The organism is Streptomyces sp. NPDC002867, from assembly GCF_053591895.1.
Window position 1 is genome coordinate 110,398 of sequence record NZ_JBSFUR010000011.1, and the last position, 89,771, is coordinate 200,168.

General features: G+C 71.5%; 75 protein-coding genes (1 of these 75 running past the window's edge). 31 read left to right on the forward strand and 44 right to left on the reverse strand.

What is annotated here, in order from left to right; translation table 11 throughout:
• From sufD to ACWD0A_RS13895, 4 genes are all read right to left on the reverse strand, one after another.
• A protein-coding gene (gene sufD, locus ACWD0A_RS13880; RefSeq protein WP_451297733.1) for a Fe-S cluster assembly protein SufD crosses the window boundary here: on the reverse strand, nucleotides 1-1,130 show its 5' portion. 94 nt of this gene lie to the left of the window's left edge; only the first 1,130 of its 1,224 coding nucleotides appear in the window; its start codon is at nucleotides 1,128-1,130; its stop codon lies off the left edge, out of view.
• A 160-nt stretch (nucleotides 1,131-1,290) separates the two neighbouring features.
• Nucleotides 1,291-2,712 (reverse strand): Fe-S cluster assembly protein SufB, encoded by a 1,422-nt coding sequence (gene sufB, locus ACWD0A_RS13885; RefSeq protein ID WP_451297735.1) that lies wholly within the window; start codon nucleotides 2,710-2,712, stop codon nucleotides 1,291-1,293.
• Nucleotides 2,709-3,452 (reverse strand): helix-turn-helix transcriptional regulator, encoded by a 744-nt coding sequence (locus ACWD0A_RS13890; protein WP_177148859.1) that lies wholly within the window; start codon nucleotides 3,450-3,452, stop codon nucleotides 2,709-2,711. The genes sufB and ACWD0A_RS13890 overlap by 4 nt, the downstream gene beginning before the upstream one ends.
• A 104-nt stretch (nucleotides 3,453-3,556) precedes the next feature.
• Nucleotides 3,557-4,363, reverse strand: a complete 807-nt coding sequence (locus tag ACWD0A_RS13895) for a DUF72 domain-containing protein (RefSeq protein ID WP_451297737.1) — start codon at nucleotides 4,361-4,363, stop codon at nucleotides 3,557-3,559.
• A 165-nt stretch (nucleotides 4,364-4,528) separates the two neighbouring features.
• On the opposite strand from ACWD0A_RS13895, the gene ACWD0A_RS13900 reads away from it, so the two are divergent.
• From ACWD0A_RS13900 to ACWD0A_RS13915, 4 genes are read left to right on the forward strand one after another with little or no spacing between them, the layout of a single operon-like run.
• On the forward strand, nucleotides 4,529-5,455 hold the full coding sequence (locus tag ACWD0A_RS13900; protein WP_451297739.1) for an ABC transporter ATP-binding protein: 927 nt from the start codon (nucleotides 4,529-4,531) through the stop codon (nucleotides 5,453-5,455).
• Nucleotides 5,452-6,219: an ABC transporter permease gene (locus tag ACWD0A_RS13905; protein ID WP_451297741.1), complete on the forward strand. Its 768-nt coding sequence runs from the start codon at nucleotides 5,452-5,454 to the stop codon at nucleotides 6,217-6,219. The genes ACWD0A_RS13900 and ACWD0A_RS13905 overlap by 4 nt, the downstream gene beginning before the upstream one ends.
• 50 nt (nucleotides 6,220-6,269) lie before the next feature.
• On the forward strand, nucleotides 6,270-7,385 hold the full coding sequence (locus tag ACWD0A_RS13910; RefSeq protein ID WP_451297743.1) for a hypothetical protein: 1,116 nt from the start codon (nucleotides 6,270-6,272) through the stop codon (nucleotides 7,383-7,385).
• Nucleotides 7,386-7,389: 4 nt separating this feature from the next.
• A complete protein-coding gene (locus ACWD0A_RS13915) occupies nucleotides 7,390-8,379 on the forward strand; it encodes a COX15/CtaA family protein (RefSeq protein WP_451297745.1) in 990 nt (329 codons plus the stop codon).
• Between the two features lie 21 nt (nucleotides 8,380-8,400).
• Here ACWD0A_RS13915 and ACWD0A_RS13920 read toward each other — a convergent pair whose 3' ends face one another.
• The 3 genes from ACWD0A_RS13920 to ACWD0A_RS13930 all read right to left on the reverse strand — a co-directional run bounded on the left by ACWD0A_RS13920 (nucleotide 8,401) and on the right by ACWD0A_RS13930 (nucleotide 10,944).
• On the reverse strand, nucleotides 8,401-9,495 hold the full coding sequence (locus ACWD0A_RS13920; RefSeq protein WP_451297747.1) for an amidohydrolase family protein: 1,095 nt from the start codon (nucleotides 9,493-9,495) through the stop codon (nucleotides 8,401-8,403).
• A 66-nt stretch (nucleotides 9,496-9,561) separates the two neighbouring features.
• Entirely contained in the window at nucleotides 9,562-9,918 is a 357-nt protein-coding gene (locus ACWD0A_RS13925) for a hypothetical protein (protein ID WP_451297749.1), read from the reverse strand.
• Nucleotides 9,919-9,996: 78 nt separating this feature from the next.
• Nucleotides 9,997-10,944 carry a heme o synthase gene (locus ACWD0A_RS13930; RefSeq protein WP_451297751.1) on the reverse strand — a complete coding sequence of 316 codons (948 nt, stop codon included), beginning with the start codon at nucleotides 10,942-10,944 and terminating at the stop codon, nucleotides 9,997-9,999.
• 350 nt (nucleotides 10,945-11,294) lie between these two features.
• Here ACWD0A_RS13930 and tkt point away from each other — a divergent pair, with 350 nt between their 5' ends.
• The 5 genes from tkt to pgl are packed head-to-tail and all read left to right on the forward strand — an operon-like array spanning nucleotide 11,295 to nucleotide 17,893.
• Nucleotides 11,295-13,382 (forward strand): transketolase, encoded by a 2,088-nt coding sequence (gene tkt, locus ACWD0A_RS13935; protein ID WP_451297753.1) that lies wholly within the window; start codon nucleotides 11,295-11,297, stop codon nucleotides 13,380-13,382.
• Between the two features lie 34 nt (nucleotides 13,383-13,416).
• Nucleotides 13,417-14,535: a transaldolase gene (tal, locus tag ACWD0A_RS13940; RefSeq protein WP_451297755.1), complete on the forward strand. Its 1,119-nt coding sequence runs from the start codon at nucleotides 13,417-13,419 to the stop codon at nucleotides 14,533-14,535.
• Between the two features lie 15 nt (nucleotides 14,536-14,550).
• Nucleotides 14,551-16,074 (forward strand): glucose-6-phosphate dehydrogenase, encoded by a 1,524-nt coding sequence (zwf, locus tag ACWD0A_RS13945; protein WP_451297874.1) that lies wholly within the window; start codon nucleotides 14,551-14,553, stop codon nucleotides 16,072-16,074.
• A complete protein-coding gene (opcA, locus tag ACWD0A_RS13950) occupies nucleotides 16,071-17,114 on the forward strand; it encodes a glucose-6-phosphate dehydrogenase assembly protein OpcA (protein WP_451297757.1) in 1,044 nt (347 codons plus the stop codon). Before zwf ends, opcA begins: the two co-directional genes overlap by 4 nt.
• A complete protein-coding gene (gene pgl / locus ACWD0A_RS13955) occupies nucleotides 17,111-17,893 on the forward strand; it encodes a 6-phosphogluconolactonase (protein ID WP_451297759.1) in 783 nt (260 codons plus the stop codon). Before opcA ends, pgl begins: the two co-directional genes overlap by 4 nt.
• Before the next feature lie 330 nt (nucleotides 17,894-18,223).
• Here the strand turns inward: pgl and ACWD0A_RS13960 are convergent, their stop codons facing one another.
• From ACWD0A_RS13960 to uvrC, 13 genes are all read right to left on the reverse strand, one after another.
• A complete protein-coding gene (locus ACWD0A_RS13960; protein WP_451297761.1) occupies nucleotides 18,224-19,744 on the reverse strand; it encodes a PH domain-containing protein in 1,521 nt (506 codons plus the stop codon).
• Nucleotides 19,741-20,241 (reverse strand): PH domain-containing protein, encoded by a 501-nt coding sequence (locus tag ACWD0A_RS13965; protein WP_451297763.1) that lies wholly within the window; start codon nucleotides 20,239-20,241, stop codon nucleotides 19,741-19,743. The genes ACWD0A_RS13960 and ACWD0A_RS13965 overlap by 4 nt, the downstream gene beginning before the upstream one ends.
• 4 nt (nucleotides 20,242-20,245) lie before the next feature.
• A complete protein-coding gene (gene pgi, locus ACWD0A_RS13970) occupies nucleotides 20,246-21,907 on the reverse strand; it encodes a glucose-6-phosphate isomerase (RefSeq protein WP_451297765.1) in 1,662 nt (553 codons plus the stop codon).
• Nucleotides 21,908-22,077: 170 nt separating this feature from the next.
• Nucleotides 22,078-22,413 (reverse strand): RNA polymerase-binding protein RbpA, encoded by a 336-nt coding sequence (locus ACWD0A_RS13975; RefSeq protein ID WP_003957010.1) that lies wholly within the window; start codon nucleotides 22,411-22,413, stop codon nucleotides 22,078-22,080.
• A gap of 135 nt (nucleotides 22,414-22,548) precedes the next feature.
• Entirely contained in the window at nucleotides 22,549-22,779 is a 231-nt protein-coding gene (secG, locus tag ACWD0A_RS13980) for a preprotein translocase subunit SecG (protein WP_177148920.1), read from the reverse strand.
• 170 nt (nucleotides 22,780-22,949) lie between these two features.
• Nucleotides 22,950-23,726: a triose-phosphate isomerase gene (gene tpiA / locus ACWD0A_RS13985; protein ID WP_451297767.1), complete on the reverse strand. Its 777-nt coding sequence runs from the start codon at nucleotides 23,724-23,726 to the stop codon at nucleotides 22,950-22,952.
• Nucleotides 23,727-23,732: 6 nt separating this feature from the next.
• A complete protein-coding gene (locus ACWD0A_RS13990) occupies nucleotides 23,733-24,944 on the reverse strand; it encodes a phosphoglycerate kinase (protein ID WP_451297769.1) in 1,212 nt (403 codons plus the stop codon).
• A gap of 124 nt (nucleotides 24,945-25,068) precedes the next feature.
• A complete protein-coding gene (gene gap / locus ACWD0A_RS13995) occupies nucleotides 25,069-26,073 on the reverse strand; it encodes a type I glyceraldehyde-3-phosphate dehydrogenase (protein ID WP_307716065.1) in 1,005 nt (334 codons plus the stop codon).
• 224 nt (nucleotides 26,074-26,297) lie between these two features.
• A complete protein-coding gene (locus ACWD0A_RS14000; protein WP_451297772.1) occupies nucleotides 26,298-29,246 on the reverse strand; it encodes a M14 family zinc carboxypeptidase in 2,949 nt (982 codons plus the stop codon).
• 171 nt (nucleotides 29,247-29,417) lie between these two features.
• The gene (gene whiA, locus ACWD0A_RS14005; RefSeq protein WP_005318962.1) at nucleotides 29,418-30,407 is read right to left on the reverse strand and encodes a DNA-binding protein WhiA; all 990 of its coding nucleotides are present in this window, start codon (nucleotides 30,405-30,407) and stop codon (nucleotides 29,418-29,420) included.
• Entirely contained in the window at nucleotides 30,398-31,462 is a 1,065-nt protein-coding gene (locus tag ACWD0A_RS14010; RefSeq protein ID WP_451297774.1) for a gluconeogenesis factor YvcK family protein, read from the reverse strand. The genes whiA and ACWD0A_RS14010 overlap by 10 nt, the downstream gene beginning before the upstream one ends.
• Nucleotides 31,459-32,400, reverse strand: coding sequence for an RNase adapter RapZ (gene rapZ / locus ACWD0A_RS14015; protein WP_177148837.1), 942 nt, complete (start codon nucleotides 32,398-32,400; stop codon nucleotides 31,459-31,461). Before rapZ ends, ACWD0A_RS14010 begins: the two co-directional genes overlap by 4 nt.
• Nucleotides 32,397-34,382, reverse strand: a complete 1,986-nt coding sequence (uvrC, locus tag ACWD0A_RS14020) for an excinuclease ABC subunit UvrC (protein WP_451297776.1) — start codon at nucleotides 34,380-34,382, stop codon at nucleotides 32,397-32,399. Before uvrC ends, rapZ begins: the two co-directional genes overlap by 4 nt.
• A 330-nt stretch (nucleotides 34,383-34,712) precedes the next feature.
• Between uvrC and ACWD0A_RS14025 the strand changes: the two genes are divergently transcribed.
• Nucleotides 34,713-35,645, forward strand: coding sequence for a hypothetical protein (locus tag ACWD0A_RS14025; RefSeq protein WP_451297778.1), 933 nt, complete (start codon nucleotides 34,713-34,715; stop codon nucleotides 35,643-35,645).
• A gap of 107 nt (nucleotides 35,646-35,752) precedes the next feature.
• On the opposite strand, the gene ACWD0A_RS14030 is transcribed toward ACWD0A_RS14025, so the two are convergent.
• A complete protein-coding gene (locus tag ACWD0A_RS14030) occupies nucleotides 35,753-36,181 on the reverse strand; it encodes a Rieske (2Fe-2S) protein (RefSeq protein WP_307716060.1) in 429 nt (142 codons plus the stop codon).
• Nucleotides 36,182-36,318: 137 nt separating this feature from the next.
• On the opposite strand from ACWD0A_RS14030, the gene ACWD0A_RS14035 reads away from it, so the two are divergent.
• Entirely contained in the window at nucleotides 36,319-37,263 is a 945-nt protein-coding gene (locus tag ACWD0A_RS14035) for a carbohydrate kinase family protein (RefSeq protein WP_451297780.1), read from the forward strand.
• Nucleotides 37,264-37,380: 117 nt separating this feature from the next.
• Here the strand turns inward: ACWD0A_RS14035 and uvrA are convergent, their stop codons facing one another.
• Nucleotides 37,381-40,323: an excinuclease ABC subunit UvrA gene (gene uvrA / locus ACWD0A_RS14040; RefSeq protein WP_451297782.1), complete on the reverse strand. Its 2,943-nt coding sequence runs from the start codon at nucleotides 40,321-40,323 to the stop codon at nucleotides 37,381-37,383.
• A gap of 196 nt (nucleotides 40,324-40,519) precedes the next feature.
• Between uvrA and ACWD0A_RS14045 the strand changes: the two genes are divergently transcribed.
• The gene (locus tag ACWD0A_RS14045; protein ID WP_451297784.1) at nucleotides 40,520-41,203 is read left to right on the forward strand and encodes a maleylpyruvate isomerase family mycothiol-dependent enzyme; all 684 of its coding nucleotides are present in this window, start codon (nucleotides 40,520-40,522) and stop codon (nucleotides 41,201-41,203) included.
• Between the two features lie 10 nt (nucleotides 41,204-41,213).
• The gene (locus ACWD0A_RS14050; protein WP_451297786.1) at nucleotides 41,214-41,870 is read left to right on the forward strand and encodes an MBL fold metallo-hydrolase; all 657 of its coding nucleotides are present in this window, start codon (nucleotides 41,214-41,216) and stop codon (nucleotides 41,868-41,870) included.
• A gap of 16 nt (nucleotides 41,871-41,886) precedes the next feature.
• On the opposite strand, the gene ACWD0A_RS14055 is transcribed toward ACWD0A_RS14050, so the two are convergent.
• The 6 genes from ACWD0A_RS14055 to ACWD0A_RS14080 all read right to left on the reverse strand — a co-directional run bounded on the left by ACWD0A_RS14055 (nucleotide 41,887) and on the right by ACWD0A_RS14080 (nucleotide 50,155).
• A complete protein-coding gene (locus tag ACWD0A_RS14055) occupies nucleotides 41,887-42,678 on the reverse strand; it encodes an alpha/beta hydrolase (protein ID WP_451297788.1) in 792 nt (263 codons plus the stop codon).
• A 223-nt stretch (nucleotides 42,679-42,901) separates the two neighbouring features.
• On the reverse strand, nucleotides 42,902-43,915 hold the full coding sequence (locus tag ACWD0A_RS14060) for a TerC/Alx family metal homeostasis membrane protein (RefSeq protein ID WP_451297790.1): 1,014 nt from the start codon (nucleotides 43,913-43,915) through the stop codon (nucleotides 42,902-42,904).
• A 229-nt stretch (nucleotides 43,916-44,144) separates the two neighbouring features.
• Nucleotides 44,145-46,118 carry a TerD family protein gene (locus tag ACWD0A_RS14065; RefSeq protein ID WP_451297792.1) on the reverse strand — a complete coding sequence of 658 codons (1,974 nt, stop codon included), beginning with the start codon at nucleotides 46,116-46,118 and terminating at the stop codon, nucleotides 44,145-44,147.
• Nucleotides 46,119-46,296: 178 nt separating this feature from the next.
• Nucleotides 46,297-46,875, reverse strand: a complete 579-nt coding sequence (locus ACWD0A_RS14070; RefSeq protein WP_451297794.1) for a TerD family protein — start codon at nucleotides 46,873-46,875, stop codon at nucleotides 46,297-46,299.
• Nucleotides 46,876-47,008: 133 nt separating this feature from the next.
• On the reverse strand, nucleotides 47,009-49,129 hold the full coding sequence (gene uvrB / locus ACWD0A_RS14075) for an excinuclease ABC subunit UvrB (protein WP_451297796.1): 2,121 nt from the start codon (nucleotides 49,127-49,129) through the stop codon (nucleotides 47,009-47,011).
• A gap of 147 nt (nucleotides 49,130-49,276) precedes the next feature.
• Nucleotides 49,277-50,155, reverse strand: a complete 879-nt coding sequence (locus tag ACWD0A_RS14080) for an MHYT domain-containing protein (RefSeq protein WP_451297798.1) — start codon at nucleotides 50,153-50,155, stop codon at nucleotides 49,277-49,279.
• Between the two features lie 286 nt (nucleotides 50,156-50,441).
• Between ACWD0A_RS14080 and ACWD0A_RS14085 the strand changes: the two genes are divergently transcribed.
• The 5 genes from ACWD0A_RS14085 to ACWD0A_RS14105 all read left to right on the forward strand — a co-directional run bounded on the left by ACWD0A_RS14085 (nucleotide 50,442) and on the right by ACWD0A_RS14105 (nucleotide 55,352).
• A complete protein-coding gene (locus ACWD0A_RS14085) occupies nucleotides 50,442-51,320 on the forward strand; it encodes a glycerophosphodiester phosphodiesterase (protein ID WP_451297800.1) in 879 nt (292 codons plus the stop codon).
• A gap of 48 nt (nucleotides 51,321-51,368) precedes the next feature.
• A complete protein-coding gene (locus tag ACWD0A_RS14090; RefSeq protein WP_451297802.1) occupies nucleotides 51,369-51,914 on the forward strand; it encodes a methylated-DNA--[protein]-cysteine S-methyltransferase in 546 nt (181 codons plus the stop codon).
• A gap of 51 nt (nucleotides 51,915-51,965) precedes the next feature.
• Nucleotides 51,966-53,240: an MFS transporter gene (locus ACWD0A_RS14095; protein WP_451297804.1), complete on the forward strand. Its 1,275-nt coding sequence runs from the start codon at nucleotides 51,966-51,968 to the stop codon at nucleotides 53,238-53,240.
• 256 nt (nucleotides 53,241-53,496) lie between these two features.
• Nucleotides 53,497-54,408, forward strand: coding sequence for a pseudouridine-5'-phosphate glycosidase (locus ACWD0A_RS14100; RefSeq protein WP_451297806.1), 912 nt, complete (start codon nucleotides 53,497-53,499; stop codon nucleotides 54,406-54,408).
• A gap of 53 nt (nucleotides 54,409-54,461) precedes the next feature.
• Nucleotides 54,462-55,352 (forward strand): carbohydrate kinase family protein, encoded by an 891-nt coding sequence (locus tag ACWD0A_RS14105; RefSeq protein ID WP_451297876.1) that lies wholly within the window; start codon nucleotides 54,462-54,464, stop codon nucleotides 55,350-55,352.
• A gap of 10 nt (nucleotides 55,353-55,362) precedes the next feature.
• Here the strand turns inward: ACWD0A_RS14105 and ACWD0A_RS14110 are convergent, their stop codons facing one another.
• Together ACWD0A_RS14110 and ACWD0A_RS14115 are read right to left on the reverse strand one after the other, a co-directional pair.
• The gene (locus ACWD0A_RS14110) at nucleotides 55,363-56,001 is read right to left on the reverse strand and encodes a uridine kinase (RefSeq protein ID WP_451297808.1); all 639 of its coding nucleotides are present in this window, start codon (nucleotides 55,999-56,001) and stop codon (nucleotides 55,363-55,365) included.
• A gap of 89 nt (nucleotides 56,002-56,090) precedes the next feature.
• The gene (locus ACWD0A_RS14115; RefSeq protein WP_451297810.1) at nucleotides 56,091-56,747 is read right to left on the reverse strand and encodes a winged helix-turn-helix transcriptional regulator; all 657 of its coding nucleotides are present in this window, start codon (nucleotides 56,745-56,747) and stop codon (nucleotides 56,091-56,093) included.
• Between the two features lie 66 nt (nucleotides 56,748-56,813).
• Here ACWD0A_RS14115 and ACWD0A_RS14120 point away from each other — a divergent pair, with 66 nt between their 5' ends.
• Together ACWD0A_RS14120 and ACWD0A_RS14125 are read left to right on the forward strand one after the other, a co-directional pair.
• Nucleotides 56,814-58,025, forward strand: a complete 1,212-nt coding sequence (locus ACWD0A_RS14120; RefSeq protein ID WP_451297812.1) for a pyridoxal phosphate-dependent aminotransferase — start codon at nucleotides 56,814-56,816, stop codon at nucleotides 58,023-58,025.
• A gap of 153 nt (nucleotides 58,026-58,178) precedes the next feature.
• On the forward strand, nucleotides 58,179-58,637 hold the full coding sequence (locus ACWD0A_RS14125; protein WP_451297814.1) for a hypothetical protein: 459 nt from the start codon (nucleotides 58,179-58,181) through the stop codon (nucleotides 58,635-58,637).
• Nucleotides 58,638-58,686: 49 nt separating this feature from the next.
• On the opposite strand, the gene ACWD0A_RS14130 is transcribed toward ACWD0A_RS14125, so the two are convergent.
• Nucleotides 58,687-59,664, reverse strand: a complete 978-nt coding sequence (locus ACWD0A_RS14130) for a D-2-hydroxyacid dehydrogenase family protein (protein WP_451297816.1) — start codon at nucleotides 59,662-59,664, stop codon at nucleotides 58,687-58,689.
• A 35-nt stretch (nucleotides 59,665-59,699) separates the two neighbouring features.
• Here ACWD0A_RS14130 and ACWD0A_RS14135 point away from each other — a divergent pair, with 35 nt between their 5' ends.
• Entirely contained in the window at nucleotides 59,700-60,419 is a 720-nt protein-coding gene (locus tag ACWD0A_RS14135) for a DUF2293 domain-containing protein (protein WP_451297818.1), read from the forward strand.
• Here the strand turns inward: ACWD0A_RS14135 and ACWD0A_RS14140 are convergent.
• Nucleotides 60,389-61,048, reverse strand: coding sequence for a chaplin (locus ACWD0A_RS14140; protein ID WP_451297820.1), 660 nt, complete (start codon nucleotides 61,046-61,048; stop codon nucleotides 60,389-60,391). The two genes, ACWD0A_RS14135 and ACWD0A_RS14140, sit on opposite strands and share 31 nt — an antisense overlap.
• A 590-nt stretch (nucleotides 61,049-61,638) precedes the next feature.
• Here ACWD0A_RS14140 and ACWD0A_RS14145 point away from each other — a divergent pair.
• On the forward strand, nucleotides 61,639-62,109 hold the full coding sequence (locus ACWD0A_RS14145) for a DUF3574 domain-containing protein (protein ID WP_451297822.1): 471 nt from the start codon (nucleotides 61,639-61,641) through the stop codon (nucleotides 62,107-62,109).
• A gap of 30 nt (nucleotides 62,110-62,139) precedes the next feature.
• On the opposite strand, the gene ACWD0A_RS14150 is transcribed toward ACWD0A_RS14145, so the two are convergent.
• The 4 genes from ACWD0A_RS14150 to ACWD0A_RS14165 all read right to left on the reverse strand — a co-directional run bounded on the left by ACWD0A_RS14150 (nucleotide 62,140) and on the right by ACWD0A_RS14165 (nucleotide 68,074).
• Nucleotides 62,140-63,423, reverse strand: coding sequence for an SWIM zinc finger family protein (locus ACWD0A_RS14150; protein WP_451297824.1), 1,284 nt, complete (start codon nucleotides 63,421-63,423; stop codon nucleotides 62,140-62,142).
• Nucleotides 63,420-66,302 carry an SNF2-related protein gene (locus ACWD0A_RS14155; protein WP_451297826.1) on the reverse strand — a complete coding sequence of 961 codons (2,883 nt, stop codon included), beginning with the start codon at nucleotides 66,300-66,302 and terminating at the stop codon, nucleotides 63,420-63,422. The genes ACWD0A_RS14150 and ACWD0A_RS14155 overlap by 4 nt, the downstream gene beginning before the upstream one ends.
• 182 nt (nucleotides 66,303-66,484) lie before the next feature.
• Nucleotides 66,485-67,546: an SPFH domain-containing protein gene (locus ACWD0A_RS14160; protein WP_451297828.1), complete on the reverse strand. Its 1,062-nt coding sequence runs from the start codon at nucleotides 67,544-67,546 to the stop codon at nucleotides 66,485-66,487.
• A gap of 72 nt (nucleotides 67,547-67,618) precedes the next feature.
• Nucleotides 67,619-68,074, reverse strand: a complete 456-nt coding sequence (locus ACWD0A_RS14165; RefSeq protein ID WP_451297831.1) for a DoxX family protein — start codon at nucleotides 68,072-68,074, stop codon at nucleotides 67,619-67,621.
• Nucleotides 68,075-68,223: 149 nt separating this feature from the next.
• Between ACWD0A_RS14165 and ACWD0A_RS14170 the strand changes: the two genes are divergently transcribed.
• On the forward strand, nucleotides 68,224-68,481 hold the full coding sequence (locus tag ACWD0A_RS14170; RefSeq protein ID WP_451297833.1) for a DUF6343 family protein: 258 nt from the start codon (nucleotides 68,224-68,226) through the stop codon (nucleotides 68,479-68,481).
• 52 nt (nucleotides 68,482-68,533) lie between these two features.
• Here the strand turns inward: ACWD0A_RS14170 and ACWD0A_RS14175 are convergent, their stop codons facing one another.
• From ACWD0A_RS14175 to ACWD0A_RS14185, 3 genes are all read right to left on the reverse strand, one after another.
• Nucleotides 68,534-68,902 carry a tetratricopeptide repeat protein gene (locus ACWD0A_RS14175; RefSeq protein ID WP_307716037.1) on the reverse strand — a complete coding sequence of 123 codons (369 nt, stop codon included), beginning with the start codon at nucleotides 68,900-68,902 and terminating at the stop codon, nucleotides 68,534-68,536.
• Between the two features lie 78 nt (nucleotides 68,903-68,980).
• Nucleotides 68,981-69,586, reverse strand: coding sequence for a dephospho-CoA kinase (gene coaE / locus ACWD0A_RS14180; RefSeq protein WP_451297835.1), 606 nt, complete (start codon nucleotides 69,584-69,586; stop codon nucleotides 68,981-68,983).
• A 51-nt stretch (nucleotides 69,587-69,637) separates the two neighbouring features.
• Complete coding sequence (locus ACWD0A_RS14185; RefSeq protein WP_451297837.1) at nucleotides 69,638-70,576, reverse strand: PAC2 family protein; 939 nt, start codon at nucleotides 70,574-70,576, stop codon at nucleotides 69,638-69,640.
• A 250-nt stretch (nucleotides 70,577-70,826) separates the two neighbouring features.
• On the opposite strand from ACWD0A_RS14185, the gene ACWD0A_RS14190 reads away from it, so the two are divergent.
• A complete protein-coding gene (locus ACWD0A_RS14190) occupies nucleotides 70,827-71,786 on the forward strand; it encodes a right-handed parallel beta-helix repeat-containing protein (protein ID WP_451297839.1) in 960 nt (319 codons plus the stop codon).
• Between the two features lie 105 nt (nucleotides 71,787-71,891).
• Here the strand turns inward: ACWD0A_RS14190 and rpsA are convergent, their stop codons facing one another.
• Nucleotides 71,892-73,385 (reverse strand): 30S ribosomal protein S1, encoded by a 1,494-nt coding sequence (gene rpsA, locus ACWD0A_RS14195; RefSeq protein WP_031072721.1) that lies wholly within the window; start codon nucleotides 73,383-73,385, stop codon nucleotides 71,892-71,894.
• Between the two features lie 354 nt (nucleotides 73,386-73,739).
• On the opposite strand from rpsA, the gene ACWD0A_RS14200 reads away from it, so the two are divergent.
• Nucleotides 73,740-74,570 carry a class I SAM-dependent methyltransferase gene (locus tag ACWD0A_RS14200; protein WP_451297842.1) on the forward strand — a complete coding sequence of 277 codons (831 nt, stop codon included), beginning with the start codon at nucleotides 73,740-73,742 and terminating at the stop codon, nucleotides 74,568-74,570.
• Nucleotides 74,571-74,800: 230 nt separating this feature from the next.
• The gene (locus ACWD0A_RS14205) at nucleotides 74,801-77,458 is read left to right on the forward strand and encodes an ATP-dependent RNA helicase (RefSeq protein WP_451297844.1); all 2,658 of its coding nucleotides are present in this window, start codon (nucleotides 74,801-74,803) and stop codon (nucleotides 77,456-77,458) included.
• Between the two features lie 57 nt (nucleotides 77,459-77,515).
• Here ACWD0A_RS14205 and ACWD0A_RS14210 read toward each other — a convergent pair whose 3' ends face one another.
• The 3 genes from ACWD0A_RS14210 to ACWD0A_RS14220 all read right to left on the reverse strand — a co-directional run bounded on the left by ACWD0A_RS14210 (nucleotide 77,516) and on the right by ACWD0A_RS14220 (nucleotide 80,546).
• Nucleotides 77,516-78,517 (reverse strand): DUF3068 domain-containing protein, encoded by a 1,002-nt coding sequence (locus ACWD0A_RS14210; RefSeq protein WP_451297846.1) that lies wholly within the window; start codon nucleotides 78,515-78,517, stop codon nucleotides 77,516-77,518.
• A gap of 10 nt (nucleotides 78,518-78,527) precedes the next feature.
• A complete protein-coding gene (locus ACWD0A_RS14215) occupies nucleotides 78,528-78,665 on the reverse strand; it encodes an SPW_0924 family protein (RefSeq protein ID WP_451297848.1) in 138 nt (45 codons plus the stop codon).
• Between the two features lie 165 nt (nucleotides 78,666-78,830).
• Nucleotides 78,831-80,546: a lytic transglycosylase domain-containing protein gene (locus ACWD0A_RS14220; RefSeq protein WP_451297850.1), complete on the reverse strand. Its 1,716-nt coding sequence runs from the start codon at nucleotides 80,544-80,546 to the stop codon at nucleotides 78,831-78,833.
• A 226-nt stretch (nucleotides 80,547-80,772) separates the two neighbouring features.
• On the opposite strand from ACWD0A_RS14220, the gene ACWD0A_RS14225 reads away from it, so the two are divergent.
• Nucleotides 80,773-81,576 carry a DUF4184 family protein gene (locus ACWD0A_RS14225; RefSeq protein WP_451297852.1) on the forward strand — a complete coding sequence of 268 codons (804 nt, stop codon included), beginning with the start codon at nucleotides 80,773-80,775 and terminating at the stop codon, nucleotides 81,574-81,576.
• Between the two features lie 51 nt (nucleotides 81,577-81,627).
• Here ACWD0A_RS14225 and polA read toward each other — a convergent pair whose 3' ends face one another.
• Nucleotides 81,628-84,336: a DNA polymerase I gene (gene polA / locus ACWD0A_RS14230; RefSeq protein ID WP_451297854.1), complete on the reverse strand. Its 2,709-nt coding sequence runs from the start codon at nucleotides 84,334-84,336 to the stop codon at nucleotides 81,628-81,630.
• A 138-nt stretch (nucleotides 84,337-84,474) separates the two neighbouring features.
• Between polA and ACWD0A_RS14235 the strand changes: the two genes are divergently transcribed.
• The 4 genes from ACWD0A_RS14235 to ACWD0A_RS14250 all read left to right on the forward strand — a co-directional run bounded on the left by ACWD0A_RS14235 (nucleotide 84,475) and on the right by ACWD0A_RS14250 (nucleotide 89,602).
• The gene (locus ACWD0A_RS14235) at nucleotides 84,475-86,754 is read left to right on the forward strand and encodes an FdhF/YdeP family oxidoreductase (RefSeq protein WP_451297856.1); all 2,280 of its coding nucleotides are present in this window, start codon (nucleotides 84,475-84,477) and stop codon (nucleotides 86,752-86,754) included.
• 53 nt (nucleotides 86,755-86,807) lie between these two features.
• Nucleotides 86,808-87,266, forward strand: a complete 459-nt coding sequence (locus ACWD0A_RS14240) for a PaaI family thioesterase (protein ID WP_451297858.1) — start codon at nucleotides 86,808-86,810, stop codon at nucleotides 87,264-87,266.
• Between the two features lie 176 nt (nucleotides 87,267-87,442).
• Nucleotides 87,443-87,844 carry a hypothetical protein gene (locus tag ACWD0A_RS14245; protein WP_451297860.1) on the forward strand — a complete coding sequence of 134 codons (402 nt, stop codon included), beginning with the start codon at nucleotides 87,443-87,445 and terminating at the stop codon, nucleotides 87,842-87,844.
• Between the two features lie 525 nt (nucleotides 87,845-88,369).
• Nucleotides 88,370-89,602, forward strand: coding sequence for a branched-chain amino acid ABC transporter substrate-binding protein (locus ACWD0A_RS14250; protein WP_307716024.1), 1,233 nt, complete (start codon nucleotides 88,370-88,372; stop codon nucleotides 89,600-89,602).
• Nucleotides 89,603-89,771 lie beyond the last annotated feature (169 nt).

Consider the following 89,771-nt stretch of genomic DNA (forward strand, 5'->3'; position numbering starts at 1 on the left):
CCGCGGACGACCAGGCGGCGGGCCTCGGCCTCCGGGATGCCGCGGGCCATCAGGTAGAAGAGCTGTTCGTCGTCGAAGCGGCCGGTGGCGGAGGCGTGGCCGGCGCCGGCGATCTCGCCGGTCTCGATCTCGAGGTTCGGCACGGAGTCGACACGCGCACCGTCCGTGAGGACGAGGTTGCGGTTCATCTCGTACGTGTCGGTGCCCTCGGCCGCGGCCCGGATCAGGACGTCGCCGATCCACACCGCGTGGGCGTCGTCGCCCTGGAGAGCGCCCTTGTACACCGCGTTGGACTTGCAGTGCGGGGTGTTGTGGTCGACGAGGAGGCGGTGCTCCTGGTGCTGGCCCTTGTCGGTGAAGTACAGACCGAAGAGCTCGGCCTCGCCGCCGGTGCCGGCGTAGGCGACCCGCGGGTGGAGGCGCACGAGGTCGCCGCCGAAGGTGACGACGACGGACTTGAAGGAGGCGTCGCGGCCCACCAGCGCGTTGTGCTGGGCGACGTGGACGGCCTTGTCGTCCCAGTCCTGGACGGAGACGACGGTGAGCTTGGCACCGTCGCCGAGGACGTAGTCCACGTTGGCGGCGAGCACCGCGTCGCCGGTGTGGTCGATGACCACGACGGCCTCGGCGAACGCGCCGAGCTCGACGACCTGGTGGCCGAAGGCGACACCGCCCTCGCCGTGCACCGCGATGCGGATCGGCTCGGCGAGCACGGTCTCCTTGGGCACGGTGACGACCGAGGCCTGCTCGAAGGAGGAGTACGCCTGGGCGGCGACGCGGTCCACCGGGGTGCCCGCCTTGCCGAGCCGCGCGTCGTCGCGGCCGACGGTCTCGACGACGACGCCGTCGGGGACGTCGATCGCGACCTTGACGCCGGTGCCGGTGGCGACGGCGGTGCCGTCGTGCAGTCCGGCGAGGCGCTCCAGGGGAGTGAAGCGCCACTCCTCCTCGCGGCCGTGCGGAACCGGGAAGTCCGCCACGTCGAACGACGGGGGCGCACTCATGCGGGTGGCGACGGTCGATTCGGCGGCCACCGCGATCGAGCCGGCGGTGGTGGAGCCCAACGGTGGGGGTCCCCCCTGGACCGGAGTTCTACGGAGGTCCTCGGGGGAGTTCTGAGCCTCAGCCATGGCTGTCGGTCTGCTCGCTTTCTGCGTTCAGTGCGTGTGCTCGGCCGCGGGGCCGCCGCGGGCCGGAGCCTGTGGCTCCGGCTGCGGCCGGTCTGCCCGGGGTCCGCTCACGGGGCTCACCGCGTGAGCCCCAGGGACGTGATCGGGTCGGCGGGGCGCCTCAGCCCACCGCGCCTTCCATCTGCAGCTCGATCAGCCGGTTGAGCTCCAGCGCGTACTCCATGGGGAGTTCCTTGGCGATCGGCTCGACGAAGCCGCGCACGATCATCGCCATCGCCTCGTCCTCGGACAGACCGCGGCTCATCAGGTAGAAGAGCTGGTCCTCGGAGACCTTGGAGACGGTGGCCTCGTGGCCCATGGAGACGTCGTCCTCGCGGACGTCGACGTACGGGTAGGTGTCGGAGCGCGAGATCGTGTCGACCAGCAGCGCGTCGCAGAGCACGTTGGACTTGGCGCCCGGGGCGCCCTCGCCGATCTCGATCAGACCGCGGTACGAGGTGCGGCCGCCGCCTCGCGCCACCGACTTGGAGACGATGTTCGACGAGGTGTTCGGGGCCATGTGGACCATCTTGGCGCCGGCGTCCTGGTGCTGGCCCTCGCCCGCGAAGGCGATGGACAGGGTCTCGCCCTTGGCGTGCTCGCCCATGAGGTAGACGGCCGGGTACTTCATCGTCACCTTGGAGCCGATGTTGCCGTCGACCCACTCCATGGTCGCGCCCTCGTACGCCACGGCGCGCTTGGTGACCAGGTTGTAGACGTTGTTCGACCAGTTCTGGATGGTCGTGTAGCGGCAGCGGCCGCCCTTCTTGACGATGATCTCGACCACGGCGCTGTGCAGCGAGTCCGAGGAGTAGATCGGAGCGGTGCAGCCCTCGACGTAGTGGACGTAGGCGTCCTCGTCGACGATGATCAGCGTCCGCTCGAACTGGCCCATGTTCTCCGTGTTGATACGGAAGTAGGCCTGCAGCGGGATGTCCACGTGGACGCCCTTGGGGACGTAGATGAACGACCCGCCGGACCAGACCGCCGTGTTCAGCGACGCGAACTTGTTGTCACCGACCGGGATGACCGTGCCGAAGTACTCCTGGAAGAGCTCCGGGTGCTCCTTCAGCGCGGTGTCGGTGTCGAGGAAGATGACGCCCTGCGCCTCCAGGTCCTCGCGGATCTGGTGGTAGACGACCTCGGACTCGTACTGGGCGGCGACACCGGCGACCAGGCGCTGCTTCTCCGCCTCGGGGATGCCGAGCTTGTCGTAGGTGTTCTTGATGTCCTCGGGCAGGTCCTCCCAGGAGGCGGCCTGGGCCTCGGTGGAGCGCACGAAGTACTTGATGTTGTCGAAGTCGATGCCCGACAGGTCCGAGCCCCAGCTCGGCATCGGCTTCTTGTCGAACAGCCGCAGACCCTTCAGCCGCAGCTTCAGCATCCACTCCGGCTCGTTCTTCTTCGCGGAGATGTCCCGGACGACGTCCTCGTTGAGACCGCGCTTGGCAGCGGCGCCGGCCTCGTCGGAGTCGGCCCAGCCGAATTCGTACTTACCCAGACCCTCGAGTTCGGGGTGGGCAGTCTCCGTGGGGAGAGTCATGCGGGGTTCCTCCCGGCCGTGCTTGCAGATGCTGGTGATGTGGTGGTCTGTGCGGCGCCGCTCTGGGGAGAGCCGCGCGGGATGAACGTCGTGCAGACGCCGTCGCCGTGGGCGATCGTGGCCAGCCGCTGCACGTGCGTCCCGAGGAGCTTCGAGAAGAACTCGGTCTCCGCCTCGCACAGCTGCGGGTACTTCTCGGCCGCGTGGGCGACCGGGCAATGGTGCTGGCAGAGCTGCTCGCCGACCGGCGCGGTACGGGCCGTAGCAGCGTACCCGTCGGCGCTGAGAGCCTTGGCCAGCGCTTCGGTGCGCTCCTCGGGGGCCGCGGCCTCGACGGCGGCGCGGTAGGCGTCGGCCTGGGCCTCGATCCGGTCCCGGGCGAAGGCGGCGACGGCCGACTCTCCTCCGGCGTGCTGCTCGATCCAGCGCAGGGCGTCGACGGCCAGCGTGTCGTACGACTGGTCGAAGGCGTCGCGGCCGCAGTCGGTCAGGGCGAACACCTTGGCGGGGCGCCCGCGCGTGCGCGCGCCGTAGACGCGCTGCTCGCGTGCCTCCACGACATTGTCGGAGACGAGCGAGTCGAGGTGACGGCGGACGGCTGCCTGCGTGAGTCCGAGACGGCCCGCGAGGTCGGCCACGGTGGACGGGCCGTGGTCCAGGATGGAGCGCGCGACGCGGTTGCGCGTGGAGCGCTCGCCGGTCGCGAGTTCCTCGTGGGGAGCCTCGCCTACGTTTTTCACAACGCCATTGTTGCGTAATTCCTCAGAGAGTGACAAGCCGCGTCCGGATCACCGCACGGTGCCGTGCGTCACTTAGGCATACCTAATCTGACCTGCGGAAATGATCACTCGGGCGCCTGCTTCGCAGGTCCGCCGGGGTGCTCGCGCCCGGCCCCCTCCGCCGCCGGAGGGACCGCCGTGCGGCCCCGCGCCACCACCGCCCGCGTGAACGCTGCCGCGTCCCGGACGGCCGCGCCGCCCGGGTCGTTGTTGAAGAACGCGTACACGTCCGCCCGGTCGGGCCAGGCGTCGGCCACCCGGTCCGCCCAGGACGCGAGCGCCTGCCGCCCGTACCCCGGCCACGGCCTCGCCCGGCCCTCGTGGAAGCGCAGATAGCCCCAGTCGGCCGTCCGCCACAGCGGGGTCACCGGCCGCGAGCCGCGGTCCGCCCAGCACAGGGCGGCACCCCGGGCCGCCAGCAACCCGGCGATCTCGTCCGTCCACCACGAGTCGTGGCGCGGTTCGACGGCCACGCGCACACCGCGCGGGAAGCAGGCGAGCACCGCGTCCAGCGCCCGCGCGTCGGCGCGGAGCGTGGGCGGCAGCTGCAGCAGGACGGGCCCCAGCCGCTCCCCCAGCGCCTCGGCGCGGCCCATGAGCCGCTCGACGGGCTCCTCGGGATCCTTCAGCCGCTTGATGTGGGTGAGGAACCGGCTGACCTTCACCGCCATGACGAAGCCGTCGGGCGTGCGCTCACGCCATTCGGCGAAGGTCCTGCGCTCGGGCAGCCGGTAGAAGGCGTTGTTGTTCTCGACGGTCACGAAGCGGCGCGCGTACTCCTCCAGCCAGAGCCGCTGGGGCACGCCCTCGGGATAGAGGACGCCGCGCCAGTCCCTGTACTGCCACCCGGAGGTGCCGATGAGCACGGGCATACGGTGATCCTTCCCCGTTCCGGCCGCCTCACCGCGGCCGGCGCCCCGGTCAGGGCAGGCCACGGCCCCGGTCAGGCCGGCCCGTGACCTGGCCGCCGGCCGGTGCGCGCGGCGGGGCCCGGGGCCGCGGCCCGAGCGGTCCGGGCGGGTCCTTAGACTTCCCGCATGAGCAACGAGTCCGCCGTCCAGATCCGGGGCCTGGTCAAACGGTACGGATCGAAGACCGCGGTGGACGGCCTGGACCTCGACGTCGCCACCGGATCCGTGACCGCCGTGCTCGGCCCCAACGGAGCCGGCAAGACCACCACGGTCGAGACCTGCGAGGGCTACCGCCGCGCCGACGCCGGCACGGTGCGCGTCCTCGGCCTCGATCCCGTCGCCGACGCGGCCCGGCTGCGTCCCCGGATCGGCGTGATGCTCCAGTCCGGCGGCGTGTACTCGGGCGCCCGCGCCGACGAGATGCTGCGCCACATGGCGAAGCTGCACGCCCACCCGCTGGACGTGGACGCCCTGATCGAACGGCTCGGACTCGGCAGCTGCGGCCGCACGACCTACCGCCGCCTGTCCGGCGGCCAGCAGCAGCGGCTCGCGCTCGCCATGGCCGTCGTCGGCCGGCCGGAGCTCGTGTTCCTCGACGAACCGACCGCCGGGCTCGACCCGCAGGCCCGCCGGGCCACCTGGGAGCTGGTGCGCGAACTGCGCGCCGACGGCGTCACCACCGTCCTGACCACGCACTTCATGGACGAGGCCGAAGAGCTCGCGGACGACGTCGCGATCGTCGACGCGGGCCGGGTGATAGCCCGCGGCACCACGGAGGAGCTGTGCCGTGGCGGCGCCGAGAACACCCTGCGCTTCACCGGTCGCCCCGGGCTCGACCTCGGCTCGCTCCTCAAGGCGCTCCCGGACGGCACGGCAGCCGCCGAGCTCACGCCGGGCGCGTACCGGATCAGCGGCCAGGTCGACCCACAACTGCTGGCGACGGTCACGACCTGGTGCGCCCAGCACGGCGTGATGCCGGACGGCATCTCGGTCGAACGCCACACGCTGGAGGACGTCTTCCTCACGCTGACGGGCAAGGAGCTGCGCGGATGAGCGCCGGTACGTACACGCCGCGGCCGGGCGCGGCGCCGCTGACCCGCATGATCGCGGCGCAGGCCGCCTTCGAGACCAGGATGCTGCTGCGCAACGGCGAACAGCTGCTGCTCACCGTGGTCATTCCGTCGCTGCTGCTGGTGCTCTTCTCGACCGTCGACATCGTCGACACCGGCGACGGCGAGCCCGTCGACTTCCTCGCCCCCGGCGTCCTCGCGCTCGCCGTGATGTCCACGGCCTTCACCGGACAGGCGATCGCGACCGGTTTCGAGCGGCGGTACGGGGTGCTCAAGCGGCTGGGCGCCTCGCCCCTGCCGCGCTGGGCGCTGATGTGCGCCAAGACGCTCTCGGTCCTGGTCACCGAGATCCTGCAGATCGTGCTGCTGACCGTGATCGCCTTCGCGCTCGGCTGGTCCCCGCACGGCAACCCGTTCGCCGTGCTCCTGCTGCTCGTCCTCGGCACCGCGGCCTTCTCCGGGCTCGGGCTGCTGATGGCCGGGACGCTCAGGGCGGAGGCGACCCTGGCCGCCGCGAACTTCGTATTCCTGCTGCTCCTCGTGGGCGGCGGCGTGATCGTTCCGCTGGACAGGTTCCCGGGCGCCGTCGCCTCCGCCCTCGCCCTGCTGCCGATCTCGGCGCTGTCCGACGGACTCCGTGACGTTCTGCAGAACGGCGCGGGCATGCCCTGGGGCGATCTAGGAATCCTCTCCGTATGGGCACTGCTCGGACTCGGGGCGGCCGCCCGGCTCTTCCGCTGGGAGTGAGGCGCGCGCCAGGATGCTCCTGTCGGGACCCGGCACGACTGGAGGTCTGGATGGAGCGGACTGCCGCACTGCGGCTGGATGCCGAGTGGGCGAAGATCAGGGCCGGCCGGCCCGGCGCCTCGCCCCGCGCACGCGAGCGCATGCTGACGGATCTCATCGCCGCGCTCGCCCCGCACGCGGCGGACGATCTGTCCCTGACCGCCAGACTGAGCCTTCGGTACGGCGATCTGGCGCGGCACCACTTCGACACCGGCAGCCGCACGGACGCGCTGGCCGCGGTCGACCAGGCCGTACGGCACTGCGCGGAGCCCGCACGGCACGACGACGAGCACGCCCGCTGGTACGCCAGGGCCCTCATCAGCCAGGCCGTCTACCTCGCGGAGCCGCTCAGCGACGAGCTCGGACTGCCGCGCTACGCCTTCCGTCCGCACGGTGAGCAGCCACCGGCCGAGGACCGGCTCGCGGGCCTCGCCGCCGTCGAGGCCACCCACCGGGCCATCGCCGTGTGGGAGGGCCTCGACCGGGACGAGCCGCGCAACCGGGAGGGGCTCGCCCAGGCGTACGCCTTCCTCGGCGACCGGCTGGAGGAGCTCGGCCGGCCGGTGGACGCGGCGGAGTGGGCCGTACGGGCCGAGCGGGCCTTCCACGCGGTGTGGACGCCCGAGCCGGCCGAGCGCGCGCACGCGGCCGTGCTGGGCCATCTCGGGGACCAGCTGGAGCGCAGGCTGCGGCGCTGCCCCTTCGACGGCGGACTCACGCAGCTGCACAAGCGCGAACTGCTGCCCGAGCGGCTGGTACCGCTCGCGGTCCTGGCCGCTCGGATCGAGGGCGTGGCCAAGGACGCGATCGCGGAGGGGCTGGCGCTGGAGCGGACCGAGGTGCGGCGCATCCTGCGGGCTCGCTCGTGGCGGGCGGTATGGCGGTTCGACGTGCGCGCGGACGACGGGACGTGGACGCCGATGGCGTGTCCGTGGCGCGGGACGGACGCGATGACGGACCGCACGGCGGATGCGGTCGCCGCCGATCTGACCGACGCGTTCCTGCACTCGCCGGACCGGCCGCCGGACGGGGTGCCGTGGAGGTTCGCCCTGTGGTGGGAGGAGGAGGACCACCTGGACGGGGCACGCTTCCGGATGACGTTCCCGCCCGCGCCCGACCCCTCGTGAATCGGTGCACAAGCCCCCGCCTACGATAGGCCCCGTGCAGACCCCCCTCGCCTATATCGCCCAGCGCTGGACACCGTCGCCCAAAATCCTGCGACGTGCGGCGCTCTCCGCCGTCCTGATGACCGTGCTCATCGTCGTCACGGGCGGTGCCGTCCGGCTGACCGGCTCCGGTCTCGGCTGCGACACCTGGCCCAAGTGCACGGACGACAGCCTCTTCGCCACGCCCGAGCAGGGCCTCCACGGCGCGATCGAGTTCGGCAACCGGATGCTGACGTACGTGCTGTCGGCCGCGGTGGGCTGGGCGATCATCGCGGTGCGGTCCGTCAAGCCGCGGCGCCGGGGGCTGACCCGGCTCGCGTGGCTGCAGTTCTGGATCGTCCTGGGCAACGCCGTCATCGGCGGCATCACGGTCTGGGCCGGCCTGAACCCGTGGTCCGTCGCCGGGCACTTCCTGCTCGCCAACGCGCTCCTGACGGTCGCGACCGTCACCTGGGTGCGCACCGGCGAGGGGGACGCGGCGCCGCGTCCCCGGGTGCCGCGTCCGGTGCGCAAGCTGTCGTGGGCGATCGTCGCGGTCTCCGCGGTGCTGATCGTGCTGGGCACGTTGGTGACGGGCTCCGGGAAGCACGCGGGCGACAGCAGCGACGTGCCGCGTATGCCATGGGACTGGGCGGCCGCCGCGCACGTCCACGCGATCGCGGCGTGGGTGGTGTGCGCGCTCGCCGTGGCGATGTGGCTGGTGCTGCGGGTGGTGGACGCCCCGGACGACATCCGGGCCCGTGCGCGCGACCTGCTGCTGGTGGTGCTGGCGCAGGGCGCGATCGGTTACGTCCAGTACTTCACCCAGGTCCCCGAGATCCTGGTGGGCGTGCACATGCTGGGCTCGTCGCTGATGTGGATCGCGGTGCTGCGACTGGCACTGAGCCTGCGGGAGCGGGAGACCTCGGACACGGCGACGCCGTCCCGGCCGGACGGCGCGCTGTCCACCGTGTGACGCGCCGGGACCGCGGGGGCGTCACCCGGCGGTGAGCCCGTAGACCCGCCGCGCGTTGCCCGCCGCGAGCATCCCCGCCACGCGCTGCGCGTCGGACCGCGCCCACGCGCCGTCCTCCACCCAGCCTCCGAGCACCCGGCTCATCGCGTCGCGGAAGATGTGGGCGCCCACCACGTGCAGTTCCGGCAGGCCCCGCGCCCCGCTCGAGAACAGCAGTTTCCCGAACGGGGCCAGCTCCAGGATCTCGGCCAGCACCCCGGCGGCCCGCGCTCCCGTGCGGGTCACGGCGGGCCCCAGATCGGCGTACACGTGCGGGTACTCGCTCGCCAGGCGGGCGGCGCTGCGGTGGTGCGGGTAGCCGTGCAGCAGCACCAGATCGGTGCCGAGACCGGCTGTCGCCGCCGCGAACCCCGCGAGCAGCACCGGGTCGCCGACACCCAGGTGCATCTGAACCGGCAGGCCCGACGCGATGGCGATCCACAGGAGATGGCGCAGCAGCACCGGGTCGGTCAGCGGGGCGCCCGCCTGACGGGCGGCGATCCAGGCGTCCGCGGCCCCGCGCACCTCCCCCGCCCCCGGCGGCTCCGGATCGCGTGCGGCGCCGCCCGACGCGGCGGCGACGGTGGTGAAGGCGACGGCGGAGCCGGCCGCCCCGTGCACCGCCTCGGCGAGGTTCGCGAGGAAGGACTCGACCGTGCCCGAGGTGTCGGCGACCTGCTCGGCGAGCAGTTCGAGGCGGACGATCTCGCGGGCGTCCGCCGCGCCCGCCGCGGCGACCTCCCCCGGCCCGGCGAGGTCCCCGGGAGGCCCGGTGTCGACCAGGTAGGTGTCGATGCCGGTGCCGCGGAGCAGCCGTCTGCCCGCCTCAATCGCTCCCAGCTCGCGTCGGCGGGCCAGGTAGTGGGCGGGCGGGCAGTGGGGTTCGAGCCCGAGCAGGGGCGGGCACCAGCGCCGTACGGCGAAGCCGGTCTGGCTGTCGAAGAACGTGGTGCCCGCGGCCGGCGTCCCGGCCCCGGGGCCGAGCAGTGCCTCGAAGGTGCCGAGGCCCAGTTCCGTACGGAGCACCCCGTGGCAGTACTGGTCGACCAGACGCACTGAGGACGCGGCGTCGATCATCGGGAGCTCCCTGTCTAGGACCGTGCTTCCACAGTCCTAACGGGTGAGCCCCGCGCGAGGTGTTGCTCAGCGGCCGGACGGGCCGCCGACCTGGATGCCCGCCATGCGGGTCCACTCGTACGGGCCGGTGCGGACCTTCGCCGCGAAGTCGCCGTCGAAGGACTCGTGGAGCGTGATCCCGGACTTCTCGGCCGCGCTCACGGCGACGGCGTGACTCGGCGCGACGAGGTCGCCCCAGCCGCCGTCCTCGCCGACGAGCACGATGCGGGTGCCCATCTGCCCGATGTACGCGAGCTGGCCCTCGGCGCCGCCGTGCGCCTCGGAGAACGACCGGATCTGCTGGGCGAGCTTCGCCGCCTTGCGCTCGGCCTTCGCGGCCTGCTTGGCGTCCTGCGCGCTCTCGTCAATCTGGGTGTCTGCCATGGCCAGGATGCTACCGGCGGGTAGATCGCTTGGCGACTGCGGGGCGACGTGGTCTGCCCCACGCCGCGCGGACGCGACCTAGCGCAGGAAGGGGTCCACCGCCACGGCCACGAAGAGCAGCGACACGTAGGTGATCGACCAGTGGAACAGCCGCATCTCCTTGAGCTTGCCTCCCGTCGCCCCGCTCTTCGCGCGGTTCTGCAGCGCGTGGGCCTCCCACAGCCACCAGCCGCCGGTCGCCAGCGCCACGGCCGTGTAGAACCAGCCGGTGTAGCCGAGCGGGGTCAGCAGCAGCGAGACGGCGACCATCACCCAGCTGTAGACGACGATCTGCCGGGCGACGACCCTGTTCCCGGCGACGACCGGGAGCATCGGGACGCCGACGCGGGCATAGTCCTCCTTCACCTTCATCGACAGCGGCCAGTAGTGCGGCGGCGTCCAGAAGAAGATGACGAGGAAGAGGATGACTGCGGCCCACGACATCGAGTCGGTCACGGAGGACCAGCCGATCAGCACGGGCATGCAGCCGGCGATGCCGCCCCAGACGATGTTCTGCGCGGTGCGGCGCTTGAGGATCATCGTGTAGACGACGACGTAGAACAGCAGCGCGCCGAGTGACAGGGCGGCGGACAGCCAGTTGACGAGCAGCCCGAACCAGAGCGTGGAGATCACGGCGAGGGCGAGGCCGAAGACCAGGCCCTCGCGCGGCGACACGATGCCGGTGACCAGCGGGCGCTGGGACGTGCGGTCCATCAGGGCGTCGATGTCGCGGTCGATGTACATGTTGAGCGCGTTGGCGCCACCGGCGGAGAGGTAACCGCCGAGGCAGGTCGCGAGCACCAGCCACAGGTCCGGCACACCCTGCTCGGCCAGGAACATCACCGGCACGGTGGTGATCAGCAGCAGCTCGATGATCCGCGGCTTGGTCAGCGCCACGAATGCCTTGACGCGGGCACCGAACGGCCGATGGCCCCCCGGGCTGGGAGTCAAGACGACCCCTGCGGGTCGGGACTCGACGGCCGTCACGCACACCCCTGACAGAGAAAATCCCAGCAAGCCTCCGGGAGGACCTCCCATGTCCGAAGGGCGATGGGGGCGTGAAGACCCGTGAAGACTTGCGCGTACCACGCCACTCTAGACGTTGCCCACAGGCCGATCTTCGCCGGGGTGGGCACGTGTTGAGTCCGTCCCCGACGCCTCGCGTATACAGGCCCGACAGGCGAACGGCACGCCGGACCCGCACTCTGACAATGTCCGACCCATCTCGTGAGACGCGCTCTCGCAGAAGGGCGCATTGCTGCGAAGGTAGGCTCGACAGCGCCCGGTGCACCCCTCGTCACCGGGATTCGACATGTGGAGAGGAGCCCTGACCCAGGGTGAGCACCAAGCCGACCACCACAGACCTCGAGTGGACCGCAGTGGACCAGCGGGCAGTCGACACCGTCCGCGTCCTGGCCATGGATTCCGTACAGAAGGTCGGCAACGGCCATCCGGGTACGGCCATGAGCCTGGCGCCGGCCGCGTACACCCTCTTCCAGAAGGTGATGCGGCACGACCCGGCGGATGCCGACTGGACCGGGCGCGACCGGTTCGTGCTGTCCGCGGGCCACTCGTCCCTGACCCTCTACATCCAGCTGTACCTGGCCGGCTTCGGCCTGGAGCTGGACGACCTCAAGGCGTTCCGCACCTGGGGCAGCAAGACCCCGGGCCACCCGGAGTACGGGCACACCACCGGTGTCGAAACGACGACCGGCCCGCTCGGCCAGGGTGTCGCCAACGCCGTGGGCATGGCGATGGCCGCCCGCTACGAGCGTGGTCTGTTCGACCCCGAGGCCGCCCCGGGCACCTCGCCGTTCGACCACTTCGTGTACGCGATCGCCGGTGACGGCTGCCTCCAGGAGGGCATCTCGGCGGAGGCGTCCTCGCTCGCGGGTCACCAGAGGCTCGGCAACCTGATCCTGCTGTGGGACGACAACCACATCTCGATCGAGGGCGACACCGAGACCGCGATCTCCGAAGACACCATGAAGCGGTACGAGGCCTACGGCTGGCACGTGCAGCGCGTGGAGCCGAAGGAGAACGGCGACCTGGACCCGGCCGCCCTGTACGCGGCGATCGAGGCCGCCAAGTCCGTCACGGACCGGCCGTCGTTCATCGCGATGCGCTCGATCATCGCCTGGCCCGCCCCGAACGCGCAGAACACCGAGGCCGCGCACGGCTCGGCGCTGGGCGAGGACGAGATCGCGGCCACCAAGCGCGTCATGGGCTTCGACCCCGAGCAGCACTTCGAGGTCTCCGACGAGGTCATCGCGCACACCCGCAAGGCGCTCGACCGCGGCCGCGAGGCGCGCGGCGAGTGGGAGAAGGCGTTCGCCGCGTGGCGCACGGCCAACCCGCAGCGCGCCGCGGAGTTCGACCGCATCCGGGCCGGCGAGCTGCCCGAGGGCTGGGAGGAGAAGCTGCCCGAGTTCGAGACGGGCAAGGGTGTCGCCACCCGCGCCGCCTCGGGCAAGATCCTCCAGGCGCTGGGCGCGGTCGTGCCCGAGCTGTGGGGCGGCTCGGCCGACCTGGCCGGTTCGAACAACACGACGATCGACAAGACGTCGTCGTTCCTGCCCGCGGACAACCCGCTGCCGGAGGCCGACCCCTACGGTCGCACCGTGCACTTCGGCATCCGTGAGCACGCGATGGCCGCGGTCATGAACGGCATCGCGCTGCACGGCAACACCCGCATCTACGGCGGCACCTTCCTGGTGTTCTCCGACTACATGCGCAACGCCGTGCGCCTGTCCGCGCTGATGCACCTGCCGGTCACCTACGTGTGGACGCACGACTCCATCGGCCTCGGCGAGGACGGCCCGACCCACCAGCCGGTCGAGCACCTGGCCTCGCTGCGCGCCATCCCGGGCCTGAACATCGTGCGCCCGGCCGACGCCAACGAGACCGCGATCGCGTGGCGCGAGATCCTCAAGCGGTACACCAAGGAGTTCGGCGTGGGCGCCCCGCACGGCCTCGCGCTGACCCGCCAGGGCGTGCCGACGTACGAGCGCAACGAGGACGCGGCCAAGGGCGGCTATGTGCTGTTCGAGGCCGACGGCGGCGAGCCGCAGGTCGTGCTGATCGGTACGGGCTCCGAGGTGCAGCTGGCCGTCGAGGCCCGCGAGCAGCTCCAGGCCGCCGGTGTGCCGACCCGGGTGGTCTCGATGCCGTCCGTCGAGTGGTTCGAGGAGCAGGACCAGGGGTACCGGGACGCGGTGCTTCCTCCGTCGGTCAAGGCGCGCGTCGCGGTCGAGGCCGGTATCGGCCTGACCTGGCACCGCTACGTCGGCGACGCAGGACGCATCGTCTCGCTGGAGCACTTCGGTGCCTCGGCCGACGGCAAGGTCCTCTTCCGCGAGTTCGGTTTCACCGCGGACGCGGTCGCCGCTGCCGCGCGGGAATCGATCGAAGCCGCCGCGCGCTGACGCCGGTATACGACAAGTAGGAGATGCAACTCTCATGACAGACGCACTCAAGCGCCTCTCCGACGAAGGCGTGGCGATCTGGCTGGACGACCTGTCCCGCACCCGGATCACCTCCGGCAACCTCGCCGAGCTGATCGACCAGCAGCACGTCGTCGGTGTCACCACCAACCCGTCGATCTTCCAGAAGGCGATCTCGGAGGGTCACGGCTACGACCAGCAGCTGGAGGACCTCGCCGCCCGCAAGGTGACGGTCGAGGAAGCCATCCGCATGATCACCACGGCGGACGTGCGCGACGCGGCGGACATCCTGCGTCCGGTCTTCGACGCGACCGACGGCCAGGACGGCCGGGTCTCCATCGAGGTCGACCCGCGCCTGGCGCACAACACCAAGGCGACGGTGGCCGAGGCCAAGCAGCTGGCATGGCTGGTGGACCGCCCGAACACGCTCATCAAGATCCCGGCCACCAAGGCGGGTCTGCCGGCGATCACCGAGGTCATCGGCCTCGGCATCAGCGTGAACGTGACGCTGATCTTCTCGCTGGAGCGTTACCGCGAGGTCATGGACGCCTACCTGGCCGGTCTGGAGAAGGCCAAGGAGCGCGGCCTGGACCTGTCCAAGATCCACTCGGTGGCGTCGTTCTTCGTGTCCCGCGTGGACACCGAGATCGACAAGCGCCTGGACGCCCTGGGCACCCCCGAGGCCAAGGAGGCCCGCGGCAAGGCCGCTCTGGCCAACGCCCGCCTCGCCTACCAGGCGTTCGAGGAGGTGTTCGGCAGCGACCGCTGGGCCGCGCTCGACAAGGCGCAGGCCAACAAGCAGCGTCCGCTGTGGGCCTCGACGGGTGTCAAGGACAAGGCGTACAAGGACACGCTGTACGTCGACGAGCTGGTCGCACCCGGCACCGTCAACACCATGCCGGAGGCCACGCTCGACGCGACGGCCGACCACGGCCAGATCACCGGCGACACGGTCCGTGGCACCTACGAGCAGGCCCGCGCCGACCTCGACGCGGTCGAGAAGCTGGGCATCGGCTACGACGACGTCGTCCAGCTCCTCGAGGACGAGGGCGTCGACAAGTTCGAGGCGTCCTGGAACGACCTGCTGAAGTCGACCGAGGCCGAGCTCAAGCGCCTCGCACCGTCGGAGGGCTGACCTACCTTGTCCGGTATTGGCGGAGCCAACCCGCTCCGTGATGCTGCAGACCGACGGCTCCCGCGTATCGCGGGGCCGTCGGGCCTGGTCATCTTCGGCGTCACCGGGGACCTGTCCCGCAAGAAGCTGATGCCCGCCGTCTACGACCTCGCCAACCGGGGGCTGCTGCCGCCGGGCTTCTCGCTCATCGGCTTCGCCCGTCGCGAGTGGCAGGACGAGGACTTCGCCCAGGAGGTCCACGACGCGGTCAAGGAGCACGCGCGCACGCCGTTCCGTGAGGAGGTCTGGCAGCAGCTGAGCCAGGGCATGCGCTTCGTGCAGGGCACCTTCGACGACGACGACGCCTTCGAGCGGCTGAAGTCGACCATCGAGGACCTGGACAAGGTGCAGGGCACAGGTGGGAACTTCGCGTTCTACCTGTCCGTGCCGCCGAAGTTCTTCCCCAAGGTCGTGCAGCAGCTGAAGAAGCACGGACTGGCGGACCAGACGGAAGGCTCCTGGCGCCGCGCGGTCATCGAGAAGCCGTTCGGTCACGACCTGGCCTCCGCCAAGGAGCTCAACCAGGTCGTCCACGAGGTCTTCCCGCCCAACGAGGTCTTCCGGATCGACCACTATCTGGGCAAGGAGACCGTCCAGAACATCCTGGCGCTGCGGTTCGCGAACACGCTGTTCGAGCCGATATGGAACCGCTCGTACGTGGACCACGTGCAGATCACGATGGCCGAGGACATCGGCATCGGCGGCCGCGCCGGCTACTACGACGGCATCGGCGCCGCCCGTGACGTCATCCAGAACCACCTCCTCCAGCTGCTCGCGCTGACCGCGATGGAGGAGCCCGCCTCCTTCGACGCGGACGCGCTCGCGGCCGAGAAGACCAAGGTGCTGGGCGCGGTCAAGCTGCCCAAGGACCTGGCGACCAGCACGGTCCGCGCGCAGTACGCGGCCGGCTGGCAGGGCGGCGAGAAGGCCGTCGGCTACCTCCAGGAAGACGGCATCGACCCCGCGTCGAAGACCGACACGTACGCCGCGATCAAGCTGGAGATCGACAACCGCCGCTGGGCGGGCGTCCCCTTCTACCTGCGCACCGGCAAGCGGCTGGGCCGCCGCGTCACCGAGATCGCGGTCGTCTTCCAGCGCGCCCCGCACTCCCCGTTCGACTCCACGGCCACGGAGGAGCTGGGCCAGAACGCCCTGGTCATCCGCGTCCAGCCGGACGAGGGCGTGACCCTGCGCTTCGGTTCCAAGGTGCCCGGCACCTCCATGGAGGTACGGGACGTCTCGATGGACTTCGCCTACGGCGAGTCGTTCACCGAGTCCAGCCCCGAGGCGTACGAACGCCTCATTCTCGACGTCCTGCTCGGCGACTCCAACCTCTTCCCGCGGGTCGAGGAGGTCGAGCTGTCCTGGAAGATCCTCGATCCGATCGAGCAGTTCTGGGACACGAACGGCAAGCCCGCGCAGTACCCCGCGGGTACCTGGGGGCCCACCGAGGCGGACGAGATGCTCGCACGAGACGGACGGAGCTGGCGCCGGCCATGAAGATCGACCTCACGGACACCACGGCCAGCAAGATCAACAAGGCGTTGGTGCAGGGTCGTCGCGCGATCGGCACCCCCGCCGTCGGCATGGTGCTCACCCTCGTCATCGTCACCGACGAGGAGAACGCCTACGACGCGCTCAAGGCCGCCAACGAGGCGTCGCGCGAGCACCCCTCGCGCACCCTCGTCGTCATCAAGCGCGTCTCGCGCTCCCCGCGCGACCGCGCCAAGGCACGGCTCGACGCGGAGGTCCGCGTCGGGGCCGACGCCGGCACCGGCGAGACGGTGATCCTCCGCCTGTACGGAGAGGTGACCGACCACGCGCAGTCCGTGGTGCTCCCGCTGCTGCTGCCCGACGCGCCCGTCGTCGTCTGGTGGCCGGTGACCGCGCCGACCGACCCGGCGTCCGACCCGCTGGGCGCGCTGGCGCAGCGTCGCGTGACCGACACGTACGCGGCCGAGCACCCGGTGCACGAGCTCACCGCCCGCGCCGAGGCGTACAGCCCCGGCGACACCGACCTGTCCTGGACCCGGATCACGCCGTGGCGCTCGATGCTCGCGGCCGCTCTGGACCAGGTCACCTGCAAGGTGACGTCGGTCGAGGTGGAGGGCGAGGAGTTCAACCCGAGCTGCGAACTGCTGGCCATGTGGCTCGCGGACCGGCTGGACGTGCCGGTGAAGCGGTCGCTTTCGGCGGGCCCCGGCCTCACCTCGGTCCGGATGGAATCCACCTGCGGGCCGATCGTGCTGGACCGGCCGGACGGGTCGCTCGCGACCCTGTCCATCCACGGCCAGCCCGACCGCGCGGTGGCGCTCAAGCGGCGTGAGACGGCCGAGCTGATCGCGGAGGAACTGCGGCGGCTCGACCCGGACGACACGTACGCGTCGGCGCTGCGGTACGGGGTGCACCGGCTGAGCGATCCGGTGGCGGAGGTGGCTTCGGCGGCCGAGCCCGCCCCGGCGGAGCAGGCCACCCCGGCGGAGCAGAAGGCGGCGCCCGCGAAGAAGGCCGCTCCGGCGAAGAAGGCGGCGGCGAAGTGAGCGCGCCGCAACTGGTCGTGCACCGCGACAAGGAACTGATGGCGCAGGCCGCGGCGGCCCGGCTGATCACGAGGATCGTGGACGCCCAGGCCGCCCGCGGTTCGGCGTCGGTGGTCCTGACGGGCGGCCGCAACGGCAACGGCCTGCTGGCCGCGCTGAGTTCGGCCCCCGCGCGGGACGCGATCGACTGGTCGCGGCTCGACCTGTGGTGGGGCGACGAGCGCTTCCTGCCGGACGGCGACCCCGAGCGCAACGTCACGCAGGCCCGTGAGGCCCTGCTGGACGGGGTGCCGGTGGACCCGGCGCGGGTGCACGCCATGCCGGCGTCGGACGGGCCGTACGGCTCGGACGTGGACGCCGCGGCCGCGGCCTACGCGGCCGAACTGGCCTCGGCGGCCGGGCCGGAGGACCACGGTCCGGTGCCGACGTTCGACGTGCTGATGCTGGGGGTGGGACCCGACACGCACGTGGCGTCGCTGTTCCCCGAACTGCCCGCGGTCCGCGAGACGGAGCGCACGGTCGTCGGCGTCCACGGGGCGCCGAAGCCGCCGCCGACGCGGGTCTCGCTCACGCTGCCCGCCATCCGCGCGGCGCGCGAGGTGTGGCTGCTCGCGGCGGGCGAGGACAAGGCGAAGGCGGTCCAGATCGCGCTGTCGGGCGCGGGCGAGATCCAGGCGCCGGCGGCGGGAGCGTACGGCAGAGGTCGCACGCTGTGGCTGCTGGACGCGGCGGCGGCGTCCCAACTCCCCCGCGCGCTGTACCCACCGGCCTCGGCCTAGCCCCGGGCCCCGCATCGCGCTTCGCGCGGTGTCCCTACGGCCTGGCGGCCGTGGGAGAGCGCCCCGGACGGGCTGGATTCGCCCAGCACGGCAAGTCCAGCCCGTCGCCCTGGTGGGCGTCGCGGCACGGCGGATGCTTCCAGCCCCGCCGGCGATTTCGGCGCGGGGACACTCCAGCCCCGCACGCATTCCAGGCACGGGAACACTTCCAGCCCCGCACGCGTTCGCGGCACGGGAACCCCTCCAGCCCCTCCAGCCCCGCCGGCGATTGAGGCGCGGGGCCCGGGGCAGAGCCCCGCAAGCGCGCCGCGCTCTCGGGCCGCGCCCCCGTCAGCCCGGCCCGCCGCGCAGGAACGGCTCCAGCACCCCCGGCACCACCTCCGCCGCGAACACCAGCCCCTCCCCCTCCCCTGCGTCCCGCACGTCGTACGCCCCCGCGCCCGCCGCCGTCGTCGCCGTCAGCGTGATCAGGCCCACGCGGCGCTGGAAGACGGACTGCCGGACCGTCCAGCCGATCACCCCCGACCTCTGCAGCGCCACTGTGCTGCGCCGTACCGTGCCCGAGCGGGTCAGCAGGTACGCCCCCGCGATGCCGTGGCCCAGGCTCCGGTACGCGTCGAGCGCGAGCAGCAGCGACACCGGGACCGCCGCAGCCGTCCAGCCCACCGCGATCCACACCAGCACCGGCGTGAGCCACCACTCCAGCAGCGCCAGGACGAGGGCCGGGAGCAGCGCCCCTGTCAGGGCCCAGCGCAGCCGCCTGCCGCGGGCGGCGCGGGGATGCGGTGTCAGCGGCGACGCGGCGGTCGGGGCGACGGGCTCGCGCAGCACGCGCGCCGCCACCTCGTCGGCGAGCGCCCGCGGCACCGCCGGCAGCAGGGTCCGGCGGTCGGCGTGTTCGTCCTCGCCGTCCTTGACGAGCCCGGTGGCCACCGCGTCCAGGCGGGCCGCTCCGACCAGCCGCACGCCCAGCGGCTCGACGAGGTCGACCCCGCGCAGGCGCCGTTCCTCGATCGACGTCGAGCGGGCGGTGAGCAGGCCCCGCCGCACGCGCAGAGTCCCGCCCGGTTCGCGCTCCAGACGGTAGTTCCACCACATCTCGGTCCAGAGGCCCAGCGCGCCCACGACGCCCGTGACGATCGCCGCACCGGCGAGCACGACGATCATCCAGACCAGCGGGGTGTCCCGGAAGCGTCCCCATATCCAGTGGATGACCTCGGCCTGGGCGCCGAACCACTCGCTGACCTGCATCACGGCGCCGGCCGCCGCGCCGCCGAGCAGCGGGGCGACGAAGGAGACCGGCGCGTACCGGATCCAGGCGGGGTCGAGGGCGGCGAGGACGCCGTCGGCCGAGGGGTCCGCCCCCGGCGTGGCGGTGCGGGCCAGCAGGTGCGTGCGCAGCCGTTCGGCCTCCGCCCGGGAGACGGCGTCCAGTTCCAGCGTGGACTCGCCGCCGCCGGTCTGTTCGCCCGTGCCTATCCGTACCCGGACGAGGCCGAGGACGCGCAGCAGGACGCCGGCGGTGAGGTCGACGCTGCGGATGCGCTCGCGGGCCAGGGAGCGTCGTTTGACGAGCAGCAGGCCGGTGTGGAGCTCGGCGCGTTCGGGTCCGACGCGGTAGCGGGTCCGGCGCCAGCGGACGTAGTCGGCGCCGGTGGCGGCGGCGACGAGCAGGACGGCGCCGCCCAGCACCCAGCCGAGGGCCTGCCACAGCGGTATGCCGCCCAGCAGGCCGAACAGGGCGGGCAGTCCGGCTCCGCCGGCGACGCCCGCCGTCACCAGGGCGTTGACGAGGACCGTCCGCCCGTCCAGCCGGCGCCACTCGCCGTCCGGCCCGCCGGGCTCGCTCATGTCGCGTCCCCGGGCGTGGCCTGGGTGATCCGGGTCAGCCGCTCGGCGAGGTCCGCGGCGAGCTCGTGGTCGAGCCCCTCGATCTTGATCGCCCCTTTGGAGGAGGCGGTCGTGACGGTCACCGTGGCGAGCCTGAATGCCTGCTCCAGCGGCCCGCGGACCGTGTCCACGGTCTGGATGCGGGACATCGGGGCGATCCGCCATTCCTGCCACAGGGCGCCCGTGCGCACGTACACCGCCTCGTCGGTGATCTCCCAGCGATGCACCCGGTACCACCAGGCGGGGAGGAACGCGGTGCCGGTGAGGCCGATGACGGCCACCGCGGCGGCCGGTCCCCACAGCCAGGGGCGTGCAGGCTCGATGACCGCGCCCAGGACGCCCAGGACGGCCACGGGGACGGCCGTCGTCAGCAGGCACTGCGTGCGCCACCAGCCGACGACGCGTTCGTTCAGCCGGTTCTCCGGCGGCCGCAGCCGCACCGCGTTCTCCCCCCGCATCGGCTCAGCGGCCGCGCAGTGCCCGGTACCGGGCGGCCAGCGTTGCGGTCGAACTGTCGAGCTGCTCGCCGCCCCTGCCCTCCGTCAGGACGGGCTCGATCTTCTTGGCGAGGACCTTGCCGAGTTCGACGCCCCACTGGTCGAAGGAGTCGATGTTCCAGACGGCGCCCTGGACGAAGACCTTGTGCTCGTACAGTGCGATGAGCTGGCCCAGCACGGAGGGGGTCAGCCCGTCCGCGAGGATCGTGGTGGTGGGGTGGTTGCCGCGGAAGGTCTTGTGCGGCACCAGCTCCTCCGGGACGCCCTCCGCCCGCACCTCCTCGGGCGTCTTGCCGAAGGCCAGGGCCTGCGTCTGCGCGAAGAAGTTGGCCATGAGCAGGTCGTGCTGCGCGACCAGACCGGGCTGCAGGTCGCCGACGGGCCGGGCGAAGCCGATGAAGTCCGCCGGGATGACCTTCGTGCCCTGGTGGATCAACTGGTAGTAGGCGTGCTGGCCGTTGGTGCCGGGCGTGCCCCAGACGACGGGGCCGGTCTGCCAGTCGACGGGGTTGCCGTCGCGGTCGACGGACTTGCCGTTGGACTCCATGTCCAGCTGCTGGAGGTACGCCGTGAACTTGGACAGGTAGTGCGAGTACGGCAGGACCGCGTGCGACTGGGCGTCGAAGAAGGCCCCGTACCAGACGCCCAACAGCCCGAGCAGCAGCGGCGCGTTGGCCTCGGCGGGGGCGGTGCGGAAGTGCTCGTCGACGAGGCGGAAACCGTCCAGCATCTCCCGGAAGCGGTCCGGGCCGATGGCGATCATGAGCGAGAGACCGATGGCGGAGTCGTACGAGTAGCGGCCGCCGACCCAGTCCCAGAACTCGAACATGTTCGCCGTGTCGATGCCGAAATCGGCGACCTTCTCCGCGTTCGTCGACAGGGCGACGAAGTGCTCGGCGACGGCCTCCTGGCCGGCGCCCAGCTCGGTGAGCAGCCAGTTGCGCGCGGAGGTGGCGTTGGTGATGGTCTCGATCGTGGTGAAGGTCTTGGACGCGACGATGAACAGCGTCTCGGCCGGGTCGAGGTCGCGCACGGCCTCGTGGAGGTCGGCCCCGTCGACGTTGGAGACGAAACGGAACGTCAGCTCGCGCGCCGTGTAGGAGCGGAGCGCCTCGTACGCCATCGCGGGACCGAGGTCGGAGCCGCCGATGCCGATGTTGACCACGTTCCGGATGCGCTTTCCGGTGTGGCCGGTCCACTCGCCGGAGCGGATCCGGTCGGAGAAGGCGGCCATCTTGTCGAGCACGGCGTGCACGGCGGGCACCACGTTCTCGCCGTCGACCTCGATGACGGCGTCGCGCGGGGCGCGCAGCGCGGTGTGCAGGACCGCGCGGTCCTCGGTGGTGTTGATCTTCTCGCCGCGGAACATGGCGTCGCGCAGCTCGAACACTCCGGTGGCCCCCGCCACCTCGCGCAGCAGCGCCAGCGTCTCGTCCGTGACGAGGTGCTTGGAGTAGTCGAGGTACAGATCACCGACCTGGAGTGTGTACCCGCTGCCGCGCCCGGCGTCGGCGGCGAAGAGCTCCCGCAGGTGGGTGTCGCCCAGCTGCTCGCGGTGCTTGCCGAGAGCGACCCATGGCGACATCTGGTGGAGCCTCGTAGGACGTTCTGCGTTCATCTCGGACATCAGCCCACTTCTTCTCGTACCTGCCTGCATGCCCCGCTGCGTCTCCAACCTAATTGATCAGGCGGGCGGATGACGTGTCAGCGGGACGCGGGACGGCGAGAAGCGGCCGGGCCGGGGCTCGGAACGACGAAGTCCGGCCGGCACCCCTCGGTGCCGGCCGGACTCAACGTCTAGATCTCGCCCCGCAGTTTGGCGAGCGCCTCCGCGAGGATCGCCTCGCCGTCCGCGTCGCTGCGCCGCTCGCGCACGTACGCGAGGTGCGTCTTGTACGGCTCGGTACGCGGCGGGTCCGGCGGGTTGTCCCGGTCCTGGCCTGCCGGGAACCCGCACCGCGGGCAGTCCCAGGTGTCGGGGACCTGTGCGTCACTGGCGAAGCTCGGCTGCGTCTCGTGCCCGTTGGAGCACCAGAAGGAGATGCGGAGGCGCGGTGCGGACTCGCCCCGCTCTGCCTCGCCCATCGGCCCCGCTCCGACCCGGCTCCCCCGGATCGCGTTGCCACTTGCCACGGTCGTAACTCCCTGCGTGATGGTGCTGCACAGCGTCTCACAGCGGCTGCGCCGCGAGTGCCCCAGTCTACGTAAGGCCCAACGCTCGTCCAGTGTTTGGAGTTACACCCCAGGCCGGGACGGGAAAGAGACGGGTCAGCTGTCCAGCTTCACCAGCAGGCCAAGTACGACAATGCACGCGAACCACAGCAGACCGACCACGACGGTGATGCGGTCGAGGTTGCGCTCGGCGACCGACGAGCCGCCGACGGACGACTGCATGCCGCCACCGAACATGTCGGAGAGGCCGCCGCCCTTCCCCTTGTGCATCAGCACCAGCAGCATCAGCAGCAGGCTGAAGACGATCAGGGCGATCGAGAACCCCATAACCACGGCTGGACCAACTTCCTCGGACTGATCAGGACTGACACCGATATGTACTGCGGGGGCCGGGCTCGCCACGCGGCGGAGCCGCAGAGTGGCACTGTGAGCCTCGGCCCCCGCAAGGGTACGCCGGATCCGCGCTAGCGCATACTCACCGGTCGCTCACCTGTCGCTCACTGGTCGCGGAAGCGGACGATCTTGACGAACTCGTCCGCGTCCAGCGCCGCGCCGCCCACCAGGGCGCCGTCGACGTCGGGCTGAGCCATGATCGCGGCGACGTTCCCGGCCTTCACCGAGCCGCCGTACTGGATGCGGACCTTGTCGGCCAGCTCCTGGCTGTACAGCTCCGCGAGACGGCCGCGAATGGCCCCGCAGACCTCCTGCGCGTCCTCGGGGGTGGCGACCTCGCCGGTGCCGATGGCCCAGACCGGCTCGTACGCGATCACGATGGACTCGGCCTGCTCGGCCGGGACGTCCTTCAGGCCGCCGTCGAGCTGGGCGAGCGTGTATGCGACCTGGTTGCCGGCCTTGCGGACGTCCAGGCCCTCGCCGACGCACAGGATCGGGGTCAGGCCGTGCCTGTACGCGGCCTTCACCTTGGCGTTGCAGATCTCGTCGGTCTCCGCGTGGTACTGGCGGCGCTCGGAGTGGCCCACGGCGACGTAGGCGCACTTCAGCTTGGCCAGCATCGGGCCCGAGATCTCGCCCGTGTAGGCGCCGGAGTCGTGCGCGGAGATGTCCTGGGCGCCGTACTTGATCTTGAGCTTGTCGCCGTCGACCAGGGTCTGCACGGACCGCAGGTCGGTGAAGGGCGCCAGGACGGCGACCTCGACGGCGTCGTAGTCCTTGTCGTTGAGCGCGAAGGCGAGCTTCTGGACGTGGGCGATGGCCTCGAGGTGGTTGAGGTTCATCTTCCAGTTGCCCGCCATCAGCGGGGTGCGAGTGCTCACAGGTGTTCAGTCCTCCAGTGCGGCGAGGCCGGGAAGCGTCTTGCCCTCGAGGTACTCGAGGCTCGCGCCACCGCCGGTCGAAATGTGGCCGAATGCGTTCTCGTCGAAGCCGAGCGTGCGCACGGCGGCGGCCGAGTCGCCGCCGCCGACGACGGTGAAGGCGGAGCTGTCGACGAGGGCCTGGGCGACCGCGCGGGTGCCGCCCGCGTAGTCGGGGTGCTCGAAGACGCCCAGCGGACCGTTCCAGAAGACGGTCTCGGCGTCGGCGATCTTGGCAGCGTACAGCTCGCGGGTCTTCGGGCCGATGTCGAGGCCCTCCTGGTCGGAGGGGATCTTGTCGGCGTCGACCGTGGTGAAGTCGGCCGGGGCCTTGGTCTTCAGGTCGGGGAACTCCGAGGCGGCCAGGACGTCGACCGGAAGGACGAGCTCGACGCCGTTCTTCTCGGCGCGCTCCATGTACTCGGTGACGGTCGGGATCTGGTCCTCCTGGAGGAGGGAGATGCCGACCTCGTAGCCCTTGGCCTTGAGGAAGGTGTAGGCCATGCCGCCGCCGATGAGCAGACGGTCGGCCTTGCCGAGGAGCTGGTCGATGACCGCGAGCTTGTCGGAGACCTTGGCGCCGCCGAGGACGACGACGTACGGCCGCTTCACCTCGTCGGTGAGCTTCTTCAGGACGCCGACCTCGGTGGCGATGAGGTGGCCGGCGGCGTGCGGCAGCCGGGCCGGGAGGTCGTAGACGGAGGCGTGCTTGCGGTGCACGGCGCCGAAGCCGTCGCCGACGTAGACGTCCGCGAGGGCGGCGAGCCGGTCCGCGAACGCGCCACGCTCGGCGTCGTCCTTGGCGGTCTCGCCGGCGTTGAAGCGGAGGTTCTCGAGGACCGCGACCTGGCCGTCGGCCAGGCCCGCCACGACCGCCTGGGCGGACTCGCCCACCGTGTCGGTCGCGAAGGCGACGTCGGTCCCGAGCAGTTCCCCGAGCCGCGCCGCGGCGGGGGCGAGCGAGAAGGCGGGGTCCGGGGCGCCCTTGGGGCGGCCGAGGTGCGAGGCGACGACGACACGCGCGCCGGCCTCGGCGAGTTTCGCGATCGTCGGCTGGACGGCGCGGATGCGGCCGTCGTCGGTGATGGTGGTGCCGTCGAGCGGGACGTTGAGGTCGGCGCGGACGAATACCCGCTTGCCCGTGACCCCGTCGGCCAGCAACTGGTCGATGGTCTTCATGTTCTGCGACTCCTCGAAGGGCTCTGCACGCGCGACAGGGCTCGAACGGCGCTGCGTCGCGCTGCCCGAGCCCTGCCACTCACATCTTGGTGCTCTCGTTGCAGTTCGGATCAGAGAGTACTGATCAGAGCTGGTTGCCGACGAAGACCGTCAGGTCGACGAGGCGGTTGGAGTAGCCCCACTCGTTGTCGTACCAGCCGACGACCTTGACCTGCTTGCCCTGGACCATGGTCAGGGAGGAGTCGAAGGTGCAGGAGGCCGGCCAGTTCACGATGTCCGAGGAGACGATCGGGTCCTCGGTGTACTCCAGGACGCCCTGCAGCTGCCCCTCGGCGGCCTTCTGGAAGGCGGTGTTGATCTCGTCCTTGGTGACCTCGCGGTCCAGCTCGAGGACGAGGTCGGTGACGGAGCCCGTGGGGACCGGGACGCGCATGGCGATGCCGTCCAGCTTGCCCTTGAGCTGCGGGAGGACCAGGGCGGTGGCCTTGGCGGCACCGGTCGAGGTCGGGATGATGTTCTCCGCGGCGGCACGGGCGCGGCGCAGGTCCTTGTGCGGGAAGTCCAGGATGCGCTGGTCGTTCGTGTACGCGTGGACCGTCGTCATCATGCCCTTGACGATGCCGAAGTTCTCGTCCAGGACCTTGGCCATCGGCGCCACACAGTTGGTGGTGCAGGAGGCGTTGGAGATGACGTGGTGGTTGGCCGGCTCGTACTTGTCCTGGTTGACACCCATCACGATGGTGATGTCCTCGCCGCTGGCGGGGGCGGAGATCAGGACCTTCTTGGCGCCACCGGCGATGTGCTTCTCGGCGTCGGCCTTCTTGGTGAAGATGCCGGTCGACTCGATGACGATGTCGACGCCCAGCTCGCCCCACGGGATGTCGGCGGGGTTGCGCTCGGAGAGCACCTTGATGGTGTGACCGTCGACGGTGATCGTGTCGGCGGTGTGGGACACGTCGGCCTTGAGACGGCCGAGAATGGTGTCGTACTTCAGCAGGTGGGCCGTGGTCGCGGTGTCACCCAGGTCGTTGACAGCCACGATCTCGATGTCTGCACCCTGCTCCAGCAGCGCGCGGAAGTAGTTACGACCGATGCGGCCGAAGCCGTTGATGCCTACGCGGATCGTCACGAAACCGATCTCCTCGTTGGTACGCCGGGTTTCGACGCCGGCGAGCTTTATTTGGGATGTCCCCGACCGCCTACGACCCTACCTCTCCGGAGTGCTCGTGGTGACATCCAGAGCGGGCCGTGTACGGCAAGGCGGTCCGTACCCACCAGTAGGGGTACGGACCGCTGCTTTTCCGGCCGTTTTCTGATCGGGCCACAGCCCCCGATCCGGCCGCTCCGACTGTGTCAGCGCCGCAGTGCGGCGAGCGCCCTGCCGATGATCCGGGCCCGGTCGGCCGCGGAGGGGACGTGCTCCAGGCCGAAACCGATCAGCACGCTGTCACGCGCGGTGACCGCCGCGGCGGACGGGTGCAGGTCCTGGCTGCGTGCCCAGTTCCCGCGCAGAGCGGGGCTGCCCTGCGGCGGTCCCGCGACGGCCCAGGGTCCGAGCGAGGTCTCGAAGCCCTCGGCGCCCTGCTCGCCGCCCGCCGTCACCAGCCGGGTGTCGTCGACGAAGACGCCCCGGCCGCCGTCGCCGGGATCGGTGATGTACGAGACGGCGACCTCGATCTTCTTGCCCGCATAGGCGCTGAGGTCGAACGAGGCGGTCCGCCAGCCGTCGGAGGCCCCGGTGAAGGAGTTCCAGCCGCCCGTGGAGCCCCGCGCCGTGCATCCCCCGGAACCCACGGTGAGGTAGTGCCGCAGGAAGGGGTGCATGGCGACGTAGAAGCCGCCGTCGCACTGGGTGGGGACGGTGGTGGAGGTGGAGCCGTTCGCGTCGGGCAGCGTCGTCCAGTCGTCCTGGCCCACCGTGTGGACCTCGAGGACGGCGTTGTCGTAGCCGGGCTCGGTGTTGTAACTCAGGCGCAGGTTCAGCGCGGGCGCGTCGGCCGCGCTCGTGCCGCTCAGGTCGAGCGTGCGCGTGAGCCGCATCCAGGAGGCGTTGCGGTGGCTCGCCGCCGCGTACCAGTCGCCCTCGTACGGCGAGAAGGGCATCTTCACGCCGGGGTAGTCGCCCGCGGCCGCGCTGCTGAACTGCGGGAACTCGTCGGACGGCAGGGTGTCCGAGGTGATCGTGTACGCACCGGCCGCGTCCAGTGGGTTGCCGGGCGCCCCGGCGAGCGCTCCCGAGGCCCCCGCGAGGCGGCCCGCGCCGAGGAAGCCGCCCGCTCCGGCGAGCGAGGCACGGCCCGAGGCGCCGAGGTAGTACTGGGAGAAGTCGTCGCTCAGCGCGCCGCCGAGGTCGGCGGCGCCGCCGGCCCGCTCGCCGGTGGTGACGAGCTTGCCGCCCTCGTTGAGGTAGGCCCGCACGGCCTGCGTGGTGGCCCAGGAAGGCGCCTTCGCCCCGGTGTACCAGACGACCGTGTCGAAGTGGCCGAGCACCGCGAGCGGATGCGGGGCGCCCTGCGTGGTGACGTCCCAGACCGCGCTGCGCTGCTTGTTGTCGGCGAGCGCCCCGGTGTAGACGGCGGTGTGCTGCGCGGGTGCGCTGCCGCCCTCCTCGGCGATCACGAGGGTCGAGGCGCGCGGCCGTTCGGCGATCCGGTAGGTGAAGTGCTCGCTGGAGGTGCGCTTGCCCTCCCTCGTACGGCCGGTGAACCAGACCTCGACCGTGTCGCCGACGTCGCCGTCCCGGATGCCGGCGCGGTACTCGTCGAAGCGGATGTTGTCGTCGCCGCCGAAGGTCTCGCCGCCCTTCCAGGGCCGCAGCGCCTGCGTGTGCGTACGACCGCCGTTGACGCGGTACTTGAGCTGCTTGCCCCGTAGCGACTTGCGGGCGACGACGGACACTTCCTGATCCCCGCCGAGGGCGTAGGAGGTGGTGAAGGTGTCGGGGGTGAAGTCCGCCGCGTCGAGCCCGAGCGAGGAGGACGGCCGGTCGGGGTGGGCGGCGGTCTCGGCGACGGAGAGCGCGAACGGGATGTTCTTCGCGAACTCCTGCTGGATCAGCTTCTCGTCGTCGGGGAAGGTGAAGACGGAGGCGCAGTCGGCCGCGTTCCAGGGGTCGTTCGGGTCGATGCGGGACGCGGTGGCGCAGGTCGACATCTCCGGGGTGTACATCATCATCCCGTTGACGTTGGCCGCGTGGCCGTCGGCCTCGCCGTTGGTGGTGTACAGCTCGGAGGAGACCTGGGGGCGGTAGCCGGGGACGGCCGGGTTCTCGGGGGTGCCGGCGAGCGCCTTGTAGAGCACGTCGTCGGGCGTGGGCGTGGCGACCTGCCAGCCGACTCCGTAGAGGATCAGCTCCGCGGCCGAGTGGTAGTTGATGCCGTACTCGAAGCCGATGCGCTTCTGGAAGGCGTCGATGGCCCGGGTCTCGGGCTCGGACGCCGGGCCGGTGCCGCGGTAGGTCTCGTCGAACGGGTCGGGGGACGAACCCTCGTTGTCGTAGCCCCACTTGTAGGCGAAGTTCCGGTTGAGGTCGACGCCGTCGCCGGGCGTGATCTTCCCGTCGCCGTTGTTGTCGCGCATGTTCTTGCGCCACTGGCGCTCGGCGGGCCCGGTGAAGGTGTGGTCGTAGCCGTCGGGGTTGGCCGAGAGCACGAACCACAGCTCGGTGGAGTCCACGATCTTCGTGATCCGCGGGTCCTTGCCGTAGTTCGTGAGGTAGTGGTGCATCAGCCGCCGGGTCATCTCCGGCGTGATCCATTCCCGGGCGTGCTGGTTCGACATGTAGAGCGTGGCCGGCTTGCTGCCGTCCCGGTGCTTCGCGGCGCCCTTGGAGATCTTGAGTGCGAGGATGTCCTGGCCCTTGACCGTCTTGCCGATGCTGACGGCCTTGGTGAGGCCGGGATGGGCGGCGGCGGTGGCCAGGATCTCGCTCTTGAGGCCGCCCTCGCCGCTGTACGGCCGGTAGACGCCGTCGCCCGCCTTGGCGACGCGCCGCTCGGTCTCGGCGGGGACGGTGTGCTCGGTGATGCCGACGCCCTGCGCGCGCAGTTCGTCCGCCTGCCGTTCGGTGAGGTACAGCTCGACGGTGGCGGAGCCCTTCTTCGGCACCTGCTCGGTGAGTTCGTGTCCGTCGGCGCCCGCCGCGAGGATCAGCGGGACCTGCGCCCGGGTGATCTTCGCATGCCACACGGAGAGTTCGTCACCGTCTCCTCCCCCCGGTTCGGCCTGCGCGATCGGCGCCGCCGACAGTCCCGCGACGAGCAGTGAAGCCGCTGCGAGGATCGATCTCGCTCTGCGTCTCATGCGCCCCCCTTGCTGTTGTCTGCCCGATGAGTGAACATGCGCCAGGCTCATGACTCTCCATGATCATGTCAATAGGGCATCGGGATGCCCGGGACGGTCTCCGAAAACGCCGCTGCCGACGCCCGAACGGGCGTCGGCAGCAAAGCTCTTGAGCTGCATGCCGGGGAGGGCTCAGCCGACGAGCCCGTCGGCCATCTCCTCGGTCAGGTTGGACTCCGTACCCGGAATGCCGAGGTCCTGAGCCCGCTTGTCGGCCATCGCCAGCAGCCGCCGGATACGGCCGGCGACCGCGTCCTTCGTCAGCGGCGGGTCGGCGAGGGCACCCAACTCCTCCAGGGACGCCTGCTTGTGCTCCATGCGCAGCCGGCCCGCGGCGGCGAGGTGCTCGGGCACCTCCTCGCCGAGGATCTCCAGGGCGCGCTGCACCCGCGCCCCGGCCGCGACGGCGGCGCGGGCCGACCGGCGCAGGTTGGCGTCGTCGAAGTTCGCCAGGCGGTTGGCGGTGGCCCGCACCTCGCGGCGCATCCGCCGCTCCTCCCAGGCCAGCACCGATTCGTGCGCCCCGAGGCGGGTCAACAGCGCGCCGATCGCGTCACCGTCCCGGACGACCACCCGGTCCACGCCCCGCACCTCGCGGGCCTTGGCGGCGATCGAGAGCCGGCGGGCGGCGCCGACCAGTGCCAGGGCGGCCTCCGGGCCGGGGCAGGTGACCTCCAGCGACGAGGACCGGCCGGGCTCCGTCAGGGAGCCGTGCGCGAGGAACGCACCCCGCCAGGCGGCCTCGGCGTCGCACGTGGCACCGGAGACGACCTGGGGCGGCAGGCCGCGGATCGGGCGGCCGCGGCCGTCGACCAGGCCGGTCTGGCGCGCGAGCTGGTCGCCGCCGGCCACCACCCGTACGACGAAACGGGAGCCGCGGCGCAGCCCGCCGGGGGCCATCACCATCAGCTCCGAGCTGTGGCCGAAGATCTCCAGGATGTCGCGCTTGAGGCGGCGCGCCGCGATCCCGGTGTCGAGCTCCGCCTCGATCACGATGCGGCCGCTGACCAGGTGCAGACCGCCCGCGAACCGCAGGATCGCCGAGACCTCCGCCTTTCTGCAGCAGGTCCGGGTGACGGGAAGCCGGGAGATCTCGTCCTTCACCGCTGCCGTCATCGCCATGGGCCGATCCTTCCATGCATCCGAAAAATACGGTCGTACGCGGCAGCCAACAGCTCCGGGTCATGCTTCGGAGCGCCTCCCCCAGAGACTTCGCCCTGGGAGGGGCCCCCGACCGAGGCCACGGGCGCCAGCTCGACCGCGGCGCCGAGCCGCCTGGCGGCGTCGTCGAGGGACTCGCGGTCGGGCACGGCGGCCTCGTCGGCCAGCACCACGTCCAGGGCGAGTTTAGGCGCGTGTCGTCCCAAAACCTCCAAATGACGCTGCGGGGAGAAGCCATCTGTTTCGCCCGGCTGCGGCGCGAGATTGAGGGAGAGGACCCGCCGCGCCTTGGTCTCGACCAGGGCATCGAGCAGTTCGGGCACGAGCAGGTGCGGGATGACCGAGGAGAACCACGAGCCGGGCCCGAGAACCACCCAGTCGGCGTCCAGGACGGCCTCGACCGCCTCCGGGACGGCGGGCGGGTCGTTCGGCACAAGGTGCACGGACTGCACCTCGCCCGGGGTGAGCGCGACGGTCGCCTGGCCGCGGACCGTGGACACCTCGTCGGGGCGCGCGGGGTCGTGCCCGCGCACGAGCGCCTGGAGCTCCAGCGGGACGGCCGACATGGGCAGCACCCGGCCCTGGGCGCCGAGCAGCTTGCCCACCAGGTCCAGGGCCTGCACATGGTCGCCGAACTGCTCCCACAGCGCCACGATCAGCAGATTGCCGACCGCGTGCTCGTGCAGGTCGCCCTTGGACTGGAAGCGGTGCTGGATGACGCGGGCCCAGGTCTGGCCCCAGTCGTCGTCGCCGCACAGGGCCGCGAGCGCCTTGCGGAGGTCGCCCGGCGGCAGCACGCCGAGCTCTTCGCGGAGCCGGCCGCTGGAGCCGCCGTCGTCGGCGACGGTGACGACCGCCGTCAGGTCGCCGGTGATGCGGCGCAGGGCCGCGAGCGACGCGGACAGGCCCATGCCGCCGCCGAGGGCGACGACCTTGGGCTGCGCGCCGCGCTTCCGTGTCGACACGGTACGCGTGGACCTGCGCACCCGCCGCAGACGGAGGGTTCGTCCGGTCACTCGCGCCCCATGTCCCGGTGCACGACCACGGTCTCGACTCCGGCGGAGGACAGCCGGGCCGCGAGCTTCTCGGAGGTGGCGACCGAGCGGTGCTTGCCGCCCGTGCAGCCCACCGCGATGGTCACGTACCGCTTGCCCTCGCGGCGGTAGCCGGAGGCGATCAGCTGGAGCAGCTCGGTGTAGCGGTCCAGGAACTCCTTGGCTCCGGGCTGGTTGAAGACGTAGTTCGACACCTCTTCGTTCAGGCCGGTGAAGGGGCGCAGCTCGGGGACCCAGTGCGGGTTGGGCAGGAAGCGCATGTCGACGACGAGGTCGGCGTCGACGGGGAGTCCGTACTTGAACCCGAACGACATCACCGTCGCCCGCAGCTCCGGCTCCTCCTCGCCCGCGAACTGGGCGTCCATCTTGGCGCGCAGCTCGTGCACGTTGAGGCTGGAGGTGTCGATCACCAGGTCGGCGTCGCCGCGCAGCTCGCGCAGCAGGTCGCGCTCGGCCGCGATGCCGTCGACGATCCGGCCGTCGCCCTGGAGCGGGTGCGGACGGCGGACCGACTCGAACCGGCGCACGAGGGCGTCGTCGGAGGACTCCAGGAAGACCGTCCGGCGGGTGACCTGCTTGGCGTCGAGGTCGGCGAGGGACTCGCGGAGATTGTCGAAGAACCGCCGGCCGCGCACGTCCACGACGACGGCGATACGGGCGACATTGCCCTGCGAGCGGGCGCCGAGCTCCACCATGGTGGGGATCAGCGCCGGGGGCAGGTTGTCCACGACGAACCAGCCCAGGTCCTCCAGACACTTCGCCGCAGTGCTGCGACCGGCTCCGGACATGCCGGAGATGATCACCAGCTCCGGGATGGCCACGTCCGCCGCGGCGTCGGCGGGCTCGGCCGTATTGCCCGTACTCACGTCTGCTGCTCCGTCTCCGTCGTGCTCGGTCATGTCTTTCTGCCCCCGTCGTTCTCTTCCATGATCTCTCCTGTCGCCGTATTCACGGCGGGTGCGGCCGGAGCCGACTGCGCAAGGGCCACGACGACCGACTCGGCCGTCTTGCGGCCCATGCCGGGGACCTCGCAGATCTGCTCGATTGTCGCCTGCCGCAGGCGCTTCACCGAGCCGAAATGCTTGATCAGAGCCTGTTTCCGGGTGTCCCCGAGGCCGGGCACGGCGTCCAGCGGGCTGGTCCTGATCCGCTTCGTCCGCTTGGAGCGCTGATAGCGGATGGCGAAATCGTGAGCCGTGTCACGGACCCGCTGGAGGAGGTAGAGGCCCTCGCTGGACCGGGGCAGCACGACCGGGTCGTCGTCGTGCGGCAGCCAGACCTCTTCGAGGCGCTTGGCGAGGCCGCAGACGGCCACGTCGTCGATGCCGAGCTCGTCCAGGGCTCGCTGAGCGGCCGCGACCTGCGGCTTTCCGCCGTCGACGACGACGAGCTGGGGCGGGTAGGCGAACTTCTTGGGACGGCCGTCGTCCTCGGGGGCCTGGCTCCCGGGGTCGTCGCCGCCGATCCACTCCCCGGTCCTGTCCTTCTCGGCGAGATACCGCCTGAACCGCCGGGTGATCACCTCGTGCATGGACCGGACGTCGTCCTGGCCCTCGAAACCCTTGATCTGGAAGCGGCGGTACTCGCTCTTGCGCGCGAGGCCGTCCTCGAAGACCACCATCGACGCCACCACGTCCTCGCCCTGGAGGTGGGAGACGTCGAAGCACTCGATGCGCAGGGGCGCCGAGTCGAGACCGAGGGCCTCCGCGATCTCCTCCAGGGCCCGCGAGCGGGTGGTCAGATCGCTGGCGCGCTTGGTCTTGTGGAGGCCGAGGGCCTGCAGGGCGTTGCGCTGCACGGTCTCCATGAGCGCCTTCTTGTCGCCGCGCTGCGGGACGCGCAGCGACACCTGCGACCCGCGGCGGCCGCTCAGCCACTGGGTGACGGCGCTGTCGTCCTCGGGCAGCGCGGGGACGAGGACCTCCTTGGGCACGGCGTCGCCGCTCTCCTCGCCGTACAGCTGCTGGAGGGCGTGCTCGACCAGGCCGGCGGTGTCGACGTTCTCCACCTTGTCGGTGACCCAGCCGCGCTGGCCGCGCACCCGGCCGCCACGGACGTGGAAGATCTGCACGGCGGCTTCCAGCTCGTCCTCGGCGAGGGCGATCAGGTCGGCGTCGGTCGCGTCGGCGAGCACGACGGCGTTCTTCTCCAGGGCGCGTTTGAGCGCTTCTATGTCGTCGCGCAGCCGGGCCGCCTTCTCGTACTCCATCTCCTCGGCGGCCGCCGTCATCTGCTTCTCCAGGCGGCGGATGTACGTGCCGGTGCGGCCGGCCATGAAGTCGCAGAACTCCTCGGCCAGTTCGCGGTGCTCCTCGGGGGTGACCCGGCCGACGCACGGCGCGGAGCACTTGCCGATGTAGCCGAGCAGGCAGGGGCGGCCCTTCTGCACGTGGTTCCTGAACACGCCCGCGGAGCAGGTGCGCACGGGGAAGACGCGGAGCATCAGGTCGACGGTCTCGCGGATCGCCCACGCGTGCCCGTACGGACCGAAGTAGCGCACGCCTTTCCGCTTGGCCCCGCGCATGACCTGGACCCTCGGGAAATCCTCGTTCAGCGTGACGGCGAGATACGGATAGCTCTTGTCGTCGCGGTACTTGACGTTGAAGCGGGGGTCGAACTCCTTGATCCAGGAGTATTCCAGCTGGAGCGCCTCGACCTCGGTGGAGACCACCGTCCACTCGACGGAGGCGGCGGTGGTGACCATGGTGCGGGTGCGCGGGTGCAGATTGGCCAGGTCCTGGAAGTAGCTGGCGAGGCGCTGGCGCAGGCTTTTCGCCTTGCCGACGTAGATCACCCGGCGGTGCTCGTCGCGGAACCTGTAGACCCCCGGCGAGTCGGGGATCTGTCCCGGCTTGGGGCGGTAACTGGAGGGGTCTGCCATGCCGACCACCCTACTGGCGGGCGGTGACAGCGTGGTCATCTCCGGGGGACGTGACCAGCGCTGCGGGGGACGCCGCGGGCCGGACGAGCGCAGGCGCGGAAACCGGCCGCGACGGCGGCCGGGGGCCTCGTTCCCGGCCATGAGCCCTGCATCCATCCTTGTCGCGGGAAGATCAACACGCTTCAATGCGGAGTGACGCGGCGCTGTGATCGGTACGGCCCGGATGTGATGACCTCCGTCCCTCTCCGCCCGGAAGGCCGCCGCCCACCCCCAGCGGCAGCCACCGCTCCGTGATCGTTCACCGCACGCCATGAGCCCCCGGAGGAGTCCATGGGCCACACCGAGGCAGACCTGGCACAGGTGCTGACCACCGGCCCGTTCCACCTGGCCCTGCGCGCCGCCCTCGCGACGCGCGGCCTGCCGCTCCAGCGCGTCCAGCACCACCTCGCCCACCGGGGGATCAAGGTCGGGGTGACCAGCCTCAGTTACTGGCAGCAGGGCGCGCGCCGCCCCCAGCGCCCCGAGTCGCTGCGGGCCGTACGCGCGCTGGAGGACGTGCTGGAGCTGCCCGCGCAGTCACTGGTCCGGCTGCTCGGCCCGGGGACGGACAGCACCCCCGCCGGCGCGGACCCTCCCGGGGCACGTTCCTACCGCTCGCTCGCGGAGGCCGCCGGCACGGCGGAACGGCTGTTCGCGGGTCTCACGCCGCCCGGGGACGGCGGACTGCACACGGTCGGACACCAGGACCGGGTGCGCATCGACGCCGGCCGGCGCCTCGCGGGACGCGACTCCCACCACGTCGTCCGCGCCCAGCGGGACGGCGTCGACCGCTATCTGGCCGTCCACCAAGGCGATCCCGGCTGTGACCCGGCGCGCGTGCGGGTGAGCGCGCTGGAGAACTGCCGGACGGGCCGGGTGCGGTGGGACACCGACACCCGCGTGGTGGTGGCCGAGCTCCTCTTCGACACCAGGCTGCGCGCCGGAGAGACGTACGTCTTCGGTTACGGCTTCGAGGACGGCACCGGCGGTCCGGGCGGCGAGTACGTGCGCGGCTTCGGCTTCGCGGGCGGGCAGTACCTGCTCCAGGTGCGGTTCGACGAAGGCGCGCTGCCGGTGCGCTGCCACCGGTTCGCCCATGCGACGACGGGTGCGCCGCGGGGAGCGCGGACGCGTCTGGCGCTCAGCGGGCGCCATCGCACGGTGCACCTGGTGGAGCAGGGGGTGCGGCCGGGGATCCTCGGGATCGACTGGGACTGGGACTGACGGCGCACGGACCGTCCGGTCCGGGCCGGACCAGGCCGACCCATGGGCCGACCGCGCGTGGGGCCGCCGCCGGGCGATGTGTACGGGTTCGGGCGTCGGAGCCGTCGTCAGGCGTCGGGGCCGGCGACGAGCCTGCCGCCCTCCGTCCTGACCGGGACCTCCGGCAGCGGCACGGTGGCCGGGCCCACGAGCGCCTTGCCGGTCGTCACGTCGAAGCGGCTGCCGTGGCAGGGGCAGTTGCCCTCCGTGCCCTCCAGCTTGTCGAGCACGCAGCCCGCGTGCGTGCACTGGGCGCTGAACGCCTTGTACTGCCCCTTCGCCGGGCAGTGCACGACCAGTCGCTGCTCGCGGTAGAGCTTGGCCCCGCCGACCGGGACGGCGTCGGCGGCGCCGAGGTCGACGGGCGCGGTGGGCGTCGGGTTCTCCGCGTGGCCGACCTTGGACTCGGTGGAGCAGGCGGCGACGCCCAGCCCGGCGGCCCCGGCGAGGGCAGCGCCCTTCAGGACGGTACGGCGGGCGGGCGGCTGGCCGGGCATGGGAACTCCACTGTTCAGAGCGTCGGGTGCGTCCGAGGGCGCGTGTCGGTGACAGAAACGACGATACCGGCGGAGATCGGCGGTGCCCGGGGCGGGCTCCCTGGCCGGGCGCGCGGGCATCGGCTACGTTCTGGCCCGTGATCGTCGTCGCCGGTGAGTCCTTGATCGACCTGGTCCCGCAGGGGGCCGCCGCTCCCCTGCCCGCACTCCTGCCCCGCCTCGGCGGCGGGCCCTACAACACGGCGGTGGCGCTCGGCCGGCTGGGCTCCCCGGTGGCGTTCTGCTCTCGGGTGTCGACGGACGCCTTCGGCGAGGCACTGCTGGGCGGGCTGCGCGCGGCGGGTGTCGACGTCTCCCTGGTCCAGCGCGGCCCGGAGCCGACGACGCTGGCGGTGGCCGCGATCGGCTCGGACGGTTCGGCCGGGTACGGCTTCTACGCGCAGGGCAGCGCGGACCGCCTCTTCGAACTGCCCGGTGCTCTGCCCGAGGCCGTGCGGGCGCTGGCGCTGGGCACGTGCTCGCTGGTGCTGGAGCCGGGCGCGACCGCGTACGAGGCGCTGCTGCGGCGGGAGGCGGCGCGCGGGGTCTTCACGCTGCTCGACCCGAACATCCGGGCCGGTCTGATCCCCGACGCGGACGCCTACCGGGCGCGGTTCGCGGGGTGGCTGCCGTTCGTCTCGCTCCTGAAGCTCTCCGAGGACGACGCCGAGTGGCTGGGCGGCGTGCCCGAAGGGCCGGAGGCGGTGGTGCTGACCCGGGGCGGCTCGGGGCTGACGGTGCGGACCCGCGCCGGCGTCGAGGTCTCGGTCCCGGCCGCGCCGGTGACCGTCGCGGACACCATCGGGGCGGGCGACACGGTGAACGCGGCGCTGCTCCACGGGCTCGCGGCCCGGGACGCGCTGTCACCCGCCGCGCTGTCCGCGCTGGACGCGGCTGCCTGGAGCGAGGTGCTGACGTTCGCGGCGCGCGCGGCGGCGGTGACGTGCTCCCGTACCGGTGCGGAGCCCCCGTACGCCTGGGAGCTGAGCCAGGGACCAGCCGCAGATCCTGCGCCGGGTCACTCGAGCCCCGCCGGCGCTTGAGGCGCGAGGTCCGAGCCCACGGGTGCCTGGGACGCACGGCCCGTCGGCGCGTGAGGCGCGGTCTTCCGGGGCCGGGACCCCGGAAGAGCGCGCCCCCGCAACAGCGGGGCCGCCCCGTCAGGCGCGACGCGCCCGCGCCGCCGCCGCCGTCTTCTTCGCCGCCACCTTCCGCGCGGGCTGCCGCGCCGCCGGCACCGACACCGCGTCGCTGATGCGCTCCGCGTCCAGGATGTCCCGCAGGAACTTGCCGGTGTGGCTCGCCGGGACGCCCGCGACCTGCTCCGGGGTGCCCTCGGCGATGACGAGTCCGCCGCCGCTGCCGCCCTCGGGGCCCATGTCGACGACCCAGTCGGCCGTCTTGATCACGTCCAGGTTGTGCTCGATGACGATCACCGAGTTGCCCTTGTCGACGAGGTTGGACAGCACGTTGATCAGCTTGCTGATGTCCTCGAAGTGCAGACCGGTCGTGGGCTCGTCCAGCACGTAGACCGTGCGCCCGGTGGAACGCTTCTGGAGCTCGGAGGCCAGCTTCACGCGCTGTGCCTCACCCCCCGAGAGCGTCGGAGCGGACTGGCCGAGCCGGACGTACCCGAGGCCGACCTCGTGGAGCGTGCGCAGGTGGCGGGAGATCGTCGGGACGGCCTCGAAGAAGTCCAGCGCCTCCTCGATCGGCATGTCCAGCACCTCGGCGATGGACTTGCCCTTGTAGTGGACTTCCAGCGTCTCGCGGTTGTACCGCGCCCCGTGGCAGACCTCGCACGGGACGTACACGTCCGGCAGGAAGTTCATCTCGATCTTGATCGTGCCGTCGCCGGAGCAGTTCTCGCAGCGGCCGCCCTTGACGTTGAAGGAGAAGCGGCCGGGCAGATAGCCCCGGACCTTCGCCTCCATCGTCTCGGCGAAGAGCTTGCGGACGTGGTCGAAGACGCCGGTGTACGTCGCCGGGTTCGACCTCGGCGTGCGGCCGATCGGCGACTGGTCCACGTGCACGACCTTATCGACGAGGTCGTCGCCGTCGACGCGGGTGTGCCGTCCCGGCACCGACTTGGCGCCGTTCAGCTCGCGGGCCAGGTGGGTGTAGAGGATGTCGTTGACCAGCGTCGACTTTCCGGAGCCGGAGACACCGGTGACCGCGGTGAGAACGCCGAGCGGGAAGGACACGTCGATGTCCCGCAGGTTGTTCTCCCGGGCGCCGTGCACCGTGAGCCGGCGCGTCGGGTCCACCGGGCGGCGCAGCTCGGGCGTCGGGATGGACCGCTTGCCGGAGAGGTACTGCCCGGTCATGGACTCCTTGTTGGCCAGCAGCTCCTTCAACGGGCCGGAGTGGACGACCTTGCCGCCGTGCTCACCCGCGCCGGGGCCGATGTCGACGACCCAGTCCGCGATCTTGATCGTGTCCTCGTCGTGCTCGACGACGATCAGCGTGTTGCCCATGTCCCGCAGGCGCACCAGCGTCTCGATGAGCCGGTGGTTGTCCCGCTGGTGCAGGCCGATGGACGGCTCGTCCAGCACGTACAGCACGCCGACCAGGCCGGATCCGATCTGGGTGGCGAGCCGGATGCGCTGCGCCTCGCCGCCGGAGAGGGTGCCTGCCGCACGGTTGAGGGAGAGGTAGTCGAGGCCCACGTCGACGAGGAAGCGGAGCCGCTCGTTGACCTCCTTGAGGACGCGCTCGGCGATCTTCTTGTCGCGGGCGTTGAGCTTGAGGCGGCCGAGGAACTCGGCGCACTCGCTGATCGACATCGCGGAGACCTCGGCGATGGACTTCTCCATCACGGTGACCGCGAGGACGATCGGCTTGAGACGGGTGCCCTCGCAGGTCGGGCAGGGGACCTCGCGCATGTAGCCCTCGAAGCGCTCCCTGCTGGAGTCGCTCTCGGCCTCGGAGTGCCGCCGCTTCACGAACTGGACGGCGCCCTCGAAGGCGGGGGTCGTGTACGCGCGCTCTCGGCCGTACCTGTTGCGGTAGCGGACCTCGACCTGGGTCTTGTGGCCGAACAGCAGGGCCTTCTTGGCACGCTGCGGCAGCCCGGCCCAGGGCATGTCGGTGGAGAAGCCGAGCGCCTGGGCGAGCCCGCCGATCAGGCGCCCGAAGTATTCCTTGGTGTGGCCGTGCGACCAGGGGTGGATCGCGCCGTCGTCCAGGGACCTCTGCTCGTCGGGGACGATCAGCTCGGGGTCGACCTCCATGCGCGTGCCGATGCCGGTGCAGTCGGGGCAGGCGCCGAACGGCGAGTTGAACGAGAAGGAGCGGGGCTCGAGCTCCTCGAAGGACAGGTCGTCGTAGGGGCAGTACAGATGCTCCGAGTACATCCGCTCGCGGTCGGGGTCGTCCTCGGGGAGGTCGACGAAGTCGAGCACGACCATGCCGCCGGAGAGGCCGAGCGCGGTCTCGACGGAGTCGGTCAGCCGGCGCTTGGCGCTGTCCTTGACGGTGAGGCGGTCCACGACCACCTCGATGGTGTGCTTCTCCTGCTTCTTCAGTGTGGGCGGCTCGGCGAGCTGGATCGTCGTGCCGTCGACCCTGGCACGGCTGTAGCCCTTGGTCTGGAGGTCGGAGAAGAGGTCGACGAACTCGCCCTTGCGCTCGCGCACCAGCGGCGAGAGCACCTGGAAGCGGCTGCCCTCGGGCAGCTCCAGGACCTTGTCGACGATCGCCTGCGGCGACTGGCGCGAGATGGGACGGCCGCACTCGGGGCAGTGCGGCTTGCCGATGCGGGCGAACAGCAGACGGAGGTAGTCGTAGACCTCGGTGATCGTGCCGACCGTGGAGCGCGGGTTGCGCGAGGTCGACTTCTGGTCGATTGAGACGGCCGGCGACAGGCCCTCGATGAAGTCGACGTCCGGCTTGTCCATCTGACCGAGGAACTGCCGGGCGTACGAGGAGAGGGACTCGACGTAGCGGCGCTGCCCCTCGGCGAAGATCGTGTCGAACGCGAGGGACGACTTGCCCGACCCCGAGAGCCCGGTGAAGACGATGAGGGAGTCGCGCGGGAGGTCGAGCGAGACGTTCTTCAGATTGTGCTCGCGCGCGCCACGGACGATGAGACGGTCGGCCACGCCGGTCCGCACCTTTCTTGAGAGAAGCGGGGGCACGGCCCCCGTCCCAGACTGTTCCAAGCCTAGGGGGGCCGCCAGATGGATGAATGCCTGACTTTCAAGGATGCCTCCACCGAGCGTATAGCACGCGCATTCGATTTATGGACGCCTGCCGATTCCTTCACCCGAACGAGTACCGAGGGCTAGGGTCTGCCTCGTGATCGATCCTCTGAACGACCTGCGCTCCGTACGCGAAGCGACCGACCGGCTCCTCACCGCCGTCGCCGCACTGGACAACGCCGCCGTGGCACGGTCGTCACGGCTGCCGGGCTGGACCCTCGGCCATGTACTGGCCCACATCTCCCGTAACGCCGACGCGCTCGTGAATGTTCTCCAGGGCCGCCCGATGTACGTCAGCGGCGAGGCACGCAACGCCGACATCGAGCGCGACGCCCCCCGGCCCCTCGCAGCGCAGCTCGACGACCTGCGGGAGAGTGCCGCACGCTTCCAGGACGCCGGCTCCGTGCCCGCGGACTGGGACCGCACGGTCGAGCTGCGCAACGGCATCACCGACCGCGCGGCGCGGGTGCCGTTCCGCCGCCTGATCGAGGTGGAGCTGCACCACGTCGACCTGGGCATCGGCTACGAGCTGGAGGACCTGTCGAAGGAGTTCACCCAGCGGGAGACCGACTTCCTCGCTCAGCGCTTCCGGGGCGCCGCGAACGTCCCGCCGACGCGGGTCCGCACCACCGGGGGCGAGTGGCGCACGGGTGGCGACGAAGGAGCCGAGGTGACGGTGTCCGGGCCGGCTGCGGACGTGCTGGGCTGGCTCGCGGGACGGCGGGACGGCGCGGTGCTGGAGGCGTCGGGAGGACCGCTGCCCGTACTGCCCCCGCTATAGGCTGAGACCTATGACTTACAGCGGAGTGGTGAAGGTCGGCGGGCCCGCGGACGTGCACGAACTGACGGACCTGATGATCTCCAAGGTCGCGGTCGGCCCGATGGACAACAACGCCTATCTGCTGCGCTGCCGGGCCACCGGCGAGCAGCTGCTCATCGACGCCGCCGCCGAGCCCGACACCCTGCTGCGGCTCATCGGTGACGACTCGATCGCGTCGGTCGTCACCACGCACCGCCACGGCGACCACTGGCAGGCACTCGCCGAGGTGGTCGCGGCGACGGGCGCCCGGACGTACGCGGGGCGCCACGACGCCGAGGGGATCCCGGTCCCCACCGATGTCCTGGTGGACGACGGGGACACGATCCGGGTGGGCCGCGTCGAGCTGACTGCCTGTCACCTCATGGGCCACACCCCGGGATCGATCGCGCTGGTCTACGACGACCCGCACGGGCATCCCCATGTGTTCACCGGGGACTGCCTCTTCCCGGGCGGTGTGGGCAACACCCATGACGATCCGAAGGCGTTCACCGATCTGCTGAGCGGTGTCGAGGAGAAGCTCTTCGGCCGGCTCCCCGACGAGACGTGGGTCTACCCGGGCCACGGCAAGGACACGACGCTGGGCGACGAGCGCCCGAAGCTGCCGGAGTGGCGCGAACGCGGCTGGTAGTACCCGGCCTTCCGGCTCAGGCCGCCGGCTCGGGTGCGGTACCGGGCGGCTCCGGCGCCTGAGCGGGTGCGGTTCCGGACGGCTCCGGCGCCTGAGCGGGCACGTGCGGGGCGGTCGCGGGCGCGGCGAAGCCCTCTGCGACGCGCGCCGGCAGCGGCCCCAGGCCCAGCAGGCCGGTGACCACCGCGGTGGTCAGGGCGTGCCAGGCGGCGGCGCCGCGCAGCATGGCGTGGTCACCGCCGGACACCGGCAGTGTGCAGACCTCCGAACCCGCGGTCCGGGCACGGGCGGCGAGGGCCCAGGTGTCGGCCGGGTCGGTCACCCGGTCCCGGTCGCCGTGCAGCAGGACGACACGCCGGCCCGCCAGGTGATCGACAGGTTCGTCCGCAGGGCACCAGGGCGCGAGCCCGACCACGGCGGACACCAGGGGATGCCCGGCGACGCGCAGGGCGGCCCGGCCCCCCATCGAATGGCCGACCAGGACGACGGGTACGGGACCGGTCACCCGGGACAGCTCCTCCAGGGCTCGCGTCGCGTCCCGCGCCGCGTCGGCGCGCTCCCCGTTCCAGCCGCGGTGGACGTAGCGCACCCGGCCGAGGGCGATGGCGTGGCCGGCGGTGGCTCGTGCGAGGGACCTGGCGAAGGGACGCATCCGGACCGCGGGCAGATTGACGACCGGCGGCGGCTCCAGGGCGTCGGCCCGGCCGCCGTGCAACAGCAGGACGGCGCCCCGGGGCGCTTCGACGGCGCGCAGCGGCACCAGGGCGGAGGACGCGGTCTGGTCTCGGCGTGCGGCTATGGCTCTCACGTCCTCGGCGCTCGGGGCTGTCGCACGCCACGGTATGCGGAGCCGGAGACAGCCGTGGAGGCGGCACCGGCCCTGCGGAAAACCCGGGCACCCGGCGCGCTCACCCAGCCCCGGAGGCCGCGGAGAGGGACCGGTCCGGAGGCGGGATACGCAGCCGGCCGGGGCGAGGGCTTTCGTCCTCGCCCCGGCCGGGCTGTCACCGCGGATGACCGGGCCTGGTGGGTCAGGCGTCGATGCTGTCCTTCTCGGCATGATCCTCGCCGGCAGCCTGCCCGGCCTCGGCCGCTTCCCGCTCGGCCTGCTTCCTGGAGGCGATCAGGCTGGTGATCGTCGTGACGACCAGCACGCCGCAGATGACGGCCAGCGAGAACGGGATCGAGATCTCGGGGACGTGCACCCCGCTCTCGTGCAGTGCGTGCAGCACCAGCTTGACGCCGATGAAGCCGAGGATCACCGACAGGCCGTAGCTGAGGTGGACCAGCTTCCTCAGCAGTCCGCCGATGAGGAAGTACAGCTGGCGCAGACCCATCAGCGCGAACGCGTTGGCCGTGAACACGATGTACGGGTCCTGGGTCAGACCGAAGATCGCGGGGATGGAGTCCAGTGCGAAGAGCACATCGGTGGTGCCGATGGCGAGCATGACCACCATCAGCGGGGTCAGGACGCGCTTGCCGTTGTTCGCGATGAACAGCTTCGTGCCGTGGTACTTGTCGGCGACGCCGAACTTCTTCTCGATGGACTTGAGGAGCCTGTTCTCTTCGAACTCCTCCTCTTCCTCGTCCGAGCGCGCCTCCTGGATGAGCTTCCAGGCGGTGTAGATGAGGAAGGCGCCGAAGAGGTAGAACACCCACGAGAAGCTGGCGATGATGGCGGCGCCGGCGGCGATGAAGATCGCCCGCAGCACGAGGGCTATCAGTACACCGATCAGCAGCACCCGCTGCTGGAGGTGGGAGGGCACCGAGAACTTCGCCATGATCAGGACGAAGACGAAGAGGTTGTCGACGCTCAGCGACTTCTCGGTGATGAAGCCCGCGAAGAACTCGCCGGACGCCTGGCTCTCGCCGAACACGAGCAGGCCCACGCCGAAGAGCGCGGCCAGCACGATCCAGACGACCGTCCAGATGCCGGCTTCCTTGATCGACACGTCATGGGGCTTTCGCCCGATGAAGAAGTCGACCGCGATCAGGGCGCTGAGACCGAGAATGGTCAGCACCCAAAGGGTCATGGAAACGTCCACTGTGCCTCCGGCTTCGTACGGCTACTGATCAGCGTCGTCGCTGCCGGAGGTCTCCTCCACCCCGTGCGGCGTCGTGCCGCACCACGGGCCGGCGCCCCGGGACCTTCTCTGTCGGTCCGTACTGACGGGCACGCCGCGAGTCGGGAGTACTCCCCTCCGCCCAAGGAACAGTACAGGAAAGACCAAGGAAAGGTAAAGCAAAGGGTAAAGCGGCTACCAAGTGCCCAGGTCAACGCCCCCACGAGCGGCGGGCGTCGGCCACCTGGCCCAGCACCTGACGCAGCACGGCACTGCCCGGCGGCACGGGCAGCGGTTCGTACGTCCACGCGTGCCGCACCCAGGGGTCGGCGAGGTGGTCGTCGGGCACGGGCGTGATCCGGAGGAGCGAGCGCCACAGCGGATCCAGCACCGGGCCGTAGGCGGAGGCGTCCTCGCGGTCGGCGACCATCAGCAGATGGACTCCGACGGCCGGTCCCTCGTCCGCGAGGTACCGCAACTGGGTGACCGCCCGGTCGTCGAAGCCGTGCGGGAAGTCGTTGACGATCAGGAGCTGCTCGGCCCGGTCGAGATCCGGCGGCAGGGAGTCGGCCGCGTCACCGCGCAGCGCCATCGTCACCAGGTCGACCCGCTGGGTCAGCCGGGCGAGGACGGAACTCACGCCCTGGGCTCCTGCCGCCGGCGGCCCGGCGAGCACGCCCGAGCCCACCAGCGGGGCCAGGGCCCCGGCCGCCGACCCCGCGGGGTCGATCACATGCACCGAGAACTCGCCTGGCGGATACACCGCGACGAGCCGGGCCGCGAGCGCGACCGCCGTGTCGGCGGCCTGCCGGCGCAGCACTCCCTCGTCCAGCGCCATGGCCGCGTCCGAGCTCGACCGTCCGCTGTCCACCCACAACCCGCGCTCCAGCGGCAGCCGTACGAGCAGCGGGAGGCGCAGTTCGGGGCTCTCGGGCAGGTGGATGTCCCCGATACGCAGCGCCATGGGGATCTCCATCGGGACGCGGTAGGCGTGCCAGACCGGGTTGTCCCAGCGCGCGAAGGCCGGTGGCAGCGCGGGCTCGACGACCTCCGCCTCGGCGGTGAGCTGGGCCAGATCGCGGTCGAGGACCTGCCGGGCCTGGTCGGTCAGCTGCTCGTACTTGGCGCGGGCCGCGGCCCGCGCCGCGTCCCCGCCGCTGCCGATGCGGCTGCGCGGGTCGGACAGGACCTGGTCGAGCTCCTTGTCCATGCGGTTCTCGGCGAACTCGACCGCACTGCGGTACGCGGCGACGGTCCTGGCCAGGTCCTCGAACATGCCCCAGATCTGGTTGTAGAGGCGCTCCTCCATCGACCAGCCGGTGGCGTCGCCCGCGACGGGCGCGGAGGGGCGGCCGGGCTCCGCCGGCGGTGCGGCCGGGGGCGGCGGGGGGGCCGCCGACTGACGCCGGGGGTGCGTGTAGTCGACGGGGCCGCTCGGGACCTGCGGCGTGTCCGGCCCCGGGGTGTGCTGCGGGCCCGCGGAGGCCGCCGCGGCCTGGGCCGCGGGCACGGACAGCCCGTCGGAGAGCGAACGGCCGCCGGACGGCGTCGCGTCGGGGGCGGAGGACTGGTCGGGTGCGGCGGGCGCGACCGGCCCCGCGTCGGCGCTCGTGGCCAGCCGCGCCGGTTCGGTGCGGGGGGCCGGGAGGGCAACGGTCGCCTGGATGCCGGCGGCGACCTCCCGGGCGCGGGCGAGGCCCTGGTCGGCGAGGAGGTCCGCGAGGCCGCCCTCGTAGCCCTGGCCCACCGCACGGATCTTCCAGGCGCCCTGGCGCCGGTAGACCTCGACGGCGACGAGCGCGGTCTCGGTGTCGAGGCCGGTGATGGTGAAACTGGCGATCTCGTCGCCGTCGTCGCCGACGACGGCGACGAAGGGCGCCGCGGTGGCGCCGAAGCGGTCGGGACCGCCCCCGTCCGCGAGCGCGAGGAGCACGTTGATCTGCTGCACCGCCTCGGGCACGGCGTCCAGCTGGAGCGTGAACCGGGGCGCCCGGTCGGCCTGTTCGGGCACCTCGACGCCGGGCAGCGCGCGGGCGCCGGGATGGGCGACCCACTCCTCGCGCCCTGTGCCGCGGTCGTCGACGTAGCTGGCGCAGGCCACGACCGGATGACCGGCCGACACCCGTACCTCCAGCCGGGTGTGCGGCAGGGGGTGGTTCTGCCCCCGGACCAGCTCGGCCGTCATCGCTCTGTCCCCTCGGTGTTCTGCGGTACGCGTGGTGTGTGCGTCGGATGTCGTGCGGCGTCGCCGGTGCGCGGGCGGCCGGCGGTTCGCGTCGTGCGGTGCAAGCGGTGCAGCTCCCGGCGGCGATGCCTCCGGGAGCTGCGGGTCCGTCGATACGGTCCGGGCCTGCGGTGAACGCCTACAGGTGCGGCAGGATCGCCGGCATCAGGTCCTGGAACGTACGGCCGTTGGCCGGGTTGCCCAGGGCGGTCATCTGCCAGCCGCCGCCCGCGCGGTGCACCTTGGCCATGATCTGCGCCGTGTACTGGCCACCGCCGTCGAGCGTGTAGCGGGCGAGCTCCTGGCCGTTGGTCTCGTCGACGATGCGGCAGAAGGCGTTCTGCACCTCCTGGAACGTCTGGCCGGTGAAGGAGTTCACCGTGAAGACGATCTGGTCGATGTGGACCGGCACCCGCTGCAGGTCGACGAGGATCGCCTCGTCGTCGCCGCCGGAACCGGCGCCGCCCACCAGGTTGTCACCGGTGTGCTTGACCGAACCGTCGTCGCTGACGAGGTGGCGGAAGAAGACCACGTCCACCGGCTGCTTGTCGGCGAACAGCACGGCCGACGCGTCGAGGTCGATCTCGCGGGTGCGCGAGCCGAACAGACCACGGCGCGGAGCCGCCTGCCAGCCGAGCCCCATCCGCACAGCAGTGAGGATGCCCCCGTCGCTCTTCTGCAGGCTGATGGCCTGGCCCTTGGTCATGTTGACCGTCACGCGCTGTCCCCTTCTTGAGAATTGCCACCGCCCAAATGTGCGGTTGACCTGCACCCTACGCAGTCGGGACGGCGGAGCAGGACCGTCCGCCCGATTTTGTGTCGGTCTTGCAACACAGCGTCCGCTGCCAGCCTCAGGCGAGGCCCGCCTCCTTCATCTGGCGGAGCTCCTTCTTCAACTCGCTGACCTCGTCGCGCAGTCGCGCGGCCACCTCGAACTGCAGCTCCGCCGCGGCCGCGCGCATCCGATCGGTCATCTCCTCGATGATTCCGGCCAGTTCGGCCGCGGGGCGGTCGCTGACCACCTCGCCCTTCCTGGCACCCGACGTGCCGAGCGCGGGCACGGGGGCCTTGACGGCCTTGCCCGCCTTGTCGGCCTTCGCCTGGCGGTAGCCGGTGCCGAGCAGTTGCTCGGTGTCGACCTCCTCGCGCGCGATCGTCGCGACGATGTCGTTGATCTTCTTGCGGAGCGGCTGCGGGTCGATGCCGTTCTCCGTGTTGTACGCGATCTGCTTCTCCCGGCGGCGGTTGGTCTCGTCGATGGCCTTCTCCATCGCGGGCGTGATCTTGTCCGCGTACATATGGACCTGGCCGGAGACGTTGCGCGCCGCGCGGCCGATGGTCTGGATCAGGGAGGTGCCGGAGCGCAGGAAGCCCTCCTTGTCCGCATCCAGGATGGCCACCAGCGAGACCTCGGGGAGGTCGAGGCCCTCGCGCAGGAGGTTGATGCCGACCAGGACGTCGTACTCGCCGGCGCGCAGTTCACGCAGCAGCTCGACGCGGCGCAGGGTGTCGACGTCGCTGTGGAGGTAACGGACCTGGATGCCCAGTTCGAGGAAGTAGTCGGTGAGGTCCTCGGCCATCTTCTTGGTGAGGGTGGTGACGAGGACCCTCTCGTCCTTCTCCGTGCGCAGCCGGATCTCGTGGACCAGGTCGTCGATCTGGCCCTCCGTGGGCTTGACGACGACCTCCGGGTCGACAAGACCCGTGGGCCGGATGATCTGCTCCACGAAACCGTCGCCGCGCGAGAGCTCGTAGGCGCCCGGGGTGGCGGACAGGTAGACGGTCTGGCCGATCCGCTCCTTGAACTCCTCCCACTTCAAGGGACGGTTGTCGAGTGCGGACGGCAGCCGGAAGCCGTGGTCGACGAGCGTGCGCTTGCGGGAGGCGTCACCCTCGTACATCGCGCCGATCTGCGGGACCGTCACATGGGACTCGTCGATCACGAGCAGGAAGTCCTCGGGGAAGTAGTCGAGGAGGGTGTTGGGCGGGGAGCCGGGCTCGCGGTCGTCGAAGTGCATCGAGTAGTTCTCGATGCCCGAGCACGAGCCGATCTGGCGCATCATCTCGATGTCGTACGTCGTGCGCATGCGCAGCCGCTGGGACTCCAGCAGCTTGCCCTGCCTATCGAGCTCCGCGAGGCGCTGCTCCAGCTCGGCCTCGATGCCGTTGACCGCCTTCTCCATGCGCTCGGGGCCGGCCACGTAGTGACTGGCGGGGAAGACGTACAGCGACTGGTCCTCGCTGAGGATCTCGCCGGTGAGCGGGTGGAGGGTGGACAGTGCCTCGATCTCGTCGCCGAACATCTCGATGCGGACGGCGAGCTCCTCGTAGACCGGGAAGATCTCGATCGTGTCGCCGCGGACCCGGAAGGTGCCGCGCTGGAACGCCATGTCGTTGCGCGTGTACTGGATGTCGACGAAGCGGCGCAGCAGCTGGTCGCGGTCGATCTCGTCGCCGACCTTGAGCTGGACCATGCGGTCCACGTACTCCTGCGGTGTGCCGAGGCCGTAGATGCAGGAGACGGAGGCGACCACGACGACGTCGCGGCGGGTCAGCAGCGAGTTCGTCGCGGAGTGGCGCAGGCGCTCGACCTCCTCGTTGATCGAGGAGTCCTTCTCGATGTAGGTGTCCGACTGCGGGACGTACGCCTCGGGCTGGTAGTAGTCGTAGTACGAGACGAAGTACTCCACCGCGTTGTTCGGGAGGAGCTCGCGGAACTCGTTCGCCAGCTGGGCGGCCAGGGTCTTGTTCGGCGCCATCACCAGGGTGGGGCGCTGAAGACGCTCGATCATCCACGCGGTGGTCGCCGACTTGCCGGTGCCGGTCGCGCCGAGCAGGACGACGTCCTTCTCGCCCGCGCGGATACGCCGCTCCAGGTCGGCGATGGCCGTCGGCTGGTCGCCGCTGGGCTGGTAGGGGCTGACGACCTCGAAAGGCGCCACCGTACGTTCGATCTTGGAAACGGGCCGCATGGAATCCACCGTACGACCCGCCACTGACAGCCGGGGGTGAACCGCGGCGGACGCCGGGCCCCCGCGGGGTCCCGGCCACCGGCCGGAGCCGCTGCGACCAGCAGCTTTGCCCGTGGCCCGGCGCCTGCCGGCCCCACGGGACCGCGCTCAGCGGCTGTCGTGGTCCGCGAAGCGCCGGCGGCGGGCGCGGTCGGCGGCCCAGGAGGCCGGGCGGCGCCCCGCCTGCGCCCCTGCCCGGGCCGGGACTCCCGCGCGCCGGCCCTCGTCGCGGGCGGGCCACCCGTGTTCCGGCTCGCCCAGCACGAGGAGCGGGTCGAACATCACCACGACGGCGGCGAGCAGCAGGAAGACCGCGGGTCCCACGAGGACGGGTGCGAGCACGCCGACCGGGGAGTCACCGGCGGTGGCCAGGTCGATCGTGGGGTGCAGATGGACGCTCACCGCCGCCATCCCGACGTAGTGCATCCCGCTCACCGCGATGCCCATCACGAGGGCGGCGCCGAGACTCGCCAGGAAGCCGTGCACGGACACCGCCGCCCACAGCGCGGCGGTCGCCGCGACGACGGCGATCACCACGGAGAGCGCGACGGTGAGGGTGTCGTACTCCAGGACGGCCTGCAGTCGCATTCCGGCCATGCCGAGGTAGTGCATGGAGGCGATGCCGAGTCCGGTGAGCGTCCCGCCGGTGACCAGCGCCATCAAGGTCGCGCCGCGGTAGCCCACGATGAAGATCCCGATGCCGACCATGACGACGGCCACGGCGAGGCTCGCGAAGGTGGTCGGCCTGTCGTAGCCGATGGGGACCTCCTGGACGGTGAACCCCATCATCGCGATGAAGTGCATCGTCCAGATCCCCGAGCCGATGGCCGTGGCGCCGAGCGCCAGCCACGCCGCCTTGAAGCCGCGGCCGTGGCGCACGGACCGCGTGGTGCAGCGCAGGCCCAGGGCGCCGCCCAGGCAGGCCATGAGATAGGCCGCCACCGGGGTGACGAGGCCATAGCCGAAACCGTCCACCGTGCCCTGCATCCCCTGCGCCCTTCGCCCCGTGTGATCCCCTGTGCCCGGTGCCCCCTGCCTGCTCCGCGATACCCGCGTCCCCCGCGCATCCGGGAGCGAACGTCCGGTTGTGGGCGAGAGTACGGCCCGCGGAACGGGATGCAAACGCCGGGGCGGCGATTTGTCGACATGGGAGACACGGGTGGTTCCCCGCACGCGGTCCGTTCAGGTTGTGGCCATACTTCGCCTGTCCCGTGTTGGCCGACAACTGTCACTCTCGGCCCGTCCGTGATCCGACGACGTGAGGAAATCCCCCGTGGACGCACGCCCCGTCGCAGCCCTGGCCGCCACTGCCCTCGGAATCGCCGTGTTCCTCGCGCCCGGCTCGGCCTCCGGCACCCCGGAAGCCGTGGCGCAGCAGGACGAACCACTCGTGATCGCCCATCGGGGCGCCTCCGCCTACGCGCCCGAGAACACCCTCGCGGCGGTCGACCTCGCGGACCGGATGGGCTTCGTCTGGGTGGAGAACGACGTCCAGCGCACCAAGGACGGCGAGCTCGTCGTCGTCCACGACGACTCACTCGCCCGGACCACCGACGTGGAGCAGGTCTTCCCCGACCGCGCGCCCTGGAAGGTCAAGGACTTCACCGCCGCCGAGATCGCCCGCCTCGACGCGGGCAGCTGGCGCGGCGCCGAGTGGGGCGGCGCGCGCGTGCCGACGCTCAAGCAGTACCTGAACCGCGTCGACGAGAACAACCAGAAGCTCCTTCTGGAGATCAAGAAGCCCGAGCTGTACCCGGGCATCGAGAAGGACACCCTCCGGGTGCTCGGCGAGGAGGGCTGGCTGGACCGCCGGCACGTGGCGGGCCGGCTCGTCATCCAGAGCTTCGGCGCGGACAGTGTGAAGGCCGTTCACCAGCAGCGGCCGGACCTCACCACCGGCTTCCTCGGTACGCCGGCGGTCGCCGATCTGCCGGCGTACGCGGCGTTCACCGACCAGATCAACCCCACGCACACCTCGTTGACCGCCGAGTACGTGGCCGCCGTCCACGCGCTCAAGGGCGCGCACGGCAAGCCGCTGCGGGTCAACACCTGGACGGTGAACGACGCGGCGGGCGCCGCGCGCGTGGACGCCTTCGGGGTGGACGGGATCATCACCAACAATCCGGACGTCGTGCGGAACGCGGTGAGCTGACGTCCGCTCCCGGACGGACTGTCAGTGCCCGGTCGTACCGTGGTCCGCATGAACACCACCGGCAGGAACACCCTGGAGTGGAGCGTCGTCGCCACGGACATCGGGCCGCTGCTGCTCGCCGCGACCGGCGACGGCCTGGTGAGCGTGGTGTTCCACGCGCGGCCCGCGATACGGGACCGGGCGCTGAAGCAGCTGGCGGACCGGCTCGGTGCGCCGCCCGCCGAGACCGGGACCGGGCGCCTCGCCGAGCCGATACGCCAGCTGCACGCGTACTTCGAGGGCGGGCGGCGGGATTTCGATCTTCCGCTGGACTGGTCGCTGTCGGCGGGTTTCAACCGCCAGGTGCTGCGAGAGCTGCCGGCCGCCGCGCCGTTCGGGACGGTCGTCGGTTACGGCGATCTCGCGGCACGGGTCGGCCAGCCGGGCGCGGCCCAGGCGGTCGGGGCGGCGATGGGCTCCAATCCCCTGCCCGTCGTCGTGCCGTGTCATCGGGTGGTGGAGAGCGACGGGGGGCTGGGCGGCTTCGGCGGGGGCCTGGAGACGAAGCGCAGGCTGCTGGCGCTGGAGGGCGTGCTGCCGGAGCCGCTGTTCTGACCGGGCGCCGGCGCGGTTTCGCACCGGCGCGGCCGCTGGCACACTGCGTCAGTGACCACCAGCCCAGACGCTCCTGACATATCAGAGTCCCCGGTGATCGGGGCCGCCGAGCTCCCGGCACTGCGGCGCCGTGTCAACGCCGTGCTGATCGCCAGCCAGATCCTGGGCGGCCTCGGACTCGCCACCGGAATCGCGCTCGCCGCAGTCCTGGCGCAGGAAGTCAGCGGTACGGAAGCCCTGTCCGGTCTCGCCCCGACCGCGACCGTGGCCGGGACCGCGCTGCTCTCGGTGCCGCTGGCCGCCCTGATGACCGCCCGGGGGCGGCGGCCGGGCCTGGTCCTCGCGTATCTCATCGGGGCGCTCGGCGCGGGTGTGGTCGTGCTGGCGGCCGTCGTCGGCAGCTTCCCGCTCCTGCTGCTCGGCATGGCGGGCTTCGGCGCGGCCTCCTCGGCCAACCTGCAGGCCCGATTCGCGGCCGCCGACCTGGCCGAGCCGGAGCGGCGCGGGCGGGCGATCTCCACGGTTGTGTGGGCGACGACGATCGGGGCGGTGCTGGGGCCGAACATCGCCTCGCCCGCCGGACGCAGTGTGTCCGGCATCGGCATACCGGCGGCCGCGGGCCCCTTCCTGTGGGCGGCGGGCGTCTTCCTGGTCTCGGCGGTGGTGGTCCTGGTCCTGCTGCGCCCCGACCCGCTGCTGACCGCCCGCGCGCTGTCGCCTGCCGACCGCTCTCCCGAGGGACGTTCGCTGCGTGCGGGCGTGCGGGCCGTGCAGGACTCCCCGATGGCGCAGCTGGCGCTGGTCACGGTGGCCGTCTCGCACACGGCGATGGTGTCGATCATGTCGATGACCCCGGTCGCGCTGAGCCACCACGGTGCGGGGATCCAGCTGATCGGCCTGGTCATCAGCGGGCACATCGCGGGCATGTACGCGTTCTCGCCGCTGATGGGCTGGCTGGCGGACCGTATCGGGCGGCTGGCCGTGATCGGGCTGGCGGCCGGCCTGCTCAGCACGGCCGCGCTGCTGGCCGGTACGGCGGGGCCGAGCCACGGCCGGACGGCGCTCGGTCTGTTCCTGCTGGGCCTCGGCTGGTCGGCGGGTCTGGTCGCGGGCTCCACGCTGCTGACGGACTCCGTGCCGCAGCCGGCGCGGGCGGCGGTCCAGGGCCTGTCGGACCTGACGATGAACACGGCGGCCGGTCTGGGCGGGGCGGCCGCGGGTCTCGTGGTCGCGCAGGCCGGGTACGGCTGGCTGAACGCGATCGGGGCGGTGCTGCTGCTGCCGATGGCCGCGCTGGCGGTACGGCGGGCGATGACGCGCGCGTGAGCGGGCGGCGGGACGAGACGGGGCCCGTGCCGGAGGCCGGGACCGACCGGACGTCGCCCGGGGACAGCCCGTACGCCACCGTGCCGTCGTCCAGCCACGCCGCCCGCTCGTCCACGCTGCGCGGCTCGAGACGGTCGCGTAGAACCGGTTGTCGCGAGCGCACAGGTCGGACGGGAGCACGCGGCGCACGGCCGGGGCACCCGTGCGCCCCGCGGCCCACGTTTGGGCGACCCGCCGCCGTGCCAGGGATGGGGACATGGTGAAGACCGCGATAACGGTGTCCGAAGAGGTACGGGAGGCGCTCGACGCCGGCGCGCCCGTCGTCGCCCTGGAGTCGACGATCATCGCGCACGGACTGCCGCGCCCCCGCAACCTGACCGTGGCCGAAGAACTGGAGGCGCTGGTACGGGCCGAGGGAGCCGTGCCGGCCACGATCGCCGTGCTCGACGGGCGGGCGCACATCGGCCTGGGGAAGACCGAGTTGGAGCGCGTCGCCGGCGATCCGGACATGCGCAAGCTGGGCCACCGCGATCTGGCCCCCGCCCTCGCGACCGGGGCGAGCGGGGCGACGACGGTCTCCGCCACGGCGTTCCTCGCCGACCGGGCGGGCATCCCCGTCTTCGCGACGGGCGGGCTGGGCGGTGTGCACCGCGGCTGGACCGAGACGCAGGACGAGTCGGCCGACCTGCGACTGCTCGCGCAGGTCGGCCTCACCGTGGTGTGCGCGGGCGTCAAGTCGATCCTTGACGTCCCGGCCACCCTCCAGCGACTGGAGACGCTCGGGGTGGGCGTCGTCGGCTACGGGACCGACCGGTTCCCCGGCTTCTACCTGACGTCCTCGGGCGAACCGGTCGACTGGACCCTCCGCACCCCCGAGGAGGTCGCCGCGGTGATGCACGCCAAGGACCTGCTGGCCGAGCCGTACTCCGCCCTGGTCGTGGCGAATCCGGTGTCCGTCGAGGACCAGCTGGACCCCGCGCTGCACGACCGGGTGCTCGCACGGGCGCTCGGCGAGGCGCGGGAGGAGGGCGTCACCGGACAGGCCGTCACCCCCTTCCTGCTGGAACGGCTGATGCGCTACACCGAGGGCGCCTCGCTGGAGGCCAACCTGGCGGCGGTGCGGGGCAACGTGCGACTCGCCGCACGCATCGCAGCGGCGTACGCGTGACGGGCGGCACGAGGGCGCCCGGCCGGACGGGAGAGGCGGACGGGACCGGGCCGGTGGACGGCTCGCCGGGGCTGCTCGTCGTCGGGGACGTCGTCACGGACGTCGTGGCACGTCATCGGACGCCGCTCGCGCGAGGCACGGACACGGCCGCCCGTATCCGCATCCTGCCGGGCGGCGCGGGGGCCAACGTCTGTTGCTGGGCCGCCCTTTGGGGCTGCGCCGACGTGCGGCTGCTCGCCCGCGCGGGCGAGGCCGACGTGGCGTGGCACGCCGAGCGGCTGATGGCGGCGGGCGTGCGTCCGCTTCTGGTGCCCGACGCCGAGGCGCCGACCGCCACCGTCGTGGCCCTCGTCGACGAGGGCGCCGAGCGCACCTTCCTCACGGACAGCGGCGCGGTGCTGCGTCTGGGCCCCGAGGACTGGGCGCCGTCCCTGCTCGACGGGGTCGGGCATCTGCACCTGTCGGGCTACCTCCTGTTCTCCGCCGCGAGCATGCGGGCCGCCGGCCTGGCGATGCGTTCGGCACGGGAACGGGGCGTCCCGGTGAGCGTGGACCCGGCATCGGCGGGCTTCATCGCCGAAGTGGGCGTCGAGCACGTGCTGTCGGCCCTCGACGGCGCGGACGTCCTGTTCCCCAACGCGGACGAGGCCCGCCTCCTCACCGGCCTGCCCGACGCGGCGGACGCGGCGGCGAAGCTCAGCCGGATCGTGCCGCTCACGGTGGTGACGCTGGGCGGACGGGGCGCCCTGGTCGCCGAGTCGGGCCGGGTCACGGCACACGTCCCGGCCGGACCGGCCGAGGCGGTGGACACGACGGGGGCGGGGGACGCGTTCACGGGCGCCTTCCTCGCCGCGCGCCTCGCGGGGGCGGACGCCGCCACGGCAGCGGCGGAGGGCTGCCGGGCCGGTTCCAGGGCGGTGACGCTGGTCGGCGGTCGCCCGTGACGGAGCGGTCTCAGGGCAGTCCGCCCCAGGCGGGGTGGCGCGGATCGTCGGCGCGTACGAGGACGTCGGCCGATTCGGCGGGACGGACCTCGTCCTCGTACCGCGCGTACGCCGGCAGCGTCCAGCGCTCCCGCTCGTCGGTGCGGCGCTCCAGCGCGCCCGGCGAGAGCCGCAGATGCGCGGTCAGGTCGAAGGGGAACCAGTGGCCGAGCAGGAACGGCCCGTGCAGCACCAGCACACCGCCCGGGGGCAGTCGGACAGGCGCCGACCTGGTCGCGCGGTCCGTCGCCGGGTCCCACAGGTCCGGCAGCACCCGCCCGCTGCCGCCCGCCTCCAGAGGCCCGAAGACCTCGCGCCACAGCGCGCCCGTGTCGAACCAGGAGCCGTAGTACGCGTCGGGGTCCTCGCGACCGTACTCGTAGCGCAGCGACGCCGGCCGCAGAAAACCGCCCGTGCCGACGACGAGCACGCCACGTCCACGCAGCCGGAGCACCTCGCCGATGCGCTCCGCCAGTTCACCGGGCCGGGCGGCGGGTGCGCCGTCGACTCCGACGCGCAGCCAGGGGCTGCCGTCTTGAGCGGTGGTCGTCAGCACCCGCTCGGCCACGGCCTCCGCGAGCCGCTCCCAGGTGATCGCTTCCAGTCGCACGGCCCCATCATCACCCGGGCGAGAACCGCACCGTCGGCGCGGTGGCGACATCGTGCGACGCGGCAGCGGCGTGGCCGGCTCCGTCCCCCTCAGGCCCCCGGCACCCCGACGAGCGCCGCGTCGCCCTCCGCCTTGATCCGGCCGGCCCGTACGCCCTCCTCGACCGTCAGGTCCCCGCTGCCGATCGCGACGCAGGTCTCGGCGTCGAGGGTCAGGCACACGTCGGGCGCGTCGGCGGGCCCGTCACCGTACGGGGAGGTCTCGGCGTCCCCCAGCCGCAGATGGAACACCCCCTCGTCCAGCCTCACTTCGACCACCCCCGCCCTTCCCCGCGCCTGGAGAGCGCGCAGCAGCGGGATGGCGAACCAGTGCGCGCGGACGGCGTCGGTGGGTCTGCACTCGGCGAGGTCCGGTGCGCCCCATCCGGCCAGTGCGGTCAGGACGGGCAGCAGGCCCCGTCCCCGTTCGGTCAGCTCGTAGACGTACGCGGCCGACGGCGGCGGCAGCCGGCGTCGGGTCGCCAGGCCGTCCCGCTCCATGTCCTTCAGCCGGGTCGCCAGGACGTCGGTGCTGACACCCGGCAGGTCGGCGTGCAGGTCGGTGTAGCGGCGGGGACCGGCCAGCAGCTCCCGGACGACGAGCAGCGTCCAGCGGTCGCCGACCGCGTCCAGGGCGCGGGCTGCGGCGCAGTACTGGTCATAGCTCCGGCGGCGCGTCTCACGTGGCATGCGACGCAGTCTAGACATGTTGTTGGACTTTCCAAGCTCGAACTTGGTAAAACCAAGTACACGATTGAGCCCTGGAGGCACGGCATGGAGTTCCGGCAGTCGAGCAAGCTCAGCGAGGTCTGCTACGAGATCCGCGGTCCGGTGATAGAACACGCCAACGCGCTGGAGGAGGCGGGCCACAGCGTCCTGCGGCTGAACACCGGCAACCCCGCGCTCTTCGGCTTCGAGGCGCCGGAGGAGATCGTCCAGGACATGATCCGGATGCTGCCCCAGGCCCACGGGTACACCGACTCGCGCGGCATCCTCTCGGCCCGCCGCGCGGTCGCCCAGCGCTACCAGGCCATGGGTCTCGCCGATGTCGACGTCGACGACGTCTTCCTCGGCAACGGTGTCTCCGAACTGGTCTCGATGGCTGTCCAGGCGCTCCTGGAGGACGGCGACGAAGTGCTCATCCCGGCCCCGGACTTCCCGCTGTGGACCGCCGTGACCACGCTCGCGGGCGGCACAGCGGTGCACTACCTGTGCGACGAGGAGTCCGACTGGTACCCGGACCTCGACGACATGGCGTCCAAGATCACCGATCGCACCCGGGCCGTCGTCATCATCAACCCGAACAACCCCACCGGCGCGGTCTACCCGCGCGAGGTCGTGGAGGGCATCCTCGACCTGGCCCGCCGCCACCAGCTGATGGTGTTCGCCGACGAGATCTACGACCGGATCGTGTACGACGACGCGGTGCACCACCCCGCCGCCGCGCTCGCCCCCGACCTCGTCGTCCTCACCTTCTGCGGCCTGTCCAAGACGTACCGCGTCGCCGGTTTCCGCTCCGGCTGGCTCGTCGTCTCCGGCCCGCGGCAGCACGCCCGCAACTATCTCGAGGGCCTGACGATGCTGGCCTCGATGCGGCTGTGCGCCAACGCGCCCGCCCAGTACGCCATCCAGGCCGCACTCGGTGGCCGGCAGTCCATCCACGAACTGGTGGCGCCCGGCGGCAGGCTCCACGAGCAGCGCGACCGTGCGTGGGAGAAGCTGAACGAGATCCCGGGCGTCTCCTGCGTCAAGCCCAAGGGCGCGCTCTACGCCTTCCCCCGGCTGGACCCGAAGGTCCACCCGATCCATGACGACGAGAAGTTCGTCCTGGACCTGCTGCTGCGCGAGAAGATCCAGGTCGTCCAGGGCACGGGCTTCAACTGGCCCCGCCCCGACCACTTCCGGATCCTCACCCTGCCGCACGCCGACGACCTCGACGCCGCGATCAGCCGCATCGGCCGCTTCCTGAGCGGCTACCGCCAGTAGGCCGAGTGGCACGACTGCTGCGGCGTGACGGCCGGACCTTTCTCTTGACGCCGTTGTCCACTGCGATGATCTGATGGGTTCCGCCACCGGGCGAAGCCGGCCACCACGGCCCGCGCCCGCCCCCACGATTCACCGCAGCTCTGGAGCGCGCACATGTGGACAGCCGTCATCGCCGTCATCGGCACTCTGCTCGGATCGGTGGCGACGCACCTGTTCCAGCGCCAGACGGCCGAGCGCAGCGCCGCCCTCGCCCGCGCGGAGCAGCTGCGCCAGGAACGGATCACGGCGTACAGCGCCTTCGCCGGGGCCCTCGTCGACTACCGGCGCGGCCAGAACGACCGCTGGCACCGGGCGAAGGAGGCCCCGGGCAGCGCCGCCGCCGAGGAGGCGCGCATCGACTCGTACCGGCTGCGTTCCAGCGCCCATCAGGCGCTGATCCGGGTGCAGTTGGTGTGCGACGACGCGCAGGCGCTGGACCTGGCCGCCGCCGCCTTCGAGGTCACGAACTGCATGCACGAGGCGCCGGACGAGGGGGACCGCGCGCAGCGTTCGGAGCAGGCGCGCGAGACGCTGTCCGAGTTCATCGGCGCCGCGGCGCCCGGCGTGCGCTAGAGGCCCCGGCCCGGACGGCGGGCGGCGACGCGGCCCGCCCGGTCGCTTCTCAGACCCGTGCCGCCGGTTCCGCGAGCGTACGGACGGGGCTGCCGGCGAGGTAGGCGGCGATGTCCTCGACCGCCTGCCGGAAGTACCCCTCGTAGTTGCGCCGTGTGACGTATCCGAGGTGGGGCAGGCCCAGGAAGTTCGGCGCGGTGCGCAGCGGGTCGTCGGCCGGCAGCGGCTCTTGGGCGAACACGTCGGAGCCGGCGCCCGCGATCCACCCCTCACGCAGCGCCTGCACCAGGGCCGCCTGGTCGACGATCGCGGCCCGCGAGGTGTTGACCAGGTAGGCGGTGCGGCGCATCCGCCTGAGCTCACGGGCGCCGATCAGCCCGCGTGTGTGGTCGGAGAGTTGCAGGTGCACCGAGACGAAGTCCCCCGCCTCGAGGAGCTCTTCGAGCGACGCCGCCCGCTCCACGCCGTGTTCCGCTGCCCGCTCGTCCGTGAGATGGCGGCTCCACGCCATGACGTCCATGCCGAAGGCCTGACCGACCCGGGCGACCTTGGCGCCGATCTTCCCGAGACCGACCAGGGCGAGCCGGCTGCCGTGCAGATCCGTGCCGAGGGTGGACTGCCACGGTCCGCCTTCCCGCAGCGCCGTGCCCTCCGCCGTCACATGCCGGGCGAGCCCCAGGATGAGCGCCCAGGTCAGCTCGGCGGGCGGCTCGGAGTTGCTGGCCGTTCCGCAGACGGTGACGCCGTGGCGCGCCGCCGCTTCGAGGTCGATGGAGGCGTTGCGCATGCCCGAGGTGATCAGGAGCTTCAGCCGCGGCAGCCGTGCGAGCAGCGACGCGGTGACAGGTGTCCGCTCGCGCATCACGACGAGGATCTCGCAGTCGCCCGCTTCGGCGGCGAGAGCCTCTTCCGAGGTGAAGTGCCCCTGGAGGGAGCGGACTTCGACGGAACCGGCGAGTGAGGACCAGTCGGCCAGGGTGAGCGCGACGTCCTGGTAGTCGTCGAGCACGGCACAGTGAAGCGTCATGGGAGCGGAGCGTATCTGCTGGGTACGCTGCCGATATGGACCTGGTGGTCGTCCAGCCGCTCAGGGGGAGGCACTGCGGGGAGTGCCGCCAAGGGCCGCTGGAGATGCATGTGCTGGAGTCCGGTGTCCCGGTCTGCCTGGACTGCGCTGATCTGGGGCACCTGGTGTATCTGCCGCGGGGCAGAGCGGCCCTCACCCGCCGTGCGCGAGAAGGCAGTTCGCTGTTCGCGGTCGTGGTCCGCCTCAACCGCCGCCACAGCCGTTACGAGCGCCAGGGACTGCTGGTCGAGGAGGCCGCGCTCGCCTGCGCGGAGTCGGCCTGTCTGGCCGACGCGGAGGCGCGGGCCCGTCGGCGTGCCCGGGACGCCGAGCGCCGGGCGGCTGAGGACGTGCGGTTCACCGCGACCCTGACGGCGGAGATCCTGCGGCTGTTCCCCCTGTGTCCCCCCGAGCGGGCCGCCGGCATCGCGGCGCACGCGTCGGTGCGCGGCAGCGGCCGGGTGGGGAGGACCGCGGCCGGCCGGTCCCTGGACGAAGGAGCGGTCACGGCCGCGGTCAGGGCGTCGGTACGGCACCTCGACACCGAGTACGACGCCCTGCTCGCGGCCGGAGTCGACCGCCACCAGGCACGGGTCCGGGTGGCGGCGGACATCGATGCCGTCCTGGAGTCGTGGCGGGCCTCATCGGGAGACGCGCCCCGGACTGCGGACGGTGGTGCGGAGCGTCAGACCTGGGCGGGGCGGAAGCGGCGGTAGAGCACCACACCACCGAGCACCATGGCCGCGCCCGCCGACGCGGCGAACGCCGACGTGGCGGCGCCGGTCTCGGCGAGCGACCCGCCGGCCGCCTTCGGGGCGAAGGCCCGGTCGGACGGCTTCTGCGACTGGGCGGCCTTCGGCGGCGTTGCGGCCTTCACGGGCGGCTTGCCGGACACGTTCGTCGAGGTGTTCCCGTCGGCCGGGTTGCCGATGCCGACGACGTTAACGGAGTTGCCGGTGACGTTGACCGGGACCTCGACGGGCAGCTGGACGCCGTTGCCCGACAGGATGCCCGGCGAGCCTGCGGTGTCGCCGTCGGCGACGGCACCGCCGGAACTGTGCGAGGCGCCGCTCTGCGCGCCTGACTGCCCGCCGCCCGAGGACGAGACGTTGGCACAAGAATTGCCCGCCGCCGGGTTGAGCAGCCCGACGACATTGACGGTGTTGCCGCAGACGTTGACCGGGACGTCGACGGGCAGTTGCACCGCGTTGCCGGACAGTACGCCGGGTGATCCGACGGCGGCGCCGTCCGCGTTCGAGTCGGCGTGCGCATAGCCGGTGGCCATGGCCAGCGCGCCACCCGTGAGCATCACGGTGGCCAGGCCCTTTCGGTGAACCTGCCTCATGGGCTCCCTGCCTTCAGGAGAGAATCGCGGGGCACTCGCCCGCACCGGAATTAACGTCACGAGGCCTCATCGGTTCTGCCGTTTGAGGTATTCACCCATTCGGGCGCGTGAGGCTTCGAACGCACGATGCCCCACGGCCCGCGCGCCGGTGGGTCGGGTCTCGTGCCGCTGGATGCCCTGTCCTTCCTTGCCACGCGTCAGCTCCGGCCGCTTCGCGGCGAGTTCGGCGACGAGGGGAACGTCCAGCGCCGGTGGCCGGCGGTCCTCATGAGCTCCCGGCCGCTGTCATGGGTCATCGCGGTGCAGCCGGAGATCACGAGATCGGCCGGCCGCTCGGGCGATCCGGGCGAGGGCTGCCGGCCGGTGTTCCGGACCTTGCGCTCATGCGGGTGGTTTCCGGACGACGTAGGTGATCCACCCGCCGCGGCACCGGGCGCGCTTGCCACAGTGAGGCCGTCCGCCGCCGGGCCGTGCGGCGCCGCGCCTGCGGCTCCGGGTCACGGCGCGGCGGCCCTGTCGCCGCGGTCCGAACCGAACGAAGGGATCATCCGTTGTCCTCCCCGAACCCGTCGCGCCCCCACGCCCGCTCCGTGAAGCACCGGACGCTGCTCACCGCCCTGGGCACCGTCATCGCCGTACTCGCGGTCGCCGCGCCCACCGCCCGGGACGGACTCGACGGCGAGCGGACCGTGTCCATCGCCTCCTCCGCCACCACCCAGGTGCAACGCGGCGAACGCTACGTCGAGACACGGCTGTTCTTCGGCACCGAGCGCCCCGACGGCGGCCCGGCCGTGACGGACGCGCAGTTCATGTCCTTCATCGACCGCCATGTGACGCCGGGCTTCCCCGACGGTCTCACGATCCAGGAGGGCAGCGGGCAGTGGCGCGACTCCAACGGCACGATCGAGCGAGAGCGTTCGTACGAACTGACCCTGCTCTACCCGGCCACCGAGGCGCGTCAGCGTGATCCGTTCATCGAGGCTGTTCGCGAGGCGTACGTGAAGGCGTACGCGCAGGATTCGGTGGCGCGGCTCGACGAACCGACGCTCGCGGACTTCTGAGCGCGGGGCCGGGCGACGGCTGGAGGGGGATCATCCGCCCACCAGTGTCGTGAGAGCTCCGACGGGGTCCGTGTCGGGGGTGCCGCGAGGCCACCAGTCCTCGCGGTCGGGGTCCGACTCGTAGCCGTACCAGAGTCCGTCGCGCCCGAGGCGGAGCTGGAGGGAGCGCGAGGAGAGGTGGTTGCGCCAGGGGCGGAAGTGCGGGAAGTCGGCCGCGGCGAGGGCGGGCCTCGCCCGGTCGAAGGGTCCGGCGGGCGGGTCCCAGGGCTCCTCCAGGACGCGCAGCGCGGCCAGTCCTCCCTGACGCCAGGCGGCCACGGCCCGGGCCAGGTCGGTGGGGGTGCGGTCGGCCGCTGCGGCGAGGTCGCGGTAGAGCGCGCGGGTGGAGGCGGTCAGTCCGGAGCCGGGGTGCGCGGCGGCCAGGCGGACCGCATCCTGCCACGGTGTGAGCCGGGCGACGGGGTCCTTGCCGGTGGCGAGGAGGGTGTGGGCGCGGGCCACCGCCTCACCCGCGAGGAGGTCGAGGGCGAGCGGGTCGGGGGCGCCGGGCGCGTGCGGATAGGCGGGCGGACGTCCGGGCCGGGCGGGGAGCGGGAACGGCGCCGGCAGCGGTGGCCGCGCCCGCTCGGCGACCGCCTCGTGGGCGGGCACGGTGGTGACGGGGGCCTCGGCCGCTGCAGCGGCGCGCTCTGCCGCGGAACGGGTCGCGTTGCGGTGGGACAGGGAGGAGAGGATGTCCCGCTCGCCCCGGCCGCGCATCAGGAAGAGGACGAACGGGTCCTCGTCGAGCAGTCTGGCCGTCTGGTAGCACAGGGCGGCCGCGTGCTTGCAGGGGTAGCCGTTGTCGGGGCAGGAGCAGTCGGGGATCAGGTCGCCGGGTGTGGGCAGCAGGTCGGCGGCATCCGCCAGGGCGTGGGGGACGTCCTTGTCGAGCAGTGCGGCGATGTGGTCCGGGCGTGCCGAGGCGGCGGCGAGGAAGTCGTCCCAGTCGTCGTCGGCGAGGGTGCGCAGCCGGATCTCGGTGCGGTACGGGCGCGGTCTGCTGCCGTGGACGTACGCCGTGACCCGGCCGGGTGTGACGGTGATCGACGCGACGTTGCCCCGGCCGGCGTAGGCGCGGCCGCGCTCCAGGCGGGCGCGGTCGAGGGCCGTGTCCTCGAGTGCCTCCACCCAGGCGTTGCCCCACCAGGTGGAGGCGATCTCCTCACCCTGGACAGGATCGAGGGCGGGGAACGTGCGGCGCAGGTCGTCGTGGCGGGGGTCGGTGCGGGCAGTGGACCTGTGGCCGGGGCGCGGCCGCATGGGCGGGCTCATGACGGCCTCCTCAGCGAAACCAGGTCGGCGAGCTCGCGGTCGGTCAGCTCGGTCAGCGCGGCCTCGCCGGAACCGAGCACCGCGTCCGCCAAGGCTCGTTTGGAGGCGAGCATTTCGGCGATCCGGTCCTCGACGGTGCCCTCGGCGATGAGCCGGTGGACCTGCACGGGCTGTGTCTGGCCGATGCGGTAGGCCCGGTCGGTCGCCTGCTCCTCAACCGCTGGATTCCACCAGCGGTCGAAGTGGACGACGTGCCCCGCTCTCGTGAGGTTGAGCCCGGTGCCCGCCGCTTTGAGGGACAGGATGAACACCGGCGCCTCGCCCGACTGGAAGCGGTCGACCATCCGCTCCCGCTCCGCCACCGGGGTGCCGCCGTGCAGCAGCTGGCTTGGGATCGCCCGGGTCGCCAGATGGTCCGAGAGCAGGCGGGCCATGGCGACGTACTGGGTGAAGACGAGGACGGAGCCGTCCTCCGACAGGATGGTCTCGAGCAGCTCGTCGAGGAGGGCGAGCTTGCCGGATCGGCCCGAGAGCCTGGGCGAGCCGGTGCCGTGGCCGTGTCCCGGGGCGTGCTCCTTGAGGAACTGGGCGGGGTGGTTGCAGATCTGCTTCAGCGCGGTCAGCAGCTTCATCACCAGGCCGCGGCGGGCCATGCCCTCCGCGCCCTCGATGGCCGCCATGGCCTCGCGCACCACCGCCTCGTACAGCGACGCCTGTTCACGGGTGAGCGGGACGGGATGGTCGGTCTCGGTCTTCGGCGGCAGCTCCGGCACGATGCCCGGGTCGGACTTCCTGCGGCGCAGGAGGAACGGCCGCACCAGGCGGGCGAGGCGCTCGGCCGCCTCCGCGTCCTCGCCGTTCTCGACGATGCGGGCGTGCCGGGCCCGGAACGCCTTGAGGGGCCCGAGCAGGCCGGGCGTCGTCCAGTCCAGCAGCGCCCACAGCTCGGAGAGGTTGTTCTCCACGGGCGTGCCGGTGAGGGCGACTCGCGCGGGCGCGGGAATCGTGCGCAGCGCCTTGGCGGTCGCGGAGAAGGGGTTCTTCACGTGCTGGGCCTCGTCGGCGACGACCATGCCCCAGGGGTGGCCGGCGAGCAGCTCCGCGCTGGTGCGCATCGTGCCGTACGTGGTGAGGACGAAGCCGCCGCCGGAGGCCGGCAGGATGCGGTCGGCGCCGTGGAAGCGGCGCACGGGGACGCCGGGCGCGAACCGCGCGATCTCCCTCTGCCAGTTGCCGAGGAGGGAGGCCGGGCAGACGACAAGGGTCGCCTCCCTGCGCGCTCTCCGCAGGTGCAGGGCGATGACGGTGACGGTCTTGCCGAGGCCCATGTCGTCGGCCAGGCAGCCGCCGAGGCCGAGTGAGGTCATCAGGTCCAGCCAGGCCAGGCCACGCAGCTGGTAGTCGCGGAGGGTGGCGGCGAGACCGTCCGGTGGGCTCACGGGGTCCGAGGCCGCGGTGAGCCGGTCCCGCAGTGCGGCGAGTGCCCCGGTCGGCACGGCCTCGACCGTCTCCCCCTCCACCTCTGCCGTACCGGTCAGCGCCACGGCCAGCGCGTCGACCGGCTCCAGCAGCCCCAACTCGCGCTTGCGCGCCTTGCGGACGAGGTCGGGGTCCACCACCACCCACCGGTCGCGCAGCCGCACGATGGGCCGGTGGGACTCGGCCAGCGCGTCCATCTCGCCCTCGGTCAGCGGGTCGCCGTCCAGGGCCAACTGCCAGGTGAACCTGAGCAGTTCCTCGCTGTCGAAGAACGGCGTGCCGTCGGTCGCCGAGCCGGGCGCGGGCCGCACGGCGGCGGCCGCGCTGAGCGACCGCGCGAGCTCCTTCGGCCAGTGCACGTCCACACCTGCCGCGTCCAGACGCGCGGCCCCGGGTCCCAGCAGTTCGTACAGCTCGTCCTCGGTGAGAGGAAGGACGTCCGGCACGTCCATCTCCAGCAGCCGGGTGAGCGGCGCCCAGACACGAGCGGCGCGGCGCAGCGCCAGCATCGCGTCGATCCGTGCCCGCGGCCCGAACTGCTCGTCCCCGCCCCCGGCCCACAGCCGGACCGCGTCGATGACGAGGGTCGGGTCGGCGAGGCTGTGCACCTGCACCAGCGCGGCCCCGGCGCTGCGCCGGGCCCCGTCCTCCTCGGCCAGGTCGAAGAGCTCGAACGCGGAGAGGTCGAGGCGCAGCGATACCCGTACGCCCGCGTCCATGCCCGCGGCGGCCTCCGCCGCCCACTCACGCGCGTCGGGCAGATGCTGCCCCCCGGTTGCGGCGAACGGCGCGCCCGCGGCGTGCGCGGCAGCCGGTGTGCGCGGCAGCGTGTCGGCGACCGCGTCGAAGAACTGCCGCACCAGCGCCTCGGGCTCGGGCAGGGACAACGGCCGCGCCCTCGGGACGGGGGTGGCATGCGCCTCGTACGGCATGGCGGCCGCGATGGCACGCAGCTGGGCGATGTCGTCCGCGTCGAGCGGACCGGCCCGCCACGCGTCGTGGTCCGTCGCGGTCAGGCCCGGCATGACGCGGCCGCGCGCCACGAGGTGGAGCGCGTGCAGGGCGGCGGCGCCCCAGCAGGCGGCTGCGGGGTGGGCGAGGGGGTCGTGGCGGGCCTGCATGAGCAACGGGACGGCATCCTCGACGGAGAGCGTCCGCGCGGGGACGGTGCGGCTCCGGACCCCGTCACCGCGCGTGCCGCTCGTGCGGCTGTCCTCCCCGTCCACGCCGACGACGGTGAGCTCGCCGTCGGCGCCGGGGACTTCGGCGCCGTCCGGATCCCAGAAGGCGACCCGGCCCTCGCGGGGCAGGGCCCCGGGCAGGAAGACTGCCGCGCAGCGCAGTAGCGGGCGCGCCAGGTCAGGGGGCGTCTCGGTGGAGAGCGCAAGGTTCGGGGCCATGGGTCACCTCCTCCCGCAGGTCGGCAGCAACGTAGGAGTCACTGGCTCTACGACCTTACGGGCGGGGTCTGACAATCGACGCCGCTACCGGCCTGACCTGCGCGTTCACCCTGAAGCGCAGACGGCCGTGCCCGGGCGCCGCAGCCGCGACGGGCCGCACCCACCCGAGCCCGTGCCTGCGCTCAGCCGGCAGCGGTGTGCGTCGTGGGCGGCGGGGCCTCGCTGCCGAACGGCTCCTCGGCCGGCGGAGCGCCGCGCTGCTCCTGGACCTGTCCCTCCGTCGGGCCGGCCCCGTCGGTCGGCTCCTCGGTCGCACCGGGCACGGGGAGCCCGCCGCGGACGCCGGGGGCAGCGGAGAGGGCGGAGGCGTCAGAGCCCTCGGGCGCGCCCGACCCGCTCGCCACGTCCGGTGGGACAGACTCGGGCGCGGTGCCGCCTGCCGTCACCTCCGGCTTCGGCGCAGCGGCCTGGTCCGCCGGACCGGGCTGCTGAGCACGCTCCAGGAAGCGCAGCAGCTCCACGGGGAACGGCAGAACCAGCGTGGAGTTCTTCTCCGCCGCGACGGCGACCACGGTCTGGAGCAGTCGCAGTTGCAGGGCGGCGGGCTGCTTGGACATCTCCCCCGCGGCCTCAGCCAGCTTCTTCGACGCCTGGAGCTCGGCGTCCGCGTTGATGACCCGGGCCCTGCGCTCGCGGTCGGCCTCGGCCTGCCGCGCCATCGACCGCTTCATGGCCTCGGGCAGCGACACGTCCTTGATCTCCACGCGGTCGATCTGGACGCCCCACCCGACGGCGGGGCTGTCGATCATCAACTCGAGCCCCTGGTTGAGCTTTTCGCGGTTGGAGAGCAGATCGTCGAGGTCGCTCTTGCCGATGATGGAACGCAGTGAGGTCTGCGCCATCTGCGATACCGCGAAGCGGTAGTCCTCGACCTCGACGATGGCGTTGACCGCGTCGACGACCCGGAAGTAGACGACCGCGTCCACGCGCACTGTCACGTTGTCCCGGGTGATGCCCTCCTGGGCGGGGACCGGCATGGTGACGATCTGCATGTTCACTTTGTACATCCGGTCGATCGCCGGAACGATCAAGGTGAACCCCGGCGACCGCACTTCCCTGCGCAGCCGCCCGAGCCTGAGGACCACGCCCCGCTCGTACTGCTTGACCACCCGGGCGGCCGCCATCGCGTAGGCGACGCATCCCGTCAGGGCGGCGGTGCCGGCCACCACCAGCTCCTCGACCATGGGGGCACCCCCTGTCGTCGGGCCGCAGATTGCATTACCACCGTATGACCGTTATGCCCCGAGGACGAGCCCTCATCCACGGGTGCCGGCCGACGGCCTGCGCAGCACTATGGCGACCAGCCGCGCGGTGCGGTCGCGGCGGACGCGCGCCACGATCGCGAGGAGGACGAAGAAGATCACGGGGGTGATCGCGTACTGGCCGTCGAACACGGTGATCTGGGTGACGAAGGCACCGATCATCAGGCCCATCAGGGCGATCGCGGAGACACCGGAGAGGACGGGGATCACGAGCGCGACGGCGCCCGCGAGCTCCAGACCACCGACCAGGTACATGTACCAGTCGCCGTACCCGATCTTGTCGAAGCTCTCGGTCGCCGAGGCATGGGCAACGAGCTTCGGTGCCGCGCCGGCGATCGCGAAGAACACGGCGAGGACGATCTGCAGGACGCGGACCGCGATGTCCGTGCGGCGGCCGGTCGGCGGGGAGACGGCAGCGCTGGTCGTGGTGGTGGTCGTCGTGACGGACATCGTGATCTCCTCGGTGAGGCGTGTGCAGTGTCACCGGGTCTGACTGCTTCCGCCCCCAGGACTCATCGCCGTCGCCCCGAGTTCTCGGCCCGTCGCGTTGACAGCTTTTCGCCGAGCGGGTGCACGCTGGAGGTGGAGATGCGACTGCCATGCGTACTGGGAACGAACCGATCACCGCGCGAAGCCCGCTGCGTCTGCGGCTCTGGCTCGGCATCTGGGGTCTGATCTGGACGGCCTCCGGCACCGCTGCCTTCGCCTGGGCGGCCCGTCCGGGCTGGGCCGCCGCGTGCGGCACGTTGTTCCTGGTCGTCGCCGTGGATGTGGTGATGATCGTCCGCCACATCCGGCAGGGACCGCACTATCAGCCCGGGCGGGACGTTCCTCCGTACGAACCGGACCACGGCTGACGTACGGTGCCGGCGGCGCTGCGGACAGGCGTGGGTAATCAGCGACCTGGGGTCAGGAATCGCCGTCGAAGCGGGCTGCCCGGAGGTACTCCGGATTGGGGTCCAGCGCCGCCGCCAGGCGGAAATGCCGCTTCGCCTGCTCGGGCCGTCCGGAGCGCTCGAAGGTGCGGGCCAGCGCGAAGTGGGCGAAGGCGTTGTCCGGCTCCCGCTCCAGGACGAGCTCGAATTCGAGCTCGGCGGGCCGCAGTTGCGCCGCGGCGAAGAAGGCCCTTGCGCGCAGCAGCCGGGCGGCGGTGTTCTCCGGGTGGGCGGCGATCACGGAGTCGAGGAGCTTCACGGCGCCACGCGGATCTCGCGCGGCCAGCAACTGCTCGGCCGCGCGATAGTCGATGACATGCGTCTCCGGGTTGCTGTTGGGCACGCTGCGATCCTTCCCCTTGCTGTCCGGTTCCAACACCGCCTGGCGGCAGCGGTATTCCGGACAGCACGCGGGCGGCGGCTACCGCGCGGCGGACGCCCTGCGGGTGAGGTCGTCCCACACCTTGCGGACCTGCGGTTCCAGCTCCTCGAGCGGCCCGTCGTTCTCGATCACGAGGTCGGCGATCTCCCTCCGCTGTTCGCGGGTCGCCTGCGCCGCCATCCGCGCCCGCGCATCGGCCTCGCTCATACCGCGCAGCCGTACCAGCCGGTCGAGCTGGGTCTCGGGCGCCGCGTCCACCACGACGACCAGGTCGTACAGCGATGCCAGGCCGTTTTCGGCGAGCAGCGGTACGTCGTGGACCACCACGGCGTCCGGCCCTGCGGCGGCCTCCAGCTCACGGGAGCGTGCGCCGACCAGCGGGTGGACGATCGCGTTCAGGGTGGCGAGCCGCTCGGGGTCGTTGAAGACGATCGCCCCGAGCCGGGGCCGGTCCAGCGTGCCCTCGGGCGTCAGGATCTCCGCCCCGAAGGCGTCGACAACGGCGGCGAGCCCCTCAGTGCCGGGCTCGACCACCTCGCGTGCGATCTTGTCGGCATCCACGAGCACCGCGCCGTACGAAGCGAGAAGCCGGGACACTTCGCTCTTTCCGGCGCCGATTCCACCGGTGAGGCCCACTTTCAGCATGCGCGCAGCCTACGCGAGCGCCGCGTTCCTCCTCCTCGGGCCCCGCCCCGGCTACGCGTCCCCCTCCCGCTCGGCGAGGAACCGCTCGAATTCGCGGCCGATCTCGTCGGCGGAGGGCAGCTCGACCGGCTCGGCGACCAGGCTGCCCCTGGTCTCGGCGCCGGCCATCGCGTCGTACTGGTGCTCAAGTCCCTGGACGAGCGCCACGAGCTCCTCGTCGCCCTCGCCGATCTGCCTCTCGATCTCCGTCTGGGTGCGGTGCGCCTCGGTACGCAGCGAATGCGCGACTCCAGGGAGGACCAGACCGGTCGCGGCAGTGATCGCTTCGAGCGCGGTGAGCGCGGCGTCCGGATATGCGGAGCGCGCGACGTAGTGCGGGACGTGGGCTGCGACGCCGAGCACGTCGTGGCCCGCCTCCATGAGGCGGTACTCGATGAGCGACTCGGCACTGCCCGGCACCTGGGCCTCGTCGAAGGGGCTGCGGTGGCCCGGCATGAGGTCCGTGCGGTTGCCGTGCGGAGTGAGGCCGACGGGGCGGGTGTGCGGGACGCCCATGGGGATGCCGTGGAAGTTGACGGAGAGGCGTACGCCGAGCCGTTCGACGATCTGCCTCACCGCCACCGCGAAACGCTCCCACTCGACGTCCGGCTCGGGCCCCGACAGCAGGAGGAACGGCGCACCCGTGGCGTCCTGGACGAGCCGCACCTCCAGGGAGGGCGTGTCGTAGCCGCTCCAGCGGTCGCGGCGGAAGGTCAGCAGCGGGCGGCGGGCGCGGTAGTCCACCAGCCTGTCGTGGTCGAAGCGCGCCACCACCTGATGGGGAAGCGATGCGAGCAGGCTGTCGACGATCTGCTCGCCGGTCTCGCCCGCGTCGATGTAGCCGTCGAAGTGGTACAGCATGACCAGGCCGGCCGACTCCTGCGCAAGCGCCACGTCGACGACCGCGAGGCCCTTGGGCTCCCATTCGTACAAACCCTGCGGATCAAGCACGATTACCGCTCCTCCTCGTCTCCGTGAGGAAGAACGTCTGCTGGCGCCAGGTCATTCCCGCTCCGCCCGGCGAACGGCGCTCTGTGCCCGGTCAGTTCACGGCACACCGAGAACACCTCGGCTTCTGGTACAGACCTTGACACCCCCTGGGGCCGTCTCTAGCGTCTGCGGGCAATACCTGTTCATGAGCGCGTCCATCGTCCATGTACGAGAACGCTCTGACTCCGGTTCCTCACGGGAAGGCACCCCCATGCGTACCCGAAACCTCCTCCCCGCGCTGATGGCCTCCGCCATCGTCGCCGGGGGTCTGTCCCCGCTCGCCGCGCCCGCCGAGGCAGCCACGGTCATCGACGTGGACACGGCGGCCGAGCTCAAGGCCGCCCTGACCGCCGCTCGTCCGGACGACACGATCCAGCTCGCCGACGGCACGTACACCGGCAACTTCAGGACCACTGTGGACGGCTCCTCCAGTGCCCGGATCACCCTGACCGGCTCGCCCATGGCCGTGCTCAAGGCCGGCGGCGGCTATGGCCTGCACCTCAACGGCGCGTCGTACTGGACGGTCAAGGGCATCACCGTCACCGGCGGCCAGAAGGGCATCATGACGGACACGGCGGACGACGTGGTCATCGACTCCGTGACGGTGCACGGCCTGGACATGGAGGGCGTCCACTTCCGCAGTTCCAGCCGCAACGGCGTGATCAGGAACTCGCGGATCTACGACACCGGCAACGACGGCCGGGGCATGGGCGAGGGCGTCTACGTCGGCTCGGCGGGCGGCACCTCGGACAGGAGCGACAACGCCCAGATCCTCCACAACACCATCGGCCCGGACGTCGGCGGCGAGGCCATCGACATCAAGGAGGGCACGACCGGCGCGAGGATCATCGGCAACACCTTCGACGGCCGGGGTCTGACGGGCGCCCACTACGACGACTCCTGGGTCGACGTGAAGGGCAACAAGGTCCTGGTCGAGAACAACACCGGCAAGAACACCACCAACAACGGCTTCGAGACCCACACCCAGCAGTCGGGCTGGGGGTGCGGCACGGTCTTCCGCGGCAACCGCTCCGACCTGACAGGTACCACGGGCTCGAAGCAGCTGGCCATCAACGTCACCAACCACAGCACGAGCTGTCCGACCACGGTGTACGCGAACAACACCGTCACCGGCGGCAAGGGACTGACGAACATCCCCGTCACCCCGTAGGCTCCGCCGCTCGTCCGAACCGGGTGGTCCCGGGAACGCGGTAAGGCCCGCTCCCCATGGGGGGCGGGCCTTACGTCAGCTGTTCAGCAGCGCGGGGTCAAAGCCTCAGCTCTGGCCGCCGGCCAGCTTCTCGCGCAGGGCGGCCAGCGCCTCGTCCGACGCCAGGGCGCCGGAGTTGTCGTCCGACTCCGAGGAGTACGAACCGCCGGTCGGCGCGGCGGCCGGAGCGGCGGCGCCACCCTCGGCAGCAGCGGCCTCGTCGGCCTCGCGGGACTTGATGACCTGAGCCTGGTGCTGCTCGAAGCGCTGCTGCGCCTCGGCGTACTGGGTCTCCCACGCCTCGCGCTGGGCCTCGTAGCCCGGCAGCCAGTCGTTGGTCTCCGGGTCGAAGCCCTCGGGGTAGATGTAGTTGCCCTGGTCGTCGTAGGACGCGGCCATGCCGTACAGGGTCGGGTCGAACTCGACCGAGGCCGGGTCGGCACCGAAGGACTCGTTGGCCTGCTTCAGCGAGAGGCTGATGCGACGACGCTCGAGGTCGATGTCGATGACCTTGACGAAGATCTCGTCGTTGACCTGGACGACCTGCTCCGGGATCTCCACGTGGCGCTCGGCCAGCTCGGAGATGTGGACCAGACCCTCGATGCCCTCGTCGACGCGGACGAACGCACCGAACGGAACGAGCTTGGTGACCTTACCCGGGACGACCTGACCGATCTGGTGGGTCCGGGCGAACTGCTGCCACGGGTCCTCCTGCGTCGCCTTCAGCGACAGGGAGACGCGCTCGCGGTCCATGTCCACGTCGAGAACCTCGACGGTGACCTCCTGGCCGACCTCGACAACCTCGGACGGGTGGTCGATGTGCTTCCAGGACAGCTCGGACACGTGGACGAGACCGTCGACGCCGCCCAGGTCCACGAAGGCACCGAAGTTGACGATCGAGGAAACGACGCCGGAGCGGACCTGCCCCTTCTGCAGGGTGGTGAGGAAGGTCTGGCGAACCTCGGACTGGGTCTGCTCGAGCCAGGCGCGGCGGGACAGGACCACGTTGTTGCGGTTCTTGTCCAGCTCGATGATCTTGGCCTCGAGCTCCTTGCCCACGTAGGGCTGGAGGTCGCGGACACGACGCATCTCGACGAGGGAGGCCGGCAGGAAGCCACGGAGGCCGATGTCGAGGATGAGACCACCCTTGACGACCTCGATGACGGTGCCGGTGACGATGCCGTCCTCTTCCTTGATCTTCTCGATGGTGCCCCAGGCACGCTCGTACTGGGCGCGCTTCTTCGAGAGGATCAGGCGGCCTTCCTTGTCCTCCTTCTGGAGAACCAGGGCCTCGATCTCGTCGCCGACCTTGACGACCTCGTTCGGGTCGACGTCGTGCTTGATCGAGAGCTCGCGGCTCGGGATGACACCTTCGGTCTTGTAACCGATGTCGAGCAGGACCTCGTCCCGGTCGACCTTCACGATGACGCCGTCGACGATGTCGCCGTCGTTGAAGTACTTGATCGTCTCGTCGATCGCGGCGAGGAAGGCTTCCTCGTTACCGATGTCGTTGACCGCAACCTGCGGGGTGGTGGCGGTGGTCTCGGTGCTGCTCGTCATGTGGGAAAGGGCTCCGGTACGGACATTGAAGTCGTAGGTACTGCTACGCCGAGAGCCCGTATCGCAGCTGCAGAAGACCGGACAGCCTAGGAAGCGCCGACCAGGATTCCGGAGGCGCCTCGTGAACCGAGGGGACATACATACAGATGCGAGCGCGGCCTGCTCCGTCTGAGGCGCGCAGGCCCGCAGCGCAACTTGTAGCATACGGGGGCAGCCGGACACGGTCAATGCGCGAAGCCGCACACCCGGGGCGGAACGTCGCATACCCGGCACAACTAATGTTTGCCGAGGCCACAATGGCCTCGTATCGAGCCCCTCCGAGGGCGCGGTACGCAAACTACAACGACGGTGACGATGAGCCAAGAATTCGAACCGGAAGCCACCCGCCGTGACGCCGGGGACGCGGAGAGCAGCCGGGCAAGCCGTGGCTGGTGGGACCGGAACGCCGACGAGTACCAGCAGGACCACGGCGCCTTCCTGGGCGACGACCGCTTCGTCTGGGGCCCCGAGGGGCTCGACGAGGCGGAGGCAGGACTGCTCGGCCCCGCCGGGTCGCTGAAGGGACTCGACGTCCTGGAGATCGGTGCCGGCGCGGCGCAGTGCTCGCGCTGGCTGGCCGCTCAGGGCGCGCGGCCCGTGGCCATGGACCTCTCCCACCGCCAGTTGCAGCACGCCCTGCGCATCGGAGGGGACGTCCCGCTCGTGGAGGCGGACGCGGGGACGCTCCCCTTCCGGGACGACTCTTTCGACCTGGCCTGCTCCGCCTACGGCGCGGTGCCCTTCGTAGCGGACCCCGTACGGGTCTTCCGCGAGGTCAGGCGGGTGCTGCGGCCGGGCGGGCGCTGGGTCTTCTCGGTGACGCATCCGATCCGGTGGGCCTTTCCCGACGAGCCCGGACCCGAGGGGCTTTCGGTGGCCGCCTCGTACTTCGACCGCACTCCGTACGTCGAGCAGGACGAGGAGGGCCGCGCCCTCTACGTCGAGCACCACCGCACGCTCGGCGACCGGGTGCGCGACGTGGTCGCGGGCGGCTTCCGGCTGGTGGACCTGGTCGAGCCGGAGTGGCCGGCGTGGAACAGCCAGGAATGGGGCGGCTGGTCGCCTCTGCGGGGGAACCTGATCCCGGGAACCGCCATCTTCGTCTGCGAGCGGAACGAGGCGGAGGCTCCGCCGGTCACAGGCTGAGGGACTGAGCGGTCGGCCGGAAGGCAGCAGGCGCACGACGGAGCGACTGCGGCGGCCCCGGCCGGCCGGCAGCGGCGGCGCCGATCCGTGGCAGCGGCGGTGCCGGTCGGAGGCCGCGGCTGCCGTCGGACCGCCCGCTTACCGACCCACGCTTGTCATATGAACACATGAGTGGCGCTGCCTGTGGACAACCCGGAACGGCGCGCGGCGGTCCGTACAAGACTGATGGCGTGATCCGAACCGAAGCTGTCGACCGCCTTCCCGTCCGCCATGCCGTGCCCGAGCTGCTGACCGCGCTCGACGAGCGCGGCACGGCTGTCCTGCACGCCCCGCCGGGCACCGGCAAGACGACGCTCGTGCCGCTGGCGCTCGCGGGATTCATAGGGAACGGCCCTCAGCGCCGGGTGCTGGTCGCCGAGCCGCGCAGGATGGCCGTGCGGGCCGCGGCGCGCCGTATGGCGTGGCTGCTGGGGCAGGAGCTCGGCGACGGCGTCGGGTTCTCGGTCCGCGGTGAGCGGAGGACCGGTCCCCGCACGCGGGTCGAGGTGGTCACCACGGGCGTGCTGCTCCAGCGGTTGCAGCGCGACCCGGAACTGCCGGGCGTCGACGTGGTCCTGCTCGACGAGTGCCACGAGCGGCATCTGGACGCGGACACCGCGCTCGCCTTTTTGGTGGACGTGCGTGCGACGCTGCGCCCGGAGCTGCGTCTGATCGCGGCGTCGGCGACGAGCGACGCGGAGGCGTGGTCCGAGCTGCTGACCCGGCTCGACGGCTCGGAGCCCGCGCCTGTGGTCCGCAGCGAAGGTCAGGGACACGGGGCAGAGGTGCGCTTCGCGCCGCCGCCCGCCGGTGTCCGCCCGGCGCACGGCACGTGGGTCGATCCGCAGCTGCTTCGCCATGTGGCTGCCACCGTGCGGCAGGCGCTCGACCGTCACGAGGGTGACGTCCTCTGCTTCCTGCCGGGCACGGGCGAGATCGCGCGCACGGCCGGGATGCTCGACGGAGTGGACGCCGAGGTCCTTCAGCTGCACGGACGGGCGCCGGCGGCTGTGCAGGAAGCGGTGCTGCGCGGGGGCGACCGGCGGCGGGTGGTGCTGGCGACTTCGGTCGCCGAGTCCAGCCTGACCGTGCCTGGTGTGCGGATCGTCGTCGACTCGGGCCTGGCCCGGGAGCCGCGGGTCGATCACGCACGGGGGCTGGGCTCGCTGGCGACGGTGCCGGTGTCCGTGGCCGGGGCGACGCAGCGGCTGGGCCGGGCGGGCCGGGAGGCGTTCGGCACGGTGTACCGCTGCTGGTCGGAAGCGGACGACGTCCGGCGACCGCGCCACCCCTCCCCTGAGATCAAGATCGCCGATCTCGCGTCCTTCGCGCTCCGGACGGCCTGTTGGGGCGACCCGGAGGCGGGCGGTCTCGCCCTGCTGGACGCGCCTCCGGCAGGCGCGATGGCCGCGGCGCGGTCGGTCCTGCATGCCATCGGCGCCGTGGACGACAGCGGCCGGGCGACGGAGCGCGGGATGCGCATGGCACGGCTCGGCGTCCATCCCCGGCTGGCGCGCGCTCTGCTCGACGGTGCACCGGAGGTCGGCGCACGGCGCGCGGCGGAGATCGTGGCGGTACTGAGCGAGGAGCCGCCGCGCGAGTACGGCGACGACCTCGCGGCGGCGTGGCGTACGGCGCGGCGTGGCGGCGACGCCTACGGCGCACGCTGGCGGGCCGAGGCGGACCGGCTGATGTCGTCGCTGTCGGCGGCGGACCGCCCGGAGCCGGGGAAGGCGATCGAAGGGGCCGGCGACCGGGCGGGCGGGAGACGGGCAGCGGGGCAGACCTTCGTCGGCCTCGGCACGGACGGAGGCGAGTCTGCGGCCGGAGGCCGAGCCGGAGCCGGAGCCATGGGGCAGGACGCCGCCGCGGGGCTCGTCGCTGCCCTCGCCTTCCCTGAGCGGGTGGCGAAGGCGCGCGGTGAGCGGTCGTTCCTCATGGTCTCCGGCACCGGGGCCGAGGTCGACGAGTCCTCGGGCCTGCGACGGGCTCCGTGGCTGGCCGTCGCGGTCGCCGACCGGCCCGCGCATGCGGCCTCCGCGCGGGTGCGGCTGGCGGCGGTCGTCGACGAGGAGGCGGCGCGTGCGGCCGCTTCTCATCTGCTGTCGGAACGGGAGGAGGTGCACTGGGAGGACGGGGACGTCGTCGCCCGGCGGGTGGAGCGTCTGGGCGCGGTGGAGTTGTCCGTACGGCCGCTGGGGGACGCCGATCCGGGCCTCGTGCGACAGGCGCTGCTGGACGGCCTGAGCAGGGAAGGGCCCGCTCTGCTGCACTGGACCCGTGAGGCGCACGGGCTGCGGGAGCGGCTTGCGTTCCTGCACCGCGTGCTGGGGGCGCCATGGCCGGACGTCTCGGATGCCGCACTGGTGGAACGGGCCGGGGACTGGCTGGAGCCCGAGTTGTCCCGGGCCGCGCGGCGGGCGGACCTCGGCCGCATCCGGGCCGGCGAGGCCCTGCAGCGTCTGCTGCCGTGGGCGACAGGCGACGCGGCGCGACTGGAGGAACTGGCGCCGGAGCGGATCGAGGTGCCGAGCGGGTCACGGATACGGGTCGAGTACGGCGGCGAGCAGCCGGTGCTGGCCGTGAAGCTCCAGGAGTTGTTCGGTCTGCGGGAGACACCGAAGATCGCGGGCGTGCCCGTGGTGGTGCACCTGCTGTCCCCGGCAGGGCGGCCTGCCGCGGTCACGGCGGACCTGGCCTCGTTCTGGCGTGACGGGTACCGCTCCGTGCGGGCGGAGCTGCGGGGGCGCTACCCCAAGCATCCGTGGCCCGAGGACCCGGCGACGGCCGAGCCCACCCGGCACACGAAGGCCCGGGCGACGCGCTCGTCGCCCGGGACGCGGATGTGATGACGGACCGGATCGGGCGGAGGACGCAGCTCAGGCCGAGCGGGCGGCCCGGGCGGATCAGGAGGTGCGGGCGGGTGCCGTGTCCGCTGTCGTGGTCGCCAGAGCGGGACCGTGAGGCCGGCGGCCCCGGGCCTCGAGGATCAGGGCCAGTGTCATCAGGCCGCCGCCCAAGGTGAGAAGTCCCCACGGAAGACGGGAGGTCATCAGGAGCACGAGCCGGCGCTGGGAACTCACGAGCTCGACCGTGTAGTCGATGTAGTCGTCGCGCATCTTCACGTGGCCGGCGAAGGCCGTGACCTTCTCGCGGCCGCCGAGGAGGGTGCCGCCTCGCAGTTCTTCCTTGTGGACCTCCTCGCCGTTGACAGGCGCGCCCGTGACCGGCTCCACCCAGAACATGCGCTTGGTGGTGTACCAGCGGGTGGTGCCGGTCTGCTTCTCCAGGGTGGTGGCGTCCACGCCGGGGATGGGCATCTTCTTGGGGTAGGGCACCTTCGTCCACGGGATGGTCTGCTCGAAGTAGTAGACCTCGAGGCCACGGAAGGTACGGGTCCCCTTGTAGTGGATGGGAGCGGAGGTCCGGGCCTGGGCGTCGAAGTACGTGTAGTCCCGTTTCTCGGTGAGGAAGGGCCACTTGAACTCGATGCCCTCGCGTCGCACCGCGTCGCCGTCGACGGACTCGCCGGTGACATGGACGGGTTCCTGGCTGTGGGCGTCGAAGATGTAGCGCTCGGGGATCTGGGAGACCATCTTGCCGTCGGGGCCCTGGACGTAGGAGAGCGAGTCCCAGACCACCACGTCGCGGCCCGCGCTGCGTTCGATCCGCTCGGACTCCTCCACGTTGCCCTTGAGGGTCTGGACGATGGTGACCTTCTCGACCTCCTTGGCCGTGAGGGTGCCGTAGTCGAGGAGGGTCGCCGGCTTCGCCTCGAGCACCATCTCCTGGTACTGCCCGGCGGGGATCTTGGCGAGCCGGGGAAAGGCGTACCAGCGCAGCAGGGGGGCGAGGGCGGCGAAGAAGACGGCGAGGGCGAGGAGTACGAGTCCGGCTCTGCGGCGCATGGCCCTCTCCCTACTTCTTGGGGCCGGGGACGGTGGTCAACAGCGGCTTGGGCGAGGTCTCACCGGCGGGTGCGCCGATCGCCGTCACGGTGAGGACCAGGGCGAACGCGGCGGCCAGTCCGATGGTGGCGGCGGCGAGGGCGCGCATGCTCGGCCTCCCGGATGGTCTGATCTGATGAAGCGTCAGGGATGGGGCACCGTAGCAACGCGGCCGTGAGATGAAAACAGCCGGTGACAGGAGAACAGGAGGAAACACATGCGACCGCCCCTCGGCCCGAGGGGCGGAGGGGCGGGGCGGTGACGACCGTCGGGATCAGCCGGTGGGCGTCGGGGACGGGGAGGGAGACGACTCGGCCGGGGCGACGACCTGCAGTTCGATGTCGAGGGACCCGCCGCCGGGGCTGGTGAGGCGCAGGCGGTAGGTGCCCTGATTGCCGTCCGCGTAGACCTTCGGGAGCGTCAGCAGACCGTCGGCATCGGCCTTCAGGCCGGTGAGAGTGCGAAGGAGGTTGCCCTGGGCGTCCTTGAAGTAGGGGCCCTTGTCGTTCTCGGCCGGGTCGTCGGCGGACCTGATCATGGTGGCGGTCATCTCGACGCCGGCGGCGGCCGCACCCCTGCAGGTGGCCTTGACCTGGATGGCGTGCGCGAACTCGGCGCCGGGCTCGGCCGTCTGGGCCTCGCTGCCGGTCCTCACGATCGTGTCCGCGACCCGCTCGGTCACGGTGGCGATGAAGTCGCGGGGAGCCAGGTCGCGCCCCTCGACCGTGGCGCGGACGGTGAAGGTGCCGGTCTTCTCGCCCGCGCGCAAGGCCGGGGCGGTGACCGTGCCGTCCGCGGCGGTGAGCAGGACGACGCTGATCCTGCCGTCCGGGAAGCGGGTGTCGGTGTCACCGATGACGGAGAACCGTACGGCCTCCCGTGCCACGCCTTCGCCACGGGAGTTCTCCACCCGGACCTTGGCGCGCGCGGCGAAGTCCTGACCGGCCGTCGCCGTCATCCGTCCGGTGCCGGCGTCCTCGATGTGTGAGACGGGCGCGGGGGTGGGGGGCGGCGTCGGCGTGGGCGTGCCACCGGTGCCCCCACCGGGCGGGGTGGCCCCGGGGGTCGGCGTCGTCCCGGGCTCCGAGGGCTTCGAAGGCTTCGAAGGGGGAGTCGGCTTGGGGGTCGGCTTGGGAGTCGGCGTCGGGGTGGGCAGTGGGCCGGCGCTGTCGGGTCCGTCGCTGCCGGGCAGCACTCCGGTGCCGTCCGGGACCTGGTGAGTACCGCGCTTGTAGTACTCGAACCACGACATCACCGTGCGCAGGTACTCCCGCGAGTGGTTGTAGCCGAGGATGGCCCTGTCCAGGTCGTCCTGGACCGTCAGGTCCCGGCCGCCGTGGCACAGGTAGCGGCCGGCGGCGAGCGCGGCGTCGTAGATGTTGTTGGGGTCCCTGCGGCCGTCGCCGTTCGCGTCCTGGCCCCAGGTGGCCCAGGTGGAGGGGATGAACTGCATGGGGCCGACGGCCCGGTCGTGCACGGTGTCGCCGTCGAAGGCGCCGTTGTCGGTGTCGGAGATGTTCGCGAAACCGACGCCGTTCAGCACCGGACCCAGAATCGGGGTCAGCGTCGTACCGTTCGCGTCCACCCGCCCGCCGCGCGCCTGACCGGACTCCACCTTGCCGATGGCCGCCAGCAGCTGCCACGGAAGACGGCACGCGGGATCGGTCTCGGCGAGGGTCTTCTCCGCCTGCTTGTAGGCGGCGAGGACGGTCGCCGGTATGCCCGCCTCACCCGGTCCGGTCACCAGAGCATCGCCCGAAGTGCCCGGATTGTCAGGGGGGTTCAGGGGAGGGAGGTCCGTGTAGTACGGGGAGTTGCCGGTCACCGGCGTCCCGGGCGGAGGGGTGGCGTCGGCCGCCTCCTGGCTTCCGCCCGACGTGGCGGGCGCGACGCCCGGCGCCTGGGAGGCGGAGAGTGCGGCCACTGCGGCCGCGGCGACGGCGGTTGTCGTAGCCCCCCTGCGCAGTCGGCGGCCGAATTGCGCTGCCATAGGTATGGTCCCTCCCCGTCGGCGGCTGCTCGCGCTCCCCTGCGCGAAGTCTCTCGCGACCCTAGTGCAACTCCGCGCGCCGTAAAACCGTCACCTGACCGGTATTCACCCGTTCGCCACCTACCGGTATTCCGAATTCCGGATCCGATGTGCGCAAGGCGGTGCAAGGAAATCACTCATAATGGGCGGGATCGATCAACAGCGGTCGTTACAGGGGACTGACATCATGCCGTTCACCTTGAGCCACGCCGCGGCAGTGCTGCCGGGCATCCGGACGGACGGGACGGCGCGCGGACCGCTGTTCGCCTCGGCACTCGTCCTGGGGTCGTTCGCGCCCGACATGACGTACTTCGCCGCGAGTTTCGTACCGGGCGCGATGACATTGGGGGGCATGACCCACAGGCCCGTGGGTGTGCTCACGGTCGACGTCGCCATCACCGCGGTGCTGTTCGCGGCCTGGCTGATGGTGCGCGATCCGCTGGTCGCGCTCCTGCCGGACAGCTGGCGGGCCAGGGTGCACACGGTGCTGCGGGGGCGCGCCTGGAGCGACCGGCCTCCGCTGGTCGCCACACTCTGGTTCTACGTCTCGGCGGTGCTCGGTGCGACGACGCATATGGTGTGGGACGCGTTCACCCACTTCGACCGGTGGGGCGTGCGGCAGGTGCCCGTGCTGAGCGAGGTGGTCGCCGGGCTCCCGCTCTACACGTACGCGCAGTACGGGAGTTCGGCCCTGGCGCTTGTCGCGCTGACGTGGTTCCTGGTGTCGGCCCTGCGCCGCGCGGAGCCGGCGCTGCCGCCCGGCCACGGACTGCCGCGACTCGGCGGCCGCGAGCGCCGCATCGCCGGGGCGGTGCTGGGAGTGTGCGTGCTCGCGGGGATCGTGCACCGCTGTGTGCGCTGGTACGCGCACGGGGGCCACGTCGAGACACCGCTCCACCTGATCCCGACGGCGTGCTTCGGTGCGGGGGCCGGGCTTGCGGCGGGTCTGCTGCTCTACGGGGCGGCGATGCGCGTCCGCACCCGCGGGTGAGGCCGGCCGCCCCGGGGGCTCGAAGGCCCCGGGGCAGCTCTCCCGAAAAGCTCAGTGGGCGGCGGACTCCCAGTCCGGGCCGACGCCCACCGAGACGTCCAGCGGCGCCCGCAGGGACACCGCCGAGGCCATCTCCCGGCGGACCAGCTCCTCGACCTGCTCGCGCTCGCCCGGGGAGACCTCCAGCACGATTTCGTCGTGGACCTGGAGCAGCAGGCGGGAGCTCAGCTTCGCCTCCGTCAGCGCGCGGTCCACGTTCAGCATGGCCACCTTGACGATGTCCGCCGCCGTGCCCTGGATCGGTGCGTTCAGCGCCATCCGCTCGGCAGCCTCCCGGCGCTGCCTGTTGTCGCTGTTCAGGTCGGGCAGATAGCGGCGGCGCCCCAGCATCGTGGCCGTGTAGCCCGTCGCCCGCGCCTCGTCCACGACGCGGCGCAGATAGTCGCGGACGCCGCCGAACCGCTCGAAATAGGTGTCCATCAGGACACGCGCCTCGGCCGGCTCGATGTTCAGCTGCTGGGAGAGACCGAACGCCGAGAGACCGTAGGCGAGCCCGTACGACATGGCCTTGATCTTGCGGCGCATCTCCGCGTCGACGGCGGACCGCTCCACCGCGAAGACCTGGGAGGCGACCGTGGTGTGCAGGTCCTCGCCGGAGGTGAACGCCTCGATGAGGCCCTCGTCCTCCGACAGGTGCGCCATCACGCGCAGCTCGATCTGGCTGTAGTCCGCGGTCATCAGGGACTCGAAGCCCTCGCCGACCACGAAACCGCGGCGGATCGCGCGGCCCTCGTCCGTCCGCACCGGCACGTTCTGCAGGTTCGGATCGGTGGACGAGAGGCGGCCCGTCGCGGCGACGGTCTGGCTGAAGGTGGTGTGGATGCGACCGTCGGCCGCGATGGTCTTGATCAGGCCCTCGACCGTGGACCGCAGCCGGGCCTGCTCACGGTGGCGCAGCATGATGACCGGCAGCTCGTGGTCGGTCTGGGCGGCGAGCCAGGCGAGCGCGTCGGCGTCGGTGGTGTAACCGGTCTTGGTCTTCTTGGTCTTGGGCAGGTTCAGCTCGCCGAAGAAGACCTCTTGGAGCTGCTTGGGCGAGCCGAGGTTGAACTCGTGGCCCACCGCGGCGTGCGCCTCCTTCACCGCCTGCTGCACGGCGCCGGCGAACTGCTGCTCCATCGCCTCAAGATGCGCGCGGTCGGCGGCGATGCCGTGCCGCTCCATTCGCGCGAGCAGCAGAGAGGTGGGCAGCTCCACGTCGTGGAGCAGGTCGGTCGCTCCGACCTCCGTCAACTTCTCTCCGAACGCCTCACCCAGATCGAGGACCGCCCTGGCCTGTGCCATCAGCGCGTCGGCCTCGGCCTGCTCGTCGGCGCCGAAGGCCAGCTGCCCGTCGGCCGCGGCGGGCGCGAGCTCACGGTGCAGGTACTCGACCGACAGGGCGTCCAGCGCGAAGGACCGGCGCCCGGGCTTGACGAGATACGCCGCGAGCGCGGTGTCCATCGTGACGCCGGCGAGCTCCCATCCGTGCTCCGGGAAGACCCGCAGGGCCTCCTTCGCGTTGTGCATGATCTTGGGGCGGGACGCGTCGGCGAGCCACGCGGTGAACGCCTTCTCGTCGGACTCGTCCAGCTGCGTCGTGTCGAACCAGGCCGCCTTGCTGTCGGCGGCGGCCAGGGCGATCTCGCTGACGCTGCCGACGCCCAGCGCCCAGCTGTGGACGGTGGCCACGCCGAGGGGCTGATGACCGTGCTGGTCCAGCCAGTACGCCAGCTCGCCCGTGCCCAGCACGCTGCCGTCGAGCTCGACCCCGGCGGCGGGGGCGGGGGCCTCCTCCGCCTCGGCGCCCGGGTCCACGGCGAGCAGGCGGTCGCGCAGGCTCGGGTTGCGGATCTCCAGGACCTCCAGGAAACCCTTGAGCGCGGTGCGGTCGTAGGGAGCGCGCTCCAGGTCGGCGACGGACTTCGGCAGCTCCACGTCGCGCACCAGCTCGGTGAGGTGGCGGTTGAGCTTGACCGACTCCAGGTGGTCGCGCAGCGCCTGGCCGACCTTGCCCTTGACCTCGTCGGCGCGCTCGACCAGCTCGGCGAACGAGCCGAACTGATTGATCCACTTCGTGGCCGTCTTCTCGCCGACGCCGGGGATGCCGGGCAGGTTGTCCGACGGGTCGCCGCGCAGGGCGGCGAAGTCCGGGTACTGCTGGGGGGTGAGGCCGTACTTCTCCTGGACCTTGGCGGGCGTGAACCGCGTCAGCTCGGAGACGCCCTTGGTCGGGTACAGCACGGTGGTGTGCTCGCTGACCAGCTGGAAGGAGTCCCGGTCGCCGGTGACGATCAGCACCTCGAAGCCCTCGGCCTCGGCCTGCGTGGCGAGCGTGGCGATCACGTCGTCCGCCTCGAAGCCCTCCACCGCGAACCGGTGCGCGTTCATCGTGTCGAGCAGCTCGCCGATCAGCTCGACCTGCCCCTTGAACTCGTCCGGGGTCGTCGAGCGGTTCGCCTTGTACTCGGGGAAGTCCGCCGAGCGCCAGGTCTTGCGGGACACGTCGAAGGCCACGGCGAAATGCGTGGGCGCCTCGTCGCGCAGCGTGTTCGCCAGCATCGAGGCGAAGCCGTAGATCGCGTTCGTCGTCTGGCCACCAGCGGTCGTGAAATTCTCCGCGGGCAGCGCGAAGAACGCCCGGTACGCCAGGGAGTGCCCGTCCATGAGGAGCAGGCGCGGTCGGTTGTCTGCCGTCTTCTTCGATGCCGTCTCAGCCACGGACCCGATCCTGCCACGGACCACTGACATTCCCGACCCACGGCCGTCGGCACCCGGTCCGCCGCGGCCTGGGCCGCTGTCGGTGGTACGTGAAAGGATCGGTCCGTACAGCAGGAACGACGCTCGAAGGAGAGCGCGATGCCCAGCAAGCCGCCCGCAGGTGACCCGGTCCAGGACGCGCCCGAGGTCGCGGCGCCGCAGCACGCGGCTGCGGGCCTGCCCGCCATCGGGCACACGCTGCGCATCGCCCGGCAGCAGATGGGTGTGCGCCGCACCGCGCAGACGCTGCTGCAGGTCAACCAGAAGGACGGTTTCGACTGCCCCGGCTGCGCCTGGCCCGAGGGCGACAAGCGCCACGTCGCCGAGTTCTGCGAGAACGGGGCGAAGGCCGTCGCCGAGGAGGCGACGCTGCGCCGGGTGACACCGGACTTCTTCGCAACGCACTCGCTCGCCGATCTCGCGAGCCGCAGTGGTTACTGGCTGGGCCAGCAGGGCCGTATCACCCAGCCCATGTACCTCCCCGAGGGTGCCGACCGGTACGAGGCGGTGACCTGGGAGCGGGCGTTCGCGATCATCACCGAGGAGCTGGGCGCGCTGTCGTCCCCGGACGAGGCGCTCTTCTACACCTCGGGGCGCACGAGCAACGAGGCGGCGTTCCTGCTGCAGCTGTTCGCCCGCGAATTCGGGACGAACAACCTGCCCGACTGTTCGAACATGTGCCACGAGTCGTCCGGCTCCGCGCTGACCGAGACGATCGGCATCGGCAAGGGCAGCGTCTCACTGGAGGACCTGCACCGGGCCGATCTGATCATCGTGGCCGGTCAGAATCCCGGTACGAACCATCCCCGGATGCTCTCCGCCCTGGAGCAGGCCAAGGGCTCGGGCGCGAGGATCATCTCCGTCAATCCGCTGCCCGAGGCGGGCCTGGAGCGGTTCAAGAACCCGCAGACTCCGCGCGGCATGGTCAAGGGCGTCCCCCTGACCGATCTGTTCCTGCAGATCCGCATCGGTGGCGACCAGGCGCTCTTCCGACTGCTCAACAAGCTGATCCTGGAGACGGAGGGCGCGGTCGACGAGGAGTTCGTCCGCGAACACACCCATGGCTACGAGGAGTTCACCGCCGCCGCGCGGGCGGCGGACTGGGCGGACACCCTCGCCGCGACCGGCCTGGGGCGCGAGGAGATCGAGCGTGCGCTCGCCATGGTGCTGGAGTCGAAGCGCGTCATCGTGTGCTGGGCGATGGGTCTGACCCAGCACAAGCACTCCGTGGCGACCATCCGCGAGGTGGTCAACTTCCTGCTGCTGCGGGGCAACATCGGCCGTCCGGGCGCGGGCGTGTGCCCGGTGCGCGGCCATTCGAACGTGCAGGGCGACCGCACGATGGGCATCTTCGAGCGTCCCTCGGAGGCGTTCCTGGACGCGCTGGAGAGGGAGTTCGGTTTCGCGCCGCCGCGCCACCACGGGCTGGACGTCGTCCGCTCGATCGAGGCGCTGCGCGACGGCCGGGCCAAGGTGTTCTTCGCCATGGGCGGCAATTTCGTGGGGGCGACCCCGGACACGGAGGTCACCGAGGCGGCGATGCGCCGGGCGCGGCTGACCGTGCACGTGTCGACGAAGCTGAACCGCTCGCACGCCGTCACCGGCCGGCGGGCGCTGATCCTGCCGACGCTGGGCCGCACCGACAAGGACGTCCAGGCGGGCGGGCGTCAGGTGGTCACCGTCGAGGACTCGATGGGCATGGTCCACGCCTCCCGCGGGAATCTGCCGCCCGCGAGCCCGCATCTGCTCTCCGAGCCGGCGATCGTCGCCCGGATGGCGCGCGCGGTGCTGGGGCCGGCGTCGAAGACGCCCTGGGAGGAGTTCGAGAAGGACTACGGGACGATCCGCGACCGCATCGCCCGGGTCGTTCCCGGCTTCGAGGACTTCAACGAGAAGATCGCCCGGCCGGGCGGTTTCACCCTCCCGCACGGCCCGCGCGACGAGCGCCGCTTCCCGACGGCGACGGGCAAGGCCCACTTCACCGCGGCCCCCGTGGAGTATCCCGAGGTGCCCGAGGGCCGGCTGCTGCTGCAGACCCTGCGCTCGCACGACCAGTACAACACCACGATCTACGGTCTCGACGACCGCTACCGCGGCATCAAGGGCGGCCGCCGCGTGGTGCTCGTCCACCCGGAGGACGCGCGCGAGCTGGGCCTGGCGGACGGTTCGTACGCCGATCTGGTCGGCGAGTGGAAGGACGGCGTGGAGCGCCGGGCCCGCGGCTTCCGGGTGGTCCACTACCCGACGGCGCGCGGCTGCGCCGCCGCCTACTACCCGGAGACGAATGTGCTGGTGCCACTGGACTCCACGGCGGACACCAGCAACACCCCCGCCAGCAAGTCCGTGATCGTGCGTCTGGAACAATCTCCGTCCGCCTAAGCGTTTGCTCAGGCAGTCAGGGACACCCGCCGTACGACGATCGGAGCCGGCCCATGGGCGAGCAGACCACCGTGAAGTTCCCGCAAGAGGTCATCGACGAGTACGCGGAGCTCGGTATCGACCTGCCCGCGCTCTTCTCCGCCGGGAGCCTCGGCAACCGCATGGGCGTGCAGATCGCCGAGGCGTCGGCCGAGCGGGTCGTCGGCACGATGCCCGTGGAGGGCAACACGCAGCCGTACGGCCTGCTGCACGGCGGCGCCTCCGCCGTGCTGGCGGAGACCCTGGGGTCGGTGGGCTCGATGCTGCACGGCGGCTCCTCCAAGATCGCCGTGGGCGTCGACCTCAACTGCACGCACCACCGCGGAGTGCGCTCGGGCCAGGTCACGGGCGTGGCGACGCCGGTGCACCGGGGACGCTCGACGGCCACGTACGAGATCGTGATCACGGACGAGCAGGACAGGCGGGTGTGCACGGCGCGGCTGACGTGCCTCCTGCGCGACGCCCGGGGCTGACCGCCGGCACCACGCGGCCGCCGTTCCGGCCGCCGCCCTCTCCGTCCCTCCGCCGGGCGGGCGCCGCACACCGCCGGTGCCCGCCTGCGCCGCTTTACGGCCCAAGGTCACGCTTTGCGGATGCATCGGCGTTCCGGACCGTTGTGTCACCGATGGTTACGGCTTAGCGTTTGCCCATGGGCATGAAGCCGCGCAGCCGGGCCATGTACGCCGCCGGCGCCCTCCTGTTCTCACTGGCCGCGGCCGCCTGCTCGACCGCCCCCTCACCCGGCCACCAGCGGACCCCAACTCCCGCACCACGGACCAGCTCTCCTGCCCAGATATGCACAAGTCTCGTCTCGTACTGGGCCAAAGAGATGCTCAAGGGTGGCAAATGGGCCGGAATCGACTGGGAACAGAAGGGGCTCTCCAATGATCAGTACGCCCTCCACGAGAAAATCGTCGCCGCGGCCCGCGCCGAGGAAAGGCGCCAAGGGCGTCAGAAGGCCCTGGAACTGATCGACCGCCAGGCCGAGCGGGACTGCGCGGAGCAGAACGGAGCGAGGGGCAGTTCCGAGAACTGGCGACCGCCGCGGTGAGCCCCGCGCCGGATTACACGAAGAAGCGTCCGGAATTCGGACGATGGCTGATTACTCAGCGCTGCAATGTCCGACCGGTTCACACCCCCGACCCGCCCCCGCAACATGATCAACATCTCCACGATCGTCACTTTGAGTAACGGAGATCGTGTCCGGAATTCGGTTTCACCCTCACGCACCCCCGTGGCCCCGTTCTTCGAGTAACCCGAGCAAACTCCGAACGGGCGTCAGTACCATGGACCACCTAAGCACCTTAGCGGAACTGCAGATTCTCACCATGTGGGCATTCCGTGCCGTATCCAAACGCCCGATCTGTCCATACTCCCCCCACAGATCTTTGGCCTCGGCATAACAAGAGCGTCACATCCTGAGTTCCCGTCTCCCGGGCTCCCTCACCTCCGCCTAGAGTCACCGCCAGTCACCGCGCCGAAGGGCGCGCCTTCAGAAGGCCGTGGATCCCCCAGTACGGCCCGGCGACAAAACGGCACCTCAGCAGAGGGGGCCGCGCCAGGGAAAGGATTAATCGTGCGACACCGTTCCTTGCTCATCCTCACCACCGTGGTCACCACGGGAGCGCTCACCCTCTCCGCCTGCGGCTCGCGCGACGACAACAAGGGCGGCGGCGAGAGCAGCGGCAAGACCACCGTCGTGATCGGTGTCGACGCGCCGCTCACCGGCTCCCTGTCGGCGCTCGGTCAGGGCATCAAGAACTCCGTGGACCTCGCGGCCAAGACCGCCAACAAGAACAACGAAGTCCCGGGCGTCGAGTTCAAGATCGAGGCTCTCGACGACCAGGCAGTCCCCGCCTCCGGTCAGGCCAACGCCACCAAACTGGTCGGCAACAAGGACGTCCTCGGTGTCGTCGGCCCGCTGAACTCCGGCGTGTCCCAGTCGATGCAGGGTGTGTTCAACTCCGCCAACCTCACCCAGGTCTCGCCGGCCAACACCAACCCGGCGCTGAGCCAGGGCGACAACTGGGCCAAGGGCGAGAAGAAGCGGCCGTTCGCCACCTACTTCCGTACCGCCACCACGGACGTCATCCAGGGCAAGTTCGCCGCCCAGTACCTGTACAACGACGCCAAGAAGCGCAAGGTCTTCGTCGTCGACGACAAGCAGACCTACGGCGCCGGCCTCGCCGCGATCTTCTCCGCGGAGTTCGAGCGCCTCGGCGGCAAGGTCGTCGGCACCGACCACGTCACCGTGAAGGAGACCGACTTCTCCTCCACCGCCGACAAGGTCAAGGGCAAGGGCGCCGACTCCGTCTACTTCGGCGGCCAGTACCCCGAGGGCGGCCTGCTCGCCGACCAGGTCAAGAAGGCCGGGGCCAACGTCCCGACCATGGGTGGCGACGGCATCTACGACCCGGCGTTCATCGCGGCCTCCGGCACGGCGAACGACGGCGACCTCGCGACCTCCGTCGGCTACCCGGTCGAGAAGCTCCCGACGGCCAAGAAGTTCATCGAGGACTACAACGCCGGCGGCTACAAGGACCCGTACGCGGCCTACGGCGGCTACTCCTACGACGCCGCGTGGAGCATCATCCAGGCGGTCAAGGCCGTCGTCGCGGCCAACGACGGCAAGGTGCCGGCCGACGCCCGCAAGAAGGTCACCGAGGCCATGTCCAAGGTCTCGTTCGACGGTGTGACCGGCAAGGTCTCGTTCGACGAGTTCGGCGACACCACCAACAAGCAGCTCACCGTCTACGCGGTCAAGGACGGCAAGTGGACCGACGTCAAGTCCGCGACCTTCGAGGACTGACCAAGTACTGACCCACGACGGACCGGCCGCGAGCCGCTCCGCCGGCCCCCCACCGAATTGAACACAGCCGCGGGGGGGGGGGGGGGCCAGCCCAACCCCACCCCCGAAACCCAAAACACCACCCACTACCACACCGAGACCAACACACCCAAACACATACACAAAACCA

Coding starts and splice junctions, on each gene's coding strand:
- ACWD0A_RS14200 (WP_451297842.1), top strand. CDS start 73,740: ATGAGCCAAGAATTCGAACCGGAAGCCACCCGCCGTGACGCCGGGGAC.
- ACWD0A_RS14130 (WP_451297816.1), bottom strand. CDS start 59,664: ATGACGCTTCACTGTGCCGTGCTCGACGACTACCAGGACGTCGCGCTC.
- ACWD0A_RS13900 (WP_451297739.1), top strand. CDS start 4,529: ATGAGCAACGAGTCCGCCGTCCAGATCCGGGGCCTGGTCAAACGGTAC.
- secG (WP_177148920.1), bottom strand. CDS start 22,779: ATGGGGTTCTCGATCGCCCTGATCGTCTTCAGCCTGCTGCTGATGCTG.
- ACWD0A_RS14065 (WP_451297792.1), bottom strand. CDS start 46,118: ATGACGGCCGAGCTGGTCCGGGGGCAGAACCACCCCCTGCCGCACACC.
- ACWD0A_RS14090 (WP_451297802.1), top strand. CDS start 51,369: ATGAACACCACCGGCAGGAACACCCTGGAGTGGAGCGTCGTCGCCACG.
- ACWD0A_RS14155 (WP_451297826.1), bottom strand. CDS start 66,302: ATGGCCCCGAACCTTGCGCTCTCCACCGAGACGCCCCCTGACCTGGCG.
- sufB (WP_451297735.1), bottom strand. CDS start 2,712: ATGACTCTCCCCACGGAGACTGCCCACCCCGAACTCGAGGGTCTGGGT.
- uvrB (WP_451297796.1), bottom strand. CDS start 49,129: ATGCGGCCCGTTTCCAAGATCGAACGTACGGTGGCGCCTTTCGAGGTC.
- ACWD0A_RS14235 (WP_451297856.1), top strand. CDS start 84,475: ATGCCCAGCAAGCCGCCCGCAGGTGACCCGGTCCAGGACGCGCCCGAG.
- ACWD0A_RS14210 (WP_451297846.1), bottom strand. CDS start 78,517: ATGCGCCGCAGAGCCGGACTCGTACTCCTCGCCCTCGCCGTCTTCTTC.
- ACWD0A_RS14000 (WP_451297772.1), bottom strand. CDS start 29,246: ATGAGACGCAGAGCGAGATCGATCCTCGCAGCGGCTTCACTGCTCGTC.
- ACWD0A_RS14100 (WP_451297806.1), top strand. CDS start 53,497: ATGGTGAAGACCGCGATAACGGTGTCCGAAGAGGTACGGGAGGCGCTC.
- opcA (WP_451297757.1), top strand. CDS start 16,071: ATGAAGATCGACCTCACGGACACCACGGCCAGCAAGATCAACAAGGCG.
- whiA (WP_005318962.1), bottom strand. CDS start 30,407: ATGGCGATGACGGCAGCGGTGAAGGACGAGATCTCCCGGCTTCCCGTC.
- ACWD0A_RS14135 (WP_451297818.1), top strand. CDS start 59,700: ATGGACCTGGTGGTCGTCCAGCCGCTCAGGGGGAGGCACTGCGGGGAG.
- ACWD0A_RS13905 (WP_451297741.1), top strand. CDS start 5,452: ATGAGCGCCGGTACGTACACGCCGCGGCCGGGCGCGGCGCCGCTGACC.
- ACWD0A_RS13920 (WP_451297747.1), bottom strand. CDS start 9,495: ATGATCGACGCCGCGTCCTCAGTGCGTCTGGTCGACCAGTACTGCCAC.
- ACWD0A_RS13910 (WP_451297743.1), top strand. CDS start 6,270: ATGGAGCGGACTGCCGCACTGCGGCTGGATGCCGAGTGGGCGAAGATC.
- ACWD0A_RS14220 (WP_451297850.1), bottom strand. CDS start 80,546: ATGGCAGCGCAATTCGGCCGCCGACTGCGCAGGGGGGCTACGACAACC.
- ACWD0A_RS14165 (WP_451297831.1), bottom strand. CDS start 68,074: ATGTCCGTCACGACGACCACCACCACGACCAGCGCTGCCGTCTCCCCG.
- ACWD0A_RS14170 (WP_451297833.1), top strand. CDS start 68,224: ATGCGTACTGGGAACGAACCGATCACCGCGCGAAGCCCGCTGCGTCTG.
- ACWD0A_RS14125 (WP_451297814.1), top strand. CDS start 58,179: ATGTGGACAGCCGTCATCGCCGTCATCGGCACTCTGCTCGGATCGGTG.
- uvrC (WP_451297776.1), bottom strand. CDS start 34,382: ATGGCAGACCCCTCCAGTTACCGCCCCAAGCCGGGACAGATCCCCGAC.
- ACWD0A_RS14120 (WP_451297812.1), top strand. CDS start 56,814: ATGGAGTTCCGGCAGTCGAGCAAGCTCAGCGAGGTCTGCTACGAGATC.
- ACWD0A_RS14245 (WP_451297860.1), top strand. CDS start 87,443: ATGGGCATGAAGCCGCGCAGCCGGGCCATGTACGCCGCCGGCGCCCTC.
- ACWD0A_RS13990 (WP_451297769.1), bottom strand. CDS start 24,944: ATGAAGACCATCGACCAGTTGCTGGCCGACGGGGTCACGGGCAAGCGG.
- ACWD0A_RS14115 (WP_451297810.1), bottom strand. CDS start 56,747: ATGTCTAGACTGCGTCGCATGCCACGTGAGACGCGCCGCCGGAGCTAT.
- ACWD0A_RS14225 (WP_451297852.1), top strand. CDS start 80,773: ATGCCGTTCACCTTGAGCCACGCCGCGGCAGTGCTGCCGGGCATCCGG.
- ACWD0A_RS14190 (WP_451297839.1), top strand. CDS start 70,827: ATGCGTACCCGAAACCTCCTCCCCGCGCTGATGGCCTCCGCCATCGTC.
- ACWD0A_RS13965 (WP_451297763.1), bottom strand. CDS start 20,241: ATGCGGGGGGAGAACGCGGTGCGGCTGCGGCCGCCGGAGAACCGGCTG.
- tal (WP_451297755.1), top strand. CDS start 13,417: ATGACAGACGCACTCAAGCGCCTCTCCGACGAAGGCGTGGCGATCTGG.
- ACWD0A_RS14030 (WP_307716060.1), bottom strand. CDS start 36,181: ATGCCCGGCCAGCCGCCCGCCCGCCGTACCGTCCTGAAGGGCGCTGCC.
- ACWD0A_RS14025 (WP_451297778.1), top strand. CDS start 34,713: ATGGGCCACACCGAGGCAGACCTGGCACAGGTGCTGACCACCGGCCCG.
- ACWD0A_RS14140 (WP_451297820.1), bottom strand. CDS start 61,048: ATGAGGCAGGTTCACCGAAAGGGCCTGGCCACCGTGATGCTCACGGGT.
- rpsA (WP_031072721.1), bottom strand. CDS start 73,385: ATGACGAGCAGCACCGAGACCACCGCCACCACCCCGCAGGTTGCGGTC.
- ACWD0A_RS13925 (WP_451297749.1), bottom strand. CDS start 9,918: ATGGCAGACACCCAGATTGACGAGAGCGCGCAGGACGCCAAGCAGGCC.
- ACWD0A_RS14240 (WP_451297858.1), top strand. CDS start 86,808: ATGGGCGAGCAGACCACCGTGAAGTTCCCGCAAGAGGTCATCGACGAG.
- ACWD0A_RS14160 (WP_451297828.1), bottom strand. CDS start 67,546: ATGGTCGAGGAGCTGGTGGTGGCCGGCACCGCCGCCCTGACGGGATGC.
- ACWD0A_RS14080 (WP_451297798.1), bottom strand. CDS start 50,155: ATGCAGGGCACGGTGGACGGTTTCGGCTATGGCCTCGTCACCCCGGTG.
- ACWD0A_RS14215 (WP_451297848.1), bottom strand. CDS start 78,665: ATGCGCGCCCTCGCCGCCGCCACCATCGGACTGGCCGCCGCGTTCGCC.
- ACWD0A_RS14150 (WP_451297824.1), bottom strand. CDS start 63,423: ATGAGCCCGCCCATGCGGCCGCGCCCCGGCCACAGGTCCACTGCCCGC.
- ACWD0A_RS13960 (WP_451297761.1), bottom strand. CDS start 19,744: ATGAGCGAGCCCGGCGGGCCGGACGGCGAGTGGCGCCGGCTGGACGGG.
- coaE (WP_451297835.1), bottom strand. CDS start 69,586: ATGCTGAAAGTGGGCCTCACCGGTGGAATCGGCGCCGGAAAGAGCGAA.
- ACWD0A_RS14050 (WP_451297786.1), top strand. CDS start 41,214: ATGACTTACAGCGGAGTGGTGAAGGTCGGCGGGCCCGCGGACGTGCAC.
- pgi (WP_451297765.1), bottom strand. CDS start 21,907: ATGTCCGAGATGAACGCAGAACGTCCTACGAGGCTCCACCAGATGTCG.
- rapZ (WP_177148837.1), bottom strand. CDS start 32,400: ATGACCGAGCACGACGGAGACGGAGCAGCAGACGTGAGTACGGGCAAT.
- ACWD0A_RS13895 (WP_451297737.1), bottom strand. CDS start 4,363: ATGCCCGTGCTCATCGGCACCTCCGGGTGGCAGTACAGGGACTGGCGC.